The organism is Rhodococcus sp. PSi06 (assembly GCF_054960675.1).
On the sequence record NZ_JBHNYO010000020.1, the window covers coordinates 1 to 103,313 of the forward strand.

Here is a 103,313-nt window from a genome sequence, read left to right on the forward strand (position 1 = left end):
GGGGGGCCCCGGGGGGGGCTAGTTTTGGCCCCGCCCCCCCCCCGGACCGCGAATGGCCGAGGGTCAGAACGAGCCGCTGCTGCTGATCGATCCCAACGGGGTGCTGACCGAGGCAGCTGTGGAGGTGCTGTCGGCGCCGGCGAACTCGGCAAGCTCTTCGATGGTGAGGTCCTCGACGACGATCTTCGTGGTGTTGTCCATGTCAGGCCTTTCTGAATCGGATGATGCCCCCGGTTTCGGGTTGCAACTCGAGTCAGCCATCTACGGCCGCACACCACCACCCCCGTCAACCCGAAACCGCTGATCAGAGGCGAGTTCGACTATCCGGACCGGACGCCGGAGGTTCCGGACCGGAGTCTGATTCGATGCCCGTTGCCCAATGCCCGACGCAGCGCATGCCGTCGACGGCGAGGACGACTTCGTGATATTCGAGGACGTCGGCGAGACGACCGTCTACGGCAACCCGCGCGACCGCCTCGGGATCGGGAATCGCTCGGTCGACATGGAGCGCGGTGCGAAAGTGTCGAAGTAGCGCTTCGAAACTCGGGGTGCGCCGGTGGCAGGGATCGAAGGTGGTCGGGCAAGGGAATCGGTAGCGGCAGGTAGGCGTGCGCAGCTCGATGGCGACGACTGACGGGGTAGAGCGATGGAAGCAAAGACGCGGAAGCGGACCACCCGACAATTGAGGGGGCGGTGCCGAAACGGACGATTAACGACGAACGCCCGCACTTCCGCGAGGGGAGTGCGAGCGTTCGTGTGTCGAGAGGCCGCGCTAGTCGGGCGGCGGGACGGTGGGTCGTCCCGCTGCGGCGTCGCGAATCCACTGAGGTACCTCACGCCCGTTGCGTTCACGGATTGCGATCGATGCGCGAGCGGCGGCCGCGGCGACTTGCGGACGCCCGGCTTTGATCTTGCGTGCCTCGGTGGTGGTCACGCGGTTCCTCCAGCTCATCGACTCGATTGTCAGTGTCCTCGCATTCAGAGGGTTCCGCCAGTGCGCGTCGGAGGGCGCGATCGGCAACGGCTACTAGAACGTCCTGTTCTGTTCTGGTTATGAGTGGGGAGTCGGTGACCGTCGCAAAGACGTCCCAGCCGAGCTCCGCTTCATCATCATTGTCGCTGACGGTGTGATCGAGGCACCACGTGATCCGCTGCCAGGCCTGGGCCGGCATTCGATGTTCAGTGCGAACCGGACACGCAGAACACGTTGCCGTCGGGGTCGCTCAGCGTCACCCAGCGAAAGTCGCCCATGGCGTGGTGCGCAACTTCGCTCGCACCGGCTTCGACCAGGCGCGCAACCTCACTGTCGAGGTTCTGGGTCGTCATGTCGAGGTGGATACGGTTCTTCCCGGGAGTCGGGTCGTCGACCTTCTGGAAGGCCATTCGGTACGGGGCCGCAGCAAGTTCGACGACGTAGAACCAGCCGTCGTTCTCCTCCACGATCGATCCGTCGACCTGGGAGGCCCACCAGCGAGCGAGCGTGCCCGGGTCGGTGGTGTCGAACGTGATCATGGCCAAGTTCAGTGTCATGGCGGCACGGTAACCGCGACCACCGACAGGTGCGACTTCAGGCGTTGACGATGGTGTCCAAGGCCGAATAGAAGATGCCGAGGCCGTCGTCGCTCGGACCCGTGAGCGGCTCGGTGGCGTGCTCGGGGTGGGGCATCAGCCCGACGACTCGACCGTTCGCCGAGGAGATCCCGGCAATCCCGCGCTGCGATCCGTTCGGGTTGGTGCCGCTGTAGCGGAACACGACGCGACCCTCGCCCTCGAGCTCGTCGAGCACGTTCTGCGGTGCCTGGAATCGACCCTCTGCGTTCTTGACCGGGATCAGGATCTCGGCGCCTGGTTCGTAGCGCGACGACCACGCGGTGTCGGTGTTCTCCACGGCCAGCCACTGATCGCGGCAGACGAAGTGCAGTCCTTCGTTGCGGGTCAACGCACCGGGTAGCAGTCCCACCTCACAGAGCACCTGAAAGCCGTTGCAGATCCCGAGAACCGGCATACCGCCCTCGGCTGCCTTCACGACGGACTCCATCACGGGAGCGAAGCGTGCGATTGCGCCGGCCCGCAGGTAGTCGCCGTAGGAGAATCCGCCGGGGACGACGATGGCGTCGACGTTCTTCAGGTCCGCGTCGGCGTGCCACAGGCTGACGGCTTCTGCGCCGGCAAGGGTGACTGCGCGGGAGGCGTCGACGTCGTCGAGGGTCCCAGGGAAGGTGATGACTCCGATACGGGCGCTCATGCGGCGGGCTCTACCGACACACGAGTGACCGTCCAGTCTTCGATGACCGTGTTTGCCAGCAGCGATTCTGCGATCTTCTCCAACTCGGCGTCGTCGACGGAGTCGTCGACCTCGAGCTCGAACCGCTTGCCCTGTCGCACGTCGGACACACCGGAAATGCCCAGACGGCCAAGCGCGCCCGCGATCGCTTGACCCTGCGGATCGAGAATCTCGGCCTTGGGCATGACATCGACAACGACTCGGGCCACGAAAGCGCTCCTTGAAATACGTACAGCAAGACAGTTACCGGCAGGTGGGAGTCTACGCAGCCCTGGCGGGAGGCGCGAAACCGCGCTTACTGTGGAGTGCATGCGGCTGACACACTTCGGACATTCCTGCGTTCTCGTCGAACTCAACGGCACCACCGTGCTGTTCGATCCCGGCACGTTCTCCCACGGGTTCGAGGGCATCACCGGACTCGATGCCATCCTCGTCACCCATCAGCACCCGGATCACGTCGATCTGCAACGACTTCCCGCGCTGGTCGAAGCAAATCCGCGAGCGGCACTGCATGCCGATCCGATGACCGCGGGCCAACTGGGCGGGCAGTGGGCGGCGGCTCCCGCAGGCAAGGCCTTCACGATCGGCGGCATCACGGTCACCGGCGTGGGCGGCACCCACGCCGTCATCCATCCCGAATTGCCGGAGATCGACAACACCGGCTACCTGCTCGGCACTCCGGAGAACCCGGGCCAGCTGTTCCATCCCGGTGACTCACTGTTCGTTCCCGAGCAGAGGGTGGACGTGCTCGCGCTCCCCGCTGCGGCACCGTGGTCCAAGCTCTCCGAGACGGTCGAGTTCTTGCGTGCGGTGGCTCCGAAGGTGGCGTTCCCCATTCACCAGGCAGTGATTGCCGAACAGGCGACCGGCGCGTACTACGGCCGCTTCAAAGACATGTCCGACGCCGAATTCCGCGAGCTTCCCAAGGAATCGTCCGTCTCGATCTAGCCGATGACCTCGGGCGGAAGGGTGCCGATCATGGTCACTTGCGTTCCGTCCCAGCGGTAGTCGATCGTCACCGGACCGCCGGTCGGATTCGCATTCGCATCGTTGGCGAGCGGCCAGCGGTAGTCGACGGTCACGGTGTCGGCGGTCTGGCCCACCACCGAGGTGAAGGCGGTGGGTTCGAGTGTCGCGGTGCCGAGGTAGTCGTAGTTGTGGCCTGCGAAGAAAAGGATGTGGGTCGGGGACGACGCGGTTCCGCCGGTGTCGGCTCGCACCCAAGTGAACGGCGCGCACTCGTCGCCGATCTTCGTGGCGATCCACGGCTCGCCCGGGAAGTACTTCGGCAACGACGCGACTGCATCCACCACTCGCGTCGAGTCCAGCCCCAGACAGATGGGGTATTCCGAGCCCGGTGCATGCTGTTCGCCGTCGGGAATGGAGTTGTTCTCGGGAAGCTCTTCGGTGTTCCAGTCGACCGGTCCGTTGGGCTCCTCCGCCTCAGCCTCGACGGTTGGCTGGCCTGCCTCTGGTTGCGCCTGGGGCTGGACGCTCGAGGTGGGTGTACCGGTGGCCAAAGCTGCGACCGGTTCGTCCGAGTTGCCGCACGCGACGAGGCTGAGCGCAGTGATGGTGACGAGAACAAGTCGCTTCATAAGACCACCTGGTTCGATGTACGGGACGCCAGGTATGTCCGATCGCAAACGTGTTCTGTTACATCACATTTCGATCAAGGGTCCGTTACCTTCACTGCGCAGGCAATATTTGCTCCACTGCCGGCCAGTTTCACGATAATTCAACGGATGTCGCCGCGGAGTGGAGCACCCCGTGCAGCCGTCAGTCGAGCCGTACCAGTTCCCGCAGCGCCGACTCGTCCACCGCGTCCAAGCCATCGAGGAACGCGGCCGCGAAGGATCCCGGTCGCGAGGTCGACTGCGCGGCGATCTCCGACGCCACCGCAACATGCGCGTGCGCGGCCACGGCACCGATCAACGCCGTCGGCGATACGGAGCAGTACGCCGCAGTCAGTGCGCCGAGTGCGCAACCGGTGGCCGTAACTCGTTGCAGCAGAGCGCTTCCACCGCCGATCTTCACCAGGGATCCTTGCCCGACGATGTGGTCGACTTCCCCCGAGGCCGCCACAACCTCGGCCCGATCCAGCAGCGATCGCGCCGCATCGACGGAATCCGCCACGCGCGCAGACGAATCCACCCCTCTCGATCCGCCGTCAGCGCCCGCCAGACCCATGACCTCGGACGCATTCGCGCGAATGACGCTGGGGTGGTTGGCAAGTAGCTCGACCGCCACCTGAGTACGCCACGGCAGACCGCCCGCCCCTACCGGATCGAGTACCCAGGGCTTACCCGCCTCCCTCGCAGCAGCCGACGCGAGCCGAGAACTCTCCACCTGCGCTGCCGTCGGGGTCCCCAGGTTGACGAGAACCGCGTCGGCAATGCCAGCGAAGCCGGCCGCTTCCTCTGGGTTGTCGACCATCGCCGGAGCGGCCCCCGCAGCCAACAATGCATTGGCCACGAACTGAACCGACACGGTGTTGGTCAGGCACTGCACCAGCGGATTGCGTTCACGCATGTGTCGATGTGCGGCAACGATATCGTCCAGGGTCACAGTCGAGGCACTCATTGTTTCGAGTCTACGACCGCCCCCTCCCCGTTCGCGTCAATGGACCACCCCACCCCCTTCGGATCAATGCGCCTTTCTTGCAATCTGAGTGACTGAGATCCACATTGATCCCAATTGGAGGTGCAGAGCAAGCCGGGGGCGAGGTTGAGGTCAGACAGCGAGGAACTAGGCCACGCGGGCTTTGGTTCGCGGGATCCATTCGTAGATGCCGGCCTCGGCTCCGTGGTGCAGGGAGAGGTCGATGGCATCGAGGATTGCCTGACGAGGTCCCGATCGCCCGAGTTGCTTGGCACTGATGGCCAAGCGCACCACTCCCTCGCGGCGGGCGGTGCGACCCGCGCCGAGTACCAGAGCTTTGAACCACCAGGGTTCGGCTTTGGAGCCTTCGCCGATGCCCCACACCCGGGCGCGGATGGTGCCGTCGCGGTCGAGGTCGTGAATACCGTTCAACGAAGCCAACATTCGGAAGCCTGCATCGGGGAGGGCTTCCACGGCACCGGGTGAGGCGATCCAGCGCGGTGCCGCGAACACTCGGGTGCGCAGGCCGGTCTGTTCCATGACGCGGTCGGCAGCCATCAGTCGCAGTCGAGCTTCGTGCCGCGGCAGTGCAGAAAATTCGGAGCGGCGACGCTTGGTCGCGGCCTGGTCGTAGCCATGCAGAACGATGGCGTCGCCGCTATCGCGTCGAGAACGCAGCCATTCCTGGGTGGGCACGTCGGCAGCGAGGCGGTACTTGTCTTTCAACCGAGGCGCGACGAGAAGCGACAGCGGTACGCCTCGCCCGTCGAGCTCTCGCGCGAATTCGGCGGCGTGCTCGTACGTGTCGTTCTTGATACCGCTCACCGACACGATCAGGCGTCCAGACATGACTCGAGCCTCGCACACCAGCGTGAACGAGGCTCGACGTCGATGCAGACGGAAGCTAAACGGCGATCGTTTCCTTCGGCAGGATCTTGTCGATCGCGGCGAGCACCTCGGGTGCGTCCGGCTCGGTGCGCGGACGGAAACGGTTGGTGACAACACCCTCGGGCGAGATCAGGAACTTCTCGAAGTTCCACTGAACGTCTCCGGCCTTGCCTTCGGCGTCTTCGGCCTTCGTCAGCTCGGCGTACAACGGGTGCTGGTTGTCACCGTTGACGTCGACCTTTTCGGTCATCGCGAACGTGACGCCGTAGGTGGTGGAGCAGAACGTTTCGATTTCTTCGGCGGTGCCGGGCTCCTGGCCACCGAACTGGTTGCAGGGCACTCCGACGACCGAGAGGCCGCGGGCCGAGTACTCGTTGGCGAGCTTCTCGAGCTTCTCGTACTGCGGGGTCAGTCCACACTTGGACGCGACATTGACCACGAGGATGGCCCTTCCGGCGTACTCGTCGAGCGAGGTGGGCGCACCACCCAGCGTGTTGATGCCGATGTTCTGAACTTCAGTCATCACCCGAACTTACCTGTGAGTACCGACGGAACGGAACCGACGTACAAAAGCAAGTACGACCCCGCTGGTGGCGGGGTCGTACTTGCGTTTTTCCGAACCGGGCGACGGGGGGATGCGCGTCGCCCGGCAGGTTCCTACGCCTTGGCGGCGTTCTTCTCGATGATGACCTGCTTGTCGGCAGGCCGATCGTCCTCGGGGAGGTGGTCGTCGACCATGGTCTCCTCGTCGAACGGATGCTTCCCGTCGAGCACCTCGGTGACGCGGGCGGCGTCGATCGTCTTGGTCCAGGTTCCCACGAGGAGGGTGGCGACGGCGTTACCGGAGAAGTTGGTGACGGCGCGGGCCTCGGACATGAACCGGTCGATTCCGACGATGAGTTGCACGCCGTCGAGCAGTTCGGGGCGGTGGCTCTGCAGGCCACCGGCCAGCGTGGCAAGACCGGCTCCGGACACTCCGGCTGCACCCTTGGAGGCGATGATCATGAACAGCAGCAGCGAGAACTGCTCGCCGATGGACAGCGGCATGTTCATCGCGTCGGCGATGAAGATCGAGGCCATCGTCAGGTAGATCGCGGTGCCGTCCAGGTTGAAGGAGTAGCCGGTGGGGACGACGATGCCGACGGTGGTGCGCTCGACTCCGACGTGCTCCATCTTGGCGATCAGACGGGGGAGAGCCGACTCGGAGGACGACGTCGCGACGATCAGCAGGTACTCCCGGGCCAGGTACTTGACCAGCTTGAAGATCGAGAAGCCGGAGACGAACTTCAGGATCAGTCCGAGGAAGAAGAACACGAAGATGAAGCAGGTGATGTAGAAAGCGAGCATCAGGGTGCCCAGCTGGATGACGGCGTCGAATCCGGTCTTGCCGACAACACCGGCGATGGCGCCGAAGGCACCGATCGGGGCGAGCCACAGGATCATGGTCAGGATGCGGAAGACGAGCTTCTGCACTGCACCGATGCCCTTGAGGATGCCTTCGCCCTGCTTGCCCATTGCCTGCAGCGCGAAGCCGACCAAGATGGCGACGAACAGCGTCTGCAACACCGAGCCTGCGGTGAGCGAGGACAGCAGCGACGTCGGGATGATGCCGGCGATGAAGTCCATCGTGCCACCCGCTTCGTGAGCGGTGTCTGCGAGCTTGAGGCCTGCGTCGTTGGGCGAAATGTTCAGGCCGTCACCGGGCTTGATCAGGTTGCCGACGACCATGCCGATACCGAGCGCGATGGTCGACATACCGATGAAGTACGCGAGCGCAAGGCCGCCGACGCGACCGACGCTGGCTGCTGCGCGTACCGATCCGATGCCGAGCACGATGGTGCAGAAGATGACCGGGCTGATCATCATCTTGATCAGGCTGACGAACAGCGTGCCGAGGATCGACAGGTCGGAGGCGAAGTCCTTCCAGACCAGACCGACGATGATGCCGGCGATCACGGCGATGATGACCGCGATGTACAGAAAGTGCGTCCTGTCGCGCTTCTTCTTGGGCTCGGTTGGCGGGTTGTCGAACCGCTCAGCATCGGTGCTGATAGTCATGAGTATTCCTTCTGGTTTCAAGTGAAGCGCGAGTCGAACTACTGACTTCGTGATCGCCGGAGTGGAGTGAGGTGGGTCACCCCTGCTGAGACATGATGTTGCTGCACGCAGTGACTGGAGTCACCTATACGTTCATTCTGTTCACATCGATGTTTCTTACGTGAAAGGAATGCGTTGTCCTCGAAGCGACCGCTGAGCGTGGCGGGCCAGGTATTGGTCTTGCAATTGGTCGTCATGGCCGTCGTCGTTCTCGCCGGCGGGATCTTGACGATCCTCAACGAACGGTCCAACAGCGACGACGCCACCCGCCGCGAGGTGACGGCGATCGCGGTCAGTATCGCCAACGAACCGTCGACGCCACTGGCCATCGAATCCGACGATCCGACGTCGCGTCTGCAACCGGAGACCGAGAGGATCCGGCAGGTCACCGGCGTCGACTTCATCGTCGTCATGGCTCCCGATCGCACGCGCTTCACCCACACCACCGTCGACCTGATCGGTAAACCGTTCAGCGGCAACATCGATCGCGCGCTGCTCGGCGAGACGTTCACCGAGACGTACGTCGGCTCGCTCGGCCCGTCGATCCGGTCGGTCACGCCAGTCACCGATACCTCGGGCGAGATCGTCGGTCTCGTGTCCGCCGGCGTGACCCGGCAGAAGATCAGTGACCAATTCCTGCAAGGCCTGCCGTTGATACTCGCCGTCGTTCTCGCGGCGTTCGTCGTGGCTGCGGCCGGTTCGACGTTGCTCAGCCGCCGGCTTCGGCGTCAGACATTGGGAATGGCACCGGCCGAATTGCGGACGATGTACGAGCATCACGACGCCGTGCTGCATTCCATCGGCGAGGGACTGTTGGTGTTCGGCCGCAGCGACGAGGCGGAATTGGTCAACGACGAGGCCCGACGTCTTCTCGACCTACCGGACGGCCCCGTGTCGCTGACGTCGTTGCCTGAGTCGATGCAGCAGATGGACACCGGAATCGTCCGCGGTGAGCTGCATCTGACGACGGATCGCGTGCTGGTCGTCAACCAGGATCCGGTGATGTGGGAGGGCAGACGTCTGGGCAATGTTCTGACGATTCGCGATCAGACCGAATTGCGTTCCTTGATGGGCGAACTCGACTCGGTGCGTAGCTTCGCCGAATCCCTGCGCTCACAGGCACACGAGGCGGCGAATCGATTGCACACGGTCATCACGATGGTCGAGCTCGGTCGGCCCGAGGAGGCCGTCGAATTCGCGACGGCCGATCTCGAACTCTCCCAGACCCTCATCGACCGATTGATGAACGCCGTGGGCGAGCCTGCCCTCGCAGCGCTGTTGCTCGGCAAGGTCAGTCAGGCCGACGAGCAGGGCGTCGAGCTGACCATCACCGACGACACGGCGATGGAGCACGAGGGGGTGCTGACTCCTCGCGAATTGGTGACGCTGGTGGGCAATCTGATAGACAATGCGATCGATGCCTCGAAAGAATCCGACCAGCCGTGGGTCGAAGTGACGGTTCGCGACGCCGACGGTGAACTCGTCGTCCGGGTGGCCGACAGTGGTCCGGGAATGCCGCCGGAGACGCTGAAAGCCGCTCTGCGACGTGGATACTCGACCAAATCCGGATCTCGCGGACTCGGGCTGGCACTGGTGACGCAGGTGATCACCCGGCACGGTGGCACGTTGACCTCGGAAGTGACGTACGGGTCGGTGCTCGTTGCGACCATTCCGGGGGCGACGCCATGATCCGGGTACTGATCGTCGACGACGAGCCGTTGATCGCCGAGGCCCACAAGACCTACGTCGAGCGGACTCCGGGTTTCGAGGTTGCCGGGGTGGCACACTCCGGCGCTGCGGCGATGAGGTTCGCCAGCACCGAGGCCGTCGATCTGGTGTTGCTCGATATCGGTCTGCCCGACGCCAGCGGAATCGACGTGGCCGCGGCGCTCGGGGGCCTGCGCCCGAGCCCCGACGTCATCGCCATCACCTCCGAACGTGATCTGTCGGTGGTGCGTTCTGCCGTGGCGCACGGCATCGTGCTGTATCTGCTCAAACCGTTCACGTTCGCCGCATTTCGAGACAAGCTCGAGCGTTATCGCGAATTCCACGATGCGTTACCCGCCGGCGAGAATGCGTCGAGTCAGCGCGATATCGACCGCGCGATGGCGCATCTGCGGACTGCCGACGAGCGCGTCTCCACCCCCAAAGGCATTGCCCCGCAGACGATGGACGGCATCACCGCCAGCGTCAAGGAATCGGCCGACGGCTTGAACGCCTCCGAGGCCGCGAAGGTCGTCGGAGTGTCGCGGGTGACGGCCTGGCGCTACCTCGAGCGCCTGGCCGACGACGGCCTGGTCACCCGGCACACCGAATACGGTAAGGCCGGGCGACCGCAGGTTCGCTACATGTGGCGTTAGAGCGGCTGCGCCGCACCGGTCTTCTCCACGATCCACGCGTACTCGAAGGCCGCTTCTTTCCATTTCTCGTAGCGTCCGCTGACTCCGCCGTGCCCGGCGCTCATTTCGGTCTTGAGCAGCAGGTCCGAGTCACCGGTCTTCGTGGCGCGCAGGGCGGCAACCCATTTGGCGGGTTCGACGTAGAGCACGCGGGTGTCGTTGATCGACGTGATCGCGAGGATCGACGGGTAGTCCTTGGCCTCGACGTTCTCGTAGGGGCTGTACGACTTCATGTATTCGTACACCTCCTTGTCCGCCAACGGGTTTCCCCATTCGTCCCATTCGATGACCGTCAGAGGCAGTGACGGGTCGAGGATGGAGGTGAGCGGATCGACGAACGGAACATTGGCAAGGATGCCGTTGAACAGCTGGGGCGCGAGGTTGGCCACCGCGCCCATCAGCAGGCCGCCGGCACTACCGCCGTCGGCGACCAGGTGCTTCGGTGAGGTGCGTCCGGTGTCGACGAGATGCTGAGCGGCAGCGATGAAGTCGGTAAATGTGTTCTTCTTCTGCAGCGTCTTGCCCTGGTCGTACCAGTGCCGGCCCATCTCACCGCCGCCGCGTACATGCGCGACGACGAACACGATGCCGCGGTCGAGCAGAGACAGCCGCGCCACCGAGAACGACGGGTCCATCGACGCCTCGTACGATCCGTAGCCGTAGAGCAGTGTTGGTGCCGGCCCTTCGGGGACGTCCTTGCGTGCGATGACCGATAACGGAATCTGTGTTCCGTCCGGTGCGGTGGCCCAATCCCGATGCTGCACGTAGTCACCGGCATCGAACTTTCCGAGCACCGGCTGCGATTTGCGAAGCAGCAGTTCGCCGCTGGCGATGTCGAGGTCGTAGACCTGGCCGGGCGTGATGAACGAGGTGTAGACCATCCGCAGCAGGGGCTGGTCCCATTCGGGGTTGGAGCCCGAACCGACGGAATAGAGCTCCTCGTCGAATTCGAGCTCGCGGTACTCCCCGTATCCCTCGTCGGTCAGCGGCCAGATCGCCATGCGAGTCAAGGCTTCTCGTCGGTACGTGAAGATCAGATGGCCGGCGAAGGCGTCGATGTCCTCGACTCGAACGTCGTCGCGATGAGGAACGAGGGTGCGCTGATCGAGAGGATCGGAGACCGGGGCCTCGGCGAGCAGGAAGTTCTCGGCCTTCTCCCCCTCGGTACCCCACCCGTTGACCGAGCCGTTGTGGGTGATCAGGAAGCGATCCTCACCGGCCACGACGGCGTGTTCGATGCTGTATTCGATGCCGTCCGTGCGCGGCAGCACGACGCGGAATTCGCCCTCGGGATCGGTGGATTCGAGGACGAGGCACTCGGAGGTGATCTTGGAACCGACCCAGATCATCAGGTACTTCTCGCTGCGGGTGGAACCGAAGCCGACCCAGTAGCTCTCGTCGGGCTCGTGGAAGACCTTGACGTCCTCGGCCTTGCCGAGAGTGTGTCGCCAGACGGTGTCGGGACGCCAGGACTCGTCGACAGTGAGGTAGAAGACGTGGGTGGCGTCGGCCGTCCAGGTGGCACCGGGCGCGACGTTCTCGATGGTGTCGGCGAGCAGTTCACCGGTCTCGAGGTTCTTGAAGCGCAGCGTGTAGCGCTCGTCGCCCTCGGTGTCGGTCGAGTAGGCCAGCAGCGTGCCGTCGAGGCTGATCGAGAAGGCACCGAGGGAGAAGAAGTCGTGACCCTCTGCCTCGACGTTGGCGTCGAGCAGGATCTGTTCACCGGGGACGTCCACGTCGGACGACAGGGTGGGCGGGGTCCAGTCGTCGGGAGAGTCGACGGGGCAACGGCATTGGAGGCCGTAGGACTTTCCCTCGACGGTCCGCGAGTAGTACCACCACTGGCCCATGCGCGTAGGCACGGACAGGTCGGTCTCCTGGGTGCGCGATTTGATCTCGTCGAAGATCGTGCCGCGGAGCGATTCCAGTCCGGCCGTCTGCTGCTCGGTGTATGCATTCTCGGCCTCGAGGTACGCGATCACCTCGGGGTCTTCCTTGGCGCGCAACCACTCGTAGTTGTCGATGAACGTATCGCCGTGGTGGGTGCGCTCGAACGGCACCTTCTTGGCAACGGGAGGGGTGATCGTCATGGCGTGACCCAATCGTCGAAGTTCAGACCCGAGATTCGCTCGTAGGCCTCGATGTAGCGGCTGCGTGTTGCGGCGACGATGTCATCGGGCAACGGTGGGGGCGGGGTGTCGGACGTGCGATCCCAGCCTGATTCGCCGGTCAGCCAGTCGCGGACGAACTGCTTGTCGAAACTGGGCTGGACGCGGCCCTCTTCGTAGGAATCGGCGGGCCAGTATCGCGACGAGTCGGGGGTGAGTACCTCGTCGGCGAGCACGAGATTGCCGTCGGCGTCGGTACCGAACTCGAACTTGGTGTCCGCGAGTATGATTCCGCGTTCCAGAGCGAAGTTCGCTGCGCGCGAATAGATCTCGATGGTGTCCTCGCGCAGCTTGAAGGCGAGCTCGGCACCGACCTGCTCGACCGCCTGGTCGAAGGTGATGTTCTCGTCGTGATCGCCGAGAGCTGCTTTGGCGGCGGGAGTGAAGATGACCTCGTCGAGTTTGCTGGATTCGATCAGGCCTGCCGGCAGTTGGACGCCGCACACTGCGCCGGTCGCGTTGTAGTCCGCCAACCCGGAGCCGGTGAGGTAGCCGCGGGCTACGCATTCGATCGGCACCATGTTCAGCTTCTTCACCACCAACGCCCGGCCGAGCAGTTCGGCGGGAATGCGCTCGTCGAGCGTATCACCGGCCAGGTGGTTCACGCCGCCGAGTTCTTCGAAGAAAAACACGCTCATCGCCGTCAGCACACGTCCCTTGTCCGGGATCGGGGTGTCGAGGATGTGGTCGTAGGCCGAGATTCGGTCGCTCGCGACGAGCAGCAGATGCGCATCGTCGATGGTGTACAGATCGCGGACCTTGCCGCCGGCCAGATGCTCGTAGCTACTCAATGATGGTCGCACGGTGTCCAACACTATCTGGGCCGGTGATCGAGGGGGTGCCGGCAGGGATCAGACTGGTAGCCGTGGCAACGAAGAACACGACGGCGGATGTCGGATTCCGGTCCGAGCGCGGGCCGATCCTGATTGCGCTGATGCTGAGCACGTCCCTGGTGGCTCTCGACGCGACCATCATCGCCACGGCCGTGCTGTCCATCGTGGACGATCTGGGCGGGTTCACGCAGTTCCCGTGGCTGTTCTCCATCTATCTTCTGGCGCAGGCCGTATCAGTGCCGCTGTACGGAAAACTGGCCGACCTGTTCGGCCGCAAGAAGATCATGCTGTTCGGCATCGCGGTGTTTCTGCTGGGCTCCGTTCTCTGCGGCCTGGCCTGGAGCATGCCCGCGTTGATCGCCTTTCGGGCGGTCCAGGGTCTCGGCGCCGGTGCCGTGCAACCGATGGCCATCACCATCGCGGGCGATATCTACACCCTGGCCGAACGCGCCAAGGTGCAGGGGTACCTCGCCAGCGTATGGGCGATCTCCTCGGTACTCGGCCCGGCTCTCGGAGGGATCTTCTCCGAGTTCCTGACGTGGCGCTGGATCTTTTTCGTCAACATTCCGCTGTGCGCGCTGGCTGCGGTGATGCTGTGGCGCAAGTTCGACGAGGGAGCCGTGGAACGCACAAAGCCGAAGATCGACTACCTCGGTGCCGGTCTGTTGACCGTCGGCGCAGCGATGGTGCTGCTCGGCCTGCTCGAGGGCGGACAGTCCTGGGCCTGGGGTTCGCCGATCAGCATCGCGATCTTCGTCGGCGGGTTCCTGCTGCTCTCGGTCTTCGCCTGGGTGGAGTCCCGCGCCGAGGAGCCGATCCTGCCGTTGTGGGTGTTCACCAGGCGCGTTCTGGTGGTCAGCAGCTTCATTTCCTTGCTGGTCGGAGCGCTGATTCTGGGGCTGACGTCCTACGTGCCGACATTCGTGCAGGGCGTGTTCGGCACCGGAGCCATCGTCGCCGGGTTCTCGCTGTCCACATTGACTCTCGGTTGGCCGATAGCCGCATCTCAATCCGGTCGGGTGTATCTGCGTTTCGGCTTCCGGGCCACCTCGGTCGTCGGCGGCTCGATCGGTGTCGTCGGTGCGGCGCTGGCAACGCTGCTCGACGCCGAATCCCAGATCTGGCATGTCGCGGCGACGTGCTTCGTCATCGGCCTCGGGATGGGATTGATCGCGAGCCCCACGTTGATCGCAGCGCAATCGAGCGTGGACTGGGCCGAACGAGGCGTCGTCACCTCCACCAACATGTTCGCCCGCTCGATCGGCAGCGCCGTCGGCGTCGCAATCTTCGGCGCCATCGTCAATGCCCGCGTGTCGGAAAATCCCGAACCCGAACAACTGTCCGACGCCATCCATCTGGTCTTCATCGGCGTCTTGGTCGCCGCCGCCCTGATGACCGTCGCAGCGGTATCGATGCCGAAGCGTGCTGCGCAGGTGAGCGAAACTTCGTAGCAGCGGGCACGAGCGAGGGGTTGAATTCTCGCCTGCCTGGGCACTCCGGGACCCATGACCGAACGCGTGCTCGTCACCGGTGCCAGCATTGCCGGACCCACCGTGGCCTTCTGGCTCGACAAGGCGGGCTTCGACGTCACCGTCCTCGAGCGCGCACCCCGGCTGCGACACGGCGGTCAGAACATCGACGTGCGTGGATCGGGCCGCGAGGTACTGCGGCGGATGGGCCTGGACGCGACGTTGCTCGCCAACGGCACCACCGAGAAGGGCACCCGATTCGTCGACGACGACGATGCCACCATCGCAGCCTTCCCGGCCGGTGACGGATCCCACGACGGACCGACCGCGGAGTTGGAGATTCTGCGCGGCGAGTTCGCTCGGATACTCGTCGAATCGGCCGGTCCGCGAACCGAATACCGGTACGGCGATCGCGTCGCAGGCGTGGCTCAGGATGCCGACGGTGTCGATGTCACGTATGAGTCGGGTACGCAGGAAAGGTTCGATCTCGTCCTGTTCGCCGACGGAATTCGTTCCAGCAGTCGAGAACTCGTGTTTCCCGGCGAAGCGAAGACCACGCCGGTCGGCCTGTACACCGCGTACGGGGTGTTACCGAAGGCACCGAGCGACGACGGCTGGTGGCGTTGGTGCAACGCCACCGGATCCAGGGTTGCCAATCTGCGCCCGGACAATCTCGGCACGACGCGTTTCGCCCTCTCCTGGGTGTCCGACGACGGCGGGTACGAGGGCGCGTCAACCGAACAGGTCGTTGCCGCCTTGAAGTCGACGTTCGCCGGCGTCGGCTGGGAGGTGCCCAGAATTCTCGAGTCACTCGGTCCGGATTCGGAACTGTATGTCGACTACCTCGCTCAGGTGAAGGCCCCGCGTTGGTCCGACGGAAGAATCGGCATGCTGGGCGACGCAGCGTGGTGCGCGACGCCGCTGAGCGGCATGGGCACCACCTTGTCGGTCACCGGTGCTTACGTTCTCGCCGGTGAACTCGCCCGAGCGCAGGACCATCGCTCCGGCTTCGAGGCGTTCGAAACGCGGATGCGGCCGTTCGTGGATCAGGCTCAGAAGCTACCGCCCGGCGTTCCACGCGTCGCGCATCCGAAAACCGCTGTGGGCGTTGCTGCTTTTCGTACCGTACTGCGACTGGCCGGCTCCAAGCCGGTGCAGGCGATCACCAGCAGACTCCTCGGCCCCGACGCGGCGACGCTGGAACTGCCGGATTACGAATTCAGTAGTTAGAGCCCGACTCGCTCGAGCAACGCATCGAACGCCTCGCTGGCTTCCTGTTCGGTGCGGCCGGATTCGATGACGCCGTTGTAGACCGCCAACGCTTCTTCCTGGTACTGCTTGTACTTCTCGAGCCACTTCTCGGAGTCTGCTCGCCAGTATCCGATGATGTCGAAATGCGCTATGTCGTAGCCCAATTCCTTCCGGAAGTACTTCCGCACTCGACGCGAGGACGAGGCCTCACCGGCGAACCACACGTAACCGGGCCCCTCGGGCAACGGGTACGCCAGCACCGCGTCATCGAGAACGCTTGCGCTGTCACCGTTTCCGGATCCGATACGCCAATCGAACGTGACGTCTGCTTCGGTCTCGAAAGATTGGATGTCTCCGCGCTCGAGCACCTCCACGATGGCGTGAGCCTTGGCCCCGGCAGGCAGCTGTTCGACGAGCCGCCCGAGTGCCGGTACCCCGGTCATGTCCGCGACCAGCAACAACCACTCGACGTCGGCGGGAGGTGAGTACCAGGATCGCGGACGGGTGAACAGCACCGTCTGCCCCGGAGCGGCCTGCTGGGCCCAGGTCGACGCGACGCCGCCCTCGTGTGCGAAGAAGTCGATGGTCATTTCGCCGCGCTGCTCGTCGACGCGGCGAATGGTGTAATTGCGCCCCTCCGGCGGTTCTGCGAGTCCGTGGAACCACCAGACACCGTCGACCTCGGTCATAGGCGGGGGCGTCGTCTCTCCTTCGCGGGGGAAGTAGACGCCGACGCATTCGTCGGGCACACCGAGCGTGCGGTAGCCGGCCACATGCTCGCCGCCGAAGGTCACGCGCACCATGTGCACCGTCAGACGTTCCACCGCGACGACGTCTGCGTAGTGGAAACCGCGCTGCTGTTCAGTCATCTTCGTCCTCGATACATCTCTCGTCCGACTGTGCGAGAACCCTCAGGCTAACTCGGGATCCGAACTCGGCACTCGTTCTCCGCCCTATTCTAAACTAAGCCTTGCCTAGCTTTCGACCGACCACCTTGGGAATCACCAAAGGAGTGTGCGATTCCGGATCGTCGATGATGCGGCACGGCAGGCCGAACACGGACTCGACCAACTCTGCTGTGACGATCTCGGCCGGCGGGCCTTCGGTGACCACGCCGCCGTCCTTCATCGCGATGATGTGATCGGCGTACCGGGACGCATGGTTGAGGTCGTGCAGTACCGCGACCAGGGTGTTGCCGTTCTCGCGAGGCAGAGTTGCCAGCAGGTCGAGAAGTTCGATCTGGTGCGCGATGTCGAGAAACGTCGTGGGCTCGTCCAGCAGCAACAGCGGTGTCTGCTGCGCGAGAACCATCGCCACCCAGACGCGTTGCCGCTGTCCGCCGGACAACTCGTCCACCGGCCGGGTGGAGAGGGCCGTCACTCCGGTGGCACGCATCGCGTCGACCACTGCGGTTTCGTCCGCCGCCGACCATTGTCTGATCAATGTCTGATGCGGATATCGCCCTCGCGCAACCAGATCGGCCACCGAGATACCGTCGGGTGCGATGGACGTCTGGGGCAACAGGCCCAGACGTCGCGCAACCTCTTTGGCCGGATACGACGAAATAGCTTTGCCGTCCAGCAGAACGGTTCCGCGCGAGGGCTTCAGCAGCCGCGACAGTGCCCGCAGCAAAGTCGATTTACCGCAGGCATTGGGCCCGACGATGACGGTGAACTTGCCGTCGGGAACGGCGACGGTGAGGCCGTCACTGATGAGGCTCTTGTCGTAACCGACCGTGATCGCGTCCGCGTGCAACCGAGGCTCGGTCATCGCCTTCTCCCTGTCATTGCTTTCTCCCCTCACGAGCGAGCAACCACACGAAATATGCCCCGCCGACGCACACGGTCACCACCCCGACCGGGAGCTGGGTCGGAGCGAACATACGCTGCGCGACAACATCACTGACCACGAGCAACAACGCGCCCATGCACGCGGCCGGCACCATTGCCACTCCCGACGTTCCGGTGAGTCTGCGAGCGAGTTGCGGTGCGGCGAGCGCGACGAACGAGATCGGACCCGCGGCTGCGGTGACCAGTGCAATCGACGCGACGCCCAGAAACACCAGCATCAGACGCGTCGGTTCTGCTCGGACCCCGAGCGCCCGCGCCGCGTCGTCCCCCATCTCCAGCATCGGCAGCCGCCGCGACAGTACCGCCAGGCATACGGCGATGACGGCCGACACCACCAGCGCCGGCCACACCTGCGCCCACCCCAGCCCGTTGAGGCTGCCTGCACCCCAGACCGCGGCCGCGATCGCGGAGGTCAGATCGGCCTGGACCACCAACCAGGTGTTGATCGAGGCCAACATCGCGCTGACGCCGATCCCGACGATGATCAACCGAAAGCCCTGCACCCCACGCTTGTACGCGAGCAGGTACACCGCGGCGGCGGTGGCCAACCCGCCCACCAGCGCGCCCGCTCCGGTCCGGTAGTAGCCGCCGCCGAGGGTGAGGATGACGACGAGCGCGCCGGTGTACGAGCCGGTGGCGAAGCCGATGATATCGGGGCTGCCCAACGGGTTTCGCGTCAACGATTGAAAGATCGCGCCCGATACGCCGAGGGCGGCCCCGAACAGGAACGCCAGAACCACGCGAGGAAACCGCCACTCCATCACGATGATCTCGGTGATCCGCGGCGCATCGCCGAACACCGCGGCGAGCACCTGGTCGGGCGGAACGTAGTAGTCGCCGGTGCCGACCGCGACGACGGCGATCGCCGCAGTCACCAGCAGCAGGGCAGTGCAGACCGTCACCGTCCGGAGCTCGATTCGGCCGGCCACCCGATCCCCGGCTCGAACGATCCACAGCCGTCGCCCGAAGTCCACGTCGCCGCGACGCCGCGGGGTCACAGCCCGCTCGCCCTCGTTCGGCGAACCAGCACGATCAGTGCCGGAGCGCCGACGAATGCGGTGACGATGCCGACCTGCAACTCCCCCGGCCTGATCACCAGGCGCCCCACCACGTCCGAGAGCAGCAGCAACGCCGGTGCCGCGAATACCGTGTAGATCAGAATCCAGCGCTGATCCGGACCCACGAACCACCGCACCAAGTGCGGGATCATCAGTCCGACGAATCCGATGGGGCCGGCCGCTGCGGTCGCGGCACCGGCGAGCAGTGTCACCGCGACGACACCGATGACGCGGGTGCGAATCACTCTCGCTCCCAACGACTGTGCAAGATCGTCTCCGAGCGCGATCGCGTTGAGCGGACGCGCGACGAGGGCCGCCAGAATCAGCCCGAGTGCCGTGAACGGGGCTGTCGAGATGACGATGTCCATGCCGCGCCCGGCCAGGGACCCCGCGCTCCAGAACCGCATCCTGTCGAAGGCGTCCGGGTCGAGCAGCAGCATGCCGGAAGTGATGCCGCCGAGTACCGCACCGAGCGCAATTCCGGACAGGGTCAGGCGAATCGGCGTTGCGCCTGCGCGCCCCATCGACCCCAACGCATACACCGCGCAGGCGGCGAACGCGGCACCGGCGAACGCGAACCAGACGTAGGCGTCGATACCGGACAAGCCCAGCACGCCAACGGCGATCGCGACGAAGAACGCTGCACCGGCATTGACGCCCAGGATGCCCGGATCGGCCAGTGGATTTCGCGTCAGCGCCTGGATCAACGCACCGGCCACCCCCAGGGCCATGCCGACGACAAGACCCAGAACAGTTCGCGGAAGCCGCAATTCACGGACGATCACCGATTGCGGGGATCCATCGGCGAAGAACAGGCCGTGCCACACTTGCCCGAGCGGAATGTATTCGGTGCCCACCGCGATGCTCACCAGGCACAGCGCCGCAAGGACTCCGATGACCACGACCAACCCCGCTGCCCGACGCGCATCGGTACGGGCGAGACCGCCGACTTCGGCCGGAACGTCGTGCTGTTCCGGCTCGTCGCCCACGCTCGTCCGCACCCGATTCACACCACCGATCGCACCCTCGTGCTCACGGCGGACACGATCTCACCGCTGCGAACAGCGATGTTGGACAGCAACGACGAGGTCAGACCGTGCGTATGCTCGGTCCCGCCCTGCAGATAGATCGACCCTGCGCTCGGCTCGCGCATGACGAGCCGATAGTCCCGCGTCACGCGCGGACCGCGAGAGTCGAACTCGACGGCATCGAACAGCGGACCGAGGATCTCGGGTAGATCGAGGGACGCGAAGCCGGTGGCATAGACGACAGCGTCGCACAGTACGTCCTCGGCCAACCCGGTAGGGCCGTGCTCGACGACGGCGCGGACGCCCGAGGAGTCCTCGACGGCGTCGACCAGACGGGAGGCACCGTGCACGAACAGTCGACGCTGCCCACTGACCCGCTCGGCGTACTCACGGGCGTAAAGCTCCTCGATCAGCGGCAGATCGACCGCGGAATAGTTGGTGCCGCGGTGGTAGTGCAGCAACTGATCGCGCAGCGTGTGCGACGACGAATAGAAGTCGTCCACGGCCGTCGGATCGAAGATGCGATTGGCGTAGGGACTGTCGTCGGCCGGGCTGTAACCGTACTTTCGCAGCACCGCATGCACCGATGCGTCCGGAAACGTCGCATGCAGGTAGTCGACCACCTCGGCTGCGCTCTGCCCGGCACCGACGACCACGAACGTGCGGTGGTTCCGCGACGGCAGCCGGTCGAGGTGGCCGAGCAGGTCGTGATTGTGGAATTGCCGGGAAGACGGGCTCACCCCATCGGGCAGGGTTGCCCTCAGACCGCCCGCGAGCACGATGTTGCGACCGCGGACGGTGCCGCGGCACCGGCCCTCGGTGCGAACACCGTAACCGTCACCGGTGTCGACGATGTCCACCGCTCGGGTGCCGTAGTGCACCGTCGCGTCGACCTTGCCCGCCGCCCACGACAGGTAATCGTGGAACTCGAGCCGGCTGGGGAAGAACGTCTGCAGATTGATGAAGTGGTTGAGTCGGCCGTGCTCGGAGAGATACGCCAGAAACGTGAAGTCGCTGCCGGCATTGCGTTGGGTGGCCAAGTCTTTGAGAAACGAAATCTGCATCGTCGTACCCGGCAACAGCATTCCGGGATGCCAGGCGAAGTGGTCCTTGGATTCGATGAAGCACGAAGTCAGTCGCTCGGCCGGCGCGCACGTTCGGTTGTGCTCTTCGATCGCGATGGCCAGACCGAGGTTGGACGGGCCGAACCCGACCCCGACGATGTCGTAGCTCTCGTTCGTTGTCATCGAACGCTCGCCCCCGACATCTGATCGAGTGCTCCGGGCACCGGCGCAGACGGGTCGACTCCGAGGGCGACGATTCCGTTGGCAGCATCGACGTGCACCACCGAAGGACTGTGCACCGACAGCTCCGAGTCTTCCATCTGCCGGAACGACATGATGATCACCAAGTCGCCCGGGGACACCAGATGCGCTGCTGCGCCGTTGATTCCGATGACGCCGGAATCGGGATGTCCTTCGATCACGTACGTCACCAGGCGTGCTCCGTTGGTGATGTCGACGACGTGGACCTGTTCACCCTCGATCAGATCGGCGGCGTGCATCAGGGTCGAGTCGATGGTGATCGATCCCACGTAGTGCAGATCGGCATGAGTGACTGTGGCGCGATGGATCTTTCCACCCAGCATGGTGCGTTGCATCAGGCGTCTTCCTCCTTCTTGCGGACGAGATACGGGGCGACGCTGCCGAGCTTCTCGCAGGTTTCGTCGAATTCGCGATCGGGTGTCGACTGGCCGACGATGCCGGCACCGGCACGCAGCCATGCCGATCCTCGTTGCTGGTACACGGCTCGAAGCACCAGTGCCGCTTCGAGTTCTCCCGAGGACGAGGCCTTCACGACGGCTCCCGAGTACAGACCTCGGGGGGTGTCGTCGAGCCTCCCGATCGCCTCGATGGCGCCACGCTTGGGAATTCCCGATGCCGTGACGGCCGGGAACAGCGCCCCGAAAGCGTCCCAGCAGGACAGGTCCTCCCGCAGGCGTGCGCGCACCGTCGAGGCCAGATGCTGGACGCTCCCCCGCTCACGCACGCTCATGAAGTCCGAGACCGCGGTCGACTCCGGCCGCGCAACGGATTCGAGCTCCTCGAACGAGGTACGCACGGACACAGCATGTTCGGTGATCTCCTTGGGATCGTGTTCGAGATCGTTCTTCGCAGCGGAGTCGGCGTCGAACCCCAGACCGAAGGCCCGTGTGCCCGCCAGCGGTTCGGTGGTGACCACACCGTGCGCGTCCACCGAGACAACCAACTCCGGGCTGAAGCCGGCAGCGTTCAGGTCGCCCAACTGCAGTAGAAACGAGCGAGCCGGGGTGTTCGACGCGCGTCCGGCTCGGTACGTGCCCGGCATGTCCAGGTCGAACGGAATGCGCACCGTGCGAGAGAGAATGACCTTGGCGTAGTCGCCACGATTTATTTCCTCGACGGCCCGCTGCACTCGGCTGCGATAGCCGTCCAGGTCGCCGCCGGTATCGACAGAGTACGCCGTCGGCGGCTCGTCGACGGAGGCCGCGGCAAGGACGGCCAGCACCGCGGCGCGGTCCTCCTCGCTTCCGGTCACCTCGACGCCGCGTCGATCGGTTCCGAATTCGATCTCGACGCGAGGCACGATCAGGTGGCCGAGCACCTCATCGGGATCGGAGGAGCCCGGCACCCCGTGCAGGTGCGCCGCGAACCCGAATCCGACGAACCCGTACGCATTCCAGGATTCTCGGGTCAGACCGTCGCAGGCCTCACGCAACACCGTCGCCGGATTACCGGACCAGCGCCGCACCGTCGGCTCGCCGTTTCCCCACGTGGTCGTGACGACGTCCGGCTGCAGCACGATGCGTGCGACCACGCCGCCCGCGAACACCCAGCGTCCTCGGTCCTCGTACACGACGTACTCGTCGAACAAGCCGGACTCGGCCAACGTGACCACGGTCTGCAATCCGTGTTGCAGGGCGGTGGTCTCGGCCGTGCCCGACGCCGATTCTTCGACAACGGTCATTGTGTGTGCACTCCTGACGGTGATTCGGTCCTGGACCGCGCATCGCGCGCCACCGACATGCCTCGGAGCATTGGCCGCGCGCCTTCGATAGGCAACGCTAACCTAACTAGTGCTGAGGCACAACGGCTTCGGGTGCGCGCTGCAGGTCCAGTACCGCAATTCCCCAACCGACCAGACGAGACGCCGTCACCACGAGACCGGCTTGCGCTGCCACCGAATCGAATTCGCGTCTGGTACGCACTCCGCTGCCGTGCATACAGAGCATCAGCAGATCGAACTCCGCCTGGTCCTCGTTGATCGCATCGTCATCCGACAGTCGTTCGACCACAACCAGTTTCCCGCTCTCCGACAGGCCGCCGGCAGCGTTGGACAGCAGCAATACCAGATCGTCGTCGCGATAGTGGCCGGTGACCTCGAGCAACAGATAGGCGTCGAACCCACCCGAGTCGTTCGTCCGCGGTGCCGACATGACACTCTGCGCGCACTCGGTCACCCGCCGCCCCAGCTCGGGCCACTTCTGCAGATCGCGTCGGACGAGGTCGAGCTCGCTGGGTAATCCCAGAACGGTTGCCGACATCGCGTCGTGGCCCGTCAGGATCGAGCCGAGAACCACACCGGATGCGGCGCCGGTCACCGCCAATGACGACACGTCGTCGAACGAATAATCCTGCATGAGCGCCGGACCCAAGAATGCCGCTTCGTCGGCAATGTGGTTGTGGTGCAACTCCGTCAATCGAGACGAGCCGGCGAGATCCTCACTCAATGTCTTCCCGGTCAGCAGGCTCGCACTGGCAGCTCCGGTGCGCAGGCTCTCCACGAGTCCGGTGATCGACAATTCCACTCGCGCCTCGATGCCGTCGAAATCCAGCCAGTGCGAGATCCAGTCGTCACCGAGCATGGCTTCACCGATGTCGTCGAGTATCAGAGAACCGTCCGAATCTTCGGTGAGCACGTCGACGGTGCGGAGGTAGCGGACGAATTTTGCCAGAGCTCGCTCGTCGGTGCCGGTGGCCGTAGCCAGGTCGTGGACGGTGCGTATGCCGCGGGAGACATGCAACGGGATGCGCAAGGTGTTGGCGGCCCTGATCGCGAAGGGCGAGAACATCTCCGCTCGTTCGGCGAGCCTGTCGAACGGCTCGGATTCGCGGGCGTTCAGATCGGGCACTTCCGGGTCGTCCGCGCGGGTGAGTACCTCTGCGCGACGCCAATAGCCGGTGACCTCGACCATCTCCGGCGGTAGCGTGCGATCCTCGCGGAGGTACCGCCTGATGCCCTTGAGAGTTGTGGATTCGCCTGCGACCCAGGCGAACACGCTTCCCTCCCACCAGGGCGCAGCGCGCACGGCCGTTTCGAGCAGATTTCCAGTGCCTGCGACCACGCCGTTGCGGTGGATCCAGGTGATCTCGGCGTCGGCCGCCGTCGGCAGCGGCAATTCTCGCTCGGCGTCTGCCACCTCGACGAACACTCGAATACGCTCACCTGCTCCGGCTTCGTCGAGACAGCGTGCGATGGCAGGCAACGCCGTCTCGTCGCCGACGAGCAACACCCAATCCACCTCGGCGGGTGCATGACCCGAGCGCACCGGACCGAGCAGCGGGATGGAATCACCCACGCGGCAGCGACGCCCCCACGTCGACGCGATCCCGGTGTCGTGGGTGACGAAATCGAGAGTCAGTTGCGCAGAATCGGCATCGACGCTGCGCACGGTGTAGTTGCGGGTCAGCGGACGCGGCTCCCGCGGCCACTCCACCGTGCGCTCGTGCTGCACCGGTAGAGCCATCGTGCCGTTGTCGTCGAGCGGAAAGAACAGCCGGACGAAATCGTCGAATCCCTCGCTGCGCAGCGGGGGAAAGTCGAATCCGTCCCGCGAGAACTCCCGCAGCTGCGGCCCACCCAACACGATCCTGCGCATCCCCGAACTCAATTGCTGCGTGTCGACCACGGTGGCTGTACGGATGACTTCGGGAAAGACGACCTGAAGTCGGTGAGACCTTGCCACGGTTTAACACGCTCCTTATCGGGTGAATGCACGCCTGCGGTGCGTCGGGTGGGCCTGCGCTCGGATCAGCCCTGGACGTTCTCGGCGGCGGTGTTCAGAGCCGATGCCACGTCGTCGAGGATGTACGGAATGGTGAGCACCGTCAGTCCGCCGAACGCGAAGTTCTTGTCGGCGCTGAGCTTTTCGGTCGATGCAGTGCGTCCCTGCGCCAGCACGGGCTGCGCGGCCACGGCCGGTTCGACGAGGAATGCACCCAGTGATTCCTTGTCGTAGGCGACGACGAACAATACATCCGACTTCAGCAGCGAGGCCTGCTCGAGACTGAGCTCGAAGTACACGGCATCGGGATCCTTGGCCGGGTCGGCCTCCTGGATGGTCGGCTCGTTGACCAGACCGAGCTGTTCGAGGAACTCGACACGGACATCGTTGTCCTTGCTGACGGCGAAGGTGCCGGGCGCGTTGGGCAGCGCGACGGTGACCGTCTTACCCTTCAGTGCAGAATATTTCGTGGCCGCGTCGGCGATGGAACTCTCGACTCCGGCGACCAGATCCGCCGCCTCCTTGTCCTTGCCGAGAGCCTTGCCTGCGATGGTCAGCTGGTCTTCCCACGACGCCGTCCACGGCTTGTCCGGGTACGCCACGACGGGCGCGATGTCGGAGAGCTTGTCGAATTCTTCCTGGGTCAACCCCGAGTACGGGGCAAAGATCACATCGGGGTCGGCGGCGGCGAACTGCTCGACGGGAACCGCTCCGGTTCCGTCTCCGGACAGCAGCGTGGGTGTGTCGCCACCGAGGTCGGCGAGTGCGGCCGCGTCCCACTGCAGGATGCCGCGGTCGTCCGCTCCGTACTGCGCGCCGTCGAAGGTGGGCATCGCGACGGGTACGACACCGAGGGCGAGAACCGCATCCTGGTTGGACCAACCCCAGGTGGCGATCCGCTTGGGTGCCTCGGGGATCGTCGCGGATCCGAGCGCCGAGTCGATGGTGACCGGGAATGCAGATTCCTGCGCGGACGTGGTGGACTCGGTTGCGGGCGCGTCCTCGGAACTGCTGCAACCGGCGGCGAGAGCGATGGTGAGCCCTCCGGCGAGCGCAATCGACGCAGCGCTCCTCATCCACTTCGTACGAACCTTCATCGTTGCTCGGTACCTCTCGACTCGACCACGCACTGCTGCGTCCCGCACCCGACCGGGTGAGGCGACTGACAAGGTAGCACTTATGAGGTAACCCTTGCCTCACTAGGAAGATCTGCTGCCAGAATTCGACACGCGGCGCTCAGTGCGTCGTGCCATGACGCAGCGAGAATCTCGATGTCGTCGACCACTCCCTGGGGCCAGGTCATCGTGACCCCCAGTACCGACGAGCCATGATCGTCGTGAATGTAACCGTCCACGATGAGCGCGTAGTTGCAGGGTGTGGTCGCACCGGGTGACGAGTCGAGACTGCTGCGCAGCGGACTGGCACCGAACGGCCCTCCGGTGGCCGCGTCGAACCGACCGAGATAGTTGAATTCGATTGCGGCATCCGGAGTTCGACGCAGCGCCTCGCCGGCGTCTCCGCCCATCCACCGCAACATTCCGTACGTGGACCCGTCTGCAGGCACGGACTCCCTCGACGTCCTGGCCGCCGTTGCCAAGTCGCGCAGAACCGATTCCGCCGCAGCGGGGTCGGTCTCGTGGGCGATCAAGGTGCGGTGGTCCTCGCTCCGGGCCGTGAGGCGCAGCGGGAACACCGCCGTGAGCCAGCCGACCACGGACGAACCATCCACCCGATCCGACGCGAATCCGGATCGTCCGTGCCCCTCCACATCGACGACGAACGACTGCTCACCGGTTGCTGCGCTGTCGATCCATGCAGTAGTCGCAGCCGCGAACGTCGCCAACAACAGGTGTTCGACGGAGACGCCGAGGCGACGGGTGACAGCCGACAACAGAGACGCGGTGTCGTCCTCCCGCAGCTCGAAGTTCACGGTGCGCACGCGGGAACCGATATCGACCGCAGGGTCGAGCGCACGCATCAGCGGGATCGGTGTCACGTCGTGGCCGATACTTGCCCAATACTCGAGATCGGCGAGTACCCGGGGAGATGTTGCGAGAGAGTGCAGCTCGTGGGCCCATTGCCGCATCGACGGTCCAGGCCTGCGCTCGCCCGGAGCGCGCGTCCAGAGGTCGACGAGGTCGGGTAACAGTATCCGCCAGCTCACCCCGTCGACCACCAGATGATGCAGTGTGATCAGCAGTTCCCCGGCCGAATCGGGACGGTGTCGATGGCGCAGCCACACCACATCGACCATCCTCGCGGCAGCGGGATCCAACCGAGCACGCGCAGAACGTGATTCGCTACCGACCCGGTCGGCGAGCTCGGGCTCGGTCAGCCCGTCGACGTCGTCCACCCGTATCCACCGACGCACGTCCGCGGTGCCGTCCGGCAACACCGTGAAGATCGACTCGGAGCCGGGGTTGCGCTCGAAGCGCGAGTGCAGAATCGGATGCCGGTCGATCAACTGCGAGAGAAGCTCCGTCAGCGAGCTCTCGGTCAGCGAACCCGGAGCCTCGAGCACCACCGCCTGCGAGATCTCGTCGATGGGCCCATCGAGTGCGTCCATCCACCGCACGATGGGCGTCAACGGTACGGTTCCGTGCGGATCGATCGAGACGCTTTCCGGTTCTCCTCCCCAAACGATCTGTTCTGCAATGCTTTCCGGTGTACGGAGCGCCACGATGTGCCGGGGCGACACCGCGAATCCTGCCGACCGGAGCCTGGCGGCGAGCTCCATCGCCATGATGCTGTCGCCGCCCAGGTCGAAGAAATCGTCGTCGGCACCGACCTCGGGCACGTGCAACACCGAGGCTGCGGCCGCGGCGATCTGCCGCTCCGCATCGGTGATCGGCAGCCGCCCGGTGCGGGTTGCGATATCGGGCGCGGGCAGTGCGGAAGCATCGAGCTTGCCGTTGGGCAGGACGGGAAACGCGTCGAGAACAGTCAGCGACGCCGGCACCATGTACGACGGCAGCAGGCCGCGCAAGCCGGCTCGGACATCGTTCGTATCGATCGTGTGCCCCGGTTCCGCAACCACATAGCCGGCGAGGGTGGTGTTGCCGTCCTCGGCCGCTCGCACCACCACTCGCGCGTCGGCCACGCCTTCGAACTCGCGCAGCCGAGTCTGCACCTCGCTCACTTCGACGCGGTGGCCACGAATCTTCACCTGGTCGTCCGAGCGACCTGCATAACGGAGCGTGCCGGTCCCGGTCCAGGCGACGAGGTCTCCGGTCCGGTACAGCCGTGTCCCGTCCGCGGTGAACGGATCGGCGACGAAGCGGTGTGCCGTGCGCCCCGGCGCATTCCGGTATCCCCGTACGACTCCCGGTCCGGCCAAGTAGAGCTCCCCCAGCACGCCGGGCGGCACCAGTCGAAGGCTTCTATCCAGCACATAGGCCTGCATGTTGGTCACCGGCCGGCCGATCACCGGATCGGCCGACAGCTCGGTGGAGGTGTACACCGCGTCGACCGTCGCTTCGGTCGGTCCGTAGAAGTTGTACGCCACAAGATTTCGATTGTCAAGCAGGCGATTCCACAGCTCGGCGGATACCGCTTCTCCGCCGACTCCGATAGTCGAGAGAGTGTCGACCGAACCCGATCTCATCATCTGCTCGAGCAGAGACGGTACGACCTCGATGAAATCCGCCGACAGCGCGGTGAGCCGGGCAGTCAATTCCACCGGGTCGAGAACTGTCTCGGGATCGATCAAATGCAGTGTGTGCCCGCCGAACATCCACAGCTGCGGCTGCCAGGATGCGTCGAAGGCCATCGACCATGCGTGCGCCACGTTCACGGTCGGCTTGCCCGCCCGCCTCATGGCGGGTTCGTGCACGTTCTCGCGGTGCGAGTGATACAGGTTCGTCAGGCCACGGTGTGGAACCAGCACCCCCTTGGGCACACCTGTGGTGCCCGAGGTGTAGATCGCATACACGGGATGGTCGGGATGCAACGGGGCTCGGCGTTCGGCATCGGTGATGCCTGCCGAATCGATAGGCGAGGAAGCAAGTGAAGCAACGATATTCGCGGTCACCGTGGCCACCGGTTGTGCATCGTCGAGAATCTGGCGGGTGCGCTCGACGGGCCAGTTCGGATCCAGCGGCAGGTACGCGGCACCGGATTTCATCACGCCGAGTATCGCTGCCATCGTGGTCACGGTGCGCGGAGCCTCGACGGCAACGAGGTCCTCGGCACCCACTCCGGCAGCGATGAGCCACCGACCGACCCTGGTGGACAGGCAGTCCAACTCGGCGAATGTCAGTGCCGTGGTGCCGTCCCGAACCGCGATGGCATCGGGCTGGTGCGACACCTGTTCGGCGAAGAGCTCGACCAACGTGTGCGATGGATAGAGACGCGCGATGCCGGCCTGCTCGGCGGTGAGCCGGTGTGTGGTCGCGTCGTCCACGAGCGGCACCGACGCGACGAGTGGATCACCCGTCTCGGCGAACGACCGAAGCACCGCCGTCACGGCCGACGCCACCGCCCGGGCACGTTCGACCGACACTGCGTCACATCGATACTCCACCACCAACCGCAGTTCCTCGCCCGGGAACACCGTCAACGTCAGCGGGTAGTGCGTCACCGTATGGAACCCCGCGACCGACACCGAGAAGTCGGCGGTGTCGATCCCGGACGTGTCGGCGGCACCGAAGTTCTCGAACACCACGAGGGTGTCGAACAGTGTTCCCCGTCCGACGGCCTTCTGAATGTCCGCGAGACCGACGTGATGATGTGGGGCAACGGCGATGGAGAATGTCCGAAGGTCCGCCAGAAGGGACGACAGGGTGGCGTCGGCACCGATGTCCACTCGCACCGGAACGGTGTTGATGAACAGCCCGACCATCTCACCGACGCGGTCCAGGTCGGTCGGGCGGCCCGACACAGTGGACCCGAACACGACCGATCCGGAATCGGTGAACGCCGAGAGCACCACGGCCCAGGCCGCATTGATCATTTCGCTCGTCGTGGCCGATTGCCGTCGAGCGGACTCGGTGAGCCGTGCGGTGTCCTTCGCGTCCCAACGAATCTCGATCTCTCGGGCCTCGGATCGATCCACGGCCGGCGACGCGGCCGGTGACGATGCCGGTGACGCCGCCGGGGCCAGGATCGTCGGCACCACGTCGTCGCCGAGCGCTCGACGCCACGCGTCGATCGACGAGCCGTCCTGCCGCGCCAGCCATCGCAAATAGTTGTCGAAGGACGCCGGAGCCGGGAGATCTCGGCCGCGATAGAGCCTGAACAATTCGGTGCCGACGGTTCCCATCGACCAACCGTCGACGAGCAGGTGATGCACGGTCAGCACCACCCGATGTAGCTGTTCTCCGCAGTCCAGCAGCAGAACCCGTACCAAAGGGCCGTGTTCGATGTCGACGGTGCGGCGATCCTCGTCCACCAGCGCGCGGGCGGCGGGCGAGTCCGGATCGTCGACCGTGTGCCTGCGTACCTGCACTCGTTCCGTGTCGCGGACAGCAACGGTCGACCCGGTTTTCAGGGTGAGAAAGCGTGAGCGCAAAGCCGGGTGGCGTTCGGAGAGTGCCTCGACCGCGTTGCCGAGTCTCTCGATCTCCATCTCGCCGCGCACCTCGAACTCCGCGGCGATGACGTAGATCTCCTCCTGTCCGTCTCCCGCGGCGACCGACTGGAACACCAGACCTTGCTGCAGCGGAGTTGCCGGGCGTGCACACACGGTATCGATACCGAGTGTGCGTAACTCGGCCAGGTCCTTCGAGTCGAGTAGTGGGGAAGATATCGCGGGTTCTGCTGCAGGATCGATATTTTCGGCGTAGCGCGCGCGTTCGATCAGTCCGGCAACCGTACGGCACTCGAAGACGTCGGCGGTCGTGATCATCAGTCCGGCACCCCGCGAGTGATGAACCAGGGTGATGGCGGTGATGCTGTCGCCGCCGAGCGCGAAGAAATCGTCGTCGACCCCGATCGACTCGACGTTCACACGAGCCGCGACAGCGAAAAGGTCGGCAAGGCACCGTTCGTCGTCGGTGATCGGTGCTCGCGAGCGGCTCGGTCCGCTGTCGGGAATCCCGCGTTGCGTCAGCGCCACCAGGTCCGTCTTGCCGTTCGGAGTAGTCGGTAGGTGATCGATCGCCACCCAGAACGCCGGCACCAGATACTCGGGCACTCGGCCACGCAAGGCGTGCCGTACGACGGAAGTATCGGCACTGCCGGGAGTCACGTACGCGACGAGCACGGTCACGCCCGCGGGGTCGGTCACCGAGACCACCGCGCACTCGTCCACGGATTCGTCATCGGCAGTGCGGTTCTCGACCTCCCCCAGCTCGACGCGATGGCCTCGGATCTTCACCTGTCGGTCGGCACGTCCCAGGAATTCGAGTGCACCGGTGTCCTGGATGCGGGCACGGTCACCGGTGCGATACATTCTGCCGCCGGCTGCGCCCGGGTCCGCGACGAACCGGGCGGCCGTCTCGGCAGGTCTCCCGAAATATCCGCGAGCGAGTTGCGCGCCCGAGACGTAGAGCTCACCGCCGATTCCTGTCCGCAACGGTCGGAGCCGGTCGTCGAGCACGGCCAGGCTCGTGTTGTCCACCGCTGTTCCGATGGTTCGCGGTTCGCCTGCGACCCTGTGCACGGCAACGTCTCCCGCCACCTCGGAGGAACCGTACGAGTTGTGCACCGACGCACCGGTCGTGGCGTGCTCGATCGCGTCGATCATGTTGCTGGTCAACGGCTCTCCGCTGAGGATCCAATCGGTCAGGGAACCGCATTGCTGCGGCGAGGTCGTCGCCAGTGCGGCAGCGAGTGATCCGACGGCGGTGATCTGCTCGGCCCCGGATCGCGCAACGAGGGTCGCCAATGCCCCCGGATCGGCATATTCGTCGTCCTGTGCCAACACCACACGTTGACCCGCGAGAAGTCCGGTGAGCAGTTCGGTGGCTCCGTCGATGAACGACAGGGAGCTCTTGGCGATCCGACTCGCGGGCCCGCCCCAGAGCTGTGTTGCCCAGTGCAGCCGATTGGCCAGCGCGCTTCTGGTTCCGAGCACTCCCTTCGGCGTACCGGTCGAACCCGAGGTGTACACCAGGTAGGCCCCGCCGTCACCCGGGATACTCACGGTGAACGGTTCTTCCGCCACTTCCGGTGCCACGCCCGCGTCGATTCTCGTCGCGGTTCCGAGAGCGGTCAGCGCGGCGGGGGTGGCGTCGTCGACCAACAGAATGTCGTGGCGCGAGTCCTCGAGCATGTAGTCGATGCGCTCACGCGGGTAGCGAATGTCGATGGGGACGAACACCGCACCCACGTCGATGGTCGCGAGCAGCGCCGCCACCATGTCGACGCTCCTGCCGAGAGCGATAGCGACGCGGCTCTCGGTCTCGATTTCGCGGCGGCGCAGCACTGCCGACACCTCGGCGGTTCGAGTCAGAAGTTGGGTGTACGTGATCGCCTCACCGCCGACAGTCAACGCGATGTCCTCGCTCGACCGGGCGAACCTGTCTGCGAGTGCTACCTCCAGCGTCGACGTTTCCGTGTCCGGACCGACGCTGTATCCCTGGCCGTCGGGGGCCGACAAGAGCTGCGGCACATCGACGTCCGAACGGCTCACCATCCGGTCGAGCATCTCGACGAAGGTCTCGGCGTACACCGTGGCCGCACGATGGTCGACGGCTGCGTCGTCGTGCAGCAGGAACCCCCACAGCGCAGGGTCGGGGCCAACTATCAGCGCCATCGGGAAGCTCATGTGAGCGCCCAGAACCGTCACCTCGTCCACGACCGCGCTCGCTTCGGAGGGCAGTGAGGGGTAGTTCTGATACACGACGATCGTGTCGAAAAGCTCACTGCATCCGATGGTTCCGGCGATCTCGGACAGGCCCAGAAAACGGTGCTCATCCAGATCGAAGTGATCGGTCTGCACCCGATCGACCACGTCGGTGACGGATTCGCTCGAGTCGAATCGAATGCGCACGGGCACGGTATTGAGCAACAGACCGACCATTGCCTCCGCGCCGTCGAGGTCGAACGGCCGCAGCGACGCTGCCATCCCGAACGCGACGTCGCGCGTCCCGGTCCGAGCAGCGAGCATCGACGCCCAGGCGACCTGCACCACCACGTTGGTCGTCACACCGCGGCTCTGCGCGTAGTCCAGGACGCGTCCGGCCAGTGCATGGTCGATGTCGAGATCGATGCGTGAGCACGATGTCGACGGCGCGGACTCGGCGATCGAGGTGGGGTGCTCGAAGCCGTCGAGATATCTCCCCCAACGCTCCAGTGCCGCATCACGACTCTGTGCGGCCGTCCAAGCGAGGTAGGCACGGTAGTCCGGTGCCGGGGGCAAGGCAGCCGAGTCCCCAGCCTCGTACAAGGCGATGAGCTCACGAACGAAGATGGCTTCGGACCACCCGTCCATCAGTGCGTGATGGTAGGTGATCAGTAATCGCGGCCGTTGCGGTCCGACCGAATACGAGAAGCGAATCAACGGAGCGTCGAAGAACGCGAATCCGGTGGCTCGGTCGCGGACGAGATGATCGCCCCAATCACCCTCGACAAGTGTGAGTTCCGGTGTCGATGCACGCGGAACGACCCACACCAGGTCACCGTTTCGGCGCTGGCGCAGCAACGCCTTGATGTTCGGATAACGCTCGAGTAGCTGCTCGAGGGCTCGGGTGAGGCGGTCTCTCCCAACTTGGGCAGCCAGGTCCAGCACCGTCTGGGAGAGATACGGATCCTGCGTCGCGGCAGCACGACTCGACTGCACGTACATACCGACCTGCAGCGCGGTAAGTGGAAGAACAGCAGCGATCTTGGATTGCGGTGTGGACTCGGTATCGGACGTCGTGTTCGTCACTCACATACTGCTTTCGAATTCGTCGAGCTCGTCCTGGGACAGTTCCACGGTGGCCGCCTCGGCCGAGACAGACGGGCGCGCGGTGCCCTCGATGACGAGCTCCGCCCCGAACATCCGCACGGTTCGTTTGCGCATCACCTCGCGTGGTGCCAGCGGAATGGCCGCCTTACGTGCTCGCGACGCCACGGCGAGGGAGGTGATGCTGTCGCCGCCGAGAGCGAAGAAGTCGTCGTCGATACCGACTCGGCCGACCCCGAGAACCTCCTCGACGATGTCGCACAGCATCGTCTCGACCGGTGTGCGCGGCGCGACGAACGTACCGCCACCCGCTGCATCGACAGTGGGAAGAGCCCGTACATCGAGCTTGCCGTTGATCGTCATCGGAATACGGTCCAGCGCAGCGAACAACGTGGGAACCATGTATTCCGGCAATGTCGCGGCCAGCTCGTCCCGAATCGATCCGAACAACTCGGCGTTGTCCTCGGCGGCCATGCCGTCGGCAGGAACGACGTACGCCGCGAGCGCCCGAGTACCCGCTCCGACCTCAACGGCCCGAACCACCGCCCCGGCAACCGCATCGCAACCGGCCAGTGCCCGTTCGACTTCCGCGGTCTCGACTCGATAGCCACGGATTTTCACCTGGTCGTCGGCACGACCCAAATATTCGAACAGTCCGTCGGGCCTGATCCGAACCAGATCGCCGGTGCGGTACATGCGCTCACCCGGTGCCCACGGATCTGCCACGAACCTGCTCGCCGTCTGTGCGTATCGGTGCAGGTAGCCGCGGGCCAGGCCCACACCGGACAGGTGCAGCTCACCCACGGAACCCGAGGGAACGGGTCGCAGCCACTGGTCCAGAACGTAGGCGCGGGTACCGAGGATAGGCGCACCGATCGACGGCCGCTCGCTCTCCCGCGTACCGATACCGAGCGCGTTGATCGTGTATTCGGTGGGGCCGTACAGGTTGTATCCGACGCTTCCCAGTTGCTGCCACAACGCGTCGGGAACTGCCTCACCGCCCAGAAGCACCAACGGAATCCGATGTCCGTCGTGCTCGTCGAGCAACCCCAAGTCCAGCAGATGCCCGGCGTACGTCGGAGTCACGTTCACCACGTCGATCAGGTTCTGCTCGCAATACCGCGCCAATGCCTCGCCGTCACGGCGTAATTCCTCGTCACAGACATGGACTTCGTGGCCTTCGACGAGCCACAGCAGCTCCTCCCACGACATGTCGAAGGAGAACGAGACGGTGTGCGCGATCCGCAGTGTGCGGTCCCCGGCCGCGGCGACGGTGGGGACGAAGATCTCGTTTCGGTGGTTGATCTGCATGTTCGTCAGACCCCGATACGGGGTGACGACGCCCTTCGGTGTGCCCGTCGAGCCCGAGGTGTAGATGACGTAGGCCGGGTGCTCGAGGCGACCGGGTGTGCCGGGCGCGAACTCGCTCGACACGGCCTCCGACGGGTGGACACGAGTCGCCAATTCCTCGGCGACAGAGGGGTCGTCGATGATCATCGGATCGGCGCCGCTCGACAGTCCACGCGACTGTGTCTCGATGGTCGTCACCAGAATCGTCGGCTTCGCATCGTCCAAAATGACGTCGAGTCGCTCGTTCGGATAGTCGAGTTCGAGTGGAAGGTACGCCGAACCGGTGCGCAATACCGCGAACAGCGCCACCACCATCTCGACCGACCGCGGGAGCGCGAGGGCGACGATGCGCTCCGGGCCGGCACCACGGCGCAGCAGTGCACGCGCGCACGCATCGACCCGAGTGTCGAGTTCTCCGAACGTCACTCGGTTGTCCCCGAACACCAATGCCGTCGTCTCCGGGATGGTGGCGGCGCGCTCGGCGAGCAACTCGGCAACAGTGCAATCGCCCAGCCGCGCCACCCTGTCGGCGAACCCGTTGTCGGCGATGCTCACCGGTTCGACGACCGGAGCCGGCCACTGCGAGATCGGCAGGTCATGTTGCCCGGCAACGATGTTCAACGCATGCTCGAAAGACCCGAGAAAGTAGCTCGCTCTCTCGTCGCTCACCGAGGTCGGCAGATAGGTCACCGACACGTTCAGCTCTGTCCCGGGGTCGACGGCGATCGAGATCGGGAACTCCGAACCGTCGACGGTGGATATATGCCGCACCTGCCGGTTCGGCGCGGACGCGGAGTCACCGGCCGGCCCAGCGGCGTTACGCAGCACCAGCAGGGTGTCGAACACAGCGCCTGCACCGACGGCCTTCTGAATACCTCCGAGGCCGAGGGTGTCGTGGAGCATCAGGTCCAGTCGCTGATCCTGCACCCGTGCAGCAACATTCGCCGCTGTGTCGGACCCGCCGGCCGTGACTCGAACGGGGACGGTGCTGATGAACGCGCCGATCGCGCGCTCGGATCCTGGCACCTCCATCGGTCGGCCCGCGACGGCGGTGCCGAACACCACGTCGGACCGACCGATCACGCGCATCAGCCCGCTTGCCCAGGCGGCCGCGAGCACGGTGAACAGGGTCGAACCGGACTCTCGGGCAACGGAGTCGAGCCGGCCCGATACTGCGGCCGAGAGCCTGCGTTCGATTCGCCGGGGAGGCTCGTCGTCGCCCTCGATCGCTTCGGCCACGAGGGTAGGGGTGTCGACGTCGGCGAACCAGCGCTGCCAGGCCCGCTCGGATTCGGCGCGATCGCGAGAAGTCGACCAGCGCAGATACTCCCGATACCCCTGATCGACCCGAATCGCTTCGCCGTCGTACTGTTCCAGGACGCGACTCACCAGCAACGCCGAGGAACCGCCGTCGAAACACCCGAACCAGTAGGTCGTCAACACGCGATCGACGCCGCCGGGCAGGTGCACGAGCGTGAGCCTGAACAAGGGGGGTGCGTCGATGTCGAAGGTCTTCTCGCGGTCGGCGGTGAGCACCCGATTCCAGCGCGCTTCTGCCTCGCCGGCCGAGCAACCACTCAGGTCGATCACCGTCAGCGGTGCCCGGACCGACGACACCACCACTTGGACCGGTGCCTCACCCTCCGGGGTGACGAACGCCGTGCGCAACGCCGCGGTGGCGTCGACCACCGACTGCAGAGCGCGCCGGAGCCTGTCACCGTCCAGCACCCGATCGGCCTCCACGACGGTGCGGACGGTGTAGAGCCCGACGGCCTGTGCGTCGACACCGATCCGATAGACCAACCCGAGCTGGAGTGCAGACAGTGGCCACACATCGTCGATGGAGCCGAATCGTTCTCTCAGCGAGTCGAATCGGCGCGAACCGACGTCCGCGAGAGGACCGCGCTCGACCTCGGCGGTCTCGCCGCGAGTGCGCCGCAGTCGATCCTGGAGCAACCTACGTGTGACGTCGTCCAGATCCACCGGGTTCATCGACGTGCCTCCCGCTCGGTGGACTGCCGCACCAGCAAGGACTTGTCCACTTTGCCGATGGCCGTGACGGGCAGAGACGTTCGGGCCACCACCCGGTCGGGCAGCTTGAACCCGGCGCAGCCTGCTTTCGCCAGGAAAGCCCGCACCTCGGCAACGGTGGGCAGGTTCCCGTTCGGCACGATCACCGCGCAGATGCTCTCGCCCACAGCGGGATCGGGTACTCCTATGACCGCTACCCGGGCCACCGAGTGGTGTGTGAGCAGCAAATCTTCGAGCTCGTCCGCCGCGACGTTCTCACCGTTTCGGGTGATGACGTCCTTGATCCGACCCGTGACGACCAGGTGCCCCGACGGCAACCTACACACCTGGTCTCCGCTGCGATAGAAGCCGTCGGGGGTGATGGCCGTCGTATTGTGCTCTGCCGCAGCATAATAGCCATTGATGGTGTACGGGCCGCGGGTGAGAAGTTCGCCCACGTCGCCGGCCGGGACGTCGTGGCCGTCGGCGTCGACGATTCTGATCTCGTCGAACTCGGACAACGGGCACCCTTGGGTGCCGATCACCACGTCCGGGGTGTCCTCCGCTCGCGTGTAGTTGAGCAGCCCCTCGGCCATCCCGAACACCTGTTGCAACCGGCACCCGAGGGCCGGCTCGACGAGCTTGGCGATCTCGGGCGTCAACTTTGCACCACCGACCTGCAACAACCGCAGGCTGGACAGGTCTGCGGCCTCCCATTCGGTGGCCTCACACCACAGATGCGCCAACGTCGGTACCAGCGCCGTGACCGTGACGCGATACTTGTCGATGAGTGCGAAAACCTGATCCGGGCCGGCACTACGGGAGAACACCACGGTGGCACCGACACCGAGCGCACCGAGCAGACCCGGACACGCGAGCGGGAAGTTGTGGGCGGCGGGCAGTACTGCGAGATACACGTCCTCGGCGGTCAACTCACACACGTCGGCGCTGGCCCGTGCATTGAATTCGTAGTCGTTGTGAGTGCGCGGAATCAGCTTCGGCAGCCCGGTCGTTCCGCCGGACACCAACAGCACTGCAATGCCTGCAGCCGACCCACGGGGGAATTCGCGCGGCGCGCCGACAACGGCGGACAACGGAGTGTGGGGCCCACTCGAACCGTCGACGAAGACGTCACGCACGCTCGGTACCGACTCCACTACCTCGTCGGCCAACGCTCGGTAGTCGAAGTTTCCGTCCCGCTCCTCGATCACGTACGCCACGGCCTTCGATGTGGCTGCCAGATGGACGATTTCGCGACGTCTGTGTGCGGGCAGGGTGAGTACCGGAACCGCTCCGCACTCGAGAAGCGCGAACAGGACTACCGCGAACGACACCGAGTTGGGTAATTGCACCACAACCCGATCACCCAGCTCGATCCCACGGTCGGCAAACCCTGCTGCGGTCGTTCGTACTCGCGCGAGCAGCTCGTCGTATGTCAGTGCCTCGGAACCGCTCTCGTCGACGACCGCGCGACGAGAGCCGAACCGGTCTGCCCACGAGGCGAACACTGCGGGCAGAGTCGTTCCGCGCCACAGTCCGGCGTCGAGGTACCCCTGGGCACGGCCCGAGTCGAACGGTACGAAATCTGCGGTGTTCTCGACAAGGGTGTTCTCGACGAGTGTGTTCTCGATGACTGGATGCACTGTGGAAACCCGATCGTGGAAGGAGTGTGGTGTCGAGTCAGGGCCTGCGCTACTGGTCGAGTGCTGCCAGCAGTTGGTCCTCCGACATGGATTCGATCGACACATAGATCTCGGCGGTCGCCTCGAGCAGCTCGGTATCACCGAAGGCGACCATCATCGATTCCGCCAACCCCGATACCGTCGGGGCAGCGAAGAGCATCCTGACCGTGACCGACGTGATGTCGAAGGCCGCGCGAATTCGGGCGACGATCGTCGTCGCGAGGACGGAGTCACCGCCCAGCTCGAACAGTGTGTCGGTGACCCCTACCGCGTCGACGCCCAATACCGTCTGCCAGATGGAGGCGAGTGCGCGCTCGAGGTGGGTTCGGGGGGCTACTCGGGACCGCACACGTTCGGTATCGCCTGCCGCGCGGCACTTCTCGGCGATGGCCGCGGAGTCGATCTTGCCGTTGACGGTGAGCGGCAGGGCGTGCAATGCCACCGTCCGTTTCGGCACCATGTGTGCCGGCAGTCGCTCGGCGACCCTGGCGACGATGCCCGCAACGGTCTCGTCCGGGTCGCTGCCGCGATCGACGAGCACCACTGCAGCCACCACCGCAGCTGCGCCGACGCGGTCCACGACCGCTGTGGCAGAGACCACGTCGGCGTCGTCGCTCAGAACGGCCTCGATCTCGCCGAGTTCGATCCGGAATCCGTCGATCTTGATCTGGTTGTCCACGCGGCCCAGAAATTCGACCATCGAGCCGGTGCCGTAGCGAACCAGATCGCCGGTGCGGTACCAGCGGTAACCATCGGCCACCACGAAGCGCTCGTTCGTACGCTCGGGATCGCCCAGGTAGCCGTCGGCCAGACCGACACCCGCGACCCACAGTTCACCGGGCACCCAGTCCGGCACGTGGTTCCCACGCCCATCGACGACCCGTAGCGCCGTCGCATGCAGCGGCACGCCGAACGGGATTGTGCGCCAATTCGGATCGACATCCACGACCTCGCAGATGCTGTTGTGAATCGCGGTCTCGGTTGCTCCGCCGAGCCCGGCGAACCGACATCCGGGAACCGCCGCCGTCAGCCGACGGTAGAGGTCGATGCCTACCTTGTCGCCACCGAGCATGACGACCTCGAGCGAACTGCCCAGATCTTCACCGGTGGACAGGATCATGTCCAGTAGCGGCGGCACACAGCTGATCACCGTGACTCGATGCGCCCTCATCATTGCGGCCCAGCGCTGTGGATCCTTGCGTTCGTGTTCCTCGATGAGCACGGCCGTGCCGCCGGCCGCGAACACCGAGAACAGGTCGAAGGTGCACAGGTCGAAGTCCAACTCGGACAGGCACAGCGGGCGGTAGTTTTCGTCCAGCTCGAATCGTGTGATCAGGTCCGAGATCGTGTTCAGTGCGGCTCGATGCGAGACCACGACACCCTTCGGCTCGCCCGTCGATCCGGACGTGAAGATCATGTACGCGGGTGCGGTGTCGAGGCCGAGATGCGTTGCGGGCGAGGGCTCTCCGCGAACTGCATCCGACATGGCGAGGCCGCCGTCGCCCGATCCCCCAATGGTGACTGCGAACCCGGCTCTGCGGGCGATCAGTTCCGCGCGGCTCGTCGGTTGGTCGACGCCGACCGGTACGTACACCCCGCCTGCGGCGAGCACACCGAGAATCGCGACCACTTGATCGGGACCCTTCGGCAATGTCACCCCTACCGCATCGCCTACCGCCACCCCGCGATCGATCAGCGCCGCAGCTACTTTCAGGGCGCGATCGCTCAGTTCGCCGTACGTCATCGATTCGCGCTCGCCCCACTCGAGAGCGATCGCGTCCGGCGTTCTGGCCGCCCGGTCGAAGAAGGCGCGGTGCAGAGTCGCAGTTCCGGCTTTCTGGATCGCATCCGTTCGTGGCACGTCGGCGGTCGGTGTCCGCGCCATCAGTTGACGCGGCGGAACCAGCTCACCCACGGGCTTCGTCCACGCTGCATCACCGTCGACGACGAGTGCTCGTACGAGCGACTCGAACGCGTCGAACATGGCCCCGGGAACCCCTGGTAGGAACTCGTTTTCGCGAATGTCCCAGTTGACCAGCACGCCGCCGTCGAGTTCGGTGATCTGTGCGTCCAGCACCACCTGTGGTCCCTGCGACATGATCCACACCGGTTCTCCGAACACGTCGCGCGCACGGCCGTCGAACAACTCACCGAGCCCGAATGCGCTGGTGAACACGACCGGCGCGAGTACCGGTTCCCCTCTACGACGACCGAGGTCGCGGAGTACCTCCACTCCGGAGTAGTCCACGTGCGAGGCGTCCTCGTGCAGGCGTGCCTGCATGTGCCGGGACCGTTCGGCGAACGCGAGTTCCACGGTCAGATCGACGTCCAACATGACCGAGGACGAGAAATCGCCGATCAGTTGGCCGACGGCCGAGTGCGTCGCGGCACGGTCGAACATCGGAACGTTGAGGATGAATCGCTGCTCACGCGACCACGCTCCGACCACCTCGGCGAAGGCCGCTGCCACTGCGACCGCCGGGGTGACGCCGTGCGCACGAGCCTGCGACTGCAATTGCGAATACGCCTGCGAGTCGAGATGGAACGCCCGTCTGGTCGCCGCCGGTGAACCCGAATCACGTTCGAGCAGAGGCAGAGTGGGCGCTCCGGGAAGAGAATCGAGGCGGTCGGACCAGTATCGCTCGGCGTGCGCCCGCGCAACACGGCGATCGTCCGGCCGGTCGGTGAGGTAGCGCTCGTAGGTGTAGTCGATGGTGGGCAGTGGCCGACCGTCGTATGCCTGCGCCAGATCTGCGACGAGAATGCGGAAGCTGACGGCGTCGCCTGCGATCATGTCCATGTCGAGATGCAGTCGGGTTCGGCCGTGGGGCAGTAACGTCAGATCCGCCGAGAACACCTCTCCGGCTTCGATATCGAGCATCTGATGGGTCAAGCGTTGCCGAGTGCGTTCCAGTTCGGCCGTCGCGTCGTCCGGACTCTGCAGATCGTGCACCGTCAACCCGCGCCACCCTGGAGTGGACTCGATCACCTGCTGTCCGTTGTCGGTGATCCGAGCACGCAGCATGTCGTGCCTGCGCGCCACGGCGTCGAGCGCAGTGCGCAATCGATCGGGATCGACTCCGTCGCCGTCGAACTCGGTGTACAGATGCGGAGCGACACCGCCGAATCGCTGCTCCGAGCTACGCCCGATCCAGTAGGCGTGCTGGAGCACGGCGAGGTCGAAGCTGCCGGTGTCGGGCCGCTTCGGCACCGGCGTGCGCGCAGCGGGCGCAGGTATCGGTTCGATTGCTGCACCGACCCGTTCGGCCCAGGCCGACAGCGTCGGCTGCGCAGCGAGATCGGCGAATGTCACCGTCGAACCCTGTTTGCGGAACCTGCCGACCAACCGCATCAGCACGATCGATTCCAGGCCCAACTCGAACAAATTCGCATCGAGTGGCACAGCCCCGGGCTCGGTGCCGATCAGCTCTGCGACCTGGGTCCGCAGTTCTTCGGTTCCGATTCCCTGCTGCTCCATTCGGTGTCCCCTTCGTCGGCTGCGCTGCGTCGTACCCCGTGCGACCAGGCGTTTTATGGCCACCGCTCCATAAGGAAAGGCTACCCTCGCTTAGTCGACCCTCAGCAGGCTAACATCTGTCGGCACGCAGATGTGGTCGCTCCCTGACGACCCCACCGCCACGATCCGACCACGACGAAAGTGACCCATGATTGCCCACCGCAGCCGCAGCTCGAGGCTCTTCGGATCTTCACCGCACGCCCTCGTCGGAGGCCTCTCGGTTCTCCTGGTTCTTACTGCATCGGCCTGTAGCAGCGACACCACGGAATCAGACGACCGCGGCGCTCAGGTCGTCGATCTGAACGCGAACCCTGCCGCGTGCGGCGAGAACGACCGCGTCGACACGGTCGACCGAGCATCCGGGCCGTTCACGTACACCGACGGCCGCGGACGCACCATTTCGCTCGATGCTCAGCCGACCCGAATCATCGCCGACGAGGAATCCGCCGCGGCTCTGATGTCGTACGGAATCAAGCCGATCGCCATCTGGTCCACCACACCGATGAGCACCAGCCCCATTCTGAGCTGCTCCGATCTCACCGGCATCGAATCGGTCGGCGAGAGCTGGGGCACATTCGATTTCGAGAAAGCCGCCAGTTTGGACCCGGATCTCGTCATCGGTGAGTTCAATCCGCGATTCGGCCAGTTCGGCAAGCTGACCACCACGGCCGATTCGTCCAAGGCCGACACCATCGATCAACTCGCCCCCACTCTCGGCGTCACCTTGGATACCACCTCGACGGCGCAGACGATCGAGAACTATTCCGGACTCGCGTCCTCGCTCGGCGTCGACCTCGACACCCCGCAACTGGCGGACATCAAGTCCGAATACGACGCAGCCGTCGCGAACTTCAAAAACGTTGCCGCCGAACGCCAGGACCTCACCGGAGTCGGGATCTGGCCCCTCGACGTCGCCTACGTGCTGGACCCGTCCGCAGATCCGGACTTCAGCGACTACGAGCGCTGGGGCTTGAACATGTACACCCCCGACGGCACCGACGATGGTTATTGGAAGAAGGTGTCCTGGGAGAACGTGTCCACTGTCGATGCCGACGTCGCATTCGTCTATCACGACGTGGCCAACGCAGCGGACGTGACACTGGCCGACATACCGAGCAGATACCCCGGCTTCGACACCATCGCTGCCGTCGACAAGCAACAGATGGTGCTCTGGGACTACGGTGCCAACAAGAGCTACAGCCGTTACACCAAGACCATCGACGTCTACGCCGACGCACTGTCCAAGGCGCGCAAGGTCACTGCCGAGTAAGCGCAGCCGCGATCTCCGCAGCGCGTCGGTCGAGTTCGGATCGCTGCGGAGACGACGGCCGAGCACGGAGACCGAAGCCGTCGCCGATCATGCGCGGAATGACGTGCAGATGCACGTGGAAGATTTCCTGGCCGGCCACGGTGCCGTCGGCGAGAAACAGATTGACTCCGGCGACACGTGGATTGCTCACGCGCACAGCGGCGGCCACTTTCTGACCGACGACGAACAGATGCGCTCCCACCTCGGGCGGCAACTCTGCCAGCGTCCGATACTGCTGCTTGGGCACCACGAGCACGTGCCCGGTGGTCAGTGGCCTGATGTCCATGAACGCGATTGCGGTCTCGTCCTCGTGGACACGCGACGCCTCTGCGGTCCCGGCAATGATCTCGGAGAAAATCGTGTAGGGGTTCACAGCCACCGACTCTAGAGCCTTCGCACCCGCTCGATTTCTTTCAACGGAAAACGCGCTGTCCTGCTGTCACCGACCAGGCTTCGATGAAAGTCGTTCAGCAGGGCCGACGGGCGGACGTGACGATCGACGAAAGCGTCGATGTCCGGTGCCAGGTTTCCCGGTCGCAGACCTCCGATCCAGGAGTCGGGAAAGCCGAGTCGTTCGGTCTCGGTGAACCTTTCGGCGACCAGACACCGAAGCAGCTGACCGGCGCAGTAGAGGCCGTCGTAGGACAGGTGTCGGGTGGCAAACGCGGACTCGTCGACCGAGAGAGCGAAGTTCGAGCTCAGCGCGAGTCCGAAATCCGCAAAGTAGAGGCGCTGCCCGTCGGTCAGAATGTTGGCGAAGTGGGCATCGAAATGGACGAAACCGTGCGCACTCATGAAGGCAGTTCCATCGGCAAGTGCCTTCTCTGCCCATAGAACAACCGCGTCGACTCCGCCAGAGGTGTTGCGCTGCCTAGCAATCCATTCGCCAAGGGTATGCGGTACGTGTTCGAGGAACACCATCACACTGTGCTTCGAGGTGCCGATGGCCTCCAATCGGTTCCGTACCGCCGACGACCCCTCCCAGTAGGTCACCGCGTCGTCCACGCCCCCGAACTCGTCGACGAATCCTGTGGGCGCAGAGTCCGGTAGAACGCGCCAGTGATACATCGCGGGGAACCCGGGAAATTCCCCGTCGAGCACCCACTGTGTGGTGATGGTGTGAGCGGCGAGTTCGCGCCAGGCACCGAAACCGGACGACCCTAGCCCGTACTGATAGAAGGTCGGGAGCTCGAATATGTTCGCCGTCGAGAACATGTTCTGCGGCAGCATCTCGATGTCTGTCAGGGGAATCCGTTTGACGAAGACACGGCTGCCGTCGACGTTCAGCTCCATCGAACGACCACCGATTCCCGTTCCGAGCTCGGTAGCGGTCGTCACCGCCCGCGCGAGTTCTCGGTCGCTCATCGACGACAGGTGTCCGCTCACAGCCGTGTAGCGGGCACGACGCTCCGCACTGTGCGCATCCATCGGCCGGCTCCTCACTGCCTGCATCGAGCGCTCCCGACCCTACGTGCACGACGCCGCTGAGGCTGCAGGTGTTCGGTAACCCGACTACTGTTTGCCGATGGGTATCGGCGGGGTTCTCTTCGACATCGACGGCGTCCTGGTGACGTCGTGGCAGGCGGTGCCCGGAGCTGCAGAGACGCTGAAGTTTCTCGACAGCAGAGACATTGCTCGCGCCTTTCTGACCAACACCACCTCGAAGACGCGCGGGCAGATCGCCGCGGCGTTGCGCGACGTCGGACTGGACGTCCACTCGGACGAGATCGTGACTGCCGCGTCGCTCACCGCGGATCACCTACGCGAGAACTATCCGGATGCGCGGGTGGTGCTGATCAACAACGGGGAGATCACCGGCGACATGCCCGGAATCGAATTCGTCGACGAGACGTCCGAGGATCCCGACGTCGTGGTGGTCGGCGGCGCCGGGCCGGAGTTCACCCACGAACGCCTCAGTCGCGTCTACGACTGGCTCTGCCGTGGCATTCCCGTCGTCGCGATGCATCGATCCTTGATGTGGAGCACCGGAGCCGGGCTGCGCATCGACACCGGCATGTATCTCGCCGGGATGGAACAGGCCTCGGGCCACACCGCCAGAGCCATCGGAAAGCCGGCTCCGCTGGGATTCCGGACGGCTTCCGAGCGGATGGGCGTCGATCCCGACGACGTCGTGATGGTCGGCGACGATCTGGACAACGACGTCCTCGCCGGCCAAGTCGTCGGCATGACGGGGGTGCTGGTGCGCACCGGGAAATTCCGTCAGGACGTCCTCGACAGGCGCAGCACGGACGAATTCGCCATGGAGCCCGACTACGTCATCGACTCCGTCGCCGATCTCCCCGACGTCCTGATGTGAAGAGGGATCAAAGAATCGGCGACGGGCTGTAGGCGGCACCGGCCGGGAACTTCGCGATCAACCGTTCCACGGCCGACACCACGGCACTGACCTGTGCGTCGGCCGCACCGACGAAGGCCGTCTTGTCGGCCAGCGCGGCGTCGAGGGCAGCGCGGTCGAGTGGGAGTCGATCGTCGGCGGCCAGGCGATCGAGCAGATCGGGTTCCTGTCCCTGTTCGCGCATCGCCAGCGCGACGGCGACGGCGTGTTCCTTGATCGCCTCGTGCGCGGTCTCGCGGCCGACTCCCGCACGCACGGCGGCCATGAGCACCTTCGTCGTCGCGAGGAACGGCAGGTAGCGATCGAGTTCCTTGGCGATGACAGCCGGGTAGGCACCGAATTCGTCGAGGACCGTCAGGAACGTCTCGATGAGACCGTCGATGGCGAAGAAGGCGTCGGGCAGCGCGACGCGGCGCACGACGGAACAGAAGACATCGCCCTCGTTCCACTGTGCGCCGGCGAGCTCGGCTGCCATCGATCCGTAGCCGCGCAGTACCACCTGCAGACCGTTGACGCGCTCGCACGAGCGGGTGTTCATCTTGTGCGGCATCGCCGACGAGCCGACCTGCCCCGCCTGGAAGCCCTCGGTGACGAGCTCGTGACCGGCCATCAGGCGGACGGTGTGCGCGAACGACGACGGCCCGGCACCGACCTGAACCAGCGCGGAGACCACCTCGTGATCGAGCGAGCGGGGGTACACCTGGCCGACGCTGGTGAGCGTGTGCCGGAAACCGAGGTGATCGGCGACGATGCGCTCGAGTGCGACCAGCTTGGCAGAGTCGCCGCCGAAGAGGTCGAGCATGTCCTGCGAGGTGCCCATCGGGCCCTTGATTCCGCGCAGTGGGTAACGCGCGATCAGTTCCTGCACCCGAGCCAGTGCCAGCAGGAGCTCGTCGGCCGCGGACGCGAAACGCTTGCCCAGCGTCGTGGCCTGCGCTGCAACGTTGTGACTGCGGCCGGCCATGACGATCGAGGAGTACTCGGCCGCGCGTTCGGCCAACCGCTTCGCTACGGCGACGCCGTGCGCGTGCACGTGTTCGAGCGAGCGCAGGATCTGCAGCTGCTCGACGTTCTCGGTGAGGTCGCGGCTGGTGAGCCCCTTGTGGATGTGCTCGTGACCGGCGAGGGCGTTGAACTCCTCGATGCGGGCCTTCACGTCGTGCCGAGTGACGCGCTCACGTTCGGCGATCGAGGCGAGATCCACCTGGTCGACGACGGCTTCGTAGTCTGCGATCGCGGCGTTGGGAACATCGACTCCGAGGGACGACTGCGCGCGCAGCACCGCGATCCACAACTGACGTTCCAGGGCGATCTTGTGCTCCGGCGACCACAGCGCCACCAGTTCGGGGCTTGCGTAACGGGTGGCCAGGACATTCGGGATGCTCACGAGCGTCCAGCTTACGTGGCGCAGTTGTCCGTCTCGGAAGTCGACTGCACTGTGTCCTCCTGCCGGCCGTTGGAATACCCGCAGCTCATTCCGATGTTGCACGCGTGGTGAGCCGAACAGTCAAAGTCGACATCTGGTCCGACATCGCGTGCCCGTGGTGCTTCGTCGGCAAGCGCCGTTTCGAGACAGGCGCTGCGGAGTTCACCGCCGGAGGCGGGACGGTCGAGGTGGAGTTCCACTCCTTCGAGCTGGCACCCGAGACACCGGTCGACTTCGACGGCAGCGAAATCGACTTCCTCGTCTCCCACAAAGGAATGCCCGCCGCCCAGGTCACGCAGATGTTGGAGCAGATGACCGAGCTGGCCGCAGGCGAGGGACTCACGTACGACTTCGACGCCCTGCAGCACACCAACACCGTCAAGGCACACGAGCTCCTGCACTTCGCCAAGTCGAAGGGCAAGCAGGTCGAGATGAAGGAACGGCTGCTGGCGGCCTACTTCGAGGAGGGCCGCCACGTCGGACGTGTCGATGACCTCGCCGATCTGGCCACGGAGGTCGGCCTCGACCGCGACGAGGTGGTCGCGGCGCTGAAGTCCGAGGAGTTCCTGCCGGCAGTGCGCGCGGACAAGGAGCAGGCCATCGCCTACGGGATCAGTGGTGTGCCGTTCTTCGTGATCGACGGACGGCTCGGTGTGTCGGGTGCGCAGGAGGCGTCGGTGTTCGCCGACGTCCTGCGCAAGGCCGCAGCCGGCTCGTGAACGGTCCGTTGGAGATGGTCGGCGACGACCACGGCCCCGTCTGTGAAGACGGTGTGTGCGAGGTGCCACCGATTCGAGACGCAGACTCGGACGAGAACGGCTAGTCAGTCGGCCCGCACCTGTTTAGCCGGCGCGACGACGTCGATCACTTCGAGAAGCATGCTGCGCGCCATCTCCCGGGGATCGGGATCCACTTCGCTGAGCGCGCCCACCACCGCACCGTCGACCACCGCCACCAGCCGTCGAAGCTGCATCTCCTGCACCGTGCGGCCGGATCGGCGAAGCACGTCGGTGAGCAGGTCGTCGATCTGCGCGCGCAGCCTCAGCTGTACCTCGCGTAGCTCGGGATGTCGGGCCGACGCGATGAACCGCTCGTATCTCGCGACCAATTGCTCGTGGCCGTCCTGCGGCCCGATCAACAGATCGACGATGAGGTCGACGGTCGATTCCATCTTGTGCGAGCACTTTCCCTCGTCGTCGATCCGACCGCGCATGACGTCGATCTCGCGGGTTCCGACGACATCGACCGCCGCTGCCACCAAGTCGCCGAGCGACTCGAAGTAATACGTGGTCGACGCCAACGGCAGTCCGGCTCGCGCAGCAACGGACCGGTGCCGAACCGCGTCGAAACCACCCTCGACGAGGAGATCCGCAGCCGCCGATGCCAATGCCTGCCGGCGGCGCACCCCCTTCGGAGTCGCACCCGACACCTTGTGCTGCGACTCGGTCGGACCTGCGGACATTCAAGTCATCGTGCCAGCTCGAGGCCGTTCGTCGGACTGCTTTCGCGCTATGGAATTGTCAGTATTCGTGGCACATCGAACGATCGACCTCCGCTCCGACACCATCACCCGGCCCGATTCGGTCATGCGAAAAGCCATGGCCGACGCCGAAGTGGGCGACGACGTCCTCGATCACGATCCGACCATGGCACTGCTCGAAGCGAGAGTGGCGGATCTGCTCGGCTTCGAGGCAGCGCTCTGGGTCCCGTCGGGGTCGATGGGCAACATCATTGCGCTGATGCTGCATCTGCAGCGCGGCGATCGGTTCCTGGCCCCCGAGCACGCGCACGTACTGGGATCCGAGCTCGGCACCGCGGCGTGGTTGGCGGGCGGAATGCCCGAGGCGCTTGCGCACGACGGCGGCCCCGGGCGTCCGCTTGCGTCGACCGTGACAGCGAAAGCCGGCGGTGCCGGGCCCTACTTCGCGCTGCGGACCACGCTGCTCTCGCTCGAGAACACCCACAACTTTGCCGGCGGTACCGTGTTCGGCCCGGCCGAATGGTCCGAACTCGTTGCTGCCGGACGGGACTCGGGACTGAAAATTCATCTGGACGGTGCGCGGCTGTGGAACGCCGCTGTTGCACTCGATGTTCCGATCGCATCGTTGGCCGACGGCGCGGACACGGTGCAGGTGTGCCTGAGCAAGGGACTCGGTGCCCCCGTCGGTTCGATGCTCGTGTCGGATGCAGCGCGTATCCACGAGGCACGGCGGGTGCGAAAGATGTTGGGCGGCGGGGTACGTCAGGGCGGAGTTCTGGCGGCGGCGGGTCTCGTCGCCCTGGATCGAATCGGTGACCTGGCCGAGGATCACGCCAACGCCTCGACTTTGGCGCACGGCCTCCGAGACCGCGGCTGGGACGTCGCGGAGCCGCAGACGAACATCGTGCTCGCCGCCGTCGCCGACCCCGTCCGGACGGTGACCGAATTGGCCGATCAGGGAATCGCTGCGGTCACCGTCGCGGGCAAGGTTCGCTTCGTGACGCATCGCGACGTCTCAGCCGCCGACATAGACGAGGTGCTGGAGCGGCTGCACCGCATGTGAGTGGAACCTCGTAGCCTGCTACGAAGTTCCACTCACGACCCGAAGGCGCTCGAGCGCTTCGACGACGTCGGATGTGCTGCCCGCGAACGAGAATCGCACGGTGTGATTGCCGCGGACGGTATCGAAGTCGACACCCGGTGCCAACGCGACACCGGTCTCGGACAGCACGTGCGCGCACCAGGCGCGTGAGTCGTCGGTGAGATGCGCGATGTCGGCGTACACGTAGAACGCACCGTCGGCGGGTGCCAGATCGGTGATTCCCAATGCGGGGAGGCCGTCGAGCAGAATCTTTCGGTTGACGGCATACCGTTCCACGTGCGAATCCAGCTCTCGGCGTGATTCTTCCGTGAACGCGGCGATGGCCGCCACCTGCGAAATCGCCGGCGGGCAGACCGTCATGTTCGACGCCAATCGTTCGACGGCCCTGCGCAATCGGGCCGGAAGTAGCATCCAGCCCAACCGCCACCCCGTCATGGAGAAGTACTTCGAAACCGATCCGATAGCGACCGACTCCTTCGACGTCTCCCACGCACTCGACGTGTGCGCACTGCCGTACGAGATGCCGTGGTAGATCTCGTCGGAGATCAACAGCGTTCCGTGCTCGTCGCACCAGCGCGCGATCGCTGCAAGCTCGTCGGCGTCGATGATCGTGCCGGTGGGATTGGCCGGGCTTGCGACGATCAGCCCCGCAGGCGGCTCGGGCAATTCCTCGAGCATCGCGACGGTCGGCTGGAACCGTGTCTCCTCCACGCAGTCCAGCTCGACGACGCGGCAGCCCAACGCCGCCAACGTGTTTCGATAGGCAGGGTACCCCGGTCTGGCCATGACGACGGTGTCCCCCGCGTCGAACGCAGCGAGGAACAGCAACGTGAATGCGCCGGAGGATCCGGTGGTGATGACCACGTCGTCGGCCTCGACGGTAATCCCGTACCGCGTGCTGTGATACTCGGCGATCGCTCGGCGTAGCGGCAGAATGCCGAGCGTCTCGGTGTAGCCGAGCAGGTGTGCATCCAGGGCCTCGCGGGTAGCGCGCAACACGGGCTCGGGTGCCCGAGTGGATGGCTGACCTGCGGCGAGTGAAAGCACATCCCCGTGAGTGCGCGCCCGCTCGGCCGCTGCGGCGAACACATCCATCACATGGAACGGCTCGACCTTCGATCGCTGCGATTCACTGTGCATTCGATCGACACTACTGACCTCGGTGTCCGCCTTTCATGTCCAGGCACGGGATCGCACGGCTCACTTGGGCCGCGACAGTGGGCTGAGTGTCCACAATTGCGCGCTGTACACGGGACCGCGCCTGCGATGGCGAATAGTGGACACTCAGCACAGTCGAGCCGAACAGGAAGCTCACTGTCCACAATTGTGCACCCCACACGGAATCGCGACTGCGATGGCAAATAGAGGACATTCAGCTCAGTCGAGCCGAACAAGAAGCTCACTGTCCACAATTGTGCGGCATACACGGGATCACGCCTGCGATGGAAAATAGTGGACACTCAGCTCAGTTGAGCCGAACAGGAAGCTCACTGTCCACAATCGAGCGGCATACACGGGATCGCGCTATCGGTGGCAAGTAGTGGACACTCAGCTCAATGCCCTCCGGCGACGGCGCACGGTGTCGATGATCTGCCGCACCACCGCATCGAGGTCCGACATCACGAGCGCGGCCGAATATCGCAGCACGAGCCACCCGTCGAGCTGCAGCGCATTCTGGCGCACTCGATCGTTGGTAAACACGCCCGGCGCGCTGTGGAATTCACGGCCGTCGATTTCGATGATCACCCGGGCCCGACGGTCCAATAGATCCGCGCAGTACTGCCCCACCGCCGCGTTGATCTCCAAAAAGTAGCCGGCCGCCGTCAGTGCGCGAGCCACCAGCCGTTCCGGTTCGGACAGCGTGCGTGGACAGCTCAGACGCAGCTGCTTCTTCGCTTGGGTCACCCCTGCCATTCCGGCCGACTTCTCGCATTGCGCCGCCAATCCGCGTTTGCTGACGGATCCACTGAGCGCTGCGTCGACGAACGGTTCGAGCGCAGCATCACCGAGTGAGGCCGACGCGTCGACGATGCACTGCTCGATGGTCACGACCGGGAGGGTGTCGACAAAACTGGTCTCGCGAATGGTTCGACGGTACGCGCGCAGCCACGACGGGCACCGTGGCCGCGTGCTGCGGGGCACGGTGATGTGCACCTGTTCGGGTTCGTGGTCGATCAGGTTCCACCACCACGCTGCAGTGAGGTGGCTGAGCACTGCATCCGGTTGCCACAGAATCGCGGCCACACAACGATCGCGGAACGACGGCTCCCCCGTGCAGTAGACGCCCGGCAACAGTCGGATCAGTGTGCCGACCCTGGCCCGATAGTCGATCGCCCCTCTGCTGACGCCGCTATCCAATAGTTGCTGCCTCGTGTAAACCCCCATGGTCGAACAGCTTTGCGCGCGGAAACTGTTCGTGGGAGCCCGATCCGAGAAATGTGGACAACGCCCGCGCCTGTGGACAACTGACCTCAGTGTCCACTTGTGGAGCCGCTAACCGATATCCCTTGTGCTAGGGCGAATAGTGGACACTCAACACGCCCGCCCACCGAGCTCAGTGTCCATATTCCGCGCCGGCACACTGAATCCCGCGCACCAGAGCAAATAGTGGACACTCAGCACACCTGCCCGCGCACCGAGCTCAGCGTCCACAATTCACCACCAAAAACAGAATCCCGCGCACCAGAGCAATTAATGGACACTGAGCACACCTGCCGCGCACGCACCGAGCTCAGTGTCCACTTTTTCAGCCGGTACAGGGGATCCCGTGTGCTAGGTCGAATAGTGGACACTCAGCACACCTACAGCGAGATACGACCCTCCACGGCAGCGAGGCCGATGTCCGTGCGGAAGTGACTGCCCGGCAAGCGGATTCCGGCGATGCGGGAGTAGGCGTCGTCGCGAGCAGCGGTGAGGTCGAATCCGGTGCCGACCACGCTCAGTACCCGGCCACCCGCGGATACCACCACCCCGTCCGCGACCGCAGTGCCTGCATGCAGGACGCCTGCGCCGTCGGAGCCGAGGATTTCGTCTCCGGTGCGCGGTCGACCGGGGTAGTTCTCGGCCGCGATGACTACGGTGACCGCTGCGCCGTCCCGCCAGCGCAGCGGCGGCAGCGAGGCCAGCGTGCCGGTGGCCGTCGCGTTGAGCACCTCGCCGAGAGGCGTGTCGAGCAGGGCCAGCACGGCCTGGGTCTCGGGATCGCCGAAGCGACAATTGAATTCGACAACGGCGGGACCGTCGGCACCCATCGCCAGACCGGCGTACAGCAGACCCGAGAACGGCACGCCACGCTTCACCATCTCGGCCGCAACGGGTTTCACCACATCACGGACGATCTCGTCGACGGCACCTTCGGGCAACCACGGGAGTGGGGTGTAGGCGCCCATGCCCCCGGTGTTGGGGCCGGTGTCTCCATCGCCGACGCGTTTGTGGTCCTGCGCGGGCAGCAGCGGCACCACGGTCTCTCCGTCGACGAGGCAGAACAACGAAACCTCGGGTCCGTCGAGGAACGACTCGAGCAGCACCGGGTGCCCGTTCTCGAGGAGCTCGGCGGCATGGTCGCGGGCAATGAGGCGATCGGTGGTGACGACGACGCCTTTGCCCGCGGCGAGACCGTCGTCCTTCACGACCCAGTGCGGGCCGAAGCGGTCGAGAGCTGCGTCCAGCAGAGCGGGCGAGTCGACGATTTCACTGTGCGCGGTGCGTACACCGGCTGCAGCCATCACGTCCTTGGCGAATGCCTTGGACCCTTCGATACGGGCGGCGTCGGCGGACGGCCCGAATGCGGCGATGCCGGCCTCACGCAGCGAATCGGCCACTCCGAGAACCAGGGGTACCTCGGGCCCGATGACGACGAGATCGACCTCGAGCTTCTGCGCGAGTTCGGTCACCGCCTCACCGGATGCCACGTCGACGGCATGCTGTTCGGCGATCGCGGCTGTGCCCGCATTGCCGGGGGCGACGAACAGTGCGTCGACCGACGGGTCGGCCTTCAACGCAAGTAGAAGGGCGTGCTCACGAGCACCGGAACCTAGGACGAGTACGCGCACAGTGCAACAGACTATCTGCTCGACGGCGTAGGGCCCCGCACCTGTCGTGGTGCGGGGCCCGTCGGGAACGCCGTAACTACTGCGTCAGGTCGTACAACGTGACGTTGCCGACGGTGGTCGCGGCGAAGTTGGCGGTCACCCAGGCCGAGATTTCCGCCGAGGAACCCGACTCCCTGCCGCCCATTCCACCGCCTCCGATGAAGTAGTGAATTCGACCGTCGGCGACGTACTGCTGGAACTCGGCCAGCGTCGGCGACGGGTCGGTCCCGTTGAAGCCGCCGACGGGCATGACGGGATCCTCCGTGGCCAGTTGGTAGCCCGCCGCGGTGTTGGCACCGATGGCCGCCGCCACCCAGGTGTACGAACCGGCGTCCTGCTCGAGCATCGACGTCACCTCGGCAGTGGGGGTGCTGCCTTCGAGCAGACCTCCCATACCGCCGCCCATCTCGGCACCGCCCGGCAGCTGGCCGGCCTGACCCGGCGCTCCTGCCGGCAGCTGCATTCCAGCCGGCGTCTGGGCACCGGGCGGCGGTTGCATTCCCCGTTGCCCGCGCCGTCCCTCACCCATCCCGCCGAATCCGCGCATGCCGGTGTTCGGCCCGGCGGTGGGGATCGACCCGGTGTGCGGGGTGCCGATGGTGTCCACCGCGTAGGCCGTCGGACCGGCCAGTCCGGCGAACATCACCGTGAAAATCGCGACCGCGGCGAGCCTGCCGCGAGTGAGCGCCGGAATCAGCAGTGCCACTACAGCCAGCACTCCCACGACCAGGATCGCCCACTTCAGCCACGGCACGAAGCTCGCACTCCGGCCGAGCAGCACCCACGCCATCGCGACGGTCGCCGCCACCGCGAGCGCCATCGCAATCCGCACCCACAACCGCTGCCGTTCGCGCCACAGCATCACGCCTCCGATACCGACGAGTGCAGCAACGGCAGGTGCAAGCGCCACCGTGTAATACGAGTGGAAGATGCCGGCCATGAAGCTGAACGTCAGACCGGTGACGAGCAGCCACGCGCCCCACACGATCAACGATGCGCGTTGCACGTCGATACGTGGAGCCCTGCCTCGCAGTACGAGTCCCGTCACCAGGAGCACCAATGCGGCGGGGATGAGCCAGGCGATCTGACCGCCCTGGGAGGCGTCGAACATGCGGAGAATGCCGGTCTCGCCCCACATCGAACCGCCACCGCCGCCACCTCCATCGCCGCCGGGGGTGACGCTGCCCGTCTCGTTACCGCTGAGCCGGCCCAGACCGTTGTAGCCGAGGGTCAGTTCCAGAATCGAATTGTTCTGCGAGCCACCGACCCACGGCCGGGAGGAGGCCGGCCAGAATTCGACGATCAGCAGCCACCAGCCGGCCGAGACGATCATGGCTCCGAGCGCGGCGAACAACTGCAGCAGCCGAGTGACAAGTTTTGGCGGCCCAGCGATCAGGTATGTCAGGGCCAGCGGCGGCACGACGAGCATCACCTGAAGCTGCTTGGTGAGGAAGCCGAATCCGACGAACATGCCGGTGATCACGAGCCACTTGGTCTTTCCCGATTCGACGCCTCGCAGCATCGCCCAGACGGCGACGATCATCAGCAGAACCAGCAAGGCATCAGGGTTGTTGAACCGAAACATCAGTGCGGCAACGGGAGTCACTGCCAGGGCCAGTCCGGCAAGCAGTCCGGCGGCTGCCCCGAACCGGCGCACGACGACGGCTCGAAGCAGCGCAACCGATGCGACGCCGAGCAGCGCCTGTGGGACGAGCATCGCCCAGGTGTTCAGCCCGAACACCCGCACCGACAACGACATCAGCCACAGCGACATCGGCGGCTTGTCGACGGTGATCGAGTTGGCGGCATCGGAGGATCCGAAGAAGAACGCCCTCCACGACACCGAACCGGCCTGTATCGCTGCGGAATAGAACGAGTTGGCCCAGCCCGAGGCACCGAGACCCCAGATGTAGGCCACGCCGGTGCCGATCAGTAGAGCGATCAGCCCGAAAAGTTCCCACCGCCGGGAGGTCGACCGCTCGGTCGGTGCGGCCGCAGAGGACCGCTCGAGTGTCGTCGTCATCGCTTGACCTCCGAACGGGTTGAGTCCACAGCGCGAAACACCCACCGCAGTGCTACGAATCGGCACACGGTGGCAACGAGATTGGCGACGACGAGAACGACGAGTTCGACGTGTCGCGACACGTCCGGGGACCAGGCGTGCAGTACCGCGAGCGAACCGCTGGTCACCAGCAGCGCGAAGCCGAAGATCGCCAAACCTTGCAGCTGGTGCTTGCCCGCGCCGGACGGGCCTCGGACCCCGAAGGTGAAGGCGCGGTTGGCCGCAGTGTTCAGTACAGCGGTGATCAGCAGCCCCGCGAAGTTTGCGGCCTGCGCCCCGATCATGGGATGGAGCACCAGGTACAGCAGTGCGTAGGCCACGGTGCTGGCGACACCGATGATGCCGAATCGCACCAGCTGGCCGATCATTCCGTGCGGTACACCGGCCACGAGCGGCTCCCGTCCCAGGCTTCGACGCAGTTCCGCGACGGGGAGGACCCCGGTCGCGAGAGCACGGCCGACGCGCCAGCATCCCTGCAAATCCTTGACGGCGGTGTCGACGAGGTGGACGCTGCTGTCGGGATCGTCGACCCAGTCCACCGGCACCTCGTGAATGCGGAGGCCTGCCTTTTCGGCGATCACCAGCAATTCGGTGTCGAAGAACCACCCGGTGTCTTCGACGAGTGGGAGCAGTTGGCGAGCGACGTCGGTGCGCATCGCCTTGAATCCGCACTGGGCATCGGAGAAGCGGGCGCGCAACGAGGTCCGCAGAATGAGATTGTAACTGCGCGAGATGAATTCGCGCTTGGCCCCGCGAACGACCCGAGACGACCGGTTCAGCCGAGAACCGATGGCGAGGTCCGAGTGACCCGAGAGCAGTGGAGCGACGAGCGGCATGAGTGCGTTGAGGTCGGTGGACAGATCGACATCCATGTAGGCGACGACGTCGGCGTCGGACGCGAGCCACACCGCTTTGAGAGCCCGCCCGCGCCCCTTCTCGTCGAGGTGATGAACTCGAACTCCGTCTATCTCGTCGGCGAGCCGATGCGCCACCGTGAGGGTGCCGTCGGTACTTGCGTTGTCGGCGATGGTGATTCGCGACCTGAACGGAATCCGGTCGTCGAGGTGCTCGTGCAGTCGACGGATGCACTGCTCGAGGTCCGCCTCTTCGTTGTAGACGGGGATGACCACCTCGAGCGTGGCCGTTGCGTTCGAGCCGGGCCGTTGGCCTGCTGCTCGGGCGAGGTAGTTCGTTGTCATGAGGCAACCCTCGTGCGCGCAGCTGGACCTACGCTGCGACGAACCTGGCAATCACCTGGGAGGACAGGAGCGCAGCCTGCGGAGTGACCAAGAGGCACAGCTCGTAAGGCATTCTGTTCCCATGGCATCTATTTTCAGCAAGATCATTGCAGGTGAGATTCCCGGACGGTTCGTGTGGCAGGACGACGACGTCGTGGCGTTTCTGACGATTGCCCCGGTCACGCAGGGCCACACGTTGGTGGTTCCGCGTGCGGAGATCGATCAGTGGCAGGACGTCGACGGGGCCGTGTTCGCCAAGATCACCGCCGTCGCGCAGATCATCGGTCAGGCCGTCAGGACGGCGTTCGACGCGCCCCGGGCCGGCCTGTTGATCGCCGGACTCGAGGTGCCGCACTTGCATCTGCACGTGTTTCCGGCGTACGACATGGGCAACTTCGACATCTCCGGCGCGGATCCGAATCCGTCCACGGAGTCACAGGACGAGGCCGCCGACAAGCTTCGGACGGCACTGCGCGCGATGGGCCACGAGGCGAACGTCGCGAACTGACATTCCTGCAGCTACAACGTCAGCGCAGAGGCGTCATCAGGCGTCGACGCGTTCGCAGTTGCGTCGATACCGCGTCGGATCGGAGCTCCGGGTCGTAGCCCGGTCCGATGTCGGTATCGACGTCGCGCGGGCCCGGCGCGACGCCACATGTGGGGCACAGTCCGAGCGGTCCCAGATCGGTTCCGCAGGTCGCGTGCAGAAATAGACGACGCTTGCCCATCGGCTTCGGGTTCTGTTGCTCGCCCCAGTAGCTGAGGGCGAAGACGGCCGGCCACAGTCCTTCGAGGGCGTCCGTCGGCACGTAGTCGTCGTGGCCGCGACCCTGTGATCGGGCTTGCCGTTCGAGCAGTCCGGCGTCGACCAGGGTGTCGAGTCGCTGCGCCAGCACTGCCTTGGAGATGTCGAGGTGGGCCTGGAAGTCGCCGAAGCGTCGGACGCCGAGAAAGCTGTCGCGCACGATGAGCATGGTCCAGCGCTCACCGACGAGTTCGAGCGCGCGGGCCAGGGGGCAGTCCTGGCGGGCGTAGTCGGTTCCGAGTGCCATGCCACAATCGTACAGTCTGTTGACCGAACCAAGTTGGCCGTTTACAGTTCGATCACCAGACCAGAAGGACGACGATGACCGACACTGCCCCCTCGCCCGCCGGCACGACGAACGGCACCCGCGCACTGGCCGTCGCAGCCTTGGGCACCTTGCTGACGCTGATGGCCTTCACCGCCCCGCTCGCGACGATCAACAGCACCGCGCTCGATCTGATGTCCGACGCAGCGGGACGAACCTGGATTCTCAGCTCGATGAGCATCGGTCTGGCCGCCGCACTGCTCACCACCGGTACCGTCGCGGACGACGTCGGACGTCGCCGCACCTTCGTCATCGGAGCAGTCGTGCTGGCCGTCGGCGCGATCGTCTGTGCGGTCTCTCCCAACACTCTGATCTTCGTGCTCGCCCGCATCCTGCAAGGGCTCGGCGGTGCCGCGGTGGTCGCGTCGAGCCTCGGCATCATCGCGCATACTCACCCAGCCGGGCCGGTGAGAGCCAAGGCCAGCGGCGTCTGGGGTGCCAGCGTGGGAGCCGGTATCGCGCTAGGACCGCTGCTCGCCGCGCTCCTCGATCGCTGGGCCAGCTGGCGTGAGGCGTACGTAGTTCTCGCGATTGCCACCCTCGTGCTCGCCGTCGTCGCCCAGCTTCGCGTCGAAGAATCCATGTCCGACGCCCCGCGCGGCCTCGATCCGGTGGGTGCCGTGCTGTTGGCCACGGGCATCGGCGCACTGTTGGCCGCGCTCGTCGAAGGCAGGCAGGGGTGGACGGCCGTGACACCCATCGTGCTGTTCGTTCTCGCTGCCCTGCTGCTGGCCGCCTTCACGATCCTCGAACTACGCACTGCGAGCCCGATGCTCGATCTCACCCTCTTCCGCCACCCGCCCTTTCTCGCCGCCACGGTCGCTGCTCTGGCGACGGGCGCCGGGATCATCGCGCTGATGTCGTACATGGCCGGGTTCGTGGGCACCGCGCTCGGCATCGATGCTCTCGGGGCAGCCGTTCTGCTGTTCGCCTGGTCTGCGACATCGGTCGTCACCGCCCTGTTGGCTCGGCGCATTCCGGCGTCGGTCAGCGGCCGCACCCAGCTCGCCGTCGGTCTGATCGGTGTGGCACTGGGCATGGTGATGCTGACGGGTCTGGCCGAGGACGCAGGCTGGCCGCGGTTGCTGCCCGGATTACTGGTGGCGGGCGTGGCCAGTGGTGTCCTGAACGCGGCTCTCGGACGCGAGGCCGTGGCCAGCGTCCCGCCCGGACGCGGCGGAATGGGCAGCGGGGCCAACAACACCGCGCGCTACGTCGGGTCCGCGGTCGGTGTGACCGTCGTGGCCGTGGTCGCAGTGCCTGCCGGCAACCATGCACCGGCCGCTCTGGTCGCGGGCTGGAACACCGCAGCCCTGATCACCGCGGCAATTTCGCTCGTCGGAGCAGTGGTCGTGGCGGTCTCACGCACCCGGCGGTAGCGAATACTCCTGTTCGGGTCGTCCGGTCGATCCGTACCGCAACTGCATTCGCAGCCGACCCTTCGAGACCAAGGTGGCCAGATACCGCTGAGCCGTCGCTCGTGAAATCCCTATCGCCGTCGCGACTTCCCCGGCAGACATCGGCTCCGCCGTTCCGCGCACCGCGTCGAGGACCAGGTCTCGGGTGACCGACTGCGAGGCCGGTAGCGGAGTCGCGGCGCGGGGGCGGAGGGCATCGAGCCCACCGTCGATGTCCGCCTGAGTGAGTTCGTCCGCACGATCGAGTGCGCCGCGGTATGCGAGATATCCGGTGAGTCGGTCGACGAGAGCCGAGCGCGGAAACGGTTTGATCAGGTACGTCCACGCACCCGCGGTCATCGCCGAGCGCACCGTCTGCTGATCCGCAGCAGCGGAGAGCACCACCGCGTCACACGGCAGCTCCCGCACCAGATCGATGCCGGATCCGTCCGGCAGATAGACGTCGACCAAAGCCAGGTCGAAGGATTGGGTGGCCAGCACGTCGCGCGCCTGGGCGATACTCGTCGCCACTGCGGCCACCTCGTAGTGGTCGAGTGAATTCACCAGTGCCGCATGCAGATCGGCGACCCGGAAGTCGTCGTCGACGACGAGAACTCTCATTGCGTCACCTCTTCGATCAGGAGTGCGTCGGGAATCGAGGCGATGAACACCGCGCCTCCGCGGTCGTTGTCGGCCGTGATCTGCCCGCCGGCATCGGCCAACGTCACCTCGCCGCCACGGGTTCGCGCGATCTGTCGGCTGAGCGCCAATCCCACCCCTCGGCCACCCGGTGTGTCCGCGGTCGATTTGGTCGAAATGCCTTCGACGAACACCTGCTCGGGTGCCAACACGACGCCGTCACCCGAGTCGACGACCACTATGTGCAGTGTCGAATCCTCTTGCACCAATTCCACTTCCACTTCGGCAGGGCGACGAGCGCCGAGCCGGGCGGCATCGATCGCGTTGTCGATCAGGTTGCCCAGCACGGTGGTGACGTCCACCGGGCCGACCAATTCGCCGCCGACCCAGGTGTTCTCCCCCAGCACCAGGCGCACTCCACTTTCGCGGGCGTGCGCAGCCTTGGCACTGAGGAAGGAACGGAGGTAGGCGTCGGACACGGCATCGATACCCTCGACTGCCTCCGATCTCGGCCCCACGCCCAGAATTTCGTCGATGTACTCCGACGCGCGACCGGGGTGGCCCTCGTGCAGCAGCCCACTGACCAGGTGCATCCGGTTCGCGAACTCGTGTCGCTGGGCGCGCAACACCGCGGACATCGACTGCACCGCATCGAGCTGACGCGTCAGCGCCTCCACGTCCGTTCGATCTCGCACGGTGAGCACCGTCCCCAGATCTCGATTGTCACGCAGCACCTTTCGCGCCGACGCGATGACGACGACGTCGTTCACGGCAGCGAGTACCGGTTCGCCCGTGGGGACTTCGATGACTTCGAGCAATCGGGGCGTCAGACCGATGTCCTCCACGCGCATTCCCGGCTTTCCCTCGATCGAGAGCAACGTGCGTGCCTCGTCGTTGACGACGGTGACGATGCCGTCCGGATCGATGGCCACCACGCCTTCGCCGATGCCGTGCAGCACTGCCTCTTGCTCGCGGACGAGCTCGGCCAGTTCTTCCGGTTCCAGGCCCAGGGTCAGCCGCTTCCATCTGCGCGCCAACAGAATCGACCCGAGTACGCCCAGCAGTAACACTGCTCCGGTGACCAGTGCGCCGTTGATCAGGTCCTTCACCAGTTCGGTGCGCACCGCCGTCGTGGAGATTCCGACGCTCACTTCTCCGATCACCACGTCGGCCGAGCCCGGAGCAAGGATGGGCACCTTGGCACGCACCGAGTCGCCCAGCGTGCCGCGGTCGGATTCGACGACCTCGTTGCCGGCCAGAGCGCCGGACGGATCGGTGCTCACTCGTTGCCCCAGGACGGTCGGATCAGGATGCGCCAATCGCAGGCCACGGTCGTCGGTGATGACGACGAACAGGGCGTCGGTACGGTCCCGGGCACTTTCACCCGCGCGCTGCAGCGCGCCGCCGGCCAGCACCCCGGCCGGCGCGGCATCGGTGCCTGCGGTGTCCGCGGCCGAGAACTGTCCGACCAGCGATCGCACCTCGGGATCGGAGGCGACCGTTCTCGCGACGGCCAGAGCACGTTCGCCGTATTCATCACTGGCCTGTTCACCACTGCTGATCGCGAACACTCCGAACGCCACTGCCAGCGCGACGGCGACCAACGCGGCCTGCAGCAGCAGCACTTGAGTCCTCAATCGCACCAGCCAAGGCTAGGCCGGGAGCTGCTCGAGCACAATGCGCAAAAGGCTCTTTACGTTGCTTGCGCGGGTAGTGCGCACAACGGCGAACATGTGATGCCGGTTACGTAACTTCAGTCACAACACGTAGTCCAACCGGACCCACCTCACACATTTCGAGAAGGAGTGCACGATGTTGGTGATACTCGGCTTCCTCATGGTAGCCGCCTTCATGTTCTTGATCTTGACCAAGAGAGCCACGCCCGTCGTCGCACTCACCCTGGTCCCCGTCATCTTCGGTCTGCTGGCCGGCGCAGGACTCGGCATCGGTGACATGATCACCGACGGCATCAAGTCCCTGGCCCCCACCGCAGCCCTGCTGTTCTTCGCGATCATCTTCTTCGGAATCATGATCGACGTCGGACTGTTCGATCCGCTGGTGCGCGGCATCCTGCGAGTCGTGCGCAACGACCCGATGAAACTCGTTGTCGGAACAGCCATTCTGGCCATGGTCGTCTCCCTCGACGGCGACGGCTCGACCACCTTCATCATCGTCACCTCAGCACTGCTGCCGCTGTACCTCAAACTCGGTGTCAGTCCGGTCATTCTGACCGTCGTCGCCGGTCTCGCCAACGGCACGATGAATATCATCCCGTGGGGCGGCCCGACGGTTCGCGCTGCATCCGCATTGGGCATCTCGCCGTCCGACGTGTTCGTTCCGATGGTCCCGTCGATGATCGTCGGCCTGATCATCGTGCTGCTCTTCGCCGTTCACCTCGGCATCATGGAGCGTCGACGCATCGGCAAGCTCGTCTTCGAGCCGGAGCTGGTCGCCTCGGGCGGCGGCGGCACCGTCCGCAAGGGTGGTAAGGGCGGAAACGGTTCCGGCACCGGCGGATCGAGCGACGGTGAATCGGGTCAGTTCTTCGACGGTCTCGATCCCAATCGCGACACCTTGCGTCCGAAGCTGCTGTGGTTCAACGCTGCTCTAACTGTCGTCCTGCTCGTCATCCTGGTCATGGACATCCTGCCCATCCCGGTCCTGTTCATGATCGCGGCGTCCATCGCTCTGACGGTCAACTTCCCGAAGGTCAAGGAGCAGGGCGACGCGATCGCTCGGCACTCGTCCTCCATCGTCTCCGTGGTCGCCATGGTGCTCGCCGCAGCAATCCTGACCGGCGTCTTCCAGGGCACAGGCATGGTCGAGGCCATGGCCGAGTGGCTGCTCAACGTCATCCCGTCGGGAATGGGCCCGTACCTGGCCGTCATCACCGGCATCCTGAGCATCCCGCTGACGTTCTTCATGACCAACGACGCGTTCTACTTCGGCATCCTGCCGGTGCTCACCGAGACTGCGAGCAAGTACGGCATCGATCCGGTCGAGATGGCCCGCGCCTCCATCACCGGTCAGCCCGTCCACCTGCAGAGCCCGCTGGTTCCGGCCATCCTGCTCCTGGTCACCCTCGCCGGAGTCTCGCTGGCCGATCACCACAAGAAGGTGTTGTGGCGAGCGGTGGTCGTCTCCCTCGCGATGCTGGCGGTCGGCATCGTCCTCGGCCAGATTCCGTTCGGCTGATCACCAACCCCCACATCGCCTGAAGGAGCAACTGACATGACTGTCGGCGTACTGCACAACAATTCACCCGAGGGCCGCGCTGCACTCGCGGCCGCCGTTCGAGAAGCTCGCATCAGAGAGACCGACCTCGTCGTCCTGCACGCCCTCTCCGGATCGGCCGAACCGTCCGCCGAGGCTGCCGAGACGCAGGCGGTGTCCACGGCCGTGGAGACGGCCCTGACCGATATCGACAACGCCGACTCGGTCTCCTGGACCGTGGCGGTGGGTCGCCCCGATCCCGACGCCGTGAACACGCTGCTGACTCTGGTCGAGGAGCAGAAGTCCGAGATCCTCGTCGTCGGGTCCCGGCACCGCTCGGCGGTCGGCAAGTTCCTGATGGGACAGACGATTCAGCGTTTGCTGCTCGAAATTCCAGTGCCGGTTCTGCTGGTCAAGTCCGGAGCGTGAGTGGCACCGACACGGTGAAGACCGTAGTGCGGCACAGCCTCCGATGGATCGGCCTCGCGGCCGTATCCGTCGGGGGCTGGGCCCTTTTCGCCGCTCTGGGTCTCACCGCACCGTCACTGTTCGCTGCACTCGTCGTCGCCGTGGTGTTCGCGCTGACCGGGTGGGGGCCGGCCGCCGTGCCACGGCCCGCATCCATGGCAGCGCAGGGCACGCTGGCAGTGACGATCGGCTTGATGCTCGATACCGACACCCTCGGTGCGCTGGGCGAGAACTGGATTCCTGCGGTCACCGTCGGGTTGGCGACTCTGATCGTGAGCGCAGGCTGCGGCGCTCTGCTGGCACTGCACCGCGATGTCGATCCGGTGACCGGCGCACTGTCTCTGATTGCCGGTGGCGCAACGGGTCTGGTGTCGGTTGCCCGCGAACTCGGCGGTGACGAGCGCATCGTTGCCGTGGTCCAGTATCTCCGTGTGGCGCTGGTGGTGGTCACGATGCCGCTGATCGTCACCTTCGCCTTCCATACCGACACCGGTGGCACGGCCGGTTCCGACGACGCGTCGACCACCCCGTGGTACCTCGGTACGGCGTTTCTGATCGGTGCCATCGTCATCGGAATCCTGCTCGCGAAGGCGGTTCGACTACCTGCCCCGGCCACGCTCGGGCCGCTGATCGTCGCCGGAGCCTGCGAGCTGCTCGGTTGGCCCGTCGACATCTCCGTTCCCGCGGTGCTCCTACCGTTGGCGTTCATCGTCATCGGATGGCAAGCAGGACTTGCCTTCACCATCGCCAGTTTGCGCGCGATCGGACGCATCTTCCCGTGGGCTGCGCTGCTCGTGCTCACGATCGGTCTGATCTGCGCACTCCTGGGTTGGGCGTTGTCCGCGATCACCGGAGTCAGCATGTTGACCGGTTATCTCGCGACGACGCCCGGCGGACTGGCCGCGGTACTGGCCGTCTCCGCGACGACCGGATCGGACGTCACGTTCGTCGCCTGTGTGCAGGTGATCCGGCTGGTGTCGATGCTCGTGGCTGCGCCTCTCGCTGCTGCCGCGTACACCAAGATCGCCGAACGCAAGAATGCACGCGCAGTCAGTGAATCAACCGTTGGCTCGGGGTAGTTCGACACGAAAAGTTGCGCCCTGTCCCGGGCTGCTTCGGACGTTCACGGTGCCACTGTGCGCCGCGACCAGAGCCGCGACGATGGACAGGCCGAGGCCGCTCCCACCGCTCTCGCGGGTTCGTGACGAGTCGGTGCGGTAGAAGCGCTCGAAGACGTGAGCTGCCTCCTCCTCGCCCAGCCCGGGGCCGGTGTCCTGCACCTCGAGTACCACCGACGCCTCGGTGGTTCCGACGCACACCGTGATCGAGGCGGACTCGGGCGTGTGCCGCACCGCGTTTCCCACGAGATTGGCCAACACCTGGCGCAGCCGGGCATCGTCGCCGGCGACCTCCGGAATGCCCGGCCCAGCAAGCACTTTCAACGAGATGTCGCGCGCCGGCGAGACGGCCTTCGCGTCGTGCACGGCGTCGGCGGCGATGGTGAGCAGATCGACGCTCCGTACTTCGAGGGGGCGTTGGGCGTCGAGTCTGGCGAGCATCAACAGGTCCTCCACGAGCAGACCCATGCGCGCCGACTCGCCCTCGATGCGCGTCATCAGCAATGCGATGTCACTCATCGCCCCCTGCCGATACAGCTCGGCGAATCCCCGGATGGTCGTCAGCGGTGTGCGCAGTTCGTGACTGGCATCGGCGACGAATCGGCGCATCCGATCCTCGGACGCCCGTGCAGCTTCTTCCGACGCAGCGGTAGCGGCGAACGCCCGCTGTATCTGCGAGAGCATGCCGTTCAACGCCGCCGACAGACGACCGACCTCCGTCTTCTCGCTGCGATGCGGCACACGTCGGTGCAGATCGCCCGCGGCGATCGCGGCAGCCGTCGTCTCCACCTCACGCAACGGTCGCAGACTGCGCCGCACCACGAAGAAGGCCACCACACCCAATGCCACCAATACCGCTGCCCCGACGTACAACTGGAGCACCATCAGTCGACTGACGGTTTGCTGATTGGGACCGAGCGGGATTCCCACCGTGGTGGATCCGTCGCTGTTGGTCACCGTCATGACACGCCACTGTTTCCCTGGGTCGCTCTCCGAACCGACCGTTGTCGGGCGATCGGCGGTCACACCGGAAAGATCCGGAACATCTGACGCCACATCGTTGATGGGACCCCGCACGGTGCCGTCGTTCGCAACGGACCGGACGTAGAAATTCGACGGCGGACGACCAGGATTGGGCTCGCCGACGGGTGGGAACGGGCGGGAGTCGGGTTGCGCCCATCCCCGAGACGCCTCGACCAACTGCTGATCGAGCCGACGCATCAACGAGGTTTCCAGCGACGAGGTGACGGCGACTCCCGACGCCAGCAGTCCGAGTCCGACCAACAGCAGTAGCGCCGCTACCAGGGTGAAGCGCAGCGGGATGTCGCCCAGCCGTGAGCGGATGCCGGTCACCGCGGCTGCCGCATGACGTAGCCGACGCCCCGCAACGTGTGGATCAACCGGGTGTCGCCGGTATCGACCTTGCGGCGCAGATAGGAGACGTACGACTCGACCACTCCCACCTCACCACCGAAGTCGTAGTGCCACACGTGATCCAGGATGCGCGGCTTGCTGAGCACCGTTCCGGCGTTGACCATGAAGTACCGCAGTAGCGTGAACTCGGTCGGCGAGAGCGAAACCGGCTCGCCGGCCTTCCACACCTCGTGAGTGTCGTCGTCGAGTTCGATGTCCGCGAACGCAACTCGAGACGACTCCGTCTCCTCCTTTCGCCCCGACCGGCGCAGAATGACCCGGAGGCGGGCCACCACCTCCTCGAGACTGAACGGCTTGGTGACGTAATCGTCCGCACCGAGCGTCAGACCGGTCACTTTGTCCTCCACGGAATCTCGCGCCGTCAGGAACAATGCGGGAGCATCCACCCCGTCTGCGCGCAGCCTGCGCAACAGACCGAAGCCGTCCATGCCCGGCATCATGACGTCGAGTATCAGTGCCTCGGGCCGAAAGTTACGTGACTTGTCCAGCGCCTCGGGGCCCGAAGACGCCGTTGCGACCTCGAATCCCTGGAACTTGAGGCTGACCGCCAGCAACTCGACGATGGTCGGTTCGTCGTCGACGATCAGGACTCGGGCCTCGGGTGTCTCGCTCACGGTGTCCATCATCGCGCGCGATGCTGCCCGTTCGCTGGACTCTCACTGTGAGGTTGCTGTGAGCCAGTACAGGGAGGGCATGATGGACCCCGATGCTCCCTGCGAACACCGATCTCCCCGCGAGACGCAGGCCCAGGGTGACATCCATGCACGTATTCGCAACTCTGCTCGTATTGGGCATCGTGTTCGGCCCCGACGCAGCCGAATGGGTCCTCGGATCCCCGAACCTGCGAACCGGCGCCACCGTCTTCACCGGAATCTTCGTGCAGGCCACGCCCTTCCTGGTGCTCGGCGTTCTCGTCAGCGGAGGCATTGCCGCGTTCGTTTCGCCCGCGGTGCTGGCGAAGGTCGTACCGAAGAACGAGTCGGCTGCCGTCGGAGTGAGCGGGCTGGCGGGCATGGCCTTGCCCGGGTGCGAGTGCGGTGCCGTTCCCGTCTCCCGGCGGCTGATGGATCAGGGAATGCCGGCCTCCGCGGCCCTGGCGTTCCTGCTGTCGGCACCGGCGATCAATCCCGTGGTTCTGATCTCGACCGCCGTCGCCTTTCCTGGTGAACCGGCGATGGTCCTTGCCCGGTTCCTCGCCTCGCTCGCCACCGCCGTGGTGATGGGCCGGCTGTGGACGCGGTTCGGTAAGGCCGAGTGGATCACCGCCTGGCTGGCCGATCGTGGCCACGAGCACGACGCAACCAGGTGGGAGACATTCCGCGAATCGGCCCGAGCAGACCTCCTCCAGGCCGGAGCGTTCCTGGTGTTCGGCGCGGCAGCAGCCGCTGCGCTGCACATGGTGATTCCCGACTGGGTGTACCAGCACCTGGCCGGTCAGCTCCTGCTGTCCATCCTGGTGATGGCCGTACTGGCGGTGCTGTTGGCGTTGTGCTCGGAGGCCGACGCGTTCGTCGCGGCCAGTATGTCGATGCTGCCGCTGCTGCCGCGCCTGGTGTTCCTGGTGGTCGGTCCGGCCGTCGATCTGAAATTGATGGCCATGCAGGCGGGCAGCTTCGGGCGCGGCTTCGTCGTCCGCTTCGCACCACTGACCTTCATCGTGGCGATCGTGTGCGCCACGACCGTCGGCTACGTCCTGGTCGGCGCACGATGAAGCGGGAGGTGCAGAACGTTCTGCTGCTTCTCTTCGGCGGAGCGATCGTGAAGATCACGCTGGACGGCAGCTTCGTTCGCTACGTCAAACCGTCGCTGCATCCGTACTTGCTCATCGCGGGCGTGCTGATCGTCTCGCTTGCCGCGGCGTCGATTTTCGCCGACATCCGGCGCGGACGACCGATCGACGGCCACGACCACGACTCACGTCCGTACTGGCTGTTGTTGGTGCCGATCGCCGTCGTTCTCCTTCTCGCTCCGCCTGCACTCGGCGTCTCCTCGGTCGGCGACCGATCCGTCGCGGCGGTATCGAGTACCGAGAAGGCGCCCTTTCCGCCTCTGCCCGGCGGGCAGGCACCGGACGTGCCGTTGCTCGACGTCGTCCAACGTGCGGTCCGAGATTCCGACGGCAGCCTCGACGGCCGGGAGATCAGTGTCACCGGATTCGCCGTGGCCACCGCAAACGGTGGGTCGCCGCGCGTGGACGGCACGACCGACGGTATCGACCTCGCCCGCGTAATGATCATCTGCTGCGCGGCCGACGCGAGGTCCATCAGAATTCATCTGGACACGAATTCCGCTGCGCTCGAAGCAGTTCCGGATGGGACCTGGCTGCAGCTGACCGGAATCGTCGACGCGTCGACCGCAACCGAGGCAACCGCGTTCACCCCCACGATGACGGTCTCGACGGCCCAGCGCATCGACCCACCGACGAACACGTACGCCTACTGAGACCGGAAGATCCGCGTCCCCGCCGAAGGAAAATTGGTACCGTCGTACAGGTCACTTCCGACAATCGGACGAGCGCACCGTACCCGAACAGCGACAAGACGGTGCAAGGAGTGATTTTCCATGGCATGGCTGATTCTGGTCGTCTCCGGGGTGCTCGAAGCCGTCTGGGCGACCGCACTCGGTAAGTCCGAGGGCTTCAGCAAACTCACCCCGTCGATCGTGTTCGGTGTCGCGGTGGTCCTGAGCATGGTGGGACTTGCGATCGCGATGCGCTCGTTGCCCACCGGTACCGCGTACGCCGTGTGGGTGGGAATCGGTGCCACGCTGACCGTCGCGTACGCGATGATCACCGGTGCCGAATCGGTGTCGGTGATCAAAATTGCGCTGCTGCTCGGAATCGTCGGGTGCGTCATCGGCCTGAAGGTTCTTCACTGATTTTCCCGGCTACGAGCAGTTACAGTAAAACGATGAACTGGGTGTCAGCGATCACACTGCCCGCGCGCGCCGGAATTGCCATCGCCGAGCAGGCGATCGGCGTCGCCGAGGTCGCGTTGGCCACCACCCGCATGGCGCTGGCCACCGGCGCGTCCGGCACCGCGGGAGTGGCCTCGCTCGCCAATCCGCGCGGCGGCACGATGCAACTGCTCGCTCAACTCGGTCAGCTCACCTCCGACGACCGCGCCCTGGGAAATGCCCTCAAGGAGGGCGGGCCGCTCGACCGCCTGCTCGCCCAGGGTGGCGTCGTCGACCGTCTCACCTCCGAGGACGGCACCCTCGAACGCCTGCTGTCCCCGGGTGGCCCGGTCGAACGCATCCTGGCTCCCGGCGGTCCACTGGATCGGCTGCTGGCCGAGGACGGACCGCTCGAACGTCTGCTGGCCGAGGGCGGGTTGCTCGACCGCATCACCGCCACCAACGGCCCACTCGAACGCCTGACCGCGAAGGACGGTCCGCTCGAGGTGCTGACGCGTCAGGACGGCCTGATCGAGAGGGCCATCGCAGAGGACGGCATCCTCGAGACGATGCTGGCCGAGGACGGTGCCGTCGAGCGGCTGACGGCCAAGGGCGGGCCACTCGATCAGTTGGTCAAGCTGTCCGAAACGTTGACGTCCGTGGCACCCAACATCGAGCGCATGAGCATCTCGATCGACATTCTGCAGGATTCCGTGGAGATCCTCTCGGCGGCTGTGCACCCGCTCGGAGAGCTGGTCGGTCGGTTGCCGGGTCGCTGGCTCAAGAGCGGCAAGCAGTCGGTGCACGAGCTGCACTGACCGCTCCGGCGAGCACGTTCGGCGTGTTGACCAGCCTGCCGATGTTAACGCTCACACCTGTTCCGCCAGTGCAAATAAGAAATCTTTGACAATGCCGTTGTTATCGCTCACACTTTCGTTTTGATGTGATGCGAACCACACGGGATCACCCGACGGCCTCCGCTTCACGGTCTACCTCACTACACAGGGAGAAACGATGAAGTTTCGACAGCTATCCGTGGCCGCGGCTGCGGTGGCCCTCACCCTCACGCTCGGTGCGTGCGGATCGAGTACCAAGACCGCAGACGAGGCTCCGGCCGACGGTGGCAGCACCGCTGGTGCCCTGATCGGCGTCACCATGCCCACCAAGTCCTCGGCTCGGTGGATCGCCGACGGCGACAACCTCAAGAGCGCGCTCGAAGGCCAGGGATACAAGGTCGATCTGCAGTACGCGGAGAACGACATCCCCACCCAGGTCAACCAGATCGAGAACCAGATCACCCAGGGCGCGAAGCTCCTGATCGTGGCCTCGGTGGACGGCACCGCGATCACCACTCAGCTGCAGGAAGCCAAGGACAACGGCATCGGCGTCATCGCGTACGACCGCCTCATTCGCAACTCACCGAATGTCGACTACTACGCGACCTTCGACAACTACAAGGTCGGCGTCGACCAGGCGACATCGCTGTTGGTCGGCCTCGGTCTGAAGAACCAGGACGGCACCGACAAGGCCGACGCACCCGCAGGCCCGCTCAACATCGAGGTCTTCGCCGGCTCGCCCGACGACAACAACGCCACCTTCTTCTTCGACGGCGCCATGGAGACCCTGAAGCCGTACCTGGACAAGGGAACTCTGAAGATCGGCAGTGGCGAGTCGGACTTCGAAACCGCTGCGACACTGCGTTGGGACCCGGCGACGGCCCAGAAGCGCATGGAAGATCTGCTGACCAAGACGTACTCCTCCGGCCAGAAGGTCCAGGGCGTGCTCTCCCCGTACGACGGTCTGTCGATCGGGATTCTGTCCGCACTCAAGAGCAACGGCTACGGAACCGCCGGTCAGCCCTACCCGATCGTCACCGGGCAGGACGCCGAGGTCCCGTCGGTCAAGTCCATCATCGCCGATGAGCAGTACTCCACGATCTACAAGGACACGCGCCAGCTGGCCGAGGTCACGATTCAGATGGCCCAGGCGATGCTCAACGGTCAGACTCCCGAGACCAACAACACCACCGATTACGACAACGGCGACAAGATCGTTCCCGCGTACCTGCTGCAGCCTGCAATCGTCTACAAGGACAACTATCAGGAGTTGCTCGTCGATGGTGGCTACTACACCGAGGATCAGTTGAAGTGAGTTCGGCGATGACGAGCCCGATTCTGGAGATGCGCGGCATCACCAAAACCTTTCCCGGCGTCAAGGCGCTACAGGATGTCACTCTGTCGGTGAATCGCGGCGAAATACACGCGATCTGCGGCGAGAACGGAGCAGGCAAGTCGACGCTCATGAAGGTGTTGTCGGGTGTGTACGCATACGACACATTCGACGGCGACATCGTGTTCGACGGTCGGGAGTGCAAGTTCTCCGACATCCGGAGTAGCGAGGCCGAGGGCATCGTCATCATCCATCAGGAACTCGCACTGAGTCCGCATCTCTCGATCGCCGAGAACATCTTCCTCGGCAACGAGCGGTCCAAGCGCGGGTTCATCGATTGGAACCGAACCAACTCCGAGGCCGCAGCCCTACTGAAACGAGTAGGGCTGCGGGAGAACCCCGTCAGTGTGGTGAGCGACCTCGGCGTCGGTAAGCAGCAGCTCGTCGAGATCGCCAAGGCATTGTCCAAGGACGTGACACTGCTGATTCTCGACGAGCCCACTGCGGCACTGAACGATTCCGATTCCGCTCATCTTCTCGACCTACTACGCGGTCTACGGGACGAGGGCATCACGTGCGTGATCATCTCGCACAAGCTCAACGAGATCGCGGCCGTTGCCGACCGGACCACCATCATCCGGGACGGCAAAACAATCAAGACGCTGGACATGCGAGACCCGGACGTCACCGAGGATCGCATCATCTCGCTCATGGTCGGCCGCGATCTCGAGCACCGGTTTCCGCCCCACGAATCGACTGTGGGAGAAGAAGTTCTCCGCATCGAGGACTGGACCGTGCACAGTCCCACCCAGCAAGGCCGAACCGTCGTCGACAAGGCGAACCTCACTCTGCGGCGCGGTGAGATCGTCGGTCTGGCCGGATTGATGGGTGCCGGACGTACCGAGTTGGCCATGAGCGTCTTCGGCCGAAGCTACGGAATCGACATCTCGGGTCGTCTGTACAAGTACGGCAAGGAAATTCACGTCAAGTCCGTCAACGACGCCATCCATCACGGCATCGCCTACGCCACCGAGGACCGGAAACGGTACGGGCTGAACTTGATCGACGACATCAAGCGCAACATCTCCACCGCGGCGCTGGACAAACTGGTGACGGGAGGATTCGTCGACGACAACCAGGAATACAAGGTTGCCGAGGGCTTCCGTAAGAGCATGAACATCAAGGCACCGAACGTCTCCGCCGTGGTCGGCAAGCTCTCCGGTGGCAATCAGCAGAAAGTCGTGCTGAGCAAATGGATCTTCAGCGATCCCGATGTGCTCATCCTCGACGAACCGACGCGAGGAATCGACGTCGGCGCAAAATTCGAGATCTACTCGATCATCAACCAACTCGCCGACGCCGGAAAGGCCGTGCTGGTGATCTCGTCCGAACTTCCGGAACTTCTCGGTCTGTGCGACCGGATCTACGCGCTGTCCGCAGGCCGGATCACCGGTGAGGTCGACCGCGAGGACGCAACTCAGGAATCTCTCATGCATCTCATGACCCGTGGAACAGGAGTACTTCGATGAATCAGCTGTCGACAGTTCGGGGGCTGCTCACGCGAAACCTCCGGCAGAGCGGAATTTTCATCGCTTTCGCGCTGATCATCGTGCTCTTCACCGTGCTGACCGGTGGTCAGCTTCTGGTGCCGCAGAACATCAGCAACATGGTGGTCCAGAACTCGTACATTCTGATTCTGGCCATCGGCATGGTCGTCATCATCATCGCCGGCCATATCGACCTGTCCGTCGGATCGGTCGTGGCGGCCACCGGAGCCATTGCCGGTGTCCTCATGGTTCAACAGAACGTGCCGTGGCCACTGGCGGTGCTGATCACGTTGATCGTCGGCGGCCTGATCGGTGCCTGGCAGGGCTACTGGGTCGCGTACTTCGGCATTCCCGCGTTCATCGTCACCCTCGCCGGGATGCTCGTCTTCCGCGCCGTGACGCTCATCGTCCTCGGCAACCAGGGCATCGGACCGTTCCCCGGACCGGTCCGCACACTCTCCAACGGCTTCCTGCCCGGTTTCATGGGCAATGTGGGACTCGGACCACTGGGCGGAGCAGATATCTTCACGCTGCTCGTGGCCATTCTCGCAGTCGCCGGAATCGTGTTCAGCCAGTGGCGTTCTCGAACGGGCCGGCAGAAGTACGGCCAGGACGTCGATGCGATGCCGCTCTTCCTGATCAAGATGGCGTTCGCCGCCGCCCTCGTACTGGCCATCGCAATCCAGTTGGCTCGCTTCAAGAACCTGCCCTACGTGCTCATTCTCCTGGCCGTGCTGGTGATGGGCTACTCGACGTTGGCGGGCAAGACGGTGTTCGGTCGGCACGTGTACGCCATCGGCGGCAACATCCACGCCGCGTCGCTGTCCGGCATCAAGGTCAAGCCGGTGACGTTCTGGATCTTCGTCAACATGGGTGTCCTGTCGGCCCTGGCCGGAATCATCTTCGCCGGACGCCTCAACCAGGCCGGTCCCACCGCAGGCAACGGCTTCGAGCTCGACGCCATCGCGGCGGCCTTCATCGGCGGCGCAGCAGTGCAGGGCGGCGTGGGCCGCATCGTCGGCGCGCTGACCGGTGGACTCATCATTGCCGTCATCAACAGCGGCATGTCGCTCATCGGATCGCCCAGTGAGAGAGTGCAACTGGTCAAGGGTCTCGTGCTGCTCGCCGCCGTGGCGTTCGACATCTGGACCAAGCGCCGCGCAGCGAGCGGCAAGGGCAACAAGGGAGACAAAGCCCAATCACCCACCAGCTATCTGGGCGTGCCCGTGCCTGCCGAGATGTTCTCCCCCGGCCAACCGGGAGAGACCGCACCGCCGACGTCGGCGTCGATGACGAAGACGACGTGATAGGACCGGCCTCGAGCGGGGCGGGACCGGACATGCTGTGATTGTCCTTCACGACGCCAGAGGAGCTACGGAAAGATGACGCGGACCCGCGGACCGGCCATGACCGACGTCGCACGGCTCGCCGGGGTGTCCCACCAGACCGTCTCTCGCGTCATCAACGGCCACCCCAACGTGACCGAGGCGACCAGAACGAGGGTGCACGAGGCGATCTCGCAACTCGGCTATCGACCCAACACTGCCGCTCGCGCACTGGTCACCGGCCGCAGCAGCACCATCGGAATCGTCGGAACCGGTAATGCGCTCTACGGTCCGGTGTCGACGCTCTACAGCGTCGAGTCCGCCGCGCGAGAGGCGGGCTACTCCGTCGTGGTCGGCGTTCCCACCTCGTTCGACGAGTCGGCCATCATCACCTGTGTTCGCAGGTTGCAGAAGCAGGGCGTGGACGGTGTCATCGTCATCGCACCTCTGCGAACCGACGGCGGCGACATCGCAGACCTCGCCAACGAGCTGCCGCTGGTAGCCGTCGAAGGTTCTCCCGCAGGCGATCTGGCCGTGGTCTCGGTCGACCAGATCGCCGGTGCCCGGGCCGCCACCGCACATCTGCTCGGCCTCGGGCACCGGGCGGTGTGGCACGTTGCCGGACCGCTCGGGTGGTACGAGGCCGCCGACCGCGTGACCGGCTGGCGGCTGGCCCACGAGGACGCGGGCATCGAACCGCCGCCCACCCTCAGCGGCGATTGGACCGCGAAATCGGGCTTTACCGCCGGAACCGATCTGTCCCGAACCGCGGGCGTCAGCGCAGTATTCGCCGCCAACGACGCCATGGCGCTCGGGGTACTCCGAGCACTCGAGGTACGCGGTAGACGCGTCCCGCAGGACGTCAGCGTCATCGGATTCGACGACGTTCCCGACGCCGAGTTCTTCTCTCCTCCCTTGACGACCATCCGCCAGGAATTCAGCGAAGTCGGCGTCCGCAGTGTCGAGATTCTGCTGAAGCAGATCGACACCGGGAACCGAAGCACCCGACGCTCGAGCATCGAGCCGCGCCTGATCGTCAGGTCCAGCACCGGACCCGCACAGGGGTATCAGAATCGCTGACTGTCGTCGCCGCCCGGTTCGGATCGGCGATCGATACCGAGTGTCGCGATGAGGTCCTCGTGGAGCTCGAACCAAATCTTGTGGCACGAATCGACATCGGAGCCGTCCACCCGACCGTGTTCCCCGGCGCACGCGAGTGTCGATGCAGCACCGAATCGAGTGTCGTAGCCGGCGAAACGCGCGAGAGCCGATTTCAGTCGGTCCACGAGCGGATTCAACGAACTTCCTATGGACACCAGCTCGTCGAGGATCCGCCGATCCCATCCCGGGTCACTGTGGTCGTTGACGGTGAGTCTGTTCGTATCTGCCGGCCGCAGTTGCCACTCGGTGCACGCTCGCAGCAGACGTTCGTTCAGCGGCACGAAACTGCGATAGACATCGCGCACCACTCCGGTGTGCCCCGTCGTTTCGAGCTCCTCGCGCAGTTGGTGTTCGTTCACCGCCCGCCCCGACTCCGTGAGCGACCAACCACGAATGTCCGCGAACTCGGACCGTTGAATCCATCCGGATGCCTGCGCGTCGAGGAGTATTTCCTCCGCCTGTGCGATGTCGACGCCGCAGCGGCGTGCAACCGCAACTGTATCGGCGAACCCCAGTATGCGAACGGAATGCAGGACCAGAAGCTCGGGAGACGAAGCGGCAGTCACGAATCGGCCGAGTCGCGTGTCGTGAGCCGAGCGTAGTGCTGCTGACATGCCTGTTTGGAGTTGAATCCCATTGCTTCTGCGATCTGCGACCAGGTCAGACCGGCGCTGCGGGCAGCGAACAATAGACCCGATTCGAGACCGTCCACTTCCGCGCGGGCGGCGGGCAGAAGAGTCAGGGCACTGATGACGGCGTCCGGAGCGAGCTCGGCCGAACGCCAGAGCGCGAAGTGGGCGAGGTCGACCGCAGTCGGTGGCGCAGGCTCGGGGCGCCAGGGGCGGGCATCGAGATCGCCCGCACCGAGACCGAGAAGGTGCTTCGTTGCCTGCTGTTCGCGCTCGGCGTCCTGGTGCGCTGGATTCGACGGTTCCGCGGCGTCACGCTTGCGTTCCATGATCGAAGCCTGCAATATCGAAAGGAAGCTGTCAACATTTTGTTGATGGCTGGTCGGTCGAAGGGTAGTCGAGATGCTCGTGAAACTTGCAGACGCAACGCTGTCCGACTGCGGCGGGAAAGCTCGTGCACTCGGAATTCTCCTGCGGGCGAATCACCCTGTGCCGGACGGTGTTGTCGTTCCGTTCCGTACGTATCGGGCAGCGGCACACGATCACCGAACAGTGGTGACGTCGTTGAACGACGACATCGCCGACTGGCTCGAAAGGTTCGGCCGTGCACCTCTGGCGGTGCGCTCGTCCGCCGACAGCGAGGACGGTTCGGCGGCATCGGCTGCGGGCCAGCACGAGAGCTTCCTGGGCATACAGGGCACCGAGCCGATCGTGAACGCGGTGCAGGCCTGCTGGATGTCTCTGAACTCCGAACGCGCACAGGGCTACCGCGAGAACCTGTCACGACACCGGTCCGCCTCGCCCGGCCCCGGCGCGATGGCGGTCATCGTTCAGCGGCTCGTCGACGCCGACATCTCGGGGGTCATGTTCACCCCGTCGACACCCGGCGGGGTCACCGATATCGAAGCAGCGTGGGGACTCGGTCTGCCGGTCGTCGGCGGAACCGTCACCCCCGACCGGTACCGCATCGGTGATGGCGGAATTACCGCGTCGATCTTCGCGGACAAGCGAATTCGAGCCGATCGCCGCGGGACGACGTTGATCACCAGCAACGTCACGTCCTCGGACCGCACCAGGTCGACACTCGACGACCCGACCGCAGTGCGGCTGGCCCAACTCGGAGCAGAGGTCGCCGACCTCCTCGGTGGACCGCAGGACATCGAATGGTGCATTGCAGGGGGTCGTGTCTGGATCGTGCAGGCCAGGCCGGTCACAGCTGTACTCCCCGTGCACCACACGATGCGCCGTACCGCCACTTCCGAGCGAGAATTCGTCTCCTCCACCATCCTCACCGGCACACCGGGTAGTGCCGGTCGCGCAACGGGAACTGCACGAATCATTCACGGCCCCAGCGATTTCTCTCGAGTACAGCGCGGCGACATCCTCGTCTGTCCTCACACCGATCCCGCCTGGACACCTCTGCTGCGAGCTGCGCGGGGCGTGGTGACCGAAACCGGAGGCGTCTTGTCCCATGCCGCGATCGTCGCTCGCGAATTGCGCATCCCGGCGGTCCTCGGAGTCACGAACGCAACGGATCGATTGCGCGACAACGTCATCGTCCGTATCGACGGGCAGGAAGGAACGATCACCACCGTATGACGACCCGATACGTGTACCTCGCTCGTCACGGAGACGCCGATGCCTTCGGCCGACTCACCGATGTCGGACGCGAACAAGCCGGCCTCCTCGGTGAGCGCCTGCGCCGCATCCCGCTCGACGTTCTCTGGCATTCCCCACTGCCACGTGCTGCGGACACAGCACACGAGATCGTGCGCCGTCGTCGGTCTCGTATCCCCGTGATCGAATCCGACGAACTCATCGACAACGTCCCCTACGTGCCCGCACCGAACGAGACACCCGCGGCCTGGATTCCGTTCTTCGACGGCTGGAACTCCGACGATGCGTCGCGCGGTGCCGATACGGCCGAGGACATGATCAGGCGCTTCGCGTCGACCCCCGATTCGGCGGAGTCGAGGAACGACACCCACGAGCTTCTCGTCACCCACGCGTACCCGATCGCCTGGTTCATCAGGCACGCGCTGGGCGCACCGCCCGTTCGGTGGCTCGGCATCGACAGTGCCAACACCGCACTGACCGTCATCGAATACCGCACCGGGCTACCGCCGAGCGTTGTCATGTTCAACGACATGAGTCACCTGCCGAAACAATTGCAGTGGACCGGTTTTCCGTCCTCGATCCGGCCGTGAGCCGAATCGGGTGACTGCTCCCGAGTGCAGCATCGACCCCGCTCACATGCGCAGCTGCAGCTCGACGAGCAGACGGGCGTCGGAATCGGTCAGCTCGAGGTCGAGGATTTGTTCGACTCGCCGGATGCGGTAGCGCAGGGTGTTCGGGTGCACGTGCAACCGCGCGGCCGCGGACCGAACGTCGCCGAAGCACCTCAGATACGTCTCGAGACTCTCCCTCATGCGCGAGTCGTTGGCGGCGTCGTAACGGTCGAGCGCGGCGATGCGAGGGTCTCGCAGCTGCTCGTGATTACCGATCAGTTCGAGTATTTCTCCCAGCAGCACAGAGGTTCTCGATTCTGCGAGCGTGGTGACGCGTACCTCGCCGGTGGTGGCGTCGAGTACGCGATCCACCTCGAATCTCGCCACGGCCACGCCGTCCAGGTCGGCGATCGGTGCGGCCACGGCGGCGCGGAGAGCCAACGATGTTCGCGTCTCGATTCGACCCACGGCGTCCGCGGTCCACCCCGAGATCCCCGTGCCCGACGCCACCCCGGGAAACAGAGCGTAGATTCTCTCGCCGATGGTGGTGACCAGCGAATCGCGACGAAAGGCGCTGGCGTGCAATCGGATCGCCGGAGCCAGTGCGCCGATGTCGAAATCTCCGCACGCAGCGAATCCGACGATCGCCGACGATCCAGTGGTGGGAATCGACAGCGCGGACGCCAGCGACGGGACGTCCACACCCCCTCCTCTGGCTCCGAGCAGACGCTGGATCTGCAGGGTTTCGTTGGTCGGGGCGTTCGCGATGCGGGTGATCAAGCGGGCCGCTACGGCCGAGGCACCCCGCAGAACTCCGTCGGCTTCGTCGGCGAGAGGGGTGGCACCTTCCTGCACCCAGATCGTCCCGAGGGTCGTCGGACTCCCGGAGATTCGGCGTATCCCGACGGCCAGGCGTCGCCGAATGTCGAGGTCGTGATCGGCGGGGACGTCGATGACGTCGTCGGTGCGCCGGAGACGATCGAACACTCCACGCTCGTGCAGCTTGCGTAGGTAGTCTGCCGGGCCTTCACGCCCGAGGATCGACAGCGTCCTCAACTCGTCGGCAGCGTCGTCCGATGCGGAGTACGCCAACACGTGCGAGCGCTCGTCCTCGATGCTCACCATTCCCTTCGTCAGGGACGCCACCGTCTGCGCCAGTTGGTACAGGTCGGTGTCGGCTCCGAAGGTCCCGTCGTCCGGGTTGTGCGTCCGCACCTGGTCCAGAACTCCCCGCGTCATCGACAGCAGCAGCTCCCAGCGGGTCTGTCGGTGGACGGCAATCAAGGCGATACCGGTCTCACGCGCACCGTGAGTCAGCGCAGCGGAGTCGGCCACCTTGGTCAACACCGCGCGCGGCCGATCTGTCGCGGCGCGCAGAGCGAGATCGTCGAACCACCGAATCACGTCTGCCTCGGTGACCCCCACCAGCAGCGTCACATCGGCCGACGCTCCGGGCGGCAGACGCACGTCGTCGGCGTCGAGCAACGCCACGGACTCGATGGTCATGTCGATGCCCGCGGGCGCGACGACCAGTTCGACGACAGCACTGTGCAGAGACGTCAGGAGTGATCGCAAGGACACCGCATTGGCCATGTGGACAAGTAGACCACGGATTCTCTGGCCGATGAGCTGATCCAACGGCCCCCGAACCGGACTTCAATGGCCATCACACAGCGAAGACGAGGAGCAGCCATGGACGCCGTCACATCGGTTCCCACCCCCACCAACGAGCCGGTCAACACCTACGCACCGGGCAGCGCCGAACGTGCTCGCCTGCGAACCCGTTTGACCGAGCTTCGCACCTCACCGGTCGAGATCCACCAGGTCATCGGCGGGATTCACCGCGTCGCCGACGGTGCCGTCGAGAATGTCGTCGAGCCGCACCGGCACTCGTCCATCATCGGTAGCTACGCCGGTGCCGGCCATCAGGATGTGCGCGACGCGATCGACGCCGCGAGCGCTGCTGCCCCGATGTGGCGTGACCTCCCCTTCGACGAGCGCGCAGCCGTGTTCCTGCGAGCAGCCGATCTACTGTCCGGCCCCTGGCGCGAAAGAATCGCTGCGGCAACGATGCTCGGCCAGTCCAAGTCGGCCTATCAGGCCGAGATCGACGCTCCGTGCGAGCTGATCGACTTCTGGCGATTCAACGTCGCGTTCGCTCGACAGATTCTCGCCGATCAGCCGGTGTCCGCCCCGGGCGTGTGGAATCGCGTCGAATATCGCCCGCTCGAAGGATTCGTCTACGCGATCACACCGTTCAATTTCACCGCCATCGCCGGTAATCTCCCCACGGCACCCGCCCTGATGGGCAATACGGTGTTGTGGAAGCCGTCGCCCACCCAGGCCGTCGCCGCGTATCTGACGCTGCAGCTGCTCGAGGCTGCCGGCCTGCCACCGGGGGTGATCAACCTCGTTCTCGGCGACGGTCCGATGGTGTCCGAAGTGGCCCTGGCCGATCCGCGTCTGGCCGGCATCCACTTCACCGGCTCCACCGCCACCTTCCAGACGCTGTGGCGCGAAGTGGGCAACAACATCTCGAACTACCACTCGTACCCGCGGCTCGTCGGCGAGACCGGTGGCAAGGACTTCGTCGTCGCACACAGCTCGGCCGATCCGGACGTGTTGACCACGGCCATGATTCGTGGTGCCTTCGACTTCCAGGGTCAGAAGTGCTCGGCGGCATCTCGGGCCTTCGTTCCGAAGTCGTTGTGGTCGCGGATGGGCGAGACGTTCATCGAGCAGGTATCGGCGTTGAAATACGGTGACATCACCGATCTGTCGAACTACGGCGGAGCCGTCATCGACCGAAAGGCGTTCGACCGCAACGCCGCTGCGCTCGATCGAGCAAAGTCCGTACCCAGCCTGACCATTGCCGCCGGCGGAACGTGCGACGACTCCGAAGGCTACTTCGTCTCCCCGACCGTTCTGCTCGGCGACGACCCTACCGACGAGGCCTTCACCACCGAGTACTTCGGGCCGATCCTTGCCGTCCACGTCTACGACGACAGCAAGCCCGACGCGTACGCGGACACACTGCGCGCCGTCGACACCGGATCGAAGTACGCACTGACCGGTGCCGTCATCGCCACCGACCGCACTGCCGTCGAACAGGCCCATGCTGCACTGCGATTCGCAGCAGGAAACTTCTACGTCAACGACAAGCCGACCGGCGCAGTGGTGGGCCAGCAACCGTTCGGTGGTGCCCGCGCGTCGGGAACCAACGACAAGGCCGGCTCACCGCAGAACCTGCTGCGCTGGACCTCGGCCCGCACGGTGAAGGAAACGTTCGTTCCACCGACCACCCACGGTTACCCGCATCAGGAAGGCGAGGGCACGCGATGACCACCGTATTGAGCAATCCGTTGCGCCCCGCATTGCTGGCGGCAGCACGGTCACCGAAGTTGCAGGCCACCGTGACACGGTTACGTGCCACCCGATCTCTCGTCGACCGCTTCGTGGCGGGAGAATCGGAGCCCGCGGTTGTCACCGCTGTCGACGACCTACTGGCGTCGGGGCGGTTCGTGTCCGTGGACTACCTCGGCGAGGACACCACCGACCGGGCTCAGGCGAGCGCCACCGTCGAGTCGTATCTGTCTCTGATAGAACGCTTTTCGTCCCGCCGGAGTGACACCAACGCGCTGGAGGTCTCACTCAAGCTCTCGGCGCTCGGTCAAGGAATCGATCGCGATCTCGCGCTGGAGAACGCGAGGAAGATTTGCCTCGCGGCCGCAGCGGCCGGGGTGTGGGTGACGGTCGACGCCGAGGACCATACGACCACCGATTCCACTCTGTCGATCGTCCGGGAACTCCGCGTCGACTTTCCCGATCTGGGCACGGTGTTGCAGGCGTACCTGAGGCGCACCGAGGCGGACTGCGCGGAGTTGTCCGGACCGCGGTCTCGAATTCGACTGTGCAAGGGCGCGTACAACGAACCGCCGTCGGTGGCGTTCCAGGGTGCGCGGGAGGTGTCCGACTCCTACCTCCGGTGCCTGAAGGTCTTGATGAACGGCCGCGGCTATCCGATGGTGGCCTCACACGACCCGGAGATGATCGCCGCGGCGGAAAAGTTCGCGTCGGCCGCGGGCAGGTCGTCCGAGGACTTCGAGTTCCAGATGCTCTACGGCATCCGCGATCAGGAGCAGCGACGCCTCGTCGACGCCGATCGGCACGTTCGGGTGTACGTACCGTACGGAAAACAGTGGTACGGCTACTTCATGCGTAGGCTCGCCGAGCGTCCGGCCAACCTGATGTTCTTCGCGCGTTCGCTGATGTCGCGAACGTAAGGGGTCACCGCCGACCACGGATGCCGGCGGAGTGCTCGAGCGCGGCTGGATTAGGTTGCGCGACATCGGGGCATCCCGGCGTCATGGCAAATTACAGAGTTATCGATCCGCACGGAACCGTCGTCGAGACCAAGGACATCCCCAACTCCGAGGATGCATACGACTGGTTCAAGGACAGCCGCGCAGACAACGAAGAGTTGGGCTGGCGTCTGGAAGTGGAGCACGACGGCGAGTGGGCGTTCTTCAGCGATTCCGAGGGCACGAAAGACTGATTCACGTGCACCGGATCAGCGTCGGACGATCCTGCACTTCGGCTGTGCCGTCGAGCAGGGTCGTCCGCGGTGAGATCGCGCGGAACGAACAGTGGGCAGCCCCTGTGACGGAGCTGCCCACCTCTTGTCGCGGCGTAAGTCGCCGGAGTTCTTCCAGTCGCTCGGTGCTTCTAGTCGCTCGGAGGGCGAGATGTCGGAATCGTGGATTCGAGATCTGCGACCTGGAGCAAACGCGAGACGGAGCGACCCGCTACGACAGACCATGACGCGCCGATGCCGGCTGTGTAGTCGTGGACTGCATCGAAAACTGTGAGACCTGCGATTCCGAAAAAATCGACATCGGACAGGTCGAGGGTGACGTGCCGTTTGCTGGACACGCGGCTGCAGACGAAATCGGAGAACATCGGCGCACTACGCATATCGATGTCGCCGTGAACGGCGACGACGAGTGAGCCGTCGGCACCATCGTGCGCGGTGAAGATGGCTCCGGTTGCTGCGACGGACACGGACTTCTCCGCGACGGACGCCGGGGTGGTTCGAACTTTGTTGCCTGAAGATTCAACACTCATGGCAGATCCCATCGATCGGTCGAACTGAGGGGGAAACCGATAGACGCAGCGGGAGCAAATAGATGCCTGACCCGGACGCCACATTCGCTGCGTTTCCCCGTGACCGGCTGTTAGCTCAACCACGGCCAACCTTACGGCACTCGCACGCCTCGAGTCCAGCATCGGTTCGAGTAGGCCGCCCACCAGCCGTTCGAACATCGCAACGGGCGCGCCCGCTACGTACGGCTGCGCTCACCCAGGTCGGCGTGGTGTTCTCGCATGGCACCGATGAGTGATTCGAACACGCGATGCGCGGCCGCCAGGTCGGCATCGGGAAGGTCCGCCAAGGCGGCGCTGGTGCGCATTCCGAGGGGCCCGAAGAACCCTCGGGCGACTTCCATCCCGTGCTCGTCGTACCGCAGAATCACCTTTCGCCTGTCGGAGGCATCGGATTCACGCCGTATGTGACCCGAGGCGATCATGCGCTCGACGAGGTAGGTCATGGCCGCAGACGAGAGCCCCAACATGGCACCGAGTTCACCTGCGGTGAGGGGCGCACCTTCCACGTCCGCGACCATCACGTGCAGCAGGGCGCGAAAGTCGTTGGGCCGCAAGCTGTGCAGAGCCCCGAAGACCTGGCCGATCTGTTCGGACACCGAAGACAGCGCTCGCAGATCCGCGGATATCGCGGATTCGAGATGGTTTCGGTCGGTCATGGCGGTGGCAACTCCTTCGCTGCGGTCATCGTCAGACTACTGCCCACAACCGGTTCAGTTGCTTAATATCTAAGTAAATGAGATTGTTTTCAACGTGGACAGCACACGAACCGAGAACAACACCGTCTGGGACCGCATCGCCGCAGCAGTGACGCACCGTCGATCGTGGGCGATCGCGCTGGCGATCCTGGTGCTGTCCGCCGCCGTGATGGGCCTCGTCGGAAGCAACGATTCGGCCGGCCAGTCACCGAATTCGTTGCCGACGTCCGCGGAGTCCTACCAGGTAGACCAGCTGCTGACCCAGTTCCCGGACTCCGATACCGCCCCGGTGATCCTGGTTCTGAACCGTCCCGACGGAGCAGATCTGACCCCGGCCGATATCGAGGCGGCCGCCGCCGCACAGAACAGGCTGCTGGCCGTCGACCGCTCGGTGCCCGACGAACCGGGACCTCCTCCGATCGTGGCCCCCGACGGCAAAGCCGCGATCGCGCTCGTTCAGGTCGACTCCTCGTTGTCGGGCTTCACGCTCAACGACCTGATCTCCGACCTGCGAGCTGCCGCGACAAGGGATCTTCCCTCGGACCTGCAAGCTCAGGTCACCGGAGGCCCCGCGTTCGGTGCCGACATCGCCAACTCGTTCTCCGGTGCCAACTTCACTCTGCTCGCCGTCACCGCGCTCGTGGTGGCCGTGCTTCTCATCGTGACGTACCGGTCACCCATCCTGTGGCTGGTTCCGCTACTGGTCATCGGTTTCGCAGACCGGTTCGCCACCACCGTCGGCACCGCCCTGGCCCAGGTCACCGGCCTCTCTTTCGACGGGTCGACGTCGGGAATCACCAGCGTGCTGGTGTTCGGAGCCGGCACCAACTACGCCCTGCTGTTGATTTCCAGATACCGCGAAGAACTGCGCCGCGAGTCCGACCACCGCCTCGCCCTACGCCACGCCGTGCGGCAAGCCGGTCCGGCCATCGTGGCCAGCAACGCAACCGTCGTGCTCGCTCTGCTCACACTGCTGCTGGCGATACTGCCGAGCACCCGAAGCCTGGGTGCGCTGGCCGCCGCCGGCCTCGTCGTCGCTGCGGTGTTCGTCCTGTTCGTACTACCGCCACTGCTGGCGCTGTGCGGCCCGAAGCTGTTCTGGCCGTTCGCCCCCAAACAATCGGATCGGGACACCACCACCGAAGGCGTCTGGCATTCGATCGCAGCCGGCGTCTCGCGACGCCCGGTGGCCACAGCCTCGGTCACCATCGTCGTGCTACTGGCGTGCTGTGCAGCCCTGTTCGGCACGCAGATCGGCCTCTCGCAGACCGAGCAGTTCCGGGTGACCGCCGAGTCGGTCGAAGGTTTCGACACTCTCTCGCAACACTTTCCGGCCGGCTCTGCCGATCCGACGACGATAGTCGCGCCCACCGCGAGCATCGATGAGGTCATCGGCATAGTCGAGGGCACCGACGGGGTCGTCTCGGTAGATCGTGTCGCAGATTCCGATACCGGACTGACCCGGCTCTCGGTGGTCACCGACGCGGCTCCGGCATCCGAGACGTCCTTCACCGTCGTGGACAGCCTCCGCTCGGCACTCGCCGGGGTGGACGACGCCCGAGTGGGCGGCAGTGACGCCAAGGCGCTCGACACCACCGACGCCGCGGCTCGTGACCGTCTCGTGGTGATTCCCGCGATCCTCGCGGTGGTACTCGCCGTACTACTGATTCTTCTCCGAGCGGTCGTCGCACCGGTGATCCTGGTCGCGACAACGGTATTGAGTGCAGTGGCCGCCATCGGTATCGGGAGCTGGGTGAGCCTGCACATCTTCGGCTTCCCCGCACTCGACGACAACACTCCGCTGTTCGCGTTCCTGTTCCTCGTTGCTCTGGGAGTGGACTACACCATCTTCCTGGTCACGCGCACCCGCGAGGAGACGCCGCGGCACGGCACCAGAGCTGCCATCGTGCGGGCGGTATCGGCCACCGGCGGAGTCATCACCAGCGCGGGAATCGTTCTGGCAGCAGTATTCTGCGTACTCGGCGTACTGCCGCTCATCACCCTCACCCAACTGGGCATCATCGTCGGTCTCGGCATTCTGCTCGATACCTTCGTGGTGCGTACAGTCGTCATTCCCGCCCTGTTCACGCTCATCGGCCCGAAGATCTGGTGGCCGAACACAATCGATTCAGGCCAGACCGCAACCGCAACCGCAACACAAGGAGTGAATTGATGAAGATCCGTACCGCACTGGGCCGCACCGCAATTGCCGGGGTATTCGCCGCAGGCGCGCTGCTCGCTGCCGCCCCGGCGCAGGCACAACCGGTCGGCCCTCTGGGATCGGTGGGCCTCGATCCACTGGCCCCTGTCCCGTCGCTGGACCTCGACCGCTACCTCGGCACCTGGAACCAGGTTGCGGCGGTGCCGCAGCCGTTCAACCTGATGTGCGCACGTGACACCCAGGCCAACTACCAGAAGATCGACGACTCGAACGTTCGCGTCGAGAACACGTGCACCATGTGGAACGGCGGCCAGAACCGCATCCTCGGCAACGCGCGGGTGAACGACGCCGTGACGAAAGCTCAACTGCACGTGAGCTTCCCGGGTGTCCCCACCCAGGAGAGCCTCGACGGACCGACCAACTACATCGTCGCCTACATCGCCGACGACTACTCCTGGGCGTTCGTCGGAAGCCCCAACCGCACGTCCGGATTCGTGCTCAAGCGCACGCCCGACGTCAGCGTCGACCAGTTCCGCCAGATCCGCGGAGTCGTCGAATCGCTGGGTTACGACTCGAACTTCATCACCACGACGCCCACCCCCGGCGGCGCGACAACGATTCAGCAGCTCTCGACGGTGTAAGTACCTGCGGCACTGATGCGGTCGAGCGCCCTGAGTGGCTCTCGACCGCACCACTGCGGCCACGCCGCATTCAGCTCGCGGACAGGATCGCAATCGCGAAGATCAAGCTGTCTCCCGGTTCGATTCCTGCCTGCGGCTGGCCGCTCGGGTAACCGTCGGCCGACGTCACCGCAACGGCGACTGTCGAGCCGACGGTCTGCCCTGCGATGGCTTTCTGGAAGCCCGCCACCACACCGTTCAGCGGGAAATCGACCGGAGCCCCGATGCCCTCGTAGCTGCTGTCGAAGCTCTGCCCGTCGCGTCCGTTGACGCCCAAGTAGCACACGGACACCTCGGCGTCGTCCGCGATGACCGGACCGTCACCGACGGTCAGCGTCTTCACCTGTGTCTCGGCGACGCTGAACGGGGCCTCGACCGTGACCGACGGAGCCACCTCGTCCGTGGATCCGACGACGGCGATATTGCCGGTATCCCCGGCCAGCGTCCACTCGGGAGTTCCGCCCGACTCGGGGGCTGTCGTTGGGCATCCGCCGGTCGACGCAGCCGGGGCCGCAGCCGAGGTGGACGTGGAAGCGGACGTCGTCGCCGGGGACGCGCTGTCCGTATCCGAACTGCACGCACCCGTCAGGAGAACGAGCGATGCGGAGGCGGCCAGGAACAGGGTGCGGGTCTTGGTCTGATTCACCGCGCCCACGCTACAAGTAGCGTCCCGGCCCCTGGGACACCCGTCGGTCCCCAGCACCGGTCACAGTGCGGCGCGGAGCACCTCGGCCACCGGGGTGGAGTGCCGACCGATCAGGGACTGCAAGTCACCTGAATCGGTGTCGAGTTCCCCGCGCGAGATACCTGCATCGGCGCTGGCGAGCATGGTCGCCACGAAGCCGGGCAACCCAGCGCCCTCGAGAATTGCGGCGTACTCGGACTCCGACACGTCCTTGTAGACCACCGGCTTGCCGGAGACGTCGGCTACGACGTTCGCAAATTCGGCGTACGTCAGCCGTTCGTCGCCGCCCAGTTCGTAGATCTTTCCGCCTTGGTCGTCCTGGGTCAGAGCTGCGGCCGCGGCCGCGGCGTAATCGGCCCGCGTGGCCGCGGCGATCTTGCCGTCGCCGCCTGCACCGAGCCACACGCCGCTCTCGATCGCCTGACCGAGCGAGCCGAGGTAGTTCTCCCAGTACCAACCGTTGCGTAGGAACACGGCCGGGATCGACGAGGCCGTCAGCCGCTCCTCGGTTGCCTTGTGCTCGGGGGCCAGACTGATGCCGGAGGTGTCGGCGGCGAGCACACTGGTGTACGCGATCAAGCCGACCCCGGCCGTCTCGGCAGCGTCGATCACGTTGTTGTGCTGCGCGATTCGCTGACCGACTTCCGATCCCGAAATCAGCAGCACCTTGTCCACGCCCGCGAATGCGGACGTCAGAGCGGCGGTGTCGCTGTAATCGGCAACCCGAACTTGCACGCCACGCTCGGCCAGCGAAGCGGCCTTGTCTGCGTTGCGCACGACGGCGACGATGTCGGTCGGTGAGACGCCGCGCTCGATGAGTGCGGTGATGACGAGGCCGCCGAGATTGCCCGTTGCTCCGGTGATAGCTGTGGTCATGGAACGCTCCCAAGGTTGAGGTTTCAAGTTCCGGTTCATCATGCACTTACTTTTCGTGCAGTGCAACACCAAGAATAAGCGCTGCGGTTACGGCCTGCGCTAACATGGCGATATGTCCGAGGCCGTCGAATCTCTCGAAGCATCCGTATTCGCTCGTGAGTGCGGATCCAGGCAAACGCTGCAGAACGCCACGAGCCGGTGGGGAGTGCTGGTCCTGGCCGCCCTCACCGAAGGCGACTACCGATTCAATGCCCTCCGCAGACGCGTCGACGGCGTCAGCGAACGAATGCTGGCGCAGACGTTGCAGACTCTCGAACGTGACGGCCTGATAGTCCGCACCGTTCTCGAGACCATTCCACCCAAGGTCGAATACAGCCTGACCCCACTCGGACGCGAGGTCGGATCGCGATTGACGGACCTCATCGAACTCATCGAGGGATCGATGCCCACCGTTCTCGAGGCGCGCGCCGAGCACGACGCCCGCTGATCCCCCGATGGGTGTCACCAGGCACCACCCGTTGCCACCTGTGTCATCGAATACCTGTGTCATCGGATACCCGGGTCGTCAATACCTGGGTCGTCGCATACCTGCCACCTGCGGACGGATCAATGTGGCTTTCTTGCAGTCCAAGTGACTGAAAGGCGCATTGATCCCGACCGGGGGGAGGTAGGCGTTATCGCGGCGTTATGTTAACGAGATCGATTCGTGATGCTGATGATCGCTGACGGAGTCTCGACGGGGTAACACTCGGATACAGGGAGTCGGGTCTCGACACAGGTGTGACCCAGCGACCAGCACGCTCGGCACACCGGTGCCGACGCATCGATCTCGGGAGGCATTCACCATGTTCCACACCAAGAGAATTCTCGGCGGAGCGGCTGCATTCGGATTCGCCTGTACCTTCGCGGCCCTGGTACCCGGCACTGCATCGGCGGCACCCGTCGCGTGCACCACAGCACCCGGCGGTGCGGACATCGCTGCGCTCGTCGGAGGCTCCCAGTGCGACAGCTCCGCCGACGGTGCCAGCGCAGCCGCCGGAATCGGGCTCGAGGGTTGGGGCTCGGCGGAGGCCATGAACAACGCGGCAGCACTGGCGCTCGGACTCAACGGCGGAACCGCAGTCAGCAACGCCAGTTTCGGCGGTGCGCCCGCGGCAATCGCTTTCGGTCCCGGTGCCATTGCACAGAACACCGCGGCCGGCCTCGGCCTGTCCATCGCGGTAGCAGCACCGGGCTCGACCATCACCCTCACCCCCGAGGGCGCAGTGTGCAACGGTGTCGGAATCGCGGGTAGCTTCACCACCCTGCAGGGCTGCGTCGGCTGACACGTTCCGAGCGACGCACGCGAGTGAGCGATATGGATGCCGCCGAAGGCCCGGTCATTTACAGTTTCAAGGACTTACAAGTCTCGGTACGCGAGTCGGCAACGACCCGCTGAACAAGGAGTTCGACGGCAATGATGTCCTACCTGCTCTACGACGTGCTGCTCCCCCAGCTCGGCCACGACGTCGCGTCGTACTGGGCACACCTGTTGGTCATCGCCCCGATCTGAGCACTCGGGCTCGATACAACGAAGACATCCCCGATCGGCCGTGTAGGCCGGTCGGGGATGTCTCGTTCGAAGGTCGCAGCGTTCAGACGGGTTCGGGTAGCAGCCGCGTGAGCACGTCCGAGAGTGTCACCACGCCGATCGTCCGAGATGTCTCACCCGCCCCTACCGAAGCGTCCACCACCAACGCCAGATGGTGCCGGGTCTCGCGCATCGACGCCAGCGCCACATACACCGGAGTGGTGGACTCCAGTGTGTATGCCGGACGGGTGATCTCGGCCAGATTCTCGGGATCGGTCAACGTATCCCGAACGTGCACAACACCTTTCACGACATCCTCGTCGCTGACCAGGATCCGTAGGTGCCCGCTGATGCGCGACGCCTCGCGCACGTCGTCGATCGACGCCGACGACGGGACCGACGTCGGCGCGCCGCTTCCGGCAACCAGATCGCCGACGGTGAGATCCTGCAGTTCCAGGGCTCCGGATATCTGCGCCTGATAGCTCGCGTCCAGAGCACCGACATTGACCGAGTGCTCCACCAGTTGACGCAGATCGTCCGCATTCTGGCCGGTGCCCACGGTGTCGGCCGGCTCGACGCCCACCTTGCGCAGGCACCAGTTCGCCATGTTGTTCAGCGCCGTCAGCACCGGACGCGTGAGAAACATGAACGCGCGCATCGGTAGTGCGAGCATCGTCGCCGACTTCTCCGGGTGTGCGATGGCCCAGGACTTCGGTGCCATCTCGCCGACGACCAAGTGCAGGAACGTGACGATGATCAGGGCGAGAACGAATCCGAGAACGTCAGCGAACCAGTACGGCAGGCCGATGCTCTCGAACAGCGGGGTGAGCCAGTAGTGCACGGCCGGCTTGGTGGTCGCACCGAGGGCAAGGGTGCAGACGGTGATACCGAGCTGCGAACCGGCGAGCAGCACCGTCAACTCGGAGGAGCTCCGCAGCGCGGCGCGAGCGGATCGCGAATTCGGTGCAGCGTCTTCCAGGCGATGCCGCTTGGCCGCGAGCAACGCGAACTCGACCGCGACGAAGAACGCGCTCGCAGCGATGAGACCGATGGTGACGACCAGAAAGACCCAGAGATTGCTCATCGGTGTGCTCCTGCGGTGTCGGACTCTGCCGAATTCTCGTCGTGCTCGGCTGCCCGCTCGTCGATGGTCAGGGTGAGCAGCGACGGCACGTGACTGTCGATCTCCTGCACTTCGATCGTGACGAAGCGGATGGGGGTCTCGTCGTCGTTGGCCAGATCTGCATTGTCCGGCGGCAGATCCACTTCGATACGGGTCCCGACATCGGGTAGCGAACCATGGTGTGCGATAGCGAATCCGGCGATGGTCTCGTAGTCACCGTCGGGCAGATCCACCCCGATGGCCCGCTCGACCTCGTCGACGTGCACCTCGCCCGCCATCGTCCAGCTGCCATCCTCGGCGCTGACCGGACTGGGGTCGAGAACACCGTCGTCGTGCTCGTCGGTGATCTCACCGACGAGTTCCTCGGCCAGATCCTCGATGGTGATGACACCGGTGAGACCGCCGTATTCGTCGATGACACAGGCCAATTGGTTGCGTGTCGCCCGCAGCTCGCGCATCGCGTCGGGCAGGCTCTGCATCTCGGGAAGAATCAGTGCGTCGCGGGTGAGTCCGGAGATCGGCGTCGAATCGGGCTCGGTGGAGGCCAGCACGTCGTGCAGGTGGATCACGCCGACGATCCCGTCGTTCTCGTCGAGTACCGGATACCGCGAATGCTCCTGTCCCATCAACGCTTTCACCTCACCGAGAGTATCGGTGTCGCGCACCGTGGCGGCTCGTGAACGCGGAATCATCGCGTGCTCGACGTTGCGCGTCGGGAAGTCCAGAATGCGATCGAGCAGGGTCGATAGCTCGTCGGGCAGATCGCCGGTCTCGCGTGAGTCGGAGACGATGTGCTCGAGGTCGCGGGGACTGGCCGAATGTTCCACGTCGTGCACGGGCTCGATCTTCAACGCTTTGAGCAGCAGGTTCGACGACTGATCGAAGATGGTGATCAACCAGCCGAACAGCTTGAGGTAGATGGTCGTCGACAGCGAGAGCCATCGAGCCACGGGCTCGGGACGGGCGATGGCGAAGTTCTTGGGGAACAGTTCACCGAAGAGCATCTGCACGAACGTCGCGAACGTGATCGCCAGGACGGCACCGAGGCCGACACCGATAGCCGTCGGGATTCCGATGCCGCCGAGAATGGCACCGAACGATCGGCCGATCAAAGGCTCGGCGACGTAGCCGACCAGCAGACCTGTGACCGTGATGCCCAACTGAGCACCGGACAGCATGAACGACGTGCGCTTGGTGACGGTCAACGTGCGAGCCGCAACCGCGTCGCCGGCTTCGGCGCGCGCCTTGAGCCGAGACCGGTCGACGGTCATGTACGCGAATTCTTGAGCCACGAAGTAGCCGGTGGCGACGGTGATGAGGAAAACGACGAGCAGGCCGAGCAGAAGAGTGAGCAGAACGCTCATTCGCCGGACACCGCCTCGCACGTAGTAGCTGTAGTGCGGGGAGCCGTGTCCGGCCCGGGTTTATCGCTGTCCATGATTCCTCGGGGTCGTGTGGTGTGAAGTTTGTCCGATACTACCGGGTTACGGCGCTTTCACGACGAGGACGGGGACGGGACTGTCCAGCAGAACTCGCTGCACCGTGCTGCCCATCAAGAACTTGCCGACGGCGGATCGACGCTTCGATCCGATGACGACCATGCCCGCACCGACGTCGGCGACGAGATCGACCAGGGCACCGGCCGGGTCGCCGCCGTCCGGCTCGACGCGCAGGGTTGCCTCTGTTCCAGGAAGAGTCCGGTCCAGTTCCGCCTGCGCCGCGCTGCGGTCATCCGCCGATACGGAATCGCGGTCCACCACGGACAACACGATCAGCTGCGCCTGGCGCAACTCGGCCTCCGCGGCACCGCGTCGCAACGCTTCCTGCCCCTCGGGGGTGTTGCTCATCGCCACTGCCACTGCGCTCGCTACCGCCACGTCGTGCTCCCACTGCTCGTTCCAACAATTGGACTAATGAGACAAACAGTATCTAACCTGGCGCTGTGACACATCACATGAAAGGTCTCTGATGGCGATATCGCCCACACTGCTACGAACGGTCGGAGCCTTGGTGGTGGTGGGAGCAGTTACCGTCGCCGGGATCGATGCAGCCCGCAGTGCCAGCGGCTCCGACGCCCGAGCCAAACTCACCCTGATCGCACCGGCGGCCGCGGGCGGGGGCTGGGACCTGGTCGCCCGCGAGTCACAGCAAGCCCTTCGCAGCGACGGCATCGTCAACAACGCGCAGGTGGTCAATGTCCCCGGTGCCGGTGGCACCATCGGCCTGAGCCAACTCGAGAACCTCAGCGGCCAGCCCACCACCGTCATGATCACCGGCACCGTCATGCTCGGCGGAATCGCGATCAACAACTCCGCGACCACCTTGTCCGACACCGTGCCGATCGCCAAGCTCGCCGAGGACTTCGAGGTGTTCGTCGTTCCCAACGACTCGCCGATCCAGAATCTCGACGACATGATCGAGGCCTGGCGGGCCAATCCCGGCGGTCTTCCCATCGGCGGCGGATCCCTCGGCGGAATCGACCACATCGTCGCGGGCCAATTGGCGCAGGAAGCCGACATCGACCCGGCCGCAATCAATTACATCGCCTACTCCGGCGGCGGTGAGGTACTGACGTCACTGCTGTCCAACACCGTCGGCGTCGCGGTCAGCGGCTTCAACGATTTCCGCGATCAGATCGAAGCCGGCAATGTGCGCGCGCTGGCGGTGGCATCCCCCGAGCCGCTCGAAGACTTCGACGTGGACACGTTCATCGAGCAGGGCTACAACGTCGACCTCGTCAACTGGCGTGGAATCGTTGCGCCGCCAGGGATCTCGGACGAGGACCGCCAGACGCTCGTCGACATCGTGACCGAGATGGTCGAGACCGAGCAGTGGGCGACGGCCGTCGAGCGCAACCGTTGGAAGGAATCGGTCCTGACGGGAGAAGAATTCGGCGAATTCCTCGACGTCGAGCAAGCGCGCATCACCGGAATTCTCGAGGAGCTGGGGCTGGTATGACAACGACGACCACCGACACGGACACGGGCACATCCCGGTCCTTCTGGACGGGCCGAAGCGGCCTGATCGTCCCGGCACTGCTCGTCGCGCTCGGAGCGTTCCTGGTCTACGGAACCATCACGATGAACGTTCCTCCGACCGCCACATCGCCTGGACCGCAGGTCTTTCCCGCCATCGTCGCCGGTGGCTGCTTCGTCGTCGCCGTACTCGTCACCATCCAGCTCATGATGAAACCCGACGTGATCGATCGTGGGGTCGACGACGACGGAGCGCCGCACACCGGCACCGTCAGCAACTGGCGCACCCTGTCGATCACCGTCGGAACGGTGGCAGCGTTCATCGCCCTTCTCGACCCGCTCGGCTGGGTTCTCGCCGGCGCGCTGCTGTTCTGGGGCGTGTCGATCGGATTGGGCGGTCGCCGATACGTGTTCGACGCGGCAGTTGCTCTGCTGGTGTCGAGCGCCGTTCAGATCGTGTTCTCCGCGGGCCTCGGCCTGACCCTGCCCGGCGGCGTTCTCGCCCAGATATTCTGACGGAGCTGAACTTCCGATGGATTCATTGAACAACCTTCTCGACGGTTTCGGCACTGCGCTGACTCCGATGAACCTGGTCTGGGTGTTCGTCGGCGCACTGCTCGGCACCGCCGTGGGCGTCCTGCCCGGTCTCGGTTCCGCCATGGCGGTGGCGCTGCTGCTGCCCGTCACGTTCACCCTCGACCCCACCGCTGCGCTGATCATGTTCGCCGGAGTGTATTTCGGCGGTCTGTTCGGCGATTCCATCTCCGGCATTCTGATGAACACCCCCGGCAACAGCACGGCCATCGCCGGAACGTTCGAGGGTCATAGGATGGCCAAGAACGGACGAGCCCCGCAGGCTCTGGCCACCTCGGCCATCGCGTCGTTCATCGGCGGCATGATCGCCACGACCCTGGTGGTGTTCTTCGCGCCGACGCTCGCAGATCTGGCAACGAACTTCGGCCCGGCCGAATACCTCGCTCTCGCAGTGTTCGCCTTCATCGCCACCTCGGCTGTGGTCTCGGACTCCGCCCTCAAAGGTTTGACCGCACTGCTGATCGGCCTCACCCTGGCCGTGATCGGCATCGACGGACCCTCGGGCGCTTCACGATTCACCTTCGAGGTACCGGCCCTGTTCGACGGCATTCACATCGTCGTCATCACCGTGGCGATGCTCGCTCTCGGCGAGGTCATTCACATCGCGTCCAAGATCGGTCGGCCCGAGGACCGGTCGCTCGTCAAATCGCAGGGGCGGCCGTGGCTGAGCAAGGCGGAGTTCCGGGAGGCACTCCCGGCGTGGCTGCGTGGAACCGCATTCGGCGTACCGTTCGGCGTGATTCCCGCCGGCGGTGCCGAGGTTCCGAGCTTCCTGGCCTACGGCACCGAGCGCAGACTCGACCGCAAGCGTAAGAATCCGATGTTCGGCAAAGGTGCGATTCGCGGTGTCGCCGGACCGGAGGCAGCCGGAAACTCCACGGCCGGAACGGCTATGGGCGCCCTGCTCGCCCTGGGGCTACCCACCTCGGCCACGGCCGCAATCCTGCTCGCAGCCTTCCAGCAGTACGGCATGCAGCCCGGGCCGCTGCTCTTCGAACGCAGCGGAGACATCGTCTGGGCCCTGCTGGCCAGCCTCTTCGTGGCAATGATCGTGCTGCTGATCCTCAACCTGCCGTTCGCACCGCTGTGGGCGCAGCTGCTGAAAATCCCGAAGAACCACCTCTACGCGGGTATTTCGGTGTTCGCCGCCCTGGGTGTCTACGCGTCCAGTGCGTCGATCGTGGATCTGATCTTCATGCTCGGGCTCGGCATCGTCGGATTCATGATGCGGCGCTACGAGATTCCGCTCGCCCCGGTACTGATCGCAGTGATCCTCGGTCCGCTCGCCGAAGAATCACTTCGACGCGCACTCGCCGTCAGCGAAGGCGATCCGTCGATTCTCGTCAGCAGCGGCATCACCATCGTGCTCTACTCGCTGATGGTCATCGCCGTCGTGTTCTCGATCGTCAGCAAGATCCGCGCCCGTAAGACCGCGGACTTCTAGAGCGGAAACTGTCCAGCCTCGCATGTTCGACCGTTTGCCCACAGATTGTTCAGATGCCCACCTGTGACGGTGGGCATCTGAATATCTGGTCGGCAAACGCCGGGTACTGCTAGGCGCTGAACGCCGGGTAGTCCGTGTAGCCCTTCGCGCCATCGGTGTAGAACGTGCTCGGATCGGGCTCGTTCAGCGGCAGATCCTCGCGCCAGCGGTACGCGAGATCGGGGTTGGCGATGGCCGGGCGTCCGACCACTACCGCGTCACCGACATTGTCCTCGAGGAGCGCGAGCGCCTCGTCGCGGCTGGTGATCTCACCGAAGCCACTGTTGACGAACACAACGCCACCGAACGCCCGGCGTAGATCCTGCACCAGTTCACCGGCCGGATCCTTGTGCAGCACACTGAGGTACGCCAGACCGAGCGGCGCGAGTCGCTCGACCAGCGCACGGTAGGTGGCACGCACGTCGTCGGAGTCCGTCTCGAGCGCATCTTGGATGTTGTGTTCGGGTGAAATGCGAATTCCGACCTTGCCTGCTCCCAGCGCGTCGGCCACGGCCTCGACGACCTCGGCCACAAAGCGGGCCCGATTCTCCGGCGAGCCGCCGTACACGTCGTCACGCTGGTTCGAGGCCGGCGAGAGGAACTCGTGCAACAGGTACCCGTTGGCACCGTGCACCTCGACACCGTCCATACCGGCGGCGACCGCATTCTTCGATGCCTGCACGAAATCGGCGATCACCGACGGCAATTCGTCCTCACGCAGAGCGCGCGGAGTGGGGTACGGCTTCTTGCCCTCGTACGTGTGAGTATCCCCGTCGATGGCAATGGCGCTGGGCCCGACGACCTCGCGGCCGCCCGTCGTCGCCTCGTGGGTGACCCGACCCGCATGCATGACCTGAGCGAAGATGAAGCCGCCGTCGGCGTGCACGGCGCCGGCCACCGCTCGCCATCCCTCGACCTGTTCGTCGGTCACCAGCCCGGGCTGACCGGGAAAGCCCTGGCCCGCGTGGCTCGGGTAGGTGCCCTCGCTGACGATGAGGCCCAACGACGCACGCTGCTTGTAGTGCTCGACCACCAGGGGTCCCGGCACGCCGTCCCGGCCGGAGCGCGTCCGCGTCAACGGGGCCATCACCAGACGGTTCTCCAATGTCAGATCACCGAGCGTCAAGGGGGAAAACAGCTTCATGGATCTCTACTCCTCATTTGGGCGTGCACTACCTGCGTCCTTCACCCGAACCGAAGAGATCCACGAAGCTATTCCACCTCGAGACATTGCTCACGCAGGCACTTACAAAATGTAGAGCATCTCCTGATAGGTCGGCAGTGGCCACAGGTCGTCGGCCACCATCGCCTCGAGGGTGTCGGATGCAGAACGCACGGCAGCCATGGCAGGCAACAACTCGTCCTTGGCGTGGGTCGCCTCGGCCAGAGCGTCGCCGCCCGGATCTGCTTCCAACGCGCCCTTCAAGGTCGCCAACGCTGCGCGCAGCTCCGACAGCGGAGCCGAGACCGAGTGCAGCGCAGACATGTCCACGTCGTCGACGCCTGCGCCCTTGAGTGCGCTGACGTTCTGCGCCAGTTCGGTCTGGTATCGCACTGCCGCCGGCAGGATGGACGTCTGACCCATTTCCAGCGTCAGACGCGCCTCGACGAACACCGTCAGCGCATACTGCTCGAGCCCGATTTCGTACCGCGAGTGCATCTCCCGGTGGTTGAACACCTTGTACTTCTCGAACAGTTCCATCGCCGACTCGGAGATCAACTCCGGCAACGCGTCGAGGGTGGTCCGGAGATTCGGCAGTCCGCGAGCCTCGGCCTCGATCTGCCAGTTGTCCGAATAGCCGTCACCGTTGAACACCACTGCACCGTGTTCGGTGATGATCTCCGTCAACAGGTTCTGCACGGCGGTGTCGAAATCGGTCCCGTCGGCGATGGCCGTCTCGAGGTTCGTCGCCATGTAGTCCAGCGCCTCGGCCATGATCGTGTTGATCGTGACCATCGGGCCGTTGACGGTCTGCATCGAGCCGGGGGCGCGGAACTCGAACCTGTTGCCGGTGAACGCGAACGGACTCGTACGGTTGCGGTCGCCGGGGTCGGTCGGCAGCACGGGCAGGGTGTCCGCACCGATCATCATGGTGCCCTTGCCCTTCGACGACGTGGCTGCACCCTTGGCGATCTGATCGAACACATCGGCCAGCTGATCGCCCAGGAAGATCGAGATGATCGCGGGCGGTGCCTCGTTGGCCCCGAGTCGGTGATCGTTGGTCGCCGACGCCACCGAGGCGCGCAGCAGTCCGCCGTACTTGTGCACCGCGCGGATGACGGCGGCACAGAAGACGAGGAACTGGGCGTTGTCGTGTGGGTTGTCACCGGGCACGAGCAGCGATCCGAGTTCGGAGTTCCCGAGCGAGAAGTTGACGTGCTTGCCCGAGCCGTTGACGCCCTCGAAGGGCTTCTCGTGGAACAAACATTCCATGCCGTGCTTCTTGGCGATGGTCTTGAAGGTCGTCATCAGCAGTTGCTGGTGGTCGGCTGCGATGTTGCCGCGCTCGAACATCGGCGCGATCTCGAACTGTCCGGGTGCAACCTCGTTGTGCCTGGTCTTGGCCGGAATGCCGAGCTTGAACAGCTCACGCTCGGTGTCCATCATGAAGCCGAGCACGCGCTCGGGAATGGCACCGAAGTAGTGGTCGTCGAACTCCTGGCCTTTGGGCGGCTTCGAGCCGAACAGGGTGCGTCCGGCATTCAGCAAGTCGGGGCGAGCGAGGAAGAAGTGTCGATCGACGAGGAAGTACTCCTGCTCCGGTCCACAGAACGAGACGATGTTCTCGATGTCCTCGTGACCGAACAGCTTCAGAATGCGCTCGGCGTGACCGCCCATGGCCTGCTGTGAGCGCAGCAACGGCGTCTTGTGATCGAGTGCTTCACCGGTCATCGAGACGAACACCGTGGGAATGCACAGGGTGTTGCCGTTCGGGTTCTCGAGTACGTACGCCGGGCTGGTGACGTCCCAGCCGGTGTAGCCACGGGCCTCGAACGTGTTGCGTAGGCCGCCGTTGGGGAAGCTCGACGCATCGGGCTCGCCCTGGATCAGCGTCTTACCCGCAAATTCGGCGAGTGCACTGCCGTCGCCGACCGGATCGAAGAAGCTGTCGTGCTTCTCGGCCGTGAGCCCGGTGAGGGGATAGAAGACGTGCGCATAGTGCGTCGCACCCTTCTCCAGGGCCCAGTCCTTCATCGCCGACGCCACCGCGTCGGCGACCATGGGATCGAGCTTCTTGCCCTTGTCGATCGTCGCCATCACGGACTTGAAGACCGATTTGGGCAGACGCTTCTGCATGACGACCTTGCTGAAGACGTTCTCGCCGAAGATCTCGCCCGGCTTCTCGTCTCCGACGAAGCTGACCGCAGGCGGCACATACGCCTCGACGTCTTTGATCGCCTGCAGGCGTACGGTATTTCCACTCATGGCTACCCCTTGACAAGGTGCTGCTCCACAGCTGGATTTTGCGGAGTCCGACCCGGCGACTGTACGAATGCGACGTGGCGGTCGTGTTTCGTCGCTGTGTCCACTGCGAGGCAAAACTTCCTTTGCCGGAGTTTGTGCACACGCAACCGCGGGTAAGTCCGCAGCCTGCTCGAACAACTGGAAGGCGTGCCAGATGACCGAAGAGTTGACCGTCCGGCGCGTGATCGACGCTCCCCCTGCGTCGGTGTTCACCGCTCTCGCCAATCCCGAGGTCCAGGCCGCGGTCGACGGATCGGACATGCTGCGCGGCGCAATCGACCCGACGCCACTGGGCGCGGTGGGCGACACCTTCGCGATGGATATGTATCAGCCCGAGCTCGGCGAGTACGTCATGGAGAACACCGTGTTCGTGTTCGAGCAGGATCGACACATCGGCTGGATTCCCAACCGCCGAGGACTGGAACCTCGTGGCACGCGATGGTCCTGGGAACTCGAAGCAGTCGCCGAGGATCGGACTGCCCTGACTCAGGTGTACGACTGGTCGCGCGTCACAGACCCGGAATTTCGTGCGATGGCCGGCTTTCCGCGGGTGACCGAGGATCAGATCGTCGGCACCATGCGCAGGCTCGCCGATCACCTCGGCGTCCCGTTCGAAGACTGATCCCCCCACGGCAAGGAAGAATCCCCATGGTCGACGTCACCCGCACTTTCACCGCCGCTGTCTCGATGGAGTCGGCGGCCGCATTTCTTCGCGACTTTTCCAACGCACCGTCGTGGGATCCCGGAACCCAAAGCTGCACACAGGTTTCCGACGGGCCGGTCGCCGTCGGAACACAATGGCACAACGTCTCCAAGTTGTTCGGAATCACAACGGAGTTGACCTACACCCTGGTCACCGATGAGCCCGACCACATCGTGCTCGAGGGAAAGAACAAGACGGCCACCAGTGTCGACGACATCACGTTGACGGCCGAGAGCCCCGAGTCGACCCGGATCGACTACCACGCACAAGTCGAATTCAATGGTGCCGCAAAGGTTGCCGGCCCTTTCCTGAAGGCGGGTTTCGAGGCCAAGGTCGCTCCGGACACCGTGGAGAAGATGACCAGCGCCCTCGAGGCTCTCTGAACCTGACCTCGGAACTTCAGTCTGCGCTGCTGAAATCCTGAGTGCCCTTTCGGGCGAGAACGGTGAAGAAGTCGGCGGAGGACTCGTGCCGGTCCGGGGGGTTGATGTCGCCGTCGTCGCTGTAGATCGCAATCAGCTCGTAGCCGGCACCGGTGACGAGATCGCGGATGTCGTCCAACGTCGAGAAGTGCATGACGAGCGCATATTCGTGGGCGGCCAACGGTGCAGTGGCCCACTCGAGGTGATCCTCGGCCTTGGACCGATTGGCCAACCAGTTCCTGACGCCGCGCATCTGAGCGGCGGGGTCGAGTACGCGGCGACCGAAGCCCATCAAGATGTTTCGTGGGGACACTGTGAATCTGGTGGTCGGCCGCTTCAGCTGAAACGGATTCTCGCGGTAGGACCGACCCCCGCGGTTGAGGGTCGAGAACACCAGGATCCCGCCCTCGCCCGACACCCGGGCGAACTCCGACAACACGCGGGCGCGTTCCTCGTGCGAGACGGCGTCGATTCCACAATTGCTGAACACGACCAGGCCGAACTCACCGTCGGCGAACTCTGCCAGATCGCGGGCGTCGGCCACGTGCGCGGGAAGGTCTGGAAAATTGCGACGGAAGGCGTCGATCATGCTCGGCGCGTAGTCGATCGCAACGTATCGGTCGCTCAACAACCGAAGCAACCCCGTCGTACGTCCGCTCCCGACCCCCACATCCAACACCGGACTGTCGCGCGCCAGGTCTGCTGCCGCAATCAGTGCCGCCGTCTCACCTCGATCGAGAAATCCCTCGGTGGGACCGATGTAGTCGACATATACAGCCGCCACCCGGGCGTCGTCGAACACATCGAGATTGGGATCGGTGGACACCTCGAGAACCTCCGCATCGACGGGTGGGCAGGTTCGTTCCGCCCCCTGTGCGCACAACCGTACCGTCGACGCCCGTGACCCGGCCAGTGCGGCGGCGAGCAGAAACGTGTCCGCGAGCCGCAATTCCATGCATCATCGACACATGACGAATTCGTACGACGCGTGGCCGGAATTGACGATCGAGGGTTGGTCGGACACTCGCGACACGGTGCATCTGTGGACCCAGATCGTCGGTAAGACCCGAATGGCGCTCGCGCCTCCGCTCAACCACTGGTGGGGAGTAGCGCTGTACGTCGACGCTTCGGGTCTGACGACGTCGCTGATGCCGCTGGGCGACGATCGGGGCCTCGAAATTCGTTTCGACTTTCTCGCGCACCAGTTGATCCTGGCCACCACGGACGGCGAGCGCCGCACCATGAAGCTCGAAGCCCGCACTGTCGCAGACTTCTTCGCCGAGTACACCGATCTGCTCACTCAGCTCGGCGTCGATGCGAAAATCATGGGAAAGCCGGTCGAACTGCCGGACGCCACGCCGTTCGCGGAGGACGTCGAGCACGCCTCCTACGACGCGGACGCGATCGAGAAGTTCTGGCGTGCCCTGGTCAGCGCACATCGCGTGTTCTCCGAGTTCCGCGCCGGTTTTCGCGGTAAATCCAGCCCGGTTCACTTCTTCTGGGGTGCCTTCGATCTCGCAGTCACCCGCTTTTCCGGACGATCTGCACCGCAGCACCCGGGCGGTGTTCCGAACTGTGCGGACTGGGTGATGCACGAGGCGTACAGCGACGAGGTCTCGAGCGCGGGATTCTGGCCGGGTGGGGCCACCGAAGGGGTCTTCTACTCCTACGCCTACCCCAACCCGGACGGCTACGACAGCCATCCGGCCGTCGAGGCCCCGGCCTACTTCGATCGCGAACTCGGCGAGTACGTCCTGCCCTATTCCGAGGTGCGTACCGCCCGAGATCCCGATGCGCTGTTACTGGCCTTCCTCGAACAGACCCACCGTGCGGCCGCCGAAACCGGCCGCTGGGAGTAGTACACGATCTGGCAGGAAACCGACACAACGCAGAACCGGGGGGGGCCCCGGGGGGGGGGGGGGGGGGGGGGGGGGGGGGGGG

90 protein-coding genes and 1 riboswitch are annotated in these 103,313 nt (G+C 64.9%); of the genes, 38 read left to right on the forward strand and 52 right to left on the reverse strand.

What is annotated here, in order from left to right:
- Positions 1-63 precede the first annotated feature (63 nt).
- Positions 64-201 carry a thiocillin family RiPP gene (locus tag ACFI9K_RS22500; RefSeq protein ID WP_462665559.1) on the reverse strand — a complete coding sequence of 46 codons (138 nt, stop codon included), beginning with the start codon at positions 199-201 and terminating at the stop codon, positions 64-66.
- Between the two features lie 178 nt (positions 202-379).
- Between ACFI9K_RS22500 and ACFI9K_RS22505 the strand changes: the two genes are divergently transcribed.
- Positions 380-532 carry a hypothetical protein gene (locus ACFI9K_RS22505; protein WP_462665560.1) on the forward strand — a complete coding sequence of 51 codons (153 nt, stop codon included), beginning with the start codon at positions 380-382 and terminating at the stop codon, positions 530-532.
- Between the two features lie 240 nt (positions 533-772).
- Here ACFI9K_RS22505 and ACFI9K_RS22510 read toward each other — a convergent pair whose 3' ends face one another.
- The 4 genes from ACFI9K_RS22510 to purS form a co-directional block, all read right to left on the reverse strand.
- Positions 773-952 (reverse strand): hypothetical protein, encoded by a 180-nt coding sequence (locus tag ACFI9K_RS22510; RefSeq protein WP_462665561.1) that lies wholly within the window; start codon positions 950-952, stop codon positions 773-775.
- Between the two features lie 227 nt (positions 953-1,179).
- Positions 1,180-1,530 carry a VOC family protein gene (locus ACFI9K_RS22515; protein WP_462665562.1) on the reverse strand — a complete coding sequence of 117 codons (351 nt, stop codon included), beginning with the start codon at positions 1,528-1,530 and terminating at the stop codon, positions 1,180-1,182.
- 37 nt (positions 1,531-1,567) lie between these two features.
- Complete coding sequence (gene purQ, locus ACFI9K_RS22520) at positions 1,568-2,245, reverse strand: phosphoribosylformylglycinamidine synthase subunit PurQ (RefSeq protein ID WP_462665563.1); 678 nt, start codon at positions 2,243-2,245, stop codon at positions 1,568-1,570.
- The gene (gene purS / locus ACFI9K_RS22525) at positions 2,242-2,493 is read right to left on the reverse strand and encodes a phosphoribosylformylglycinamidine synthase subunit PurS (RefSeq protein ID WP_032376367.1); all 252 of its coding nucleotides are present in this window, start codon (positions 2,491-2,493) and stop codon (positions 2,242-2,244) included. The genes purQ and purS overlap by 4 nt, the downstream gene beginning before the upstream one ends.
- A gap of 100 nt (positions 2,494-2,593) precedes the next feature.
- Between purS and ACFI9K_RS22530 the strand changes: the two genes are divergently transcribed.
- Positions 2,594-3,232, forward strand: a complete 639-nt coding sequence (locus ACFI9K_RS22530; protein ID WP_462665564.1) for an MBL fold metallo-hydrolase — start codon at positions 2,594-2,596, stop codon at positions 3,230-3,232.
- Here the strand turns inward: ACFI9K_RS22530 and ACFI9K_RS22535 are convergent.
- The 5 genes from ACFI9K_RS22535 to ACFI9K_RS22555 all read right to left on the reverse strand — a co-directional run bounded on the left by ACFI9K_RS22535 (position 3,229) and on the right by ACFI9K_RS22555 (position 7,831).
- A complete protein-coding gene (locus ACFI9K_RS22535; RefSeq protein ID WP_462665565.1) occupies positions 3,229-3,882 on the reverse strand; it encodes an LppP/LprE family lipoprotein in 654 nt (217 codons plus the stop codon). The genes ACFI9K_RS22530 and ACFI9K_RS22535 overlap by 4 nt on opposite strands.
- Before the next feature lie 181 nt (positions 3,883-4,063).
- Complete coding sequence (thiM, locus tag ACFI9K_RS22540; RefSeq protein ID WP_462665566.1) at positions 4,064-4,867, reverse strand: hydroxyethylthiazole kinase; 804 nt, start codon at positions 4,865-4,867, stop codon at positions 4,064-4,066.
- 165 nt (positions 4,868-5,032) lie between these two features.
- Positions 5,033-5,734, reverse strand: a complete 702-nt coding sequence (locus tag ACFI9K_RS22545) for a DUF2334 domain-containing protein (RefSeq protein ID WP_462665567.1) — start codon at positions 5,732-5,734, stop codon at positions 5,033-5,035.
- Positions 5,735-5,789: 55 nt separating this feature from the next.
- The gene (locus ACFI9K_RS22550) at positions 5,790-6,299 is read right to left on the reverse strand and encodes a glutathione peroxidase (RefSeq protein ID WP_462665568.1); all 510 of its coding nucleotides are present in this window, start codon (positions 6,297-6,299) and stop codon (positions 5,790-5,792) included.
- A gap of 131 nt (positions 6,300-6,430) precedes the next feature.
- Entirely contained in the window at positions 6,431-7,831 is a 1,401-nt protein-coding gene (locus ACFI9K_RS22555) for a cation:dicarboxylate symporter family transporter (protein ID WP_462665569.1), read from the reverse strand.
- A gap of 234 nt (positions 7,832-8,065) precedes the next feature.
- On the opposite strand from ACFI9K_RS22555, the gene ACFI9K_RS22560 reads away from it, so the two are divergent.
- Positions 8,066-9,559, forward strand: a complete 1,494-nt coding sequence (locus tag ACFI9K_RS22560) for a sensor histidine kinase (protein WP_462665643.1) — start codon at positions 8,066-8,068, stop codon at positions 9,557-9,559.
- Positions 9,556-10,230, forward strand: a complete 675-nt coding sequence (locus ACFI9K_RS22565) for a response regulator (RefSeq protein ID WP_462665570.1) — start codon at positions 9,556-9,558, stop codon at positions 10,228-10,230. Before ACFI9K_RS22560 ends, ACFI9K_RS22565 begins: the two co-directional genes overlap by 4 nt.
- Here ACFI9K_RS22565 and ACFI9K_RS22570 read toward each other — a convergent pair.
- Both ACFI9K_RS22570 and ACFI9K_RS22575 read right to left on the reverse strand, forming a co-directional pair.
- Complete coding sequence (locus tag ACFI9K_RS22570) at positions 10,227-12,359, reverse strand: S9 family peptidase (protein WP_462665571.1); 2,133 nt, start codon at positions 12,357-12,359, stop codon at positions 10,227-10,229. The two genes, ACFI9K_RS22565 and ACFI9K_RS22570, sit on opposite strands and share 4 nt — an antisense overlap.
- A complete protein-coding gene (locus ACFI9K_RS22575) occupies positions 12,356-13,240 on the reverse strand; it encodes a phosphoribosylaminoimidazolesuccinocarboxamide synthase (RefSeq protein WP_462665572.1) in 885 nt (294 codons plus the stop codon). Before ACFI9K_RS22575 ends, ACFI9K_RS22570 begins: the two co-directional genes overlap by 4 nt.
- Before the next feature lie 62 nt (positions 13,241-13,302).
- Here ACFI9K_RS22575 and ACFI9K_RS22580 point away from each other — a divergent pair, with 62 nt between their 5' ends.
- Together ACFI9K_RS22580 and ACFI9K_RS22585 are read left to right on the forward strand one after the other, a co-directional pair.
- Positions 13,303-14,721 carry an MDR family MFS transporter gene (locus ACFI9K_RS22580; RefSeq protein WP_462665573.1) on the forward strand — a complete coding sequence of 473 codons (1,419 nt, stop codon included), beginning with the start codon at positions 13,303-13,305 and terminating at the stop codon, positions 14,719-14,721.
- A gap of 54 nt (positions 14,722-14,775) precedes the next feature.
- Positions 14,776-15,969: an FAD-dependent monooxygenase gene (locus tag ACFI9K_RS22585; RefSeq protein WP_462665574.1), complete on the forward strand. Its 1,194-nt coding sequence runs from the start codon at positions 14,776-14,778 to the stop codon at positions 15,967-15,969.
- Here ACFI9K_RS22585 and ACFI9K_RS22590 read toward each other — a convergent pair.
- The 13 genes from ACFI9K_RS22590 to ACFI9K_RS22650 all read right to left on the reverse strand — a co-directional run bounded on the left by ACFI9K_RS22590 (position 15,966) and on the right by ACFI9K_RS22650 (position 42,320).
- Positions 15,966-16,859 (reverse strand): siderophore-interacting protein, encoded by an 894-nt coding sequence (locus ACFI9K_RS22590; RefSeq protein WP_462665575.1) that lies wholly within the window; start codon positions 16,857-16,859, stop codon positions 15,966-15,968. The two genes, ACFI9K_RS22585 and ACFI9K_RS22590, sit on opposite strands and share 4 nt — an antisense overlap.
- Positions 16,860-16,953: 94 nt before the next feature.
- Positions 16,954-17,760 (reverse strand): ABC transporter ATP-binding protein, encoded by an 807-nt coding sequence (locus ACFI9K_RS22595; RefSeq protein ID WP_462665576.1) that lies wholly within the window; start codon positions 17,758-17,760, stop codon positions 16,954-16,956.
- Positions 17,761-17,773: 13 nt separating this feature from the next.
- A complete protein-coding gene (locus ACFI9K_RS22600) occupies positions 17,774-18,838 on the reverse strand; it encodes a FecCD family ABC transporter permease (protein WP_462665577.1) in 1,065 nt (354 codons plus the stop codon).
- A complete protein-coding gene (locus ACFI9K_RS22605; RefSeq protein WP_462665578.1) occupies positions 18,835-19,887 on the reverse strand; it encodes an iron chelate uptake ABC transporter family permease subunit in 1,053 nt (350 codons plus the stop codon). The genes ACFI9K_RS22600 and ACFI9K_RS22605 overlap by 4 nt, the downstream gene beginning before the upstream one ends.
- Before the next feature lie 17 nt (positions 19,888-19,904).
- Entirely contained in the window at positions 19,905-21,173 is a 1,269-nt protein-coding gene (locus tag ACFI9K_RS22610) for a lysine N(6)-hydroxylase/L-ornithine N(5)-oxygenase family protein (protein WP_462665579.1), read from the reverse strand.
- Positions 21,170-21,586: an aspartate 1-decarboxylase gene (gene panD, locus ACFI9K_RS22615; protein WP_462665580.1), complete on the reverse strand. Its 417-nt coding sequence runs from the start codon at positions 21,584-21,586 to the stop codon at positions 21,170-21,172. The genes ACFI9K_RS22610 and panD overlap by 4 nt, the downstream gene beginning before the upstream one ends.
- The gene (locus ACFI9K_RS22620; RefSeq protein WP_462665581.1) at positions 21,586-22,932 is read right to left on the reverse strand and encodes a salicylate synthase; all 1,347 of its coding nucleotides are present in this window, start codon (positions 22,930-22,932) and stop codon (positions 21,586-21,588) included. The genes panD and ACFI9K_RS22620 overlap by 1 nt, the downstream gene beginning before the upstream one ends.
- 106 nt (positions 22,933-23,038) lie before the next feature.
- The gene (locus ACFI9K_RS22625) at positions 23,039-24,931 is read right to left on the reverse strand and encodes an SIP domain-containing protein (protein ID WP_462665582.1); all 1,893 of its coding nucleotides are present in this window, start codon (positions 24,929-24,931) and stop codon (positions 23,039-23,041) included.
- Positions 24,932-24,996: 65 nt separating this feature from the next.
- The gene (locus ACFI9K_RS22630; RefSeq protein WP_462665583.1) at positions 24,997-26,067 is read right to left on the reverse strand and encodes an ABC transporter substrate-binding protein; all 1,071 of its coding nucleotides are present in this window, start codon (positions 26,065-26,067) and stop codon (positions 24,997-24,999) included.
- Between the two features lie 80 nt (positions 26,068-26,147).
- Complete coding sequence (locus ACFI9K_RS22635; RefSeq protein WP_462665584.1) at positions 26,148-33,782, reverse strand: amino acid adenylation domain-containing protein; 7,635 nt, start codon at positions 33,780-33,782, stop codon at positions 26,148-26,150.
- On the reverse strand, positions 33,783-37,142 hold the full coding sequence (locus ACFI9K_RS22640) for a non-ribosomal peptide synthetase (RefSeq protein ID WP_462665585.1): 3,360 nt from the start codon (positions 37,140-37,142) through the stop codon (positions 33,783-33,785).
- On the reverse strand, positions 37,139-38,803 hold the full coding sequence (locus tag ACFI9K_RS22645) for a (2,3-dihydroxybenzoyl)adenylate synthase (RefSeq protein WP_462665586.1): 1,665 nt from the start codon (positions 38,801-38,803) through the stop codon (positions 37,139-37,141). Before ACFI9K_RS22645 ends, ACFI9K_RS22640 begins: the two co-directional genes overlap by 4 nt.
- A gap of 49 nt (positions 38,804-38,852) precedes the next feature.
- Entirely contained in the window at positions 38,853-42,320 is a 3,468-nt protein-coding gene (locus ACFI9K_RS22650) for a non-ribosomal peptide synthetase (RefSeq protein WP_462665587.1), read from the reverse strand.
- A 187-nt stretch (positions 42,321-42,507) separates the two neighbouring features.
- On the opposite strand from ACFI9K_RS22650, the gene ACFI9K_RS22655 reads away from it, so the two are divergent.
- On the forward strand, positions 42,508-43,629 hold the full coding sequence (locus ACFI9K_RS22655; protein WP_462665588.1) for an ABC transporter substrate-binding protein: 1,122 nt from the start codon (positions 42,508-42,510) through the stop codon (positions 43,627-43,629).
- Here ACFI9K_RS22655 and ACFI9K_RS22660 read toward each other — a convergent pair.
- Together ACFI9K_RS22660 and ACFI9K_RS22665 are read right to left on the reverse strand one after the other, a co-directional pair.
- A complete protein-coding gene (locus ACFI9K_RS22660; protein ID WP_462665589.1) occupies positions 43,616-44,041 on the reverse strand; it encodes an HIT family protein in 426 nt (141 codons plus the stop codon). The two genes, ACFI9K_RS22655 and ACFI9K_RS22660, sit on opposite strands and share 14 nt — an antisense overlap.
- 11 nt (positions 44,042-44,052) lie before the next feature.
- Positions 44,053-45,096, reverse strand: coding sequence for a protein kinase family protein (locus ACFI9K_RS22665; RefSeq protein WP_462665590.1), 1,044 nt, complete (start codon positions 45,094-45,096; stop codon positions 44,053-44,055).
- A 97-nt stretch (positions 45,097-45,193) separates the two neighbouring features.
- On the opposite strand from ACFI9K_RS22665, the gene ACFI9K_RS22670 reads away from it, so the two are divergent.
- Positions 45,194-45,985, forward strand: coding sequence for an HAD-IIA family hydrolase (locus tag ACFI9K_RS22670; protein ID WP_462665591.1), 792 nt, complete (start codon positions 45,194-45,196; stop codon positions 45,983-45,985).
- A gap of 7 nt (positions 45,986-45,992) precedes the next feature.
- Here the strand turns inward: ACFI9K_RS22670 and purB are convergent, their stop codons facing one another.
- On the reverse strand, positions 45,993-47,411 hold the full coding sequence (gene purB / locus ACFI9K_RS22675) for an adenylosuccinate lyase (RefSeq protein ID WP_462665592.1): 1,419 nt from the start codon (positions 47,409-47,411) through the stop codon (positions 45,993-45,995).
- 107 nt (positions 47,412-47,518) lie between these two features.
- Here purB and ACFI9K_RS22680 point away from each other — a divergent pair, with 107 nt between their 5' ends.
- Entirely contained in the window at positions 47,519-48,169 is a 651-nt protein-coding gene (locus ACFI9K_RS22680; protein WP_462665644.1) for a DsbA family oxidoreductase, read from the forward strand.
- A gap of 104 nt (positions 48,170-48,273) precedes the next feature.
- Here the strand turns inward: ACFI9K_RS22680 and ACFI9K_RS22685 are convergent, their stop codons facing one another.
- Positions 48,274-48,912: a TetR/AcrR family transcriptional regulator gene (locus tag ACFI9K_RS22685; protein ID WP_462665593.1), complete on the reverse strand. Its 639-nt coding sequence runs from the start codon at positions 48,910-48,912 to the stop codon at positions 48,274-48,276.
- Positions 48,913-48,979: 67 nt separating this feature from the next.
- Here ACFI9K_RS22685 and ACFI9K_RS22690 point away from each other — a divergent pair, with 67 nt between their 5' ends.
- Positions 48,980-49,993 (forward strand): threonine aldolase family protein, encoded by a 1,014-nt coding sequence (locus ACFI9K_RS22690; RefSeq protein WP_462665594.1) that lies wholly within the window; start codon positions 48,980-48,982, stop codon positions 49,991-49,993.
- An 18-nt stretch (positions 49,994-50,011) separates the two neighbouring features.
- Here the strand turns inward: ACFI9K_RS22690 and ACFI9K_RS22695 are convergent, their stop codons facing one another.
- The 5 genes from ACFI9K_RS22695 to ACFI9K_RS22715 form a co-directional block, all read right to left on the reverse strand.
- On the reverse strand, positions 50,012-51,172 hold the full coding sequence (locus tag ACFI9K_RS22695) for a pyridoxal phosphate-dependent aminotransferase (RefSeq protein ID WP_462665595.1): 1,161 nt from the start codon (positions 51,170-51,172) through the stop codon (positions 50,012-50,014).
- A 408-nt stretch (positions 51,173-51,580) separates the two neighbouring features.
- A complete protein-coding gene (locus tag ACFI9K_RS22700) occupies positions 51,581-52,417 on the reverse strand; it encodes a DUF559 domain-containing protein (protein WP_462665596.1) in 837 nt (278 codons plus the stop codon).
- 416 nt (positions 52,418-52,833) lie between these two features.
- Positions 52,834-54,084 (reverse strand): phosphoribosylamine--glycine ligase, encoded by a 1,251-nt coding sequence (gene purD / locus ACFI9K_RS22705; protein WP_462665597.1) that lies wholly within the window; start codon positions 54,082-54,084, stop codon positions 52,834-52,836.
- A 76-nt stretch (positions 54,085-54,160) separates the two neighbouring features.
- Positions 54,161-56,146, reverse strand: coding sequence for an ArnT family glycosyltransferase (locus tag ACFI9K_RS22710; RefSeq protein WP_462665598.1), 1,986 nt, complete (start codon positions 56,144-56,146; stop codon positions 54,161-54,163).
- Positions 56,143-57,384: a bifunctional glycosyltransferase family 2/GtrA family protein gene (locus ACFI9K_RS22715; RefSeq protein WP_462665599.1), complete on the reverse strand. Its 1,242-nt coding sequence runs from the start codon at positions 57,382-57,384 to the stop codon at positions 56,143-56,145. Before ACFI9K_RS22715 ends, ACFI9K_RS22710 begins: the two co-directional genes overlap by 4 nt.
- A gap of 121 nt (positions 57,385-57,505) precedes the next feature.
- Between ACFI9K_RS22715 and ACFI9K_RS22720 the strand changes: the two genes are divergently transcribed.
- The gene (locus tag ACFI9K_RS22720; RefSeq protein ID WP_462665600.1) at positions 57,506-57,931 is read left to right on the forward strand and encodes an HIT family protein; all 426 of its coding nucleotides are present in this window, start codon (positions 57,506-57,508) and stop codon (positions 57,929-57,931) included.
- Between the two features lie 19 nt (positions 57,932-57,950).
- Here the strand turns inward: ACFI9K_RS22720 and ACFI9K_RS22725 are convergent, their stop codons facing one another.
- Positions 57,951-58,475: a winged helix-turn-helix transcriptional regulator gene (locus ACFI9K_RS22725; RefSeq protein ID WP_462665601.1), complete on the reverse strand. Its 525-nt coding sequence runs from the start codon at positions 58,473-58,475 to the stop codon at positions 57,951-57,953.
- 74 nt (positions 58,476-58,549) lie between these two features.
- Here ACFI9K_RS22725 and ACFI9K_RS22730 point away from each other — a divergent pair, with 74 nt between their 5' ends.
- Complete coding sequence (locus ACFI9K_RS22730; protein ID WP_462665602.1) at positions 58,550-59,932, forward strand: MFS transporter; 1,383 nt, start codon at positions 58,550-58,552, stop codon at positions 59,930-59,932.
- Here the strand turns inward: ACFI9K_RS22730 and ACFI9K_RS22735 are convergent.
- Together ACFI9K_RS22735 and ACFI9K_RS22740 are read right to left on the reverse strand one after the other, a co-directional pair.
- Positions 59,915-60,571 (reverse strand): response regulator, encoded by a 657-nt coding sequence (locus ACFI9K_RS22735; RefSeq protein WP_462665603.1) that lies wholly within the window; start codon positions 60,569-60,571, stop codon positions 59,915-59,917. The two genes, ACFI9K_RS22730 and ACFI9K_RS22735, sit on opposite strands and share 18 nt — an antisense overlap.
- Positions 60,568-62,232 carry a sensor histidine kinase gene (locus tag ACFI9K_RS22740; protein WP_462665604.1) on the reverse strand — a complete coding sequence of 555 codons (1,665 nt, stop codon included), beginning with the start codon at positions 62,230-62,232 and terminating at the stop codon, positions 60,568-60,570. Before ACFI9K_RS22740 ends, ACFI9K_RS22735 begins: the two co-directional genes overlap by 4 nt.
- 169 nt (positions 62,233-62,401) lie before the next feature.
- Between ACFI9K_RS22740 and ACFI9K_RS22745 the strand changes: the two genes are divergently transcribed.
- From ACFI9K_RS22745 to ACFI9K_RS22755, 3 genes are read left to right on the forward strand one after another with little or no spacing between them, the layout of a single operon-like run.
- Positions 62,402-63,784: a CitMHS family transporter gene (locus ACFI9K_RS22745; RefSeq protein WP_462665605.1), complete on the forward strand. Its 1,383-nt coding sequence runs from the start codon at positions 62,402-62,404 to the stop codon at positions 63,782-63,784.
- 36 nt (positions 63,785-63,820) lie between these two features.
- Positions 63,821-64,231 (forward strand): universal stress protein, encoded by a 411-nt coding sequence (locus ACFI9K_RS22750; RefSeq protein ID WP_222092151.1) that lies wholly within the window; start codon positions 63,821-63,823, stop codon positions 64,229-64,231.
- Positions 64,228-65,349, forward strand: coding sequence for an AbrB family transcriptional regulator (locus ACFI9K_RS22755; RefSeq protein ID WP_462665606.1), 1,122 nt, complete (start codon positions 64,228-64,230; stop codon positions 65,347-65,349). The genes ACFI9K_RS22750 and ACFI9K_RS22755 overlap by 4 nt, the downstream gene beginning before the upstream one ends.
- On the opposite strand, the gene ACFI9K_RS22760 is transcribed toward ACFI9K_RS22755, so the two are convergent.
- Together ACFI9K_RS22760 and ACFI9K_RS22765 are read right to left on the reverse strand one after the other, a co-directional pair.
- Positions 65,329-66,741 carry a sensor histidine kinase gene (locus tag ACFI9K_RS22760; protein ID WP_462665607.1) on the reverse strand — a complete coding sequence of 471 codons (1,413 nt, stop codon included), beginning with the start codon at positions 66,739-66,741 and terminating at the stop codon, positions 65,329-65,331. The genes ACFI9K_RS22755 and ACFI9K_RS22760 overlap by 21 nt on opposite strands.
- Positions 66,738-67,445: a response regulator transcription factor gene (locus ACFI9K_RS22765; RefSeq protein ID WP_462665645.1), complete on the reverse strand. Its 708-nt coding sequence runs from the start codon at positions 67,443-67,445 to the stop codon at positions 66,738-66,740. The genes ACFI9K_RS22760 and ACFI9K_RS22765 overlap by 4 nt, the downstream gene beginning before the upstream one ends.
- Positions 67,446-67,528: 83 nt before the next feature.
- Between ACFI9K_RS22765 and ACFI9K_RS22770 the strand changes: the two genes are divergently transcribed.
- The 8 genes from ACFI9K_RS22770 to ACFI9K_RS22805 all read left to right on the forward strand — a co-directional run bounded on the left by ACFI9K_RS22770 (position 67,529) and on the right by ACFI9K_RS22805 (position 75,838).
- Positions 67,529-68,533: a permease gene (locus tag ACFI9K_RS22770; protein ID WP_462665608.1), complete on the forward strand. Its 1,005-nt coding sequence runs from the start codon at positions 67,529-67,531 to the stop codon at positions 68,531-68,533.
- The gene (locus ACFI9K_RS22775; RefSeq protein WP_462665609.1) at positions 68,530-69,264 is read left to right on the forward strand and encodes a TIGR03943 family putative permease subunit; all 735 of its coding nucleotides are present in this window, start codon (positions 68,530-68,532) and stop codon (positions 69,262-69,264) included. Before ACFI9K_RS22770 ends, ACFI9K_RS22775 begins: the two co-directional genes overlap by 4 nt.
- Before the next feature lie 45 nt (positions 69,265-69,309).
- A riboswitch (guanidine-III (ykkC-III) riboswitch) is annotated at positions 69,310-69,372 on the forward strand.
- Between the two features lie 12 nt (positions 69,373-69,384).
- A complete protein-coding gene (locus tag ACFI9K_RS22780) occupies positions 69,385-69,699 on the forward strand; it encodes a DMT family transporter (protein WP_462665610.1) in 315 nt (104 codons plus the stop codon).
- 32 nt (positions 69,700-69,731) lie between these two features.
- The gene (locus ACFI9K_RS22785) at positions 69,732-70,535 is read left to right on the forward strand and encodes an ABC transporter (RefSeq protein ID WP_462665611.1); all 804 of its coding nucleotides are present in this window, start codon (positions 69,732-69,734) and stop codon (positions 70,533-70,535) included.
- A 196-nt stretch (positions 70,536-70,731) separates the two neighbouring features.
- Positions 70,732-71,868, forward strand: a complete 1,137-nt coding sequence (gene chvE, locus ACFI9K_RS22790; protein WP_462665612.1) for a multiple monosaccharide ABC transporter substrate-binding protein — start codon at positions 70,732-70,734, stop codon at positions 71,866-71,868.
- A gap of 8 nt (positions 71,869-71,876) precedes the next feature.
- On the forward strand, positions 71,877-73,415 hold the full coding sequence (gene mmsA, locus ACFI9K_RS22795) for a multiple monosaccharide ABC transporter ATP-binding protein (protein WP_462665613.1): 1,539 nt from the start codon (positions 71,877-71,879) through the stop codon (positions 73,413-73,415).
- Complete coding sequence (mmsB, locus tag ACFI9K_RS22800; protein WP_462665614.1) at positions 73,412-74,740, forward strand: multiple monosaccharide ABC transporter permease; 1,329 nt, start codon at positions 73,412-73,414, stop codon at positions 74,738-74,740. Before mmsA ends, mmsB begins: the two co-directional genes overlap by 4 nt.
- Before the next feature lie 75 nt (positions 74,741-74,815).
- Positions 74,816-75,838 (forward strand): LacI family DNA-binding transcriptional regulator, encoded by a 1,023-nt coding sequence (locus tag ACFI9K_RS22805; RefSeq protein ID WP_462665615.1) that lies wholly within the window; start codon positions 74,816-74,818, stop codon positions 75,836-75,838.
- On the opposite strand, the gene ACFI9K_RS22810 is transcribed toward ACFI9K_RS22805, so the two are convergent.
- Together ACFI9K_RS22810 and ACFI9K_RS22815 are read right to left on the reverse strand one after the other, a co-directional pair.
- On the reverse strand, positions 75,826-76,485 hold the full coding sequence (locus tag ACFI9K_RS22810; RefSeq protein ID WP_462665616.1) for a hypothetical protein: 660 nt from the start codon (positions 76,483-76,485) through the stop codon (positions 75,826-75,828). The two genes, ACFI9K_RS22805 and ACFI9K_RS22810, sit on opposite strands and share 13 nt — an antisense overlap.
- The gene (locus ACFI9K_RS22815) at positions 76,482-76,877 is read right to left on the reverse strand and encodes a hypothetical protein (RefSeq protein WP_462665617.1); all 396 of its coding nucleotides are present in this window, start codon (positions 76,875-76,877) and stop codon (positions 76,482-76,484) included. Before ACFI9K_RS22815 ends, ACFI9K_RS22810 begins: the two co-directional genes overlap by 4 nt.
- Before the next feature lie 73 nt (positions 76,878-76,950).
- Here ACFI9K_RS22815 and ACFI9K_RS22820 point away from each other — a divergent pair, with 73 nt between their 5' ends.
- Positions 76,951-78,147: a PEP/pyruvate-binding domain-containing protein gene (locus tag ACFI9K_RS22820; RefSeq protein WP_462665618.1), complete on the forward strand. Its 1,197-nt coding sequence runs from the start codon at positions 76,951-76,953 to the stop codon at positions 78,145-78,147.
- Entirely contained in the window at positions 78,144-78,755 is a 612-nt protein-coding gene (locus ACFI9K_RS22825) for a histidine phosphatase family protein (protein ID WP_462665619.1), read from the forward strand. The genes ACFI9K_RS22820 and ACFI9K_RS22825 overlap by 4 nt, the downstream gene beginning before the upstream one ends.
- Positions 78,756-78,797: 42 nt before the next feature.
- On the opposite strand, the gene ACFI9K_RS22830 is transcribed toward ACFI9K_RS22825, so the two are convergent.
- Entirely contained in the window at positions 78,798-80,369 is a 1,572-nt protein-coding gene (locus ACFI9K_RS22830; RefSeq protein ID WP_462665620.1) for a PucR family transcriptional regulator, read from the reverse strand.
- A 99-nt stretch (positions 80,370-80,468) separates the two neighbouring features.
- Between ACFI9K_RS22830 and pruA the strand changes: the two genes are divergently transcribed.
- From pruA to ACFI9K_RS22845, 3 genes are all read left to right on the forward strand, one after another.
- The gene (pruA, locus tag ACFI9K_RS22835) at positions 80,469-82,118 is read left to right on the forward strand and encodes an L-glutamate gamma-semialdehyde dehydrogenase (RefSeq protein WP_462665621.1); all 1,650 of its coding nucleotides are present in this window, start codon (positions 80,469-80,471) and stop codon (positions 82,116-82,118) included.
- Positions 82,115-83,059 (forward strand): proline dehydrogenase family protein, encoded by a 945-nt coding sequence (locus tag ACFI9K_RS22840; protein ID WP_462665622.1) that lies wholly within the window; start codon positions 82,115-82,117, stop codon positions 83,057-83,059. The genes pruA and ACFI9K_RS22840 overlap by 4 nt, the downstream gene beginning before the upstream one ends.
- A gap of 83 nt (positions 83,060-83,142) precedes the next feature.
- Positions 83,143-83,331: a hypothetical protein gene (locus tag ACFI9K_RS22845; protein ID WP_462665623.1), complete on the forward strand. Its 189-nt coding sequence runs from the start codon at positions 83,143-83,145 to the stop codon at positions 83,329-83,331.
- 170 nt (positions 83,332-83,501) lie between these two features.
- On the opposite strand, the gene ACFI9K_RS22850 is transcribed toward ACFI9K_RS22845, so the two are convergent.
- Positions 83,502-83,900: an STAS domain-containing protein gene (locus tag ACFI9K_RS22850; RefSeq protein WP_462665624.1), complete on the reverse strand. Its 399-nt coding sequence runs from the start codon at positions 83,898-83,900 to the stop codon at positions 83,502-83,504.
- 215 nt (positions 83,901-84,115) lie between these two features.
- Entirely contained in the window at positions 84,116-84,595 is a 480-nt protein-coding gene (locus ACFI9K_RS22855) for a MarR family winged helix-turn-helix transcriptional regulator (protein ID WP_462665625.1), read from the reverse strand.
- A 208-nt stretch (positions 84,596-84,803) separates the two neighbouring features.
- Between ACFI9K_RS22855 and ACFI9K_RS22860 the strand changes: the two genes are divergently transcribed.
- Both ACFI9K_RS22860 and ACFI9K_RS22865 read left to right on the forward strand, forming a co-directional pair.
- Positions 84,804-86,807 (forward strand): MMPL family transporter, encoded by a 2,004-nt coding sequence (locus tag ACFI9K_RS22860; RefSeq protein WP_462665646.1) that lies wholly within the window; start codon positions 84,804-84,806, stop codon positions 86,805-86,807.
- The gene (locus ACFI9K_RS22865; protein WP_462665626.1) at positions 86,807-87,436 is read left to right on the forward strand and encodes a lipocalin family protein; all 630 of its coding nucleotides are present in this window, start codon (positions 86,807-86,809) and stop codon (positions 87,434-87,436) included. Before ACFI9K_RS22860 ends, ACFI9K_RS22865 begins: the two co-directional genes overlap by 1 nt.
- Before the next feature lie 70 nt (positions 87,437-87,506).
- Here the strand turns inward: ACFI9K_RS22865 and ACFI9K_RS22870 are convergent, their stop codons facing one another.
- Entirely contained in the window at positions 87,507-88,130 is a 624-nt protein-coding gene (locus ACFI9K_RS22870) for an FKBP-type peptidyl-prolyl cis-trans isomerase (RefSeq protein WP_462665627.1), read from the reverse strand.
- Positions 88,131-88,181: 51 nt separating this feature from the next.
- Positions 88,182-89,036 (reverse strand): SDR family oxidoreductase, encoded by an 855-nt coding sequence (locus ACFI9K_RS22875; RefSeq protein WP_462665628.1) that lies wholly within the window; start codon positions 89,034-89,036, stop codon positions 88,182-88,184.
- Between the two features lie 112 nt (positions 89,037-89,148).
- Here ACFI9K_RS22875 and ACFI9K_RS22880 point away from each other — a divergent pair, with 112 nt between their 5' ends.
- Positions 89,149-89,523: a winged helix-turn-helix transcriptional regulator gene (locus tag ACFI9K_RS22880; RefSeq protein WP_462665629.1), complete on the forward strand. Its 375-nt coding sequence runs from the start codon at positions 89,149-89,151 to the stop codon at positions 89,521-89,523.
- Positions 89,524-89,881: 358 nt separating this feature from the next.
- The gene (locus ACFI9K_RS22885) at positions 89,882-90,361 is read left to right on the forward strand and encodes a DUF6764 family protein (protein ID WP_462665630.1); all 480 of its coding nucleotides are present in this window, start codon (positions 89,882-89,884) and stop codon (positions 90,359-90,361) included.
- A gap of 309 nt (positions 90,362-90,670) precedes the next feature.
- On the opposite strand, the gene ACFI9K_RS22890 is transcribed toward ACFI9K_RS22885, so the two are convergent.
- From ACFI9K_RS22890 to ACFI9K_RS22900, 3 genes are all read right to left on the reverse strand, one after another.
- Positions 90,671-91,690, reverse strand: coding sequence for a hemolysin family protein (locus ACFI9K_RS22890; RefSeq protein WP_462665631.1), 1,020 nt, complete (start codon positions 91,688-91,690; stop codon positions 90,671-90,673).
- Complete coding sequence (locus ACFI9K_RS22895) at positions 91,687-93,093, reverse strand: hemolysin family protein (protein ID WP_462665632.1); 1,407 nt, start codon at positions 93,091-93,093, stop codon at positions 91,687-91,689. The genes ACFI9K_RS22890 and ACFI9K_RS22895 overlap by 4 nt, the downstream gene beginning before the upstream one ends.
- A 120-nt stretch (positions 93,094-93,213) precedes the next feature.
- Complete coding sequence (locus ACFI9K_RS22900) at positions 93,214-93,606, reverse strand: universal stress protein (protein WP_462665633.1); 393 nt, start codon at positions 93,604-93,606, stop codon at positions 93,214-93,216.
- Positions 93,607-93,697: 91 nt separating this feature from the next.
- Here ACFI9K_RS22900 and ACFI9K_RS22905 point away from each other — a divergent pair, with 91 nt between their 5' ends.
- Genes ACFI9K_RS22905 through ACFI9K_RS22915 form a run of 3 tightly spaced genes read left to right on the forward strand, consistent with a single transcriptional unit; the run spans position 93,698 to position 96,742 of the window.
- Complete coding sequence (locus ACFI9K_RS22905) at positions 93,698-94,687, forward strand: Bug family tripartite tricarboxylate transporter substrate binding protein (protein ID WP_462665634.1); 990 nt, start codon at positions 93,698-93,700, stop codon at positions 94,685-94,687.
- Positions 94,684-95,220: a tripartite tricarboxylate transporter TctB family protein gene (locus ACFI9K_RS22910; protein ID WP_462665635.1), complete on the forward strand. Its 537-nt coding sequence runs from the start codon at positions 94,684-94,686 to the stop codon at positions 95,218-95,220. The genes ACFI9K_RS22905 and ACFI9K_RS22910 overlap by 4 nt, the downstream gene beginning before the upstream one ends.
- Before the next feature lie 16 nt (positions 95,221-95,236).
- Positions 95,237-96,742 carry a tripartite tricarboxylate transporter permease gene (locus ACFI9K_RS22915; protein WP_462665636.1) on the forward strand — a complete coding sequence of 502 codons (1,506 nt, stop codon included), beginning with the start codon at positions 95,237-95,239 and terminating at the stop codon, positions 96,740-96,742.
- A gap of 109 nt (positions 96,743-96,851) precedes the next feature.
- Here ACFI9K_RS22915 and ACFI9K_RS22920 read toward each other — a convergent pair whose 3' ends face one another.
- Both ACFI9K_RS22920 and ACFI9K_RS22925 read right to left on the reverse strand, forming a co-directional pair.
- Complete coding sequence (locus ACFI9K_RS22920) at positions 96,852-97,925, reverse strand: alkene reductase (RefSeq protein ID WP_462665637.1); 1,074 nt, start codon at positions 97,923-97,925, stop codon at positions 96,852-96,854.
- A gap of 102 nt (positions 97,926-98,027) precedes the next feature.
- On the reverse strand, positions 98,028-100,208 hold the full coding sequence (locus tag ACFI9K_RS22925; protein ID WP_462665638.1) for a glutamine synthetase III family protein: 2,181 nt from the start codon (positions 100,206-100,208) through the stop codon (positions 98,028-98,030).
- Between the two features lie 193 nt (positions 100,209-100,401).
- Here ACFI9K_RS22925 and ACFI9K_RS22930 point away from each other — a divergent pair, with 193 nt between their 5' ends.
- Both ACFI9K_RS22930 and ACFI9K_RS22935 read left to right on the forward strand, forming a co-directional pair.
- Positions 100,402-100,869: an SRPBCC family protein gene (locus tag ACFI9K_RS22930; protein ID WP_462665639.1), complete on the forward strand. Its 468-nt coding sequence runs from the start codon at positions 100,402-100,404 to the stop codon at positions 100,867-100,869.
- Between the two features lie 26 nt (positions 100,870-100,895).
- On the forward strand, positions 100,896-101,333 hold the full coding sequence (locus tag ACFI9K_RS22935; RefSeq protein ID WP_462665640.1) for an SRPBCC family protein: 438 nt from the start codon (positions 100,896-100,898) through the stop codon (positions 101,331-101,333).
- A 16-nt stretch (positions 101,334-101,349) separates the two neighbouring features.
- Here ACFI9K_RS22935 and ACFI9K_RS22940 read toward each other — a convergent pair whose 3' ends face one another.
- Positions 101,350-102,327 (reverse strand): class I SAM-dependent methyltransferase, encoded by a 978-nt coding sequence (locus tag ACFI9K_RS22940; RefSeq protein WP_462665641.1) that lies wholly within the window; start codon positions 102,325-102,327, stop codon positions 101,350-101,352.
- Between the two features lie 13 nt (positions 102,328-102,340).
- On the opposite strand from ACFI9K_RS22940, the gene ACFI9K_RS22945 reads away from it, so the two are divergent.
- Positions 102,341-103,231, forward strand: coding sequence for a DUF5996 family protein (locus tag ACFI9K_RS22945; RefSeq protein WP_462665642.1), 891 nt, complete (start codon positions 102,341-102,343; stop codon positions 103,229-103,231).
- Positions 103,232-103,313 lie beyond the last annotated feature (82 nt).

Bases quoted from the DNA above. Each gene is read 5' to 3' on its own strand.
- ACFI9K_RS22890 (WP_462665631.1), bottom strand. From the start codon at position 91,690: ATGAGCAATCTCTGGGTCTTTCTGGTCGTCACCATCGGTCTCATCGCT.
- ACFI9K_RS22500 (WP_462665559.1), bottom strand. From the start codon at position 201: ATGGACAACACCACGAAGATCGTCGTCGAGGACCTCACCATCGAAGAG.
- pruA (WP_462665621.1), top strand. From the start codon at position 80,469: ATGGACGCCGTCACATCGGTTCCCACCCCCACCAACGAGCCGGTCAAC.
- mmsA (WP_462665613.1), top strand. From the start codon at position 71,877: ATGACGAGCCCGATTCTGGAGATGCGCGGCATCACCAAAACCTTTCCC.
- ACFI9K_RS22945 (WP_462665642.1), top strand. From the start codon at position 102,341: ATGACGAATTCGTACGACGCGTGGCCGGAATTGACGATCGAGGGTTGG.
- ACFI9K_RS22735 (WP_462665603.1), bottom strand. From the start codon at position 60,571: ATGAGAGTTCTCGTCGTCGACGACGACTTCCGGGTCGCCGATCTGCAT.
- ACFI9K_RS22715 (WP_462665599.1), bottom strand. From the start codon at position 57,384: ATGACAACGAACTACCTCGCCCGAGCAGCAGGCCAACGGCCCGGCTCG.
- purQ (WP_462665563.1), bottom strand. From the start codon at position 2,245: ATGAGCGCCCGTATCGGAGTCATCACCTTCCCTGGGACCCTCGACGAC.
- ACFI9K_RS22565 (WP_462665570.1), top strand. From the start codon at position 9,556: ATGATCCGGGTACTGATCGTCGACGACGAGCCGTTGATCGCCGAGGCC.
- ACFI9K_RS22630 (WP_462665583.1), bottom strand. From the start codon at position 26,067: ATGAAGGTTCGTACGAAGTGGATGAGGAGCGCTGCGTCGATTGCGCTC.
- ACFI9K_RS22570 (WP_462665571.1), bottom strand. From the start codon at position 12,359: ATGACGATCACCCCTCCCGTTGCCAAGAAGGTGCCGTTCGAGCGCACC.
- ACFI9K_RS22865 (WP_462665626.1), top strand. From the start codon at position 86,807: ATGAAGATCCGTACCGCACTGGGCCGCACCGCAATTGCCGGGGTATTC.
- ACFI9K_RS22860 (WP_462665646.1), top strand. From the start codon at position 84,804: ATGGGCCTCGTCGGAAGCAACGATTCGGCCGGCCAGTCACCGAATTCG.
- ACFI9K_RS22840 (WP_462665622.1), top strand. From the start codon at position 82,115: ATGACCACCGTATTGAGCAATCCGTTGCGCCCCGCATTGCTGGCGGCA.
- ACFI9K_RS22785 (WP_462665611.1), top strand. From the start codon at position 69,732: ATGAACTGGGTGTCAGCGATCACACTGCCCGCGCGCGCCGGAATTGCC.
- ACFI9K_RS22560 (WP_462665643.1), top strand. From the start codon at position 8,066: ATGGCCGTCGTCGTTCTCGCCGGCGGGATCTTGACGATCCTCAACGAA.
- chvE (WP_462665612.1), top strand. From the start codon at position 70,732: ATGAAGTTTCGACAGCTATCCGTGGCCGCGGCTGCGGTGGCCCTCACC.
- ACFI9K_RS22650 (WP_462665587.1), bottom strand. From the start codon at position 42,320: ATGGAGCAGCAGGGAATCGGAACCGAAGAACTGCGGACCCAGGTCGCA.
- ACFI9K_RS22670 (WP_462665591.1), top strand. From the start codon at position 45,194: ATGGGTATCGGCGGGGTTCTCTTCGACATCGACGGCGTCCTGGTGACG.
- ACFI9K_RS22545 (WP_462665567.1), bottom strand. From the start codon at position 5,734: ATGTCTGGACGCCTGATCGTGTCGGTGAGCGGTATCAAGAACGACACG.
- ACFI9K_RS22765 (WP_462665645.1), bottom strand. From the start codon at position 67,445: ATGGACACCGTGAGCGAGACACCCGAGGCCCGAGTCCTGATCGTCGAC.
- ACFI9K_RS22775 (WP_462665609.1), top strand. From the start codon at position 68,530: ATGAAGCGGGAGGTGCAGAACGTTCTGCTGCTTCTCTTCGGCGGAGCG.
- ACFI9K_RS22665 (WP_462665590.1), bottom strand. From the start codon at position 45,096: ATGGATGCGCACAGTGCGGAGCGTCGTGCCCGCTACACGGCTGTGAGC.
- ACFI9K_RS22805 (WP_462665615.1), top strand. From the start codon at position 74,816: ATGACGCGGACCCGCGGACCGGCCATGACCGACGTCGCACGGCTCGCC.
- ACFI9K_RS22720 (WP_462665600.1), top strand. From the start codon at position 57,506: ATGGCATCTATTTTCAGCAAGATCATTGCAGGTGAGATTCCCGGACGG.
- ACFI9K_RS22845 (WP_462665623.1), top strand. From the start codon at position 83,143: ATGGCAAATTACAGAGTTATCGATCCGCACGGAACCGTCGTCGAGACC.
- ACFI9K_RS22920 (WP_462665637.1), bottom strand. From the start codon at position 97,925: ATGAAGCTGTTTTCCCCCTTGACGCTCGGTGATCTGACATTGGAGAAC.
- ACFI9K_RS22780 (WP_462665610.1), top strand. From the start codon at position 69,385: ATGGCATGGCTGATTCTGGTCGTCTCCGGGGTGCTCGAAGCCGTCTGG.
- ACFI9K_RS22595 (WP_462665576.1), bottom strand. From the start codon at position 17,760: ATGACCGAGCCTCGGTTGCACGCGGACGCGATCACGGTCGGTTACGAC.
- ACFI9K_RS22590 (WP_462665575.1), bottom strand. From the start codon at position 16,859: ATGACTGAACAGCAGCGCGGTTTCCACTACGCAGACGTCGTCGCGGTG.
- ACFI9K_RS22730 (WP_462665602.1), top strand. From the start codon at position 58,550: ATGACCGACACTGCCCCCTCGCCCGCCGGCACGACGAACGGCACCCGC.
- ACFI9K_RS22750 (WP_222092151.1), top strand. From the start codon at position 63,821: ATGACTGTCGGCGTACTGCACAACAATTCACCCGAGGGCCGCGCTGCA.
- ACFI9K_RS22940 (WP_462665641.1), bottom strand. From the start codon at position 102,327: ATGGAATTGCGGCTCGCGGACACGTTTCTGCTCGCCGCCGCACTGGCC.
- ACFI9K_RS22610 (WP_462665579.1), bottom strand. From the start codon at position 21,173: ATGACAACGAACGAGAGCTACGACATCGTCGGGGTCGGGTTCGGCCCG.
- ACFI9K_RS22875 (WP_462665628.1), bottom strand. From the start codon at position 89,036: ATGACCACAGCTATCACCGGAGCAACGGGCAATCTCGGCGGCCTCGTC.
- ACFI9K_RS22530 (WP_462665564.1), top strand. From the start codon at position 2,594: ATGCGGCTGACACACTTCGGACATTCCTGCGTTCTCGTCGAACTCAAC.
- ACFI9K_RS22910 (WP_462665635.1), top strand. From the start codon at position 94,684: ATGACAACGACGACCACCGACACGGACACGGGCACATCCCGGTCCTTC.
- ACFI9K_RS22770 (WP_462665608.1), top strand. From the start codon at position 67,529: ATGCTCCCTGCGAACACCGATCTCCCCGCGAGACGCAGGCCCAGGGTG.
- ACFI9K_RS22745 (WP_462665605.1), top strand. From the start codon at position 62,402: ATGTTGGTGATACTCGGCTTCCTCATGGTAGCCGCCTTCATGTTCTTG.
- ACFI9K_RS22850 (WP_462665624.1), bottom strand. From the start codon at position 83,900: ATGAGTGTTGAATCTTCAGGCAACAAAGTTCGAACCACCCCGGCGTCC.
- ACFI9K_RS22815 (WP_462665617.1), bottom strand. From the start codon at position 76,877: ATGGAACGCAAGCGTGACGCCGCGGAACCGTCGAATCCAGCGCACCAG.
- ACFI9K_RS22885 (WP_462665630.1), top strand. From the start codon at position 89,882: ATGTTCCACACCAAGAGAATTCTCGGCGGAGCGGCTGCATTCGGATTC.
- ACFI9K_RS22820 (WP_462665618.1), top strand. From the start codon at position 76,951: ATGCTCGTGAAACTTGCAGACGCAACGCTGTCCGACTGCGGCGGGAAA.
- ACFI9K_RS22535 (WP_462665565.1), bottom strand. From the start codon at position 3,882: ATGAAGCGACTTGTTCTCGTCACCATCACTGCGCTCAGCCTCGTCGCG.
- ACFI9K_RS22700 (WP_462665596.1), bottom strand. From the start codon at position 52,417: ATGGGGGTTTACACGAGGCAGCAACTATTGGATAGCGGCGTCAGCAGA.
- ACFI9K_RS22880 (WP_462665629.1), top strand. From the start codon at position 89,149: ATGTCCGAGGCCGTCGAATCTCTCGAAGCATCCGTATTCGCTCGTGAG.
- ACFI9K_RS22915 (WP_462665636.1), top strand. From the start codon at position 95,237: ATGGATTCATTGAACAACCTTCTCGACGGTTTCGGCACTGCGCTGACT.
- ACFI9K_RS22555 (WP_462665569.1), bottom strand. From the start codon at position 7,831: ATGACTATCAGCACCGATGCTGAGCGGTTCGACAACCCGCCAACCGAG.
- ACFI9K_RS22510 (WP_462665561.1), bottom strand. From the start codon at position 952: ATGAGCTGGAGGAACCGCGTGACCACCACCGAGGCACGCAAGATCAAA.
- ACFI9K_RS22620 (WP_462665581.1), bottom strand. From the start codon at position 22,932: ATGACCGTTGTCGAAGAATCGGCGTCGGGCACGGCCGAGACCACCGCC.
- ACFI9K_RS22925 (WP_462665638.1), bottom strand. From the start codon at position 100,208: ATGAGTGGAAATACCGTACGCCTGCAGGCGATCAAAGACGTCGAGGCG.
- ACFI9K_RS22895 (WP_462665632.1), bottom strand. From the start codon at position 93,093: ATGAGCGTTCTGCTCACTCTTCTGCTCGGCCTGCTCGTCGTTTTCCTC.
- thiM (WP_462665566.1), bottom strand. From the start codon at position 4,867: ATGAGTGCCTCGACTGTGACCCTGGACGATATCGTTGCCGCACATCGA.
- ACFI9K_RS22685 (WP_462665593.1), bottom strand. From the start codon at position 48,912: ATGTCCGCAGGTCCGACCGAGTCGCAGCACAAGGTGTCGGGTGCGACT.
- mmsB (WP_462665614.1), top strand. From the start codon at position 73,412: ATGAATCAGCTGTCGACAGTTCGGGGGCTGCTCACGCGAAACCTCCGG.
- ACFI9K_RS22505 (WP_462665560.1), top strand. From the start codon at position 380: ATGCCCGACGCAGCGCATGCCGTCGACGGCGAGGACGACTTCGTGATA.
- ACFI9K_RS22640 (WP_462665585.1), bottom strand. From the start codon at position 37,142: ATGAACCCGGTGGATCTGGACGACGTCACACGTAGGTTGCTCCAGGAT.
- ACFI9K_RS22695 (WP_462665595.1), bottom strand. From the start codon at position 51,172: ATGCACAGTGAATCGCAGCGATCGAAGGTCGAGCCGTTCCATGTGATG.
- ACFI9K_RS22710 (WP_462665598.1), bottom strand. From the start codon at position 56,146: ATGACGACGACACTCGAGCGGTCCTCTGCGGCCGCACCGACCGAGCGG.
- ACFI9K_RS22930 (WP_462665639.1), top strand. From the start codon at position 100,402: ATGACCGAAGAGTTGACCGTCCGGCGCGTGATCGACGCTCCCCCTGCG.
- ACFI9K_RS22655 (WP_462665588.1), top strand. From the start codon at position 42,508: ATGATTGCCCACCGCAGCCGCAGCTCGAGGCTCTTCGGATCTTCACCG.
- panD (WP_462665580.1), bottom strand. From the start codon at position 21,586: ATGCAACGCACCATGCTGGGTGGAAAGATCCATCGCGCCACAGTCACT.
- ACFI9K_RS22855 (WP_462665625.1), bottom strand. From the start codon at position 84,595: ATGACCGACCGAAACCATCTCGAATCCGCGATATCCGCGGATCTGCGA.
- ACFI9K_RS22725 (WP_462665601.1), bottom strand. From the start codon at position 58,475: ATGGCACTCGGAACCGACTACGCCCGCCAGGACTGCCCCCTGGCCCGC.
- ACFI9K_RS22935 (WP_462665640.1), top strand. From the start codon at position 100,896: ATGGTCGACGTCACCCGCACTTTCACCGCCGCTGTCTCGATGGAGTCG.
- ACFI9K_RS22585 (WP_462665574.1), top strand. From the start codon at position 14,776: ATGACCGAACGCGTGCTCGTCACCGGTGCCAGCATTGCCGGACCCACC.
- ACFI9K_RS22905 (WP_462665634.1), top strand. From the start codon at position 93,698: ATGGCGATATCGCCCACACTGCTACGAACGGTCGGAGCCTTGGTGGTG.
- ACFI9K_RS22830 (WP_462665620.1), bottom strand. From the start codon at position 80,369: ATGGCCAATGCGGTGTCCTTGCGATCACTCCTGACGTCTCTGCACAGT.
- ACFI9K_RS22825 (WP_462665619.1), top strand. From the start codon at position 78,144: ATGACGACCCGATACGTGTACCTCGCTCGTCACGGAGACGCCGATGCC.
- ACFI9K_RS22515 (WP_462665562.1), bottom strand. From the start codon at position 1,530: ATGACACTGAACTTGGCCATGATCACGTTCGACACCACCGACCCGGGC.